This is a genomic window from Shinella agrisoli (genome assembly GCF_046557955.1).
GTDB lineage: Bacteria > Pseudomonadota > Alphaproteobacteria > Rhizobiales > Rhizobiaceae > Shinella.
Genome location: NZ_JBJIEP010000007.1, coordinates 108,517 through 219,677, shown reverse-complemented (window position 1 = coordinate 219,677; position 111,161 = coordinate 108,517). Strand labels below are relative to the sequence as shown.

The window sequence follows — 111,161 nt, the reverse complement described above, 5'->3', positions numbered from 1 at the left end:
GAGCTCGCCGGAGAAGGAGATGCAGAACAGCCTTCCGTGCAACGCCCCGCCGAACAGCGAAACCTCGCGGGCCGCAAGATAGGGGAAGGTGTCGTTGCCGATGTCCTCGTCCACGATCGATTGCAGAATCTTTCGCGATTTCGGCCCGGCGATCGCCATCTGCGCCCATTGGTCGGTGACGGAGGCCAGGCGCACGTCGAGCTCCGGCCACAATGCCTGCGCGCAGAACTCCAGATGGTTCATGACGCCTGCGGCATAGGCAGTGGTCGTCGTCATGAAGAAGCGGTCCTCCGCGATCCGGCTCGTCGTGCCGTCGTCAAAGATCATGCCGTCCTCGCGCAGCATAAGGCCGTAGCGGGCCCTGCCGACCGGCAGCTTCAGGAAGGCGTTGCAATAGACGCGGTTGATGAATTCGGCGGCATCGGGTCCGCAGATCTCGATCTTGCCGAGCATGGAGACGTCGCACAGCCCGGCATTCCTGCGGACGTTGAGGACCTCGCGATCGACGCTTTCGCGCCAGTCCTTCTCGCCGGCGCGCGGGAACCAGGCGGAACGGTACCAGAGGCCGGCCTCGACGAAGACGGACCCGTGGCGTTCCGCCCAGCTGTGCAGCGGCGAGCGGCGGACCGGCTGGAAATGCGCGCCGTGGTGGGTGCCCGACAGGGCCCCGAAGGAGACGGGCGTGTAGAAGGGCCGGAAGGTCGTGGCGCCGACCTCGGCCGGGGAGACGCCGCGGGCCTCGGCGAGAAGGCCGATGGCGTTGACATTGGAGAGCTTGCCCTGATCGGTGGCCATGCCGTTGGTGGTGTAGCGCTTGGCAAGCTCGACATGGCCGTAGCCTTCCTTGACGGCAAGGCCGAGGTCGTTGCGGTGCACGTCGTTCTGGTAGTCGACGAAGGCCTTGCCCCTGGCGCCGGGGATGGACCAGAGCGTCCGGGACGGTGCGGACGGCATCTCTCCCTCGACCGCGCCGAATTCGGCGGGCCTCGCCGCAAAACCGAGCGATGCCGCGACGGCGGCAGCCTGCCGTGCGCCGTCGCTCAGGCAGGCGGCAAGGTCGATGAGGCCGGCCGCCGCACCGGCGGGGGCCAGTCCTTCAAGCCCGGTGGGCGGAAGGAACGCCGCCTTCTCGTCGGACCAGAGGGGCCTGGCGCCGCGATGGCAGGCGAGATGGATGACCGGGCTGAAGCCGCCGGACATGGCGAGCGCATCGACCTTCAGCCGTTCCGTGCGGTTGCCGGCGCGGATGTCGACTGCGGTAAGGCTCCTGCCGCCGTGGGCGTCGGTGACGACCGCGTTGCGGACGATGCGCGCCTTTCCGGCATAACCTGCGCCGCCGTTCCCGCGCGGATCGACGATGGCGGCGACGGAGACGCCGCTGGCTTCGAGGTCTCGGGCCAGCCGATAGCCGCTGTCATTGGTGGTGAAGACCGCCGTGGTCCTGCCGGGCGCGACGGCGTGGCGGTTGAGGTAGCTGCGCATGGCGCCGGCCATCATCACCCCGGGAATGTCGTTGCCGCCGAAGACCAGCGGTCGCTCCTCCGCGCCGCTCGCCAGGATGGCGCCCCTGGCGGCGATGCGCCAGAGGCGCTCGACGGGGATGGACGGCACAGGTTCCGCGACGTGCTTCTGCACGCGTTCGACCGCGCCGAAGACGTTCCCGTCGTACCAGCCGAAGACGGTTGTGCGCGTCAGAAGCGTGACGTTCGACAGGGATTGCAGCTCGGCCACGCAATCCGCCGCGAAGGCCGCCGCCGTTGCGCCGCCGATCGTCACGGTCTCGGAAAGCAGCGTGCCCCCCGCGATCGGATGCTCGTCCGCTATGACGACGCGCGCCCCGGCGCGGGCGGCCGTCAGCGCCGCGGCAAGCCCCGCCGGGCCGGCGCCGATGACCAGCAGGTCGCAATGGGCCCAGCGCTTGTCGTAGCCGTCGGGATCGGCCTCGTGCGTCGCTCTTCCGAGGCCGGCCGCCCGGCGGATGAAGGGCTCGTAGATCTTCTCCCAGAAGGGCGCCGGCCACATGAAGGTCTTGTAGTAGAACCCGGCGCCGAGGAAGGGCGACAGAAGGCCGTTCAGCGCGCCGATGTCGAAGGCGAGCGACGGCCAGCGGTTCTGGCTGCGCGCCTCGAGCCCCTGGTACAATTCCTGCATCGTGGCGCGGGTGTTCGGCTCGGTTCGGCCGCCGCTGCCGATCGTCACCAGCGCATTGGGTTCGGCCGCGCCGGCGGTCAGGATGCCGCGCGGGCGGTGATACTTGAAGCTCCGGCCGACAAGCAGCCGGCCGTTGGCCAGGAGTGCGGAAGCAAGGCTGTCGCCCTTAAAGCCGGTCATGCGCCGGCCGTCGAAGGAGAACGAAAGGAGCCGGGTCCGGTCGACCAGGCCGCCGGCGGAAAGCCGGTAGGGCGTCATGGGGTTGCCTCCTCGCGGCGATCGGCGGCATCGCGGGTTCTGAAAACCTGGTGGCTTGCTGTATCGCGCGTCACGACGAGCCAGCGGCGGCAGCCGGAGGTATGGTGCCAGTATTCCCGATAGGTCCCGCGAGGGTTCTCGCGCAGATAGACATGGTCGAACCAGATCTCCTGCGGGGCGTCCGGTGCCGGGCGGGGCAGCGCCGCGCCCTTGACGGTGAATTCTTCCCTTGGTCTTGAGCCGCAATGCGGGCAGGCGACGAGGCTGGCCATTTCGGTGTCTTTTTGGTCCGGCGGATCAGTGGAGGTTCGGCTGGGCGCCCTGGCCCTTTTCATCGAGCAGATAGCCGCGCTCGAACCGGTCGAGCCGCATCTGCCGCGTGGTCGGATGGGGCGCGTCCCGCGCGATGAGGTGGGCAAAGCAGAAGCCGGAGGCAGGGGTCGCCTTGAACCCGCCGTAGCACCAGCCGGCGTTCAGGTAGAGATTGTCGGTCGGCGTCTTGTCGATGATCGGCGATCCGTCCATCGACATGTCCATGATGCCGCCCCAGGCGCGCAGGACGCGGATGCGCGAGAGCGCCGGGATCATTGCCTTGCCGGCCTCCGCGACGTGCTCGACCGTCGCCAGGTTGCCGCGCTGGGCATAGGAGTTGTAGCCGTCGATGTCGCCGCCGAAGACCAGGCCGCCCTTGTCCGACTGGGACACGTAGAAATGGCCGGCGCCGAAGGTGACGACGCAATCGATGAAAGGCTTCAGGCCTTCCGAGACGAAGGCCTGGAGGACATGGCTCTCGATCGGCAGCTTCATGCCCGCCATTTCCGCGACGCGCGAGGAGTTTCCGGCCGCCGCCAGGGCAAGCTTGCCGCAGCCGATGAAGCCCCTGCTGGTTTCGACCCCCAGGACGCGGCCGTTCTGCCGGCGGATGCCGGTCACTTCGCAATTCTGGATGATGTCGACGCCGCGGCTGTCTGCGCCGCGCGCATAACCCCAGGCGACGCCGTCGTGGCGCACCGTGCCGCCGCGGCGCTGGAGGAGGCCGCCCCGGATGGGAAAGCGGGCATTGTCGAAATCGAGAAAGGGCAGCATCGCCCTCACCGCCGTGCGATCGAGCAGTTCGGCATCGACGCCATGCAGGCGCATCGCATTGCCGCGCCGCGTATAGGCGTCGCGCTGCGCATCGGAATGATAGAGGTTCAGGACGCCGCGCTGGGAGACCATGGCGTTGAAGTTGAAGTCCTGCTCCAGCCCCTCCCAGAGTTTCATGGACAGCTCGTAGAAGGGATTGTTGCCTTCGAGCAGGTAGTTGGAGCGGATGATCGTCGTGTTGCGGCCGACATTGCCGGAGCCGATATAGCCCTTTTCCAGAACCGCGACATTGGTGATGCCGAATGTCCTGGCGAGGTAATAGGCGGTCGCCAGCCCGTGGCCCCCGCCACCGACGATGACGACGTCGTAGTGCGGCTTTGGTTGCGGTTCGCGCCAGGCGGCACCCCAGGACCGATTGCCCCTCAGGCCGTTCAGGAAGATCGAGAAAGCGGAGTAGCGCATGAGGCGGACCTTGTGGATGTCGGCGCAGCGTAAATCGGCAGCCGGTGACGCGATTGCATGAACAGGCTGTTTCGATGTAAAAACGGGCCATGCAGATCGCCGAGACAAGAACCGTGCAAAAAATCGGCTTCCTGCTGGTGCCGAACTTCGCCTTGATGTCCTATGCCTCGGCGGTCGAGCCGTTGCGGGCCGCGAACCTGATCGCCGGCATCGATCTCTACGAGGCCGTCCCGCTGTCCGCCGGCGGCGAGGCGGTCGCCAGTTCGTCGGGCCTTTCCGTCGCCTGCGCCGGCCTGTCGGCGGCAGGCCAACACTGCCATACGATCTTCGTCTGCGCCGGCGGGGAGCCGAGGGACTGGATCGCGGCCGAAGCGGCCCATGCCACCTTGCGGCGGCTCGCCCGGCAGGGCGTGCGCATCGGCGGCATTTCCAGCGGGGCCTATGTGCTGGCCATGGCGGGGCTGCTGAACAACCGCGACTTCACCATCCATTGGGAGCATGCCGGCGTGCTGAAGGAGGCATTTCCGCACCTTTCGCCCCGCCAGGCGCGCTACATCATCGACGGGGACAGGGTGACCTGCGCGGGCGGCATAGCCCCTCTCGACATGATGCACGCGATGATCGCCGAGCGCATGGGCACGCATTTCGCCCGCCGGGTGAGCGACTGGTATCTGCACACGGCGGTGGCCGAGCCCAGCGCACCGCAGCGCGCCTCGGCGCCCGAGCGCTTCGGGACATATCATCCGGCGCTGCTGACCGTACTGGAAAAGATGGAGGCGACGATCGAGCAGCCGCTCGGCCGCGCTGAAATGGCAAAGCTTGCCGGCGTCGGCATCCGCCATCTCGACCGGCTGTTTGCCGAGAACTACAGGACGGGGTTCCTCGAAACCTACCGCAATATCCGGCTGGACCATGCGCGCCGGCTCCTGGAGCAGAGTCCGCTGTCGGTCGCGGAGATCGGCTTTGCCACCGGCTTTTCCAGCGCCGGACATTTCTCTCGTGCCTTCAAGGCGCGCTTCGGGGAGACGCCGCGCCTGTTCCGGGCGAAAATTTCCTCCGAGTGATGCAGGTTTTCCTGTAAGGAAGGTCACTCCGTCATGAAGAAAGGTGGCCAATGGCGAGCAATGGTGGAAAGGCCGGAAAGTCGCCCGCCGCGCTGTCCCAGAACCCGCATGCGATCCGCGAGCCGCGCGAGAACAATCTGGAAATGGCGATCGGCCATGAGGTCCGCGCTTTCCGCAAGAAGCTCGGCATCACGGTCAGTGACCTCGCCGTCGCCACAGGCATGTCGGTCGGCATGCTTTCGAAGATCGAAAACGGCAACATCTCCGCATCGTTGACCACGCTCCAGGCGCTGTCGAAGGCGCTCGGGGTGCCGATCACCGCCTTCTTCCGCGGTTACGAGGAGCCGCACACCGCCACCTTCGTGAAGTCCGGACAGGGGCTGAACATCGAGCGGAGAGGCACGCGCGCCGGCCATCAATACAGCCTGCTCGGGCATGTCGACAACAACGCCACCGGCGTCTCGGTCGAACCCTACCTGATCACCCTGACGATGGAATCCGACGTGTTTCCGACGTTCCAGCACGACGGCATGGAGTTCCTGTACATGCTCGAGGGACAGGTCGTGTATCGTCACGGCGATCAGCTCTATCACATGGAGCCGGGCGACAGCCTCTTCTTCGACGCCGATGCGCCCCATGGGCCGGAGCAGCTCGTCCAGCTGCCGTGCCGGTACCTCTCCATAATCTCCTATCCGAACAAGGCCGCAGGGGGCTGACCCGCGTCCTTCCCGCAAACGCATGCGTCATCCTTTGACCTCTGCCGGTGCCGCAGCCTGACAGGGCCATCTATTTTTTGTGCAGGTCGGAATCGATCCTGCACAAAATTTCGACAGTATGCCTTGCGGAGCGGCATTATTTTCTTTATAGGAAACTTTTATTCTTTTTAGTTGATCCGATCCTCTCTGCATGGTAGCCCTTCGTTCGGAAAACGAATGGAGGCATCCGTCATGTGCGGCATCGTTGGACTGTTCCTGAAAGACCGAAGCCTGGAGCCGCAGCTCGGCACGCTGCTCTCCGACATGCTGATCACGATGACCGACCGGGGACCGGACTCGGCCGGCATCGCGATCTATGGCACGCCGTCCGGCGGCCGGACGAAGATCACCATCCAGTCGGCCCGGCCGGAGACGGACTTCGCGGACCTTGAGGCAATCCTCGGGCCTGTCGATGCAAGCGTCTCCGTCGCGCTGAAAAGCACCCATGCGGTAATCGAAGCGGATGCCGGAAAGGCTGCGGATGTGCGGAAACTCCTGAAGGCGGAGCGGCCGGACGTCCGGATCATGGGATCGGGCGACAGCGTCGAGATCTACAAGGAGGTGGGGCTTCCGAAGGATGTCGTCGCGCGCTTCGGCATCCGCAAGATGGGCGGCACGCACGGCATCGGCCACACGCGCATGGCGACGGAATCGGCCGTGACGACGCTTGGCGCCCATCCCTTCTCGACGGGCGCGGACCAGTGCCTCGTCCACAACGGCTCGCTGTCGAACCACAACAATCTCCGCCGCGCGCTGGTTCGCGAAGGCATGGCCTTCGAAACGCAGAACGACTCGGAGGTCGCCGCCGCCTATCTCACGGCCGAAATGGCCAAGGGCAAGGACCTCGGCGAGGCGCTTGCCAGCGCGCTGGACGATCTCGACGGCTTCTTCACCTTCGTCGTCGGCACGAAATCCGGGTTCGGCGTGGTGCGCGATCCGATCGCCTGCAAACCCGCGGTCATGGCCGAGACGGACCGGTACATCGCCTTCGGCTCCGAATACCGGGCGCTGGTCGACCTTCCCGGCATCGAGAATGCCCGGGTCTGGGAGCCGGAGCCCGCCACCGTCTACTTCTGGGATCACGAAAAGGCCGCCTGAGACCATGCCCACCTTCGACCTTTCCAACACGCCGCTCCGCGCACTCAACAGCGCGCTGCACGACCTGCCCGCCGGCGCGAACGACACGACGTTCGAAGTCGTCAACCCGCGCGGCAGCCATGCGGTCGCCGTCGGCATCGACCGGCCCGTCAACGTCGAGGTCCGCGGCAGCGTCGGCTACTACTGCGCGGGCATGAACGACGGCGCCACCATCACCGTGCGCGGCTCGGCCGGCCCGGGCGTCGCCGAGAACATGATGTCGGGCACCGTCGTCATCGAGGGCGATGCCAGCCAGTATGCCGGCGCCACCGGCCGCGGCGGCCTGCTCGTCATCAAGGGCAACGCCGCCTCGCGGTGCGGCATTTCGATGAAGGGCATCGACATCGTCGTGCACGGCAATATTGGCCATATGTCGGCCTTCATGGGCCAGTCCGGCCATCTCGTCGTGCTCGGCAATGCGGGCGACGCGCTGGGCGATTCCCTCTACGAGGCCAAGCTCTTCGTGCGCGGCGAGGTCAGGAGCCTCGGCGCGGACTGCATCGAGAAGGAGATGCGGCCGGAGCACCTGGAAAAGCTCGCCGAGCTCCTGGGCCGGGCGGGCGTCACGGGCGTCCGGCCGGAGGAGTTCAGGCGCTACGGCTCCGCCCGCAAGCTCTACAATTTCAACATCGACAACGCCGACGCGTACTGAGGCGAGGGATCACCATGACCTATCACAACCCCCATACGCCCCCGCGCAAGTCCACGACCTTCGACGACTACACGCTCGCGGAGATCCGCCGCGCCGCCGCCACCGGGATCTACGACATCCGCGGCGCCGGAACGAAGCGCAGGGTCCCGCATTTCGACGACCTCCTGTTCCTCGGCGCCTCCATTTCGCGCTATCCGCTCGAAGGCTATCGCGAGAAGTGCGATACCACCGTCACGCTGGGTACGCGTTTTGCGAAGAAGCCGATCACGCTGAAGACCCCGATCACCATCGCCGGCATGAGCTTCGGCGCGCTTTCGCGCAATGCCAAGGAAGCGCTCGGCCGCGGCGCGACCATCGCCGGCACCTCGACGACGACCGGCGACGGCGGCATGACGGACGAGGAGCGCGGCCACTCCCGGACGCTCGTCTACCAGTATCTGCCGTCGCGCTACGGCATGAACCCGAAGGACCTGCGGCGGGCCGACGCGATCGAGGTGGTGGTCGGGCAGGGCGCCAAGCCCGGCGGCGGCGGCATGCTGCTGGGCCAGAAGATTTCCGACCGCGTGGCGGAGATGCGCACGCTTCCCAAGGGCATCGACCAGCGTTCCGCCTGCCGGCACCCCGACTGGACGGGCCCGGACGACCTGGAGATCAAGATTCTGGAACTGCGCGAGATCACCGACTGGGAGAAGCCGATCTACGTCAAGGTCGGCGGCGCGCGTCCCTATTACGACACGGCGCTCGCGGTGAAGGCCGGCGCCGACGTCGTCGTGCTCGACGGCATGCAGGGCGGCACGGCCGCGACGCAGGACGTCTTCATCGAGCATGTCGGCATGCCGACGCTCGCCTGCATCCGCCCCGCGGTGCAGGCCCTGCAGGAGCTCGGCATGCACCGCAAGGTCCAGCTGATCGTCTCCGGCGGCATCCGTTCGGGGGCGGACGTCGCCAAGGCGCTGGCGCTCGGCGCGGACGCCGTGGCGATCGGCACGGCGGCCCTCGTCGCCATCGGCGACAACGACCCGCGCTGGGAGGAGGACTACCGCAAGCTCGGCACGACGGCCGGAGCCTATGACGACTGGCACGAAGGCAAGGATCCGGCGGGGATCACCACGCAGGACCCGGAGCTGATGACGCGCCTCGATCCGGTCGCCGCCGGCCGCCGCCTCGCAAACTACCTCAAGGTCATGACGCTGGAGGCCCAGACGATCGCGCGTGCCTGCGGCAAGAACCATCTCCACAACCTGGAGCCGGAGGACCTCTGCGCGCTGACGATGGAGGCCGCCGCCATGGCGCAGGTGCCCCTGGCGGGCACCGGCTGGTATCCGGGCAAGGGAGGTTTCTGAGATCGGCATGCCGGGCGGGCCGCGTTTGGGAGGATGCGGTCCGGCTTGAAATCTCTTGAGTGTCAAAATCCAAAAAAGGGGAACGACGTGACACTGGATCTCTCGAACTATGCCGCGGAGAACGGCATCAAGTACTTCATGATCAGCTATACGGATCTGTTCGGCGGGCAGCGCGCCAAGCTGGTCCCGGCCGAAGCGATCGCCGACATGCAGAAGGACGGCGCCGGTTTTGCGGGCTTCGCCACCTGGCTCGACCTGACGCCCGCCCATCCCGATCTCTTCGCCATTCCGGACGCGGCATCCGTGATCCAGCTGCCGTGGAAGAAGGATGTCGCCTGGGTCGCCGCCGACTGCGCGATGGACGACAAGCCCGTCGACCAGGCGCCGCGCGTCGTGCTGAAGAAGCTGGTTGCAGAGGCCGCGAGGGAAGGACTTCGCGTGAAGACCGGCGTGGAGCCGGAATTCTTCCTGATCGCGCCGGACGGGTCCGTGATCTCCGACTCCTTCGATACCGCCGAAAAGCCCTGCTACGACCAGCAGGCCCTGCTTCGCCGCTACGACGTGATCGCAGAGATCTGCGACTGCATGCTGGCGCTCGGCTGGAAGCCCTATCAGAACGACCACGAGGACGCGAACGGCCAGTTCGAGATGAACTGGGAGTACGACGACGCGCTGAAGACCGCAGACAAGCACTCCTTCTTCAAGTTCATGGTCAAGTCGGTGGCCGAGAAGCATGGCCTGCGCGCCACCTTCATGCCCAAGCCCTTCAAGGGGCTGACAGGAAACGGCTGCCATGCGCACATCTCGGTCTGGGATGCCGAGGGCAGGACCAATGTCTTTTCCGACAGGTCGATGCCCTTCGGCCTGTCGGAGAGGGGCCGCAACTTCCTCGGCGGCATCATGAAGCACGCGTCGGCCCTTGCCGCCATCACCAACCCGACGGTGAATTCCTACAAGCGCATCAACGCGCCGCGCACCGTTTCGGGCGCCACCTGGGCGCCGAACACCGTCACGTGGACCGGCAACAACCGGACGCACATGGTGCGCGTGCCGGGTCCCGGCCGGTTCGAGCTCCGCCTGCCGGACGGAGCGGTCAATCCCTACCTCTTGCAGGCGATCATCATCGCCGCCGGCCTGTCGGGCATCCGCAGCAAGGCCGATCCCGGCCGGCACCACGACATCGACATGTACCGTGACGGCCATACGGTGACGGATGCGCCGAAACTGCCGCTCAACCTGCTCGACGCGCTGCGCGCATACGAGGAAGACGAGGAACTGCGGGCCGCGCTCGGAACGGAGTTCTCCGCCGCCTACGTCAAGCTCAAGACCGGCGAGTGGAATGCCTATTGCGCGCAGTTCACCGAGTGGGAGCGCCAGACCACGCTCGACATCTGACCTCCCCGCCGCTTCCCGCGGCCCGTTCCTCGTGTCCGCCGGACGCGGGGGCCTTTCCGCATCGAAGACAGAAGGATCGAGGATGACGACCTTTGTGCTGACCGTGACCTGCAAATCCACACGGGGAATCGTCGCCGCCGTTTCCGGCTTCCTGGCGCAGATGGGCTGCAACATCGTCGACAGTTCGCAGTTCGACGACCTTGAATCCGGCCGCTTCTTTATGCGTATCTCCTTCCTATCGGAAGAAGGGACGACGGCCGGAGCGCTTGCCGAGGGGTTGAAGCCGATCGCGGAAAGGTTCTCCATGGAAACCGGGCTTCACGATCAGTCCCGCCGGATGAAGGTGCTGCTGATGGTCTCGCGCTTCGGCCACTGCCTCAACGACCTGCTCTACCGCTGGAAGATCGGCGCCTTGCCCATCGACATCGTCGGCGTCGTCTCCAACCACTTCGACTACCAGAAAGTGGTGGTCAACCACGACATCCCCTTTTACCACATTCCGGTGACCCGGGAGAACAAGCCGCAGGCGGAAGCCCGGATCATGGATATCGTCGAGGCGGGCGGCTGCGAGCTCGTCGTGCTTGCGCGCTACATGCAGGTGCTCTCCGACAGGATGTGCGAGCGCATGTCGGGGCGGATCATCAACATCCATCATTCCTTCCTGCCGAGCTTCAAGGGTGCGAACCCTTACAAGCAGGCCCATCGGCGAGGCGTGAAGCTGATCGGCGCGACGGCCCATTATGTGACGGAGGACCTCGACGAGGGCCCGATCATCGAGCAGGACACGGTGCGCGTCACCCATGCCCAGTCGGCCGACGACTACGTTTCGCTCGGCCGCGATGTCGAAGCACAGGTGCTCGCCCGGGCGATCCATGCCCATATCCACCACCGCGTTTTCCTCAACGGCAACCGTACGGTGGTATTCCCGCCGAGCCCGGGAAGCTATGCTTCGGAGCGGATGGGCTAGGAATCGAAACGCGGGGCCTGCATGCTGTTCTGCAAGAAACTTTGCAATAAATAATGATGTTGCAAGTTTACACGCATCATGTATGACTCTCCGGAGGAGGAGAAGAGATCATGCTGATTGCGGAGCGGGTGCAAACCATTGCGGAGACGCTGACGCCGGCCGAGCGCCGTCTCGTGAAGGAGATCATCGCCAAGCCGCGTGACGTTGCATTGGGCACGGCGGGCGAACTTGCGCGACGGACCGGCGTGCACGAGGCGACGGCGTCCCGGCTGGCCCGCAAGCTCGGCTTCGATACCTATGCCGGTTTCCGGGACGCGATCCGCGAAGAGTTCATCGTCAAGACCGATCCGGCATTGCGGGTGCGCCGCACGCTGGAGACGTCGCGCGGGCACGGCATGCTGGAAATGCTCGTCCAGCAGGAAATCGAGGCTTTGACGCGGCTGCCGAGCTATGTCGGCGAGGAGCGCCTCGCCGCAGCGGCGGCAGCGCTGAGCGATCGCCGGCGCATCTTCATCTTTGCGCGCGGCAATGCGGAAACGCTGGCGGTTCTGATGAACCGGCGCCTGCGCCGCATGGCCTTCGAGACCATGCTTGTAACCGGCGACAGCCGCGACATCGCGGAGCAGATCCTGACCATGGGACCGGGTGACGCGCTCCTCGCCTTCGCCTTCCGCCGCCAGCCTCGTCCTTACGCGCCGTTGATAGAGCGGGCGCGCAAGGTGGGTGCGGTGAGTGTCGTCGTGTCGGGAACCGTGGGCCCTTCGCTGACGCCGAAGGCCGACCACCTGCTCGCGGCGCCCCGCGCCGGCGGAAGCGATGCGTTCCAGACGTTGACGGTCCCCATGGCCATATGCAACGGCCTCATTCTGAGCATGGCACAGTCCGACGAGGTCCGCTCCTTGAGCAATCTGGAGCAATTGGGAGAGCTGATCGGAGAGCTGGAGGGACGTTGAGCCTTGTCGGGGGAGGGCCCGGCCGGGCTTTTGGCGCGCTCAAATTTTGCAAGATAACTTGCGCGTCATCATAGTGTTGCAAAATGCAATGCAAATGCGGTGGTGCAACCCACCGTCACTCAGGGAGGAAGACACGTGAAACACATGTTGCTCATTGGCGCCGTTCTGACGGCGCTATCCGCGCCGGCCATGGCGCAGGACGTCGATACGCTCTCGCCGGAAGCGCTGCTGCCCCTGGCGCAGAAGGAGGGCAAGGTTACGGTCTACTCCTTCACCAGCCGCATCGCGCGGGTGGAGAAGGCATTCGAGGAAGCCTATCCGGGCATCGACCTGATCGGCTTCGACATGTCGTCGACCGAGATGATCACCCGGCTGCGCACGGAAGCGGCGGCCGGCATTCCCAATGCCGACGTCGTCTATGTGTCCGATGCGCCCGTCGTGCTGGGCGAGCTCCTGGAGACGGGCCTGCTTGAAAACTACGTGCCGCCGCGCGTGGCCGACAAGCTCGACGCGGCGTTCAAATCGCCTCTTCTGGCCCAGCGGCTTTCCACCAAGGTGCTGATGTACAACGAGGCCGCCTATCCCGACGGTGCTCCGGTCAAGAACCTCTGGGACCTCACGACGCCCGACTGGAAAGGCAAGGTGCTGATGGTCGACCCGCTGCAGCGGGGCGACTACCTGGACCTGATGACGGAGTTCGTCCTGCAGTCGGACGAGATGGCCAAGGCCTACGAGGCGCGCTTCGGCAAGCCGATCGCGCTGGACGACGGCGTGGAAACCGCCGGGCACCAGTTCATCGTCGACCTTTTCGAGAACGATCTGGTGCTGCTCGCCTCGACGGACGACGTCAACGCGGCCATCGGCAAGATCGGGCAGGAGAACCCGCCCGTCGGCTTCACCAGCTATTCGGACCGGCGCGACAACGAGGACGAAGGCTGGGCCTTGCAGGTCGTCAACGATATCGTCCCGTCCAACGGGATCGTATTCCCGGCCCTCTTGGCGCTTACGGCCGACACGAAGAACCCGGCGGCAGCCCGCCTTGTCGTCGACTTCCTCATGGGAGACGACAGCGAGACCGGCGGACCGGGCTACGCGCCGTTCTACGTGGCGGGCGACTGGGCGACGCGCAGCGACATAAAGGGCCATCCGGATGCGATCCCGCTGGCGGACTTCAAGGCCTGGCGGGTGGATCCGGCTGCGACGGCCAGGATCCGCAAGTCCGTCGGCGACCTCATTCTCCAGCTGCAATGATCCGCATGACGCGCTGCGGCCGCCCGGCCGCGGCGCGTCACCGGCCATCGGATGTCCTCATGTCTGCCCTTTCTCGAAACCGCTCGTTCCACGGCGCGTTGCTCGCTCCCGGCCTCGGGCTGAAGCTCGCCGTGCTGGCGCTTCTTGCGATGCTGATCGCCGCGCCGCTCCTGAAGGTCTTCGGCGCCACGCTTGCGCCCGGTGCCGTGTCCGCCTGGTCGGATGTGCTCGCCAGCAATCTTTCGCGCAACCTGTTCTGGCTGCCGCTCGCCAACACGATGATCCTTGGCGTCGGGGTCGCAACCGGCTGCGTGCTCATAGGCGGGTTCCTCGCCTGGCTCGTGGTGATGACGGACGTGCCGTTCCGGCGCACGATCGGGCTTCTCGCCACATTGCCCTTCATGATCCCGAGCTTTGCGACGGCGCTTGCATGGGGATCGCTCTTCCGCAATGCCCGCGTCGGCGGGCAGATCGGCTTTCTCGAAGGGCTCGGCTTTTCCGTGCCCGACTGGCTGGCCTGGGGCATGGTCCCGACGCTGGTGGTTCTTATCGCCCATTACTATTCGCTGGCCTTCACGGTGATCGCCGCGGCCCTCGCCACGGTGAACTCCGACCTCGTCGAGGCCGCCCAGATGACCGGCGCCGGACGCCGCCGCATCTTCCTCGGCATCGTCCTGCCCGTGGCGCTGCCCGCGCTCGTCGCCGGCGCCTCCCTGACATTCGCGGGGGCCGTCTCGAACTTCGCCGCGCCCGCCTTGCTGGGCCTGCCGGTCCGCATGCAGACGCTTGCCACCCGCCTCTACGGCATGATCGAGATCGGCCAGACGGAGCGCGGCTACGTGCTTGCGATCCTGCTCATCCTCGTGTCGGCGCTTTTCCTGTGGGCCGGCAACCGGGTCATCTCCGGGCGCAGGTCCTATGCCACGATCACCGGCAAGGGCGGCCGTGCGAAGCGCTTCGCGCTGGGCAGCGCCCGGACGCCGCTCTTTCTCGCGGCCGTGACGATCTGCATCCTCACCACCGTCGTTCCCGTCGTCATCCTCATCGCCTCCAGCCTGGCGCCGTCGTCCTCGGCGCTCTTTTCCGGCTGGTCGCTGCACTACTGGATCGGCGATTCCGACCCGGCGGTCGCGCGCGGCCAGGCCGGCATCTGGAACAACCCGCTCATCCTGTCGGCCACCGGCGTGACGGTCGGCCTCGGGGCGGCCGTCGCCTTCACCGCCTCGCTCGTCGGCCTCGTGGTGGCGTTCGTGCTGGCCCGTTTCCGTTCCGGCTTCCTGTCGGCCGTCATCAACCAGTTGAGCTTCCTGCCGCTCCTCGTGCCGGGCATCGCCTTCGGGGCCGCCTATATCGCGCTGCTCGGTGCCCCGGTCGGTCCTTTTCCTGCGCTCTACGGGACCTTCGCGCTGCTGGTCATCGCCGCCACGGCCTATCTCGTGCCCTTCGCAGTCCAGACGGGGCGCGCGGTGATCCAGCAGGTGTCGGGCGACCTTGACGAGAGCGCGCGGATGACGGGAGCCGGATTCCTGCGCCGCCTCTTTGCGATCACCGTGCCGCTCGCCATACGCGGCCTGTCGGCGGGCGCGCTCATCGTCTTCGTGAAGATCGTGCGCGACCTGTCGCTGGTCGTGCTTCTCTTCACGCCGACCATGCCGCTGCTGTCCGTCCTCGCCTATCGTTATGCGTCGGACGGTTTCACGCAGTTCGCCAATGCCATCACCGTCGTCGTGCTCGTCATTTCGGTCGCGGCGACGCTCCTCGCCAATCGCCTGCAGACCAAGACACAGCCGTGGTTGCAATCATGATACAGATCGACTCCCTCCATAAGCAGTTCGGCGGCTTCCAGGCCGTGCAGGACGTCAGCCTCTCCGTTCCGAAGGGCGCGTTCCTCGTGCTCGTCGGGCCGTCCGGGTGCGGCAAGTCCACTATGCTGCGCATGCTCGCCGGGCTCGAGGCGCCGACCTCCGGCACGATCGCCTTCGGCGGAAACACTGTTTCCGACGGCGGGCGCGGCTGGGTCATCGAGCCCTCCAGGCGGGATGCCGGCCTCGTCTTCCAGTCCTACGCGCTCTGGCCGCACATGACGGTCGCCGGCAACATCGACTGGCCGCTCAAGGTGGCGGGCCTCGACAAGGCCCGGCGCCGGGAACGCGTCGGCGAGGTGCTGGACCTGCTCGGCATCGGCCAGCTCGCGCACCGCTATCCGAACGAGATCTCCGGCGGACAGCAGCAGCGCGTGGCGATCGCCCGCATGATCGCGCCGCAGCCGGGCATCCTCCTCTTCGACGAGCCTCTGTCGAACCTCGACGCCAAGCTGCGCGTCGAAATGCGGACCGAGCTGCTGCGGGTGCATCGCGCGACCGGCGCCACGTCGGTCTATGTGACGCACGATCAGGTCGAGGCCATGACCATGGCGACCCATGTCGCCGTCATGAACGGCGGGCGCATCGAGCAGTTCGGCAGCCCGTCCGAGCTGGTGGCCCGTCCCGAGACCGCTTTCGTGGCGACCTTCGTCGGCACGCCGCCGGCCAATCTGGTGCCCGTGGTGAATGGCGCATACTGCGGGCGCCTCGCGGATGCGGCGCTCGGGACGCGCAACGGGTCGGCCCTGTTCCGGCCCGAAGAGCTGACGCTCGCCGAAGGCCCTTCCGGCCGGACGCTGACGCTCGACTATGCGGAGGCAAGCCCCATAGCGGGACGCTTCATGGTGACGGGAATTCGCGGGGACCTGCGCATCACCGCGATCGTCGACAGCCTGCCTGCCTTGTCGCTGGGAGACGAGGTGCATTTCCGCCTGCCGCCGGAGCCGGCCATGTTCTTCACGCCGGAGGGGAGGCGCCAGCAATGAAGCGGATCATCCTGGTGCGCCACGGCGAAAGCGAATGGAATTCGGTGCGGCGCCTGCAGGGGCAGGCCGACATTGCCCTGTCGGCTCGGGGCGAGGCGCAGGCAATCGCCTTGCGCGGCACGATCGAGACGATGCGCCCCGACCATGTCGTCACGTCCGACCTCTTGCGCGCCCGGCATACGGCGGCGCTTCTCGGTTATCCGCATGCGGCGCTTTCCCCGGCCTTCCGCGAGATCGAGGTCGGCGACTGGACGGGGCGCGCCATCGCCGACCTGCTGGCGGAAGACCAGGATGCCTATCTCGGCTGGCGCGCCGGCACCTTCGCGCCCGCCGGCGGGGAGAGCTGGCATGAATTCCGCGAACGCGTGACGAACGGGCTTGCGGAGGCGATCGGCGCTGCGAGGGAGAAACTGCTCGTCGTCTGCCATGGCGGGGTCATACGCGCCCTGCTCGACAGCTTGCTGGACCTGCCGCCAAGGCGGATCATTCCCGTCGGGCCGGCAAGCGTTACCGTGCTTGCGGACAAGACCGGCGGCATCCGCCTGGAGACGTTCAATTTCAGCCCCGGCGGGCCGGTGTTCGACGCGCCGGATTAGGTGCGGAGCCGGTGACGCATCCCGTGGACGCCTTCGATCTTCCCGGCAAGGCAGAAGACCGCGGCCTGCCGGACGGTCGACAGCGGCATGAGCACCCTGCACCATCCCTGAATTTCCGGCGGAAGCAGGCGCGGCGGCTCAGCGGGCGGCGCGGGGAATCTGCGCCTCGATCAGCGACAGGAAGCGCTGCGCCAGCGGAGAGAGCAGCGCGCCCTTGTCGAGGATGAGGTTGTAGGCCGGCACGCTTGCCGGGCGGGCCATGTCGAGCGTGACGATGCGCGTGCCGAGGTCCCCGGCCATCAGCAGGCCGGCGACCTCGCGCGCGAAGGGCGCGATGGCGTCGGTCCGCGCGACCGTTGCCAGCGTCAGCAGCGCCGAGGCCGAATAGGTCACCCGCTCGGGAAAATCCGCGCCCTCGGTCCGGAACGCGTCGACCACCGTCGACCAGATCGGCGAGCCGGCGGGCTGGATGATCCAGTCATAGGGTGAAAGGTCGCGGAACCTGAGCCGGGTGTGTCCGGCGAGCGGATGGTTCTCCCGCACGGTGAAGCTCAGCACCTCCTCGCCGATCGGGCGCACGTCGTAGGCGGCCGGCTCGTCGGTCGCACTCAGCCGCGCCAGCACGAAATCGTATTCGCCCGCCCGCATGCGCTGCATCAGCGTCAGGCTGGGCTCCACGTCCACCTGGAGCTGGGCATTCGGCGCCTGCGCGCGCAGCTCGACCGAGGCCGGCAGCACATAGGCGATGGCCGCCGCCGTCACCGCGCCGATCCGGACCCGGCCGCGCAGGCCGTCCGCCACCTCGCGGATGTCGCGGCCGATATTCTCCACCTCCGCGACGACGCGGCTCGCGCGGGCCGCCAGCACGTCGCCGAATTCGTTGAAGACGAAGCCGTGCGCGTTGCGCGTGCAGATCTGCTGGCCCACCAGCGCCTCGATCTCGGCCAGCGTGCGCGAGGCCGCCGGCTGGGAGATGTTCATCTCCTCGGCGGCGAGGCTGAGTCTGCCCTTCCGCTTCAGGGCGTCGATGAACCGGAGCTGGTTGAGCTTGAGGAAGTGCGCTTTCATCGGCGGCCAGTCTAGCGGCGGCATTACCATGACGCAATTGATATGCAACGATATCGATTGATGATTTGACTGTTATGTGACTTCCGCGTTCCCTGTAGGGAACAGGGAGGATGGCGATTTGCGCGCAGGCGCAGGCATCTCATCGCCCGCAGAACGGAAAGCAAGGCACACAATGACATTCAAACCCTCCGCCTGGCCGCGCAAACTGCGTTCGCAGGAGTGGTACGGCGGCACCTCGCGCGACAACATCTATCACCGCGGCTGGCTGAAGAATCAGGGTTACCCGCACGACCTGTTCGACGGACGCCCGGTGATCGGCATCCTCAACACCTGGTCGGACCTGACCCCCTGCAACGGCCACCTGCGCGAACTGGCGGAAAAGGTGAAGGCCGGCGTCTGGGAGGCGGGCGGCTTCCCGCTGGAGGTTCCGGTCTTCTCCGCCTCGGAAAACACCTACCGGCCGACGGCCATGATGTACCGCAACCTCGCCGCGCTCGCGGTCGAGGAGACGATGCGCGCGCAGCCGATCGACGGCGCGGTGCTCTTGGTCGGCTGCGACAAGACCACGCCCTCGCTGCTGATGGGCGCGGCCTCCACCGACATCCCTTCGATCGTCGTCACCGGCGGGCCGATGCTGAACGGCTGGTTCCGCGGCGAGCGGGTCGGTTCGGGCACGGCGCTCTGGCAGATGTCGGAGGCGATCAAGGCCGGCACGATGAGCAAGGAGGATTTCCTGGAGGCCGAGCAGGCGATGAGCCGCTCGTCGGGCACCTGCAACACGATGGGCACGGCCTCGACGATGGCCTCCATGGCCGAGGCCCTCGGCATGGCGCTCTCCGGCAATGCCGCGATCCCCGCCGTCGACAGCCGCCGCCGCGTCATGGCGCAGCTCACCGGCCGGCGGATCGTCCAGATGGTCAAGGACGACCTGAAGCCCTCCGATATCCTCACCCGCGAGGCCTTCGAGAACGCCATCCGCACCAACGGCGCCATCGGCGGCTCCACCAATGCGGTGGTGCATCTGCTGGCGCTCGCCGGGCGCGTCGGCGTCGATCTGACGCTCGACGACTGGGACCGTCTCGGCCGCGACGTTCCCACCATCGTCAACCTGATGCCCTCCGGCAAATACCTCATGGAGGAGTTCTTCTATGCCGGCGGCCTTCCGGTGGTGCTGAAGCGCCTCGGCGAGGCGGGCCTCCTTCACAAGAACGCGCTGACCGTTTCCGGCGAGAAGATCTGGGACGAGGTCAAGGACGTCACCAACTGGAACGAGGATGTCATCCTGCCGACCAAAAAGGCCCTCGCGCAGCAAGGCGGCATCGCCGTGCTGAAGGGCAACCTTGCGCCGAGGGGTGCCGTGCTGAAGCCGTCCGCCGCCACGCCCGCGCTGATGGTGCACCGCGGCCGGGCCGTCGTTTTCGAGGACATCGACGACTACAAGCGCAAGATCAACGATCCCGATCTCGACATCGACGAAACCTGCGTGATGGTGCTGAAGAACTGTGGTCCGCGCGGCTATCCCGGCATGGCCGAGGTGGGCAACATGGGCCTGCCGCCCAAGGTGCTGAAGAAGGGGATCACCGATATGGTGCGCATTTCCGACGCGCGCATGTCCGGCACCGCCTATGGCACCGTCGTCCTGCACACCAGCCCGGAAGCCGCTGCCGGCGGGCCGCTCGCCATCGTGCGCGACGGCGATTTCATCGAGCTCGACGTGCCGAACCGGCGCCTCCATCTCGACGTGCCGGAGGGCGAGATCGAACGGCGCCTTGCCGGCTGGAAAAGCCCGGTCGAGCGGCCGGCCAGCGGTTACGGCATGCTCTACCACGACCATGTCACCGGCGCCGATACCGGTGCCGATTTCGATTTCCTGCGCGGTGCGCGCGGCAACGCCGTGCCGAAGGATTCGCACTGAGCGGGTTGCGGGGGGCGCTCACTATGGAGCGAGCGCCTTGCGCTCTTCCTCGGCGGAGAGCGGAGCGCCGGCCTGGATGGAGGCGAGATAGGCATCCACCGTTTCCTGCGATGAGGCCGGCACGTAGCCTTCGGCCTGCGGCGCCGTCAGCGCAAGCCGCGTCGTCCAGGCGCCGTCCTGGCGGCAGGCGATGGTGAGCGTGCTGCCGGCCGGCTGCTTCAGGGCGTATTCGCGGCATAGGTCGCCGTTCGCGTCGCGGAAGGTGGCGACGACATGCAGCACGGTGCCGGCCGTGCCGAGCGCCACGTCCCGGCCGGAAGCCTCGCGGTTGAGGGCAGCGGCGATCTCGGCGCCGGAATCCTCCGCGGCCGGCCCCAAGCGGCCGATCGAGAAGCCGGCGAGGCCGGAGACGACCGCGACGAGGCTTGCCGCCACGGGCATGAGCCAGCGCCGCGCTGCGGCCTCCTGCTGCCGCGGCTTCGGGCGAAAGGCGATCACGGTGTCCTCCGGCTTGGCCGCCGCCGCTTCCGCCATGCGCCGCACGGAGGCAAGGAGCGCTTCCGGCACGGGCTCGTCGATCAGCGGCTTCAGCGCGCCGGCCACGAGGCGGCGGCTGTCGAGGAAGACGGCGAGCCGTTCGGCAAGGGCCTCGTCGCCGGCAAGCGCCTCTTCCAGGGCGAGGCTCCGCGCCTCGTCCAGCTCGCCGTCCGCATAGGCCATCAATATCTCGTCGTCGAAATCCCGTTTGTTCATGGAACGCCGCCTTTCCTGTCGGACGAACGTCTTTCGCCGAAGGTTATTCCCGTCAGGTCCATCAGATTCTTCCGCGCGCGGGCAAGCCGGCTCATCACGGTGCCGATGGGGATCGAGAGCACGTCGGCCGCATCGCGATAGCTGAGCTCCTCGACGCAGACCAGCACCAGCACTTCGCGCTGCTCTTCCGGCAGCCTGTGGAGGGCGGCGGTGACGTCGGCGAGATCCATGCGGGCATGGGCGGCGGCCTCGCCGGAAGGCACGGAAACGTCGCGCGCCGCATCGAGGTCGTCGTGCGGGCCGGCCGTCCTCCGGCGCCGGAGGTGGTCGATCCACAGGTTGCGCAGGATGCGGAACATCCACGCGTCGAACCGGCTGTCCGGTGCGAAGCTGTCCGCTGCGAGGATGGCGCGCTCGCAGGCCGCCTGCACCAGGTCGTCGGCCAGTTCCCGCGAACGGCAGAGCGAGATCGCAAAGCGTCTGAGGTTCGGCAGGAAGGCCACCAGCCGTTCCGGCACCGTCGGCATGTCGTTCGTCATGTGATTTCTTTGGCATGAGGTGGAATAACCTGTCGAGTCGAACGTATGTCCGGGATACCATCAACTGAAGGCGGTCCCGGCAGGACGCGAGCCGCCATGGGAGACGGACCATGCCGAACCGCCTTGCACGAAAACCCGCGCAGCTTTCGCTTTTCCTCGCCATGGTCCTCGCTGCGGTCATTGCCTTGCCTCCCGCGCAGGGTGGCTTTGCTCCGGGCGTCTCCGCCGCGCTGGCGGATGACGATGACGACGGCGGGGACGACGACGGTGGCGGCAGCGGCGGTACGCGCCGCGGCGGCTACGAGGGGCGTTCGTTCGGCGGCAGCGGCGACGTGCGGCGCGCCCTGCGCTCGATCTTCCGCTGGCCGTCCGGCAAGGCGCGCCGGGCGCCGGCACGCCGGGCGGTCGCGGTGCCGGCATATGCAGAGAACGAGATCGTGGCGACCGGCCTCGACAAGAACGCCATCGCCGGGCTGGTGCAGGACGGTTTCGTCGTCGACGACCGTATCGAGGTCGCGCTCGTCGGGGGTGAGATGGTCCGCCTGATCGTTCCGCAGGGCATGACGCTCGAGACGGCGCGGGCGGCCGTCGCGGCCCGCAGCGCTGCGGCGACGGTGGATTTCAACCATTTCTACCAGCCGCAGGCCGAGAGGAAACCGGCCTGTGCCGGGGAGGGCTGCGCCCTGGTGCGCCACATGGTCGGCTGGCCGATGGCCGGCGAGGAGAGCGGTGCCGCCTGCCTCAAGCCGCAGCGCATCGGCCTCGTCGATACCGCCATCAATGCCGATCATTCCGTTCTGGCGGATGCCCGGCTGGAGGTCCTGGATCTCGGCGGCGGGGAGGGGGCGAAGTCCGGCGAGCAGCACGGCACGGCCGTCGCCGCCCTCCTGGTCGGCGCGCCGGAAAGCCGCGTGCCGGGCCTGCTGCCGGGCTCGGAACTCGTCGCCGTCGACGCCTTCCGACGCTTCCGCAAGTCTGCCGACGTCGCCAATGTCTACGACCTCGTGCGGGCGCTCGATCTGCTGGCCGGGCGCGACATCCGGGTGATCAACCTCAGCCTGACGGGGCCGGCCAACGCGGTGCTGGAACACGCTGTGAGCGCCGCCATCGGCCGCGGGACGATCCTCGTCGCCGCCGCCGGCAACGATGGTCCGAATGCCGGGCCGGTCTACCCGGCCGCCTATGACGGCGTGATCGCCGTGACGGCGGTGGACAAGGCGCGCAGGCCCTACCGCCGGGCGGTGCGTGGCGACCATATCGACATCGCCGCGCCGGGCGTCGACGTCTGGACCGCGGCGTCGATCTCCGGCGCCCGGCAGAAGACCGGCACCTCCTTTGCCGCCCCTTTCGTGACGGCCGCTGCTGCCATCCTCCTTGCCGCAAGGCCCGGCCTTTCCCCCCGCGAGGTCGAGGCGGAACTGATGAAATCCGCCGAGGACATCGGAAAACCGGGCAAGGACGCCGTCTATGGCTGGGGGCTGCTCAACGCGCGGGCGCTTTGTGGCGGCCGATCGCAGGGCTGAGACCGCAGCGTGGTGCAACGGGCTTTACGATACGGCCTCCGTTTTCCCCGCGTTCCGCCGCCCTCCTATACTCGTCCGGAACCTTTGAGAGGAGTCGGACGAAATGGACGCGACCGAAAACCTGAACCTTCCCTATATCCTGCCCGCACAGGCGCAGAAGCACGTCACCCACAACGAGGCCATCAAGGCGCTCGATGCAATCCTCCAGCTCACCGTCCTGAGCCGGGCGGTCGCCAGCCCGCCGTCAAGCCCTGCCGGCGGGGACCGCTATATCGTGCCGGCGGGCGCGACAGGCGTCTGGGCCGGCCGGACGAAGATGGTGGCCGCCTGGCAGGACGGCGCCTGGACCTTCTATATGCCGCGCGACGGCTGGCTGGCCTATGCCCTCGACGAAAACCGCATGCTGGCGTTCAAGGCGGGCGGCTGGACCCTGGCGGCCTTCGACGTCGCCATTCCCGACCGGGTCGGCATCAACGCGACGGCCGATGCGACGAACCGGCTTGCGGTCGCCGCGCCCGCTTCGCTTTTCACCAACGAGGGGGCGGGACACCAGATCAAGGTCAACAAGGCCAATCCGGGGGACACCGCCTCGCTGCTGTTCCAGACCGGCTGGTCGGGGCGGGCGGAGATGGGCCTTGCCGGCAGCGACGCATTCCGCGTCAAGGTGAGCGCGGACGGCGCGTCCTTCACGGATGCCATGGTTGTCGACCAGGCGACGGGACGCGTCTCCTTCCCCGCGGGCGTGCTCGGCCTCAGGCCCCAGCTTGCCGCGAACCGCACCTATCACGTCGCTCCTGGCGGCAGCGACGGCAATGACGGCCTGACGGCCGGCACGCCCTTCGCGAGCCTTCAAAGGGCGATCGACGCGGCGCATGCACTCGATTGTGCGGGCCACGACGTCACCATCCAGCTTGCCGCCGGCAGCTATGCCGGGGCGGCGGTCACACGGCCGCTCGTCGGCGGGGGCACGCTTTTCATCCGGGGCAACGAAACCGCGCCGGCTTCCGTCGTCCTGTCGACGGGCCTTGCCTTCGCCAACGGTGCGCAGGCCCGCGTGTCCGGCGTCCGCATATCCATTGCCGCCGACCTGATCCACGGCCTTTCGGCCGGCAACGGCGTTTCGCTGCGAATCGGCAAGGTCGAGTTCGGCACCGTCGGGGCGAACGCCGACCATATCTTCGCCGATGCCCCCTGCCACATCGTGCTGGAGAGCGACTACACCATCTCCGGCGGCGCGCGCCGGCACATCAATGTCGGCGCGGGTTTGCTGACGGGCGCGAACCGGACCGTCACGCTGACCGGCACCCCGGCCTTCGTCCAGTTCATAGCCGCCAGCAGCGGCGGCACGGTTTCGCTGTCGAACCCGGCGATCGTCGGGGGCGCCACCGGCAGCCGCTACATCGCCGAGACCAATGGCGTCATCAACACCTTCGGCAAGGCGGCCGCCTTCCTGCCGGGCTCGACCGCCGGCACCACGCTTTCAGGCGGGGTCTATGCCTGACGGCCGCAGGAGCATAGCATGCATTGCTTTCCGGCGGCTCTTGCGTTCGGGCCGCCGGACTGGCTATGAAAACGACATGTCGCTCGAATCCGTCCGCACCTTCTTCGCCGAAAACGCTCCCGATATCGCCGTTCTCGTCACCGAGCAGAGCTCGGCGACCGTGGCGCTCGCCGCCGAGGCCCATGGCGTTGCGCCCGCGCAGATCGCCAAGACGATCTGCCTGCGCGTCGGCGAGGAGGTCGTGCTTCTGGTCACCGCCGGCACCGCGCGGCTCAGCAACCGGAAGTTCAAGGATCGCTTTGCCGCCAAGCCGCGCATGCTCGATGCCGAGCAGGTGCTGGCCGCCACCTCCCATCCGGTCGGCGGCGTCTGCCCCTTCGGCCTGCCGTCGCCCTTGCCGGTCTACTGCGATGTGTCGTTGCGGTCCTTCGAGGAGGTCGTGCCGGCGGCGGGCGCGACGAACGCGGCCGTGCGCATCGCGCCGGAGCGCATGGCGGCGCTCGTCTCGGGCGAATGGGTCGACGTCTGCGAGTGACGCAGGCAGCCTATCGTGAAAGAGTTTCGCGAAAATCCGGGGAAATCGCCGGCTGGCGCGGGCGCATCGGAACACGCAATATAACGAAACTGTGATCGCGGTGGCGTGCTTCCGGCAGGCCGCCGCGCACAGGCGCGGAAGGATCCGCGAACGGGCTGCTGGAGGAGCGTCTGGCCCGGAACTATCGCACGGCGGCGCAGATCGGCGTCCGCCAGGGGGAGAAAACATGTTTGAACGGCTTTTCAAGCTGAGTGAGCACGGCACGTCCGTGCGCACCGAAGTGATCGCGGGTCTGACGACCTTCCTCACGATGTCCTATATCATCTTCGTCAACCCGGACATCCTGTCGACGACGGGCATGGACCGGGATGCCGTCTTCGTGGCGACCTGTCTTGCCGCGGCCCTCGGCTCGATGGTCATGGCGACCGTCGCCAACTGGCCGATCGGCATGGCCCCGGGCATGGGCCTCAACGCATTCTTCGCCTTCACCGTGGTGGCTGCGCTCGGCTTCACCTGGCAGCAGGCGCTCGGCGCGGTCTTCATTTCCGGCATCATCTTCGTCATCCTGACGGTGACGGGCGTGCGCAGCTGGCTGATCGCCGGCATCCCGCATTCGCTCCGCAGCGCGATCGCGGCCGGTATCGGCCTCTTCCTCGGCATCATCGCCCTGAAAAGCTCCGGCATCGTCGTCGACAACCCGGCGACGCTCGTCGGCCTCGGCGACCTGAAGCAGACCGGCCCGCTTCTCGCGATCCTCGGCTTCTTCGTCATCGCCGTGCTCGATTCGCTGCGCGTCAAGGGCGCCATCCTGATCGGCATCCTCGTCGTCACGGTCCTGTCCTGGATCTTCGGCGTCAGCGAGTTCCGTGGGCTCGTCTCGGCTCCGCCGTCGATCATGCCGACCTTCCTGCAGCTCGACATCATGGGCGCGCTGCATGGCGGCCTGCTGCACGTCATCCTCGTCTTCGTGCTCGTCGAGGTGTTCGACGCGACCGGCACGCTGATCGGCGTCGCCAAGCGCGCCAACCTCATCCAGGAGGGCAAGCCGAGCCGCCTCGGCCGCGCGCTGCTCGCCGACAGCACGGCGATCGTCGCCGGCTCGCTGATCGGCACGAGCAGCACCACGGCCTATGTCGAGAGCGCGTCCGGCGTCCAGGCCGGCGGCCGCACGGGCCTCACCGCCTTCGTCGTCGCCATCCTGTTCCTTGCCGCCCTGTTCATCTCGCCGCTCGCCGCCTCGGTGCCGAGCTATGCGACGGCCCCGGCCCTGCTCTACGTGGCAGGCCTGATGATGCGGGAACTGACGGAGATCGAATGGGAAGACCTGACGGAAGCGGCGCCGGCCGCGCTGACCGCGCTCGCCATGCCCTTCACCTATTCGATCGCCAACGGCCTTGCCTTCGGTTTCGTCAGCTACGTCGTGCTGAAGCTCTTCACCGGCAAGTGGAAGGACATCCATCCGGCAACGGCGATCGTCGCCCTCCTCTTCGTCATCCGCTTCGCCTTCTTCGCGGAATAGGGACGTCAGCCAAGGAGAGCGGGCCGCGCGATGAGCGCGGCCCGTCCGCGTTTCAGGATTTCGCGACGGCTTCGAGCCAGGCCTGCCATTTCGGCTCGCTCGCGCTCGCGGCCGCCGCGGCATCGGCACCGTAGAAGAAGCGGCAGAGGCTGAGCCGGACCGTTTCGCCCATGCGGTAAATGCCGAAGAGGCCGACGCCGGGCGCCTCGCCGTCGATGCGCATCAGGAGATAGCGCTGCTTCTCGTCCTGGCGCACCCGGACGACTTCGCCGAAGAAGGCTTCTCCGGCATCGACGGTCCAGTTCTCGCCGGCATCGGCCGTTTCGTGGCCAAGCCCTGCAAGCAGCTTGCGCCAGACGACGAGGTCCTCGCCCTTGGCATCCACCGAGAGCTGGAAGGAGGCGGCAGTCTCGCCGGCGTGACGGGTGAGGTAGAGCCGCAGCACTTCGATGAAGCCGGGCCAGCCGGATTCGAAGCCTTCCATCTGGTCGTCCCAATCGGCCGTGGAGCTGAAGAGGGAATGCACCATGCGCACGAGGCACTCGTCGCCGGAGCGGGCGACGATGGAGATTTCGGTGGCGATGGGCGGGGCGTTCTCCGCCCAGCCGGTCTCGACATAGCCGAAGCGGTGCGGCGGTTCCCATTGGGTCACGGTGCCGCCGGACGTGGCGCCCGGCATGAAATGGAAGGTGATCCGGCCGCCGATCTCCTCCTCGATCTCGGCGCGGGTGAACCAGGCGGTGTTGCCCGGTCCGGTGGCCATGGCCTGCCAGACCTCGTCCGGCGTGCCGGGCACCAGGAACTCCATTTCCACCCAGCGCTTGCCGCTTGCGTCAAATTTCGTCGGCATCGGTCTTCCTTTCCGTTTCCAAGGGTGCGGGATAGGCGGCGACCACCAGCCTGTGCGGCCGCCCGCCGGGAGCATGGTCGTCGTGATAGCGGGCCGCGAGCGCCGCGACCGCCTCGGCGAGGTCGGATGTGAAGGCGGCGCGGGCCGCGGGCGAGGAGAAGCGGATCGTCGTGTCGACCGACAGCGTCGCAAGCCGCTTGTCCGCCGCCCGCGCGCCGCGCCAGAGCGCACCGACCTCGCGCACGGTGCGGGCCGCGAGGGCGACCAGGTAGCTTGCGGAAAACCGGTCGCCGCTGACGGCCGGATCGGCGCCGACCGGCCCGAGCGCGGCGGGCGAGACCACGTAGGAGCGCGCCGTCGCCACCATCAGGCGCTCCGTGATGCCGCCCCATTGGCGTTCCTCGGCCTGTTCCACCAGCTTCTGCTCCTCGAGCGCCTTCAGATGGTAGTTGACCTTCTGGCGCGTCAGGCCCACCCGGCCGGCGAGCGCGGCCGCGGAGGAGGGAACCGAGAGTTCGGCAAGAAGCCGCGCCTTGATCGGGTCGAGGGCGAGCGCCGCCGCCGCCGGCGTGTCGATGATGTCGAGGTCGAGCATGCCTCAGGATTCCATTGACAAGAAATTTTGTTAAGGAAGGCGGAAAAGACCGGCCCGTGGAGGCGGGCCGGCGGATCCGCTGCCCGGCGGATCAGCGGATCAGGAAGGGCTCCGCATAAAAATGCTCTTCGAGGTTCACACCCTCGCCGCCGCGGTCGATCACGGCGAACTCGGAGACCGCATCGAGCGGGGTCAGGATGCCGTGCCAGACGTTGCGGCCGATGTTGACGCCCTGGCGGGGCGCGGTGCGGAAGGCGATCGGCTCGGCCGGGCCGTTTTCCGTCTCCTCGGCGACGACGACGAGGAACGGGCTGTCGCCGAGCGGAATGAAGGCCTGGCTGCCGAGCGGATGGCGCTCCACCATCTTCAGCTCCAGCGGCAGCTCATAGGGCTCGCCGCGCAAAAGGCTGATCATCGGCCGGGCCTTCTCGCCGGTCGTCTCGATATTGGCGAGGTCGTGGTAGCGAATGCACTTTCCCGCATTGATCGGGAAATTGTGCGCGCCGTCCTGCTCGATGACCTGGCCGAACGGCGCGAAGGCCTCCCTGGTCAGCGGTCTGATCTCGATGGTCTTCATGTCTTTCCTCCCTCGGCCCTCGGCCAGATGTCGAAACGGCGGGCATTGCCGTCCGGATGGATGGTGCGGCGGCGGCAGGGTGGGGAGGTCCCCTGCCGCGCCGAAGAGTATCACAGGCCGCTCAGGATGGCAGCAGGGTCTTCAGCCGCAGCAGCGCGATCCGCTCGACCTGCTTGCAGGCGGTGGCGAATTCGGTGTCGCGGTCGTTCGCGATTCGCGTCTCGAACGCGGAAAGGATGCTGGCCTTCGTGTTGTCCCGCACGGCGATGATGAACGGGAAGCCGAATTTCTTCACATAGCGTTCGTTGAGCTCGGTGAAGCGTGCGCGTTCCTCGTCCGTCAGCGCGTCGAGGCCGGCGGAGGCCTGTTCCTCGGTCGAGCTCGCCGTCAGGCGCTTTGCCTGCGCCAGCTTGCCGGCAAGGTCCGGGTGGGCGACGAGAACGCCGAGCCTCTGCTCGTCGCTTGCCGCGCGGAACTGGAAAGCCAGGGCGGCGGCAAGGCCGACCGCGGTGTCGTTGGCCGGCGAAAGCTCTTCGGCCCAGGCACGGCGGGCGATCCAGTCGGAATGCTCGAAAATGCCGCCGAAGCGCTCCACGAAATCGTCTTCCGTCATCTGCGAGGGACGCTCGGCGACGGGCTGCGGCGGATGGGCCTTTGCCCAGTGCTCGGCGATATCGACGCGCCGGGCGATCCAGACCTTCTCGCGGCTCTGCACGTAGTCGATGAATCGGGCGAGCGCCATGACGCGGCCCGGCCGGCCGATCAGCCGGCAGTGCAGGCCGATGCTCATCATCTTCGGGCTGCCCGCCTTGCCTTCCGCATAGAGCGCGTCGAAGGAATCCTTCAGGTAGCTGAAGAACTGGTCGCCGCTGTTGAACCCCTGGGGCGTCGCGAAGCGCATGTCGTTGGCGTCGAGCGTATAGGGGATGATGAGCTGCTGCCTGCCGGCATGCTCGTACCAGTAGGGCAGATCGTCCGCATAGGTGTCGGATATGTAGTCGAAGCCGCCGGCCTCCGTCACGAGGTCGACGGTGTTGACCGAACAGCGGCCCGTATACCAGCCGCGCGGACGCTCGCCGGTGACGAGCGTGTGCAGGCGGATCGCTTCAGCGATCGCGGCGCGCTCGTCCTCGGGCGCCATGTCCTTGTGCTCGATCCACTTGAGCCCGTGCGAGGCGATTTCCCAGCCGGCCTCCAGCATGGCGGCGACCTGGGCGGGCGAGCGCTTGAGCGCCGTCGCCACGCCGTAGACCGTGACGGGGACGTTCTTTTCCGTCAGCAGCCGGTGCAGGCGCCAGAAGCCGGCGCGCGCGCCGTATTCGTAGATCGATTCCATGTTCCAGTGGCGCTGGCCCGGCCATTGCGCGGCGCCGACGATTTCGGAGAGGAAGGCTTCCGATGCCGCATCGCCATGCAGCACGCAGTTCTCGCCGCCCTCCTCGTAGTTCAGCACGAATTGCACGGCGATGTGCGCATCGCCCGGCCAGGCGGCCTTGGGCGGCGTCGCGCCGTATCCGTGCATGTCGCGGCAATATCGCATGGTAACGCTCCTCCAAACGTCTCTGATGGCAGATGTCTAACCCGAAAACCGCGCACGCCATTCCCCCGGAAATTTTGAAAGTCTCGAACGATCCCGCTGCTTTTCAGGGGAAAGGGCCTGGCGGATAGTGGGAAGAGGAGCGCTGTGCACGGGAGGAAAACATGCAGTCTCATTCGCAAGGAGCCGGCAGGCTCACGACCCATGTGCTGGACACCGCACGCGGCAAGCCGGCCGAGGGCCTGCGCATCGATCTCTACCGGGTGGAGGGCGATACGCTTCACCACCTCAAGACCACTCGGACGAACGATGACGGTCGCTGCGACGCGCCGCTGCTTTCAGGCGAGGCCATGAAGGCAGGGACCTACGAGTTGCGCTTCCATGCCGGCGACTATCTCGGCCGTACGGCAGACGGCCCGCTGTTCCTCGACATCATTCCCATCCGCTTCGGCCTCGCGGACGAAAGCGCGCATTATCACGTGCCGCTGCTCGTCTCGCCCTTCAGCTATTCCACCTACCGCGGGAGCTAAGCCATGACGGCCGCAAAGATCCGCTCCGAACTGCGCTTCATCCTCAACGGTAAGGACGTTGCCCTTCGCGACGTCGCGCCGGACCACACGCTGCTCGACTGGCTGCGCCTTTCCCGCTCGCTCAAGGGCACCAAGGAAGGCTGCGCCGAAGGCGACTGCGGCGCCTGCACGGTGCTGGTGGGCCGCCTCACGCCGTCAGGCGGCATCGTCTACGAGGGCGTCAATGCCTGCATCCGTTTCCTCGGCTCGCTGGACGGCTGTCACGTGGTGACGGTCGAGCACCTTGCCGGCAGCGACGGGCGCCTTCATCCGGTGCAGCAGGCCATGGTGGATTACCACGGTTCGCAATGCGGCTTCTGCACGCCGGGTTTCGTCATGTCGCTCTATGCGCTGTGGATGCAGGCGCCGAACCCGAGCGACCGGGAGATCGAGACGGCGCTCCAGGGCAATCTCTGTCGCTGCACGGGCTACGAGCCCATCCTGCGCGCCGCCCGCGCCATCTCCAGCTATGGCGGCACGGACAAGGACCCGCTGCTTGCCGAACGCGGGACGATGATCGCGCGCCTGAAGGCGCTGCGCGACGGCGCGCGCGTCGAGATCGGCGAAGGCAGGCACCGGCTGGTCGTGCCGGCCGATCTCGCCGATTTCGCCGCCGTGCTGGAGGCTTCGCCCACCGCCACGGTCGTCGCCGGCTCCACCGACGTCGGCCTCTGGGTGACCAAGCACATGCGCGACATCGCGCCGGTTGTCTTCATCGCCGGGCTCGACGAATTGAAGTCCATTTCGGTGAAGGACGATACGGTCACGATCGGCGCCGGCGTCACCTACACCGAGGCGGTCGCCACGCTCTCGCAGCATATCCCGGCGCTCGGGCCGCTCATCGCCCGCATCGGCGGCCAGCAGGTGCGCAACATGGGCACGATCGGCGGAAACATCGCCAACGGCTCGCCGATCGGCGACACGCCCCCGGCGCTAATCGCGCTGGGCGCGACGCTCACCTTGCGCAAGGGCGCGGAACGGCGCACCATCCCGCTGGAAGACTTCTTCATCGCCTACGGCAAGCAGGATCGCCAGCCCGGCGAATTCGTGGAAGCCGTGCATGTGCCGGTGCCCGCGGCAAGCGAAAAGTTCGCGGTCTACAAGGTGACCAAGCGCCGCGACGAGGACATCACCGCAACGCTCGGCGCGTTCCGCCTCGCGCTGGCGACCGATGGCACGGTCGCAGGGATCACGATCGCCTATGGCGGCATGGCGGCGACGCCGAAGCGGGCCTTCGCGGTGGAAAGGGCGCTTCTCGGCCGGCCGTGGAACGAGGCGACGGTAGAAGTGGCAATGGAAAGATACGCCGAGGACTACACGCCGCTCACCGACATGCGCGCGACCGCGGAATACCGCGCGCTGGTGGCGAGGAACCTGCTCCTGCGGTTCTATATGGAAACGACATCCGGCGCGGCGCCCGTGCAGGTGTCCAGATACGAGGCTGCGTGAGCCATGAACAAGCATGTCCCCGATCTCAAGGCCGAGAAGATCATCGGCGGCGTCCATTCCAGCCCGCGCCACGACTCGGCGCACAAGCATGTCGCCGGCACCGCCGTCTATATCGACGACATCACCGAGCCCGCCGGGACGCTGCATGCCGGCCTCGGCCTGTCGGTCGTCGCGCACGGCATCGTGAAATCCATCGACCTTTCCGCCGTGCGCGCCGCGCCCGGCGTCGTCGATGTGCTGACGCACGAGGACGTGCCCGGCGTCAACGACATCTCGCCGTCCGGCATGAACGACGACCCGGTGCTCGCGGCCGGCAAGGTCGAATTCCACGGCCAGCCGATCTTCTGCGTTATCGCCGAGACCCGCGAGGAGGCCCGGCGCGCCGCGCGGCTGGCAAGGATCGAATACGAGGAACTGCCCGCCGACATCGACATCTGGGACCTCGACGTATCGACGCACCGCCAGGTCGTCACCCCGCTGACGCTGAAGCGCGGCGATGCGGCAGGGGCCCTCGAAAGCGCCCCGCGCCGCGTGAAGGGCCGCATGCGGCTCGGCGGGCAGGACCATTTCTACCTGGAAGGCCAGGTCTCGCTCGCCGTGCCCGGCGAGGACGACGAGGTCGTCGTCTACTGCTCGACCCAGGGCCCGAGCGAGACGCAGCACATGGTGGCCCATGCGCTCGGCGTGCCGAGCCATGCGGTGACGGTGGAAGTGCGTCGCATGGGCGGCGGCTTCGGCGGCAAGGAGACCCAGGCGAACCAGTGCGCCGCCATCGCCGCCATCGCCGCCAAGAAGCTGAAGCGCGCGGTGAAGGTCCGCCTCGACCGAGACGAGGACATGGTCGCCACCGGCAAGCGGCACGATTTCGCCATCGACTACGATGTCGGCTTCGACGATGAGGGCCGCATCCTCGCCGTGGACTACACCTTCGCGCTCAGGGCCGGCTTTTCGGCCGACCTTTCCGGACCGGTGGGCGACCGGGCGCTCTTCCACTGCGACAACGCCTATTTCTTCCCGCACGTCCATGCCCGGTCCGCGCCTCTCTACACCAACACGGTGTCCAACACGGCCTTCCGCGGCTTCGGCGGGCCGCAGGGCATGGTGGGCGCCGAGCGCGTCATCGACGAGGTCGCCTTCGCGGTCGGCAAGGACCCGCTCGAAATCCGCAAGCTGAACTTCTATGACGAGATGGGTGTCGAGGGCGAGCGCAACCTCACGCCCTACCACCAGAAGGTCGAGGATTGCATCATCCAGCGCATCGTCGCGGAGCTGGAGGAAAGCGCCGACTATGCCGGCCGCCGCAAGGCGATCGCGGCGTTCAACGCGAAGAGCCGCATCGTCAAGCGCGGCATCGCGCTGACGCCGGTGAAGTTCGGCATCTCCTTCACCAAGACGGAATCCAACCAGGCCGGCGCGCTGGTGCATGTCTACACGGACGGTTCCGTGCACATGAACCACGGCGGCACGGAGATGGGCCAGGGCCTGCACCTGAAGGTGGCGCAGGTGGTGGCGGAGGAGTTCCAGATCGACCTCGACCGGGTGAAGATCACCGCGACGACGACCGCCAAGGTGCCGAACACCTCGCCGACCGCCGCCTCCTCGGGCGCCGACCTCAACGGCATGGCGGCGCAGAATGCCGCGCGGCAGATCAAGGACCGGCTGATCGATTTCGCCGCCGAGAGCCATCAGGTGCCGCGCGACCAGGTGGTGTTCCTGCCGAACCGGGTGCGCATCGGCAATGCGGAAATCTCCTTCGACGAACTGGTCAAGCAGGCCTATATGGCCCGCGTCCAGCTTTCGGCCGCCGGCTTCTACAAGACGCCGAAGATCCATTGGGACCGGTCCAAGGGCCGCGGGCATGCCTTCTACTACTATGCCTACGGTGCGGCCTGCTCGGAGGTCTCCGTCGACACGCTGACCGGCGAATATGTCGTCGAGCGCACCGACATCCTGCACGATACCGGCCGTTCGCTGAACCGGATCATCGACATCGGCCAGGTCGAGGGCGGCTTCATCCAGGGCATGGGCTGGCTGACGACCGAGGAACTGTGGTGGGATGCCAAGGGCCGTCTCAGGACGCATGCGCCCTCCACCTACAAGATCCCGCTCGCCTCGGATCGCCCGAAGATCTTCAACGTGGCGCTGACCGACTGGTCGGAGGCCTACGAGCCGACGATCCACCGCTCCAAGGCGGTCGGCGAGCCGCCGCTGCCGCTCGGCCTTGCCGTGCTGCATGCGCTTTCGGACGCGGTGGCGAGCGTGGCGGACCACACGGTCTGCCCGCGCCTCGACGCGCCGGCCACGCCCGAGCGGGTGCTGATGGCCGTCGAGCGGCTGAAGGCCGGAAAGAAAGGGTAGAAAATGCCCGCCGCGCGCGAAGACATCCGGGATTTCCTGCGGCGCGAACCGGCGACGATCCTGGTCGAGGTGACGGGAGCCGCGGGCTCCACGCCGCGCGACACCGATGCCTGGATGCTGGTGTCGGAGCGGGCGATCTTCGCGACGATCGGCGGCGGGCAGCTGGAATACATGGCGATCGACCACGCGCGCCGGGCGCTGCGCTCCGGCCTTTCCGCCGAGCCGATGAACGTGCCGCTCGGGCCGGAGATCGGCCAGTGCTGCGGCGGCCGGGTCGGGCTTTCCTTCACGGCGATGGGACCGGCGCTCGTAAGGGACCTGGTTGCCCGCAGCGACCGGGAGATGGCGTTGCGGCCGCACGTCTATGTCTTCGGCGCCGGCCATGTCGGCGATGCGCTCGCCATGGCGCTCTCGCTCGCGCCGCTGCGCGTCGTGCTGGTCGACACCCGCGAGGACGAGCTCGTCGCCTGCACGGTGCCGCGCATAGAGACCTGCCTTACCGCCATGCCGGAGGCCGTGGTGCGCGATGCGCCGCCCGGCAGCAGCTTCGTCATCCTCACCCACGACCACGCGCTCGACTTCCTCATCGCCGCCGAAGCGCTGAGGCGCCCGGACGCCGCCTATGTCGGCATGATCGGCTCGAAGACGAAACGCGCCACCTTCCGCAACTGGCTGTCGCGTGAAACCGGCCGGGCGGACCTGTTCGAGAACCTCGTCTGCCCGATCGGCGGCACGGCCCTGAAGGACAAGCGCCCGGCCGTCATCGCGACGCTCGCCGCCGCCGAGATCATGACGGCGGCGCTGACGTGGCGGCCGCATCATCACGAAGCGGCGGCCGGCCGACGCTGATCAGCCCTCGGGCAACGCCTGCCACGGATCGAGGCAGGGCACGCCGAGCGGCCGGAAGTCGGCCAGGTTGCGCGTGACGAGAACCAGCCCGTGGGCCAGGGCAGTGGCTGCGATCATGGCATCCGCGCTTGGCCGCCGGTCCGCGGTCGGCAAGCGGCCGGCCAATGTTGCCGCTTGCGCATCGAAGGGAAGGATCCGGCCCTCGAAAGCCGGCAGAACCCGGGCGGAGAGCCAGCGGGAGAGATCGTCGGCAAAATCCGGATTGTGGGTCCGCTGCCGCTCTATGCCGAATTCAATCTCCATCAGCGTGACTGCGGAAAGATAGGCTGCCTCCGCATCGAAAGTCCTGAGAAACGTTTGAAATTCGACGGACTGGCGCTCGGGCCTGCGGGAGGCCGAGACGATGTTCGTATCCAGCAGCAAGGCCGTCAAAAGTCCGTGTCCCGACTCTCGAAGCCGGCCCGTTCCGGCAGGAAGTCATCGTCGAACCTGGAGCTCGGATCGCCGAGGGCGTCGTAGAGACTCTCGGATTTGCGCCAGTGATCCTTGAAGTCACTGTAGCGGACGAGCACGTAACTTGCCTCTCCATGCTCGGTGATGACGAGAGGGCCTGCGCTTGCCTCCTTCTTCGCCTTGCTCGGATTCTGATTGAAGACGGCGCTGGTCATATAGGCAAAGCGCATCGGCTGCCTCCGTATAGTACATTCCAAAAGAAACATACTATTTTTCGAGGTTCTGTTCAACCGGCCTGGATTCGACGCCGGCGGCAGGCTCCTCATCGAGCAGCTTGCCGATCAGCCGCTGACATCGCTCCGCCATGAAGTCGATCATCAGGCGGACCTTCGGGTCCTGGAAGCGCTTGTGCGGGTAGATCGCGGCGAGCTGGACGGGGGCGGGCGGGCTGTCCTTGAGGATCTCCACCAGCCGGCCCTCCTTGAGGTAGGCCTTCACCTCGAAGAGCGGCTTGTTGATGATGCCGCGGCCTTCCAGCGCCCATTGGGTGAGCACGTCGCCGTCGTCGCTGTCATAGGGGCCTGCGACCTCGAACTTGCGCAGGCCCTCCGGCGTCGCCAGCGTCCAGAAATATTCCTTCGAGCCGGGATAGCGCAGCAGCAGACAGTCGTGCTTGTCGGCAATCAGCGCATCGGCGTTCGCCGGCGTGCCGCGGCGGGCGAGATAATCGGGCGAGGCGCAGAGCACGCGCTCGCACTTGAGGATGCCGCGCATGCGCAGGTTGGAATCCTCAAGCACGCCGAGCTTGAAGGCGACGTCGACCCCCTCGGCCAGGATGTCGACATTGTGGTCGGACAGGCGCACGCGCACCTCGATATCCGGATACTTGTCGTGGAATTCCGGAATGCCCGAGGCGATGAGGCGCCGGCCGATGCCGAGCGGCGCGGTGATGCGCAGCGAGCCCTTCGGGTTGCGCGAGAGGTCGGCGATGGCCGCCTCCGCCTCGTTGACGGCCTCTATGATCTTCACCGCGCCGTCGTAGAAGACGCGGCCGTGCTCGGTCGGCGAGAGCTTGCGCGTCGTGCGGTTGAAGAGCCGCACGCCGAGATGGCGCTCCAGCTCCTTGATGCGATTGCTGGCCACCGCGGGCGTGACGCGCTGGTCGCGCCCCGCCGCCGAAAGGGTACCGAGTTCGACCACGCGAACGAAGACGCGCACATTATCGAGATAGGACATGGTCCTTTCTACCATATTGGCGTGCGGAGCAAAGTGGGCGCCATCTTTTAGTTTTTTTTGAAAGTGTTGGGGATTTGCCGGGATTTTCGGGAAAATCGCGCGATGGCAAACAGTCCGGTGAAGATCGGGAGGAGGTCCCCATGTACGAATACGCCATTGCCTGGGACTGGATAACGTTCGCCGTCCGCTGGCTCCACGTGATCACGGCGATCGCCTGGATCGGCTCGTCGTTCTATTTCGTCGCGCTCGACCTGGGCCTGAAGAAGCATCCCGCGCTGCCGCCGGGCGCGCACGGCGAGGAGTGGCAGGTCCACGGCGGCGGCTTCTACCATATCCAGAAGTACCTCGTGGCGCCGGCCAACATGCCCGAGCACCTCGTCTGGTTCAAATGGGAGAGCTACGTCACCTGGCTTTCCGGCTTCGGCATGCTCTGTCTGGTCTATTATGCCGGCGCGGACCTCTACCTGATCGATCCGAACGTGCTCGACGTCTCAAAGCCCGTGGCGATCGCCATCTCGCTGGGCTCGCTCGCGCTCGGCTGGATCCTCTACGACCTCATCTGCAAGTCGCCCTTCGGCAACGACAACACGAGGCTGATGGTGGCGCTCTATTTCATCCTCGTCGCCGTCGCCTGGGGGTATACGCAGCTCTTCACCGGCAGGGCCGCCTTCCTGCACCTTGGCGCCTTCACGGCGACGATCATGTCGGCCAACGTCTTCTTCATCATCATCCCGAACCAGAAGATCGTCGTCGCCGACCTCATCGCCGGCCGCACGCCCGATCCGAAATACGGCAAGATCGCCAAGCAGCGCTCCACGCACAACAACTACCTGACGCTGCCGGTGCTGTTCCTGATGCTGTCGAACCACTATCCGCTGGCCTTCGGCACCGAGTTCAACTGGATCATCGCCTCGCTGGTCTTCCTGATGGGCGTGACGATCCGCCACTACTTCAACACCACCCACGCCAATGCCGGCAACCCGACCTGGACGTGGCTGGCGACCGCGCTGCTCTTCGTCATCATCATGTGGCTCTCCACGGTGCCGAAGGTGCTGACGGGCGAAGCGGCCGATGCGAAGGTCTCGGCGGCCCAGCAGCCTTTCGTGACGGCCGAGGCCTTTCCGAAGGTGCGCGATACGGTGCTCGGCCGCTGCGCCATGTGCCACGCGAAGGAACCGGGCTGGGAGGGCATCATCGTGCCGCCGAAGGGCGTTGTGCTGGAAACGGACGGCGAGATCGCCGCCCATGCCCGCGAGATCTATCTCCAGGCGGGCCGTTCGCACGCCATGCCGCCCGCCAACGTCACGCAGATTTCCGACGAGGAGCGCCGCCTCATCGTCGCCTGGTATGAAAGCGCCGTCAGCGGGGAGAAGACGCAATGAGCGAGATGCTGATCCGCGGCCGCGTGCTGACCTTCCTTGCCGAGCCGCAGGGCATCGACGATACGGCCGCCTGGCGCTATTTCGAGGACGGCGCCGTCTTCGTGCGCGGCGGCAAGATCGTCGAGACCGGCGACTATGCGGATATCCGCAAGCTGGCCGGCGCCGAAGCCGAGGTGGCCGATCACCGCCCGCACCTCGTCCTGCCCGGCCTTATCGATACCCACCTGCATTTCCCGCAGACGCAGGCCATCGCCTCCTACGGCGCGCAGCTTCTCGAATGGCTGAACACCTATATCTTCGTCGAGGAACAGAAGTTTTCGCGCCCCGCCCATGCGGCTGCGGTCGCCGAGCGCTTCATGGACGAACTGCTGTCGAACGGCACGACGACGGCGGTCGCCTATTGCTCGGTGCATCCGGAGAGCGTCGACGCCTATTTTTCGGCGGCGGAAGCCCGCGGCATGCGCATGATCGGCGGCAAGGTGATGATGGACCGCAACGCGCCGGACGCGCTGCGCGACACGCCGCAGCAGGGCTATGACGAGACCAGCGCGCTCATCGCCAAGTGGCACGGCCGCGGCCGCGCGCATTACGCGATCAGCCCGCGCTTCGCCATCACCTCGACGCCGGGGCAGATGGAGATGAGCCAGGCGCTCGTCGCAGAACATCCTTCCTGCTACGTCCAGACGCATCTTTCGGAGAACCGCGACGAGATCGCCTTCGCCACCTCGCTCTATCCGGAGGCGAAGGACTATACGGACATCTATGCCCGCTACGGCCTGCTGAACGAGCGCATGCTGCTCGGCCATTGCATCCACTTGAGCGACCGGGAGGTTTCGGTGCTCGCCGAGACCGGCGCCGTCGGCGTCTTCTGCCCGACCTCGAACCTCTTCCTCGGCTCGGGCCTGTTCGACCGCGACCGGTTCGACCGGCTCGGTGCACGCTGGTCGGTGGCGACCGACGTCGGCGCCGGCACCAGCTTCTCCATGCTCGAGACGATGGACGAGGCCTACAAGGTGCTGCACCTGCAGGGCCAGCGGCTGACGCCGTTCAACGCCTTCTACCGCATGACGCTCGGCAATGCCCGCGCGCTTGGGCTGGAACGGCATATCGGCTCGCTCCACGCCGGGGCGGACGCGGACATCGTCGTGCTCGATTCTTCCGCCAAGTCGGCGATGGAATACCGCATGCGCACGGCCACCTCGCTCGCCGAGGAGCTGTTTATCCTGCAAACCATGGGCGACGACCGCTGCGTCGCAGAGGTCTACGTCGCCGGCAAGGCGATGAAGACGAAGGGCAAGGCAGGCGTGGCGAAGGAGCGCGTGCCTGAGACCGCCTGACGGCGGTGCCCACGCCTATCGCACCCGCCCGCCCATCGCCTTCGTCAAGCCCTCCGCCGCAGCCCGGACGACCGGGCCGAAGGCGTCGACCTTCTCGTCGGGCAGGCGCACCGCCGGCCCGGAAACGGAAATGCCGGCGACCGCCTCGCCGTATTCGTCGAAGATCGGCGCCGCCACGCAGCGCATGCCGAGCGTGTGCTCCTCGTCGTCGATCGACCAGCCGCGGGCGCGGATTTTCGCGATATCCGCCAGAAGCGTGGGGATCGTGTCGCGGGTCCGGTCGGTGAAATGCTGGAGTGTGCGGCCGGAAAGCAGCGCCTCGATGCGGGCGTCCGGCCAGGTCGAAAGGATCGCCTTGCCGATGCCCGAGGCATGGATCGGCCCGCGCCGGCCGGGGCGGAAGAAGGCGCGCATCGGCGCATGGCTTTCCACCTGAGAGATGAACACCACGTCGCCGTCGTCCTCGATGGCGATGTTGGCGGTCTCGCCGCAGCCTTCCATCAATTGCTTGAGGAACGGCCGGCTGATCGTGCCGAGCTTGCGGAAGCGCAGGTAGGCGGTGCCGATCTCGAAGGCTTTCACGCCGATCGTCCAGGCGCCGGTCTCCCCGTCGTGGGTCACCATGCCGTGCTGGGCGAGCGAGGTGAGCAGGCGGTGCACGGTGGAGGGCGCCATGCCGGACTGGTCGGCAAGGTCGGTCAGCGCCGCGCCGTCCGCCTCGGCCACCAGCTCCAGAAGCTTGAGGCTGCGGTCCAGCACCTGCACGGAGGAGGGCGCGGCGTTTTCCGCCGGCTTGCGGCCTGGCCTGCCCCGCGTCTTCTCCTGATGCTCCGCCATGCTGCCTTCTCCTTTGCTGCTCCGTCCATGACATAGCCGCCCCGTGTCGATTGTTCCAGATTCGTTGAAAATGTTTATTTCCATATGATGAGATTGATTTCCATTTTATGATTGCGCGTGGGAATGGATGCGCTACCTTCCGTTTCGAGAGACGGAGGAAACCCCATGGCGAAAATGCGTGCTGTCGATGCCGCGGTGCTGGTTCTGGAGAAGGAGGGCGTCGAATGCGCCTTCGGCGTTCCGGGCGCCGCGATCAATCCCCTCTATTCGGCGCTGAAGGCGCGCGGCTCGATCCGCCACGTGCTTGCCCGCCACGTCGAGGGCGCAAGCCACATGGCCGAGGGCTATACCCGCGCCCGCGCCGGCAATATCGGCGTGTGCATCGGCACGTCCGGCCCCGCCGGCACGGACATGATCACCGGCCTCTACTCGGCCTCGGCCGATTCGATCCCGATCCTCTGCATCACCGGCCAGGCGCCGCGCGCCCGCCTCGACAAGGAGGATTTCCAGGCGGTCGACATCGCCAAGATCGCGGCGCCCGTCACCAAATGGGCCGTCACCGTCATGGAGCCGGCGCTGGTTCCCTATGTCTTCCAGAAGGCGTTCCACACCATGCGCTCCGGCCGTCCGGGCCCGGTGCTGATCGACCTGCCGATCGACGTCCAGCTCGCCGAGATCGAGTTCGACATCGATACCTATGCCCCGCTTGAGCCCTACAAGCCGGCCGCCACGCGCGCCCAGGCGGAGAAGGCCCTCGCCATGCTGAACGCGGCCGAGCGCCCGCTGATCGTCGCCGGCGGCGGCATCATCAATGCCGATGCCTCGGACCTGCTCGTCGAATTCGCCGAGATCACCGGCGTCCCGGTCATCCCGACGCTGATGGGCTGGGGCGCGATCCCCGACGACCATCCGCTGATGGCCGGCATGTGCGGCCTGCAGACCTCGCACCGCTACGGCAATGCGACGATGCTCGCCTCCGACTTCGTGTTCGGCATCGGCAACCGCTGGGCCAACCGCCACACCGGCAACGTCGCGACCTATACGGAAGGCCGCACCTTCGTCCATGTCGATATCGAGCCGACCCAGATCGGCCGCGTCTTCGCCCCGGATTTCGGCATCGTCTCGGATGCCGGCGCGGCGCTGAAGCTCTTCCTCGACGTCGCGACGGAATGGAAGGTCGCCGGCAAGCTGCGCGACTGGTCCGCCTGGGCCGACGAATGCCGCGAGCGCAAGCGCACCATGCTGCGCAAAACCCATTTCGACCAGACGCCGCTGAAGCCCCAGCGCGTCTACGAGGAGATGAACAAGGCGTTCGGCCGCGACACCTGCTACGTATCGACCATCGGCCTCAGCCAGATCGCCGGCGCGCAGTTCCTGCACGTCTACAAGCCGCGCAACTGGATCAACTGCGGCCAGGCAGGCCCCCTCGGCTGGACGCTGCCCGCCGCGCTCGGCGTGCGCGCCGCCGATCCGGACCGCCCGATCGTCGCGCTCTCCGGCGACTACGACTTCCAGTTCCTCATCGAGGAGCTTGCGGTCGGCGCCCAGCACAAGCTGCCCTACCTGCATGTGGTCGTGAACAATTCCTATCTCGGCCTCATCCGCCAGGCCCAGCGCGGCTTCAACATGGACTTCGAGGTCTCCCTCGCCTTTGACAACATCAATGCGTCGGGGGATTCGGAAGCCGGCTACGGCGTCGACCACGTGGCGGTCGCCGAGGGACTCGGCTGCAAGGCGATCCGCGTCCGCAGCCCGAACGAGTTCCAGGAAGCCTTCAACACGGCCGAGAAGCTGATGAAGGAGCACCAGGTCCCGGTCGTCATCGAGTTCATCCTGGAGCGCGTCACCAACATCGCCATGGGCACCGACATCGACGCCGTCGTCGAGTTCGAGGAACTGGCCGAGCGCGGCGAGGACGCCCCGACGGCAACGCTCGCGGCCCTGCTGGACTGAGTGGAATTGGAGGAGAAGACCATGCCGAGATTTGCGGCCAACCTGACCATGCTCTTCAACGAGGTGCCGTTCCTCGAGCGCTTCGCGCTGGCCGCCAAGGCCGGCTTCGAAGGGGTCGAATACCTCTTCCCCTATGATTTCGACAAGGAGGCGCTGCGCGCCGCGCTCGACCTCCACGGCCTGACGCAGGTGCTGCACAACCTGCCGGCCGGCAACTGGGCCGGCGGCGAGCGCGGCATCGCCATCCTGCCGGATCGCGTCGACGAGTTCCGCCGCGGCGTGGCCTCCGCCATCGACTATGCGACGGCGCTCGGCTGCAGGCAGGTCAACTGCCTTGCCGGCATCGCGCCGGTCGGCGTCTCCGACGACGTGCTGCGGACCACCTTCGTCGCGAACCTGAAGCTCGCGGCAGCCGAGCTCGGCAAGCATGGAATCCGGCTTCTGATCGAGCCGATCAACCGCTTCGACATTCCCGGCTTCTACCTGAACACGCCGGACCAGGCAGCCTCGATCATCGCGGAGACGGGCAGCCACAACCTGTTCATCCAGTACGACCTCTACCACCAGCAGCGCACCGGGGGCGAGCTGGTCGGCACCTTCAGGAAGCACCAGGCAAAGATCGCCCATGTGCAGCTTGCCGACAATCCCGGCCGGGGCGAGCCGGGCACCGGCGAGATCGCCTGGCCCTTCGTGTTCGAGACGCTCGATGCCCTCGGCTACGACGGCTGGATCGGCTGCGAATACAAGCCGCGCGCGACCACCGAGGAAGGCCTCGGCTGGCTCGCCGAAGTCGGCCGCTGAAACACAACAGTTTTGAGATTGGGAGTTGGATCATGGCAAATATCGGTTTCATCGGCCTCGGCATCATGGGAACGCCCATGGCGCGCCACCTGCAGGACGCGGGCCATACGGTCATCACCTCGAAGTTCTCCGTCCCTCCGCGCCAGGAGCTTCTCGACAACGGCCTGAAGATCGTCGACAGCCCGAAGGCGCTCGCCGAGACCGTCGACACGATCATCCTGATGCTGCCGGACACCCCGGAGGTGAAGGACGTGCTCTTCGGCGAGAACGGCGTCTCCTACGGCCTTTCCGCCGGCAAGCTCGTCATCGACATGAGCTCGATCTCGCCGATCGAGACGAAGGAATTCGCCAAGAAGGTGCGCGAGACCGGCGCCGAATATGTCGACGCCCCCGTTTCCGGCGGCGAGGTCGGCGCCAAGAACGCCTCGCTCTCCATCATGGCGGGCGGCTCGCAGGAGAGTTTCGACCGGGCGCTGCCGCTCTTCCGGCTGATGGGCAAGAACATCACGCTCGTCGGCGATTGCGGCGACGGGCAGGTCACCAAGGTCGCAAACCAGATCATCGTGGCGCTGACCATCGAGGCGGTGTCCGAGGCGCTCGTCTTCGCCTCCAAGGCCGGTGCCGATCCGGCGCGCGTGCGCGCGGCGCTGATGGGCGGCTTTGCCTCCTCGCGCATCCTCGAGGTGCACGGCGAGCGCATGGTCAAGCGCACCTTCGATCCGGGCTTCCGCATCTCGCTGCACCAGAAGGACCTCAACCTCGCGCTGCAGGGTGCCAAGGCGCTCGGTGTCTCGCTGCCCAACACCGCCTCCACGCAGGAGCTCTTCAACCAGTGCGCCGCCCATGGCGAGGCGGGCCTCGACCACTCCGGTCTCGTCAAGGCGCTGGAGCGCATGGCGAACCACGCCGTCGCATGACGGCCTGGCCGGGCGGGGAGGGGAGCCCCGCCCGGCCACCCTTTCTGGAGGAGGAGAAGCAGCCCCTCATCCCGCCGCGCCGTTTCCCATCCGGGCAGAAGGCGCTGGCAGGCGGATGAGGGGCTGTGCTTAATAGAGCATCCGCATGACCCGGAGGAACCGCATGCCGTCCATCGCCGATCCGCGCGCCTTTCTCGAATCGCTGTTTTCCGCCGCGGTGGCCGCCGCCGACCCGGAGAAGGTGCTGGCCGCCAACCTGCCGGAAAAGCCGAAGGGCCGCACGGTGGTGATCGGCGCCGGCAAGGGCGCGGCGCAGATGGCGCGCGCCTTCGAACGCCTGTGGGATGCGCCGCTTTCCGGCGTCGTCGTCACGCGCTACGGTTATGCCGTTGCCTGCGAGCGCATCGAGGTCCTGGAAGCCGCCCATCCGGTGCCGGATGAAAGCGGGCTTCTTGCTTCAGGCCGGCTGATGGCTGCCGTCCGGGACCTCACCGAGGACGACCTCGTCGTCGCGCTTGTCTGCGGCGGCGGCTCGGCGCTCCTGCCGGCGCCTGCCGGCGACCTGACGTTCGCCGACGAGATCGCCGTCAACGAGGCCCTGCTCGCCTCCGGCGCGCCGATCAGCGCCATGAACGCGGTGCGCAAGCAGGTCTCGCGCATCAAGGGCGGCCGGCTCGCCGCGCTGGCTCATCCCGCCCGCGTCGTCTCGCTCGTGGTTTCCGATATCCCGGGCGACAATCCTGCGCTCGTCGCGTCCGGCCCGACGATCGCCGACGCGACGACCCGCACGGATGCGCTGCGCCTCATCGAGCGCTATCGCCTGGACCTGCCCGAAGCCGTCATGCGCCATATCCGGGACGGCAAGGACGAACCGCCTCTGCCTTCCGATGCACGCTTCGCCCGCAACGAGGTGAAACTTGTCGCTTCCGCCGCCGTCTCGCTGGAGGCTGCCGCCGCTGCCGCGAAGAAGGCCGGCGTCGAGGCCGCCATCCTGTCCGACGCCATAGAGGGAGAGGCTTCGGAAGTCGGCCGCGTCCACGCCGCCATCGCCGCCGAAGTCGTCCGCCGCGACCGGCCTTTCAAGAAGCCCGTCGTCATCCTCTCCGGAGGTGAAACGACCGTGACGATCAGGGGCAGGGGCAGGGGCGGCCGCAACGGCGAATTCCTGCTGTCCTTCGCCTGCGCCACGGACGGCCTCGAAGGCCTTTGCGCCCTCGCCGCCGATACGGACGGCATCGACGGTTCGGAAGACAATGCCGGTGCCTTCGCCGACGGCACCACCGTCGCGCGCCTTGCCGACGCCGGCAAGGACGCCGCCGAGTTCCTGGCCCGCAATGACAGCTGGTCGGCCTTCGACGCCCTCGGCGACCTCTTCGTGCCCGGCCCGACCGGCACGAACGTCAACGATTTCCGGGCGATTCTGATCGAGTAGCGCCCATAGTCGTCCAGCGCTCGGACGGCAGGCACGCCCCGCCGACAAAAAAGCCCCGGCACCGCCGGGGCTTTCCGTTCGTGCTCCGAGGCGATCAGCCTTCGAAGAACTCCTTCATCCGCGCGAAGAAACCTGCGGATTCCGGGTTGTTCTCCTTCGAGGAAATCTCCTCGAATTCCTTCAGCAGCTCGCGCTGGCGCTTGGTCAGCTTCTGCGGCGTCTCGATCTGGATCTGGATATAGAGATCGCCGACCTGGTTGGAACGCAGCACCGGCATGCCCTTGCCCTTGAGGCGGAACTGCTTTCCGGCCTGCGTGCCTTCCGGCACGGAGACGCGGGACTTGGTGCCGTCGAGCGTCGCCACGTCGAAGGTGCCGCCGAGCGCGGCCGTCGTCATCGAGATCGGCACGGTGCAGTAAAGGTCCGCACCGTCGCGCTGGAAGAATTCGTGCGGCTTCACCGACAGGAAGATGTAGAGATCGCCCGCAGGCCCGCCGCGCAGGCCCGCCTCGCCCTCGCCGGAAAGGCGGATGCGCGTGCCGTCCTCGATGCCTGCCGGGATATTGACCGACAGGGAGCGCTCTTCCGTGACGCGGCCCTGGCCGTGGCATTTGGTGCAGGGATCGCTGATCGTCTGGCCCCGGCCATGGCAGGTCGGGCAGGTACGTTCGATCGAGAAGAACCCTTGAGCGGCGCGCACGCGGCCGGAACCCTGGCAGGTCGCGCAGGTCTTCGGGCTGGTGCCGGGCTTGGCGCCCGAACCGGAACAGACGTCGCAGGTGATCGACGTCGGCACGCGGATCTGCGCCGTCTTGCCGGCATAGGCCTCTTCCAGCGAGATCTCCATGTTGTAGCGCAGGTCCCCGCCGCGCTCGCGCCCGCCGGAGGATCGCCGCTGGCGGCCGCCGCCCATCATCTCGCCGAAAATGTCCTCGAAGATGTCCGAGAAGCCGCCGCCGTGGAACCCGCCGCCGCCGAAGCCGCCGCCACCCATGCCGCCCTGTTCGAAGGCCGCATGGCCATAACGGTCGTAGGCCGCGCGCTTCTGCGGATCCTTCAGCGTCTCGTAGGCCTCGTTGACGTCCTTGAACTTCTGCTCGGCGGCGGTATCGCCCGGATTCTTGTCCGGGTGATACTTCATCGCCATCTTGCGGAAGGCACTCTTCAGTTCCTTCTCGTCGGCGGTCCTGGAGACACCCAGCGTCTCGTAAAAATCAGCTTTTGCCATTCGGGTTCACGTCCGTTTCGTGGGAACGGTCTTGTTATTGTGGATGAGCAAGCTTGCCTTCAGCCTGCGCGGCATTTCTTCTTCCGCAACTCCGAGCGCAAAACCGTTTCACGTTTCTGCGGGATTTGCCCTGAACCGCGCATGCAAAAAGGCGGAAGCCGGAGCGAAGGAAAGGCCATGACGTCGTCGCCGCGGTAAACGGGAGTGATCATGGTGCCTTGTTTCCCTTCGCGCTGACTTCCGCCTTCTCGCTATCCGTTGCACCGGCCGCGTGTGACGCGGCCGGCTTGATCAGGAGGCTCAGGCCGACTTCTTGCGGTCGTCCTCGTCCTTGACTTCCTCGTAGTCGGCATCGACGACGTTGTCGCCGGCCTCATCCGTGGAGGCTTTCTCTTCGGCCTGCTGGGCCTCGTAGATCGCCTGGCCGAGCTTCATGGAGACCTCCATGAGCGTGTTGGTCTTGGCCTTGATGTCCTCGGCGTCCGGTTCGGAAGCCTCGGCGGCGGTCTTGAGAGCGGCGATCGCGTCCTCGATGGCCTTGCGGTCGGCTTCCGTGACCTTGTCGCCATATTCCTTGAGCGACTTTTCCGAGGAATGGATCAGGCTCTCGGCCTGGTTCTTCGCCTCGACGGCCTCGCGGCGCTTCTTGTCGGCCTCGGCATTGGCTTCGGCGTCCTTCACCATCTTCTCGATGTCGGCGTCGGAGAGGCCGCCCGAGGCCTGGATGCGGATCTGGTGCTCCTTGCCGGTGCCCTTGTCCTTGGCCGAGACCTGCACGATGCCGTTGGCGTCGATGTCGAAGGTGACTTCGATCTGCGGCACGCCGCGCGGTGCCGGCGGAATGCCGACGAGGTCGAACTGGCCGAGCAGCTTGTTGTCCGCAGCCATTTCGCGCTCGCCCTGGCTGACGCGGATGGTCACGGCCGACTGGTTGTCCTCGGCGGTCGAGAAGACCTGGCTCTTCTTCGTCGGGATCGTCGTGTTGCGCTCGATCAGACGGGTGAAGACGCCGCCCAGGGTTTCGATGCCCAGCGACAGCGGGGTCACGTCGAGAAGCAGGACGTCCTTGACGTCGCCCTGAAGAACGCCGGCCTGGATGGCGGCGCCCATGGCGACCACTTCATCCGGGTTCACGCCCTTGTGCGGCTCCTTGCCGAACAGCTGCTTGACGGTTTCCTGCACCTTCGGCATGCGGCTCATGCCGCCGACGAGGACGACTTCGTCGATCTCGGCCGCCGTGACGCCGGCATCCTTGAGGGCTGCCTTGCACGGCGCGACGGTACGCTGGATGAGGTCGTCGACAAGGCTTTCGAACTTGGCGCGCGACAGCTTCATCGTCAGGTGCTTCGGGCCGGAAGCATCCGCCGTGATGAACGGCAGGTTGATTTCCGTCTGCTGCGAGGAGGAGAGCTCGATCTTGGCCTTTTCGGCAGCTTCCTTGAGGCGCTGCAGGGCGAGCTTGTCGTTCTTCAGGTCGATGCCCTGGTCCTTCTTGAACTCGGCCGCGAGGTATTCGACGAGACGCATGTCGAAGTCTTCGCCGCCGAGGAAGGTATCGCCGTTCGTCGACTTCACCTCGAAGACGCCGTCGCCGATTTCCAGGACCGAGATGTCGAACGTGCCGCCGCCGAGGTCGTAGACGGCGATCGTCTTGCCGTCCTTCTTGTCGAGGCCGTAGGCGAGCGCGGCGGCCGTCGGCTCGTTGATGATGCGCAGCACTTCAAGGCCGGCGATCTTGCCGGCGTCCTTGGTGGCCTGGCGCTGGGCGTCGTTGAAGTAGGCCGGAACCGTGATGACGGCTTTCTCGACCTTTTCGCCGAGATAGGCTTCGGCGGTTTCCTTCATCTTCTGCAGGATCATCGCGGAGATCTGGGACGGGGAGTATCCTTTGCCCTGCGCTTCGACCCAGGCATCGCCGTTGTCGGCCTTCACGATCTTGTAGGGAACGAGACCCTTGTCCTTCTCGACGGTCTTGTCGTCGTAGCGGCGGCCGATGAGGCGCTTGACGGCGAACAGGGTGTTCTCCGGGTTGGTGACCGCCTGGCGCTTGGCCGGCTGGCCGGTCAGCCGCTCACCGTCGTCGGTAAAGGCAACCATGGAAGGCGTGGTGCGTGCGCCTTCGGCATTTTCGATAACTTTTGCGTCCTTGCCGTCCATGACGGCGACGCAGGAATTGGTCGTTCCGAGGTCGATACCGATTACTTTAGCCATGTCATTCTCTCCTTCAAGCGAACTGCCGGAACCCATTCAGGCATTCTTTTGGCAGCCCCTAATGGTATGGTCTTGTCGAAAGCCCTGGCCTGAGCCGAAGCTGTGCGGCGTATATAAGGACCCCTCCAGACGACTGCAAGACATCGAAGAGGCGCAAATCGCGCAAAATCAGTGCGTCCGGGACGGATGAATCGATCCTCTGGCGCAATGTGGTGGGGTTCCTGACGGGCGTCAAGCGGGCGGGCGGCGTCAGCCGCCGAGAAGGACGTCGAGAAGGGTGGTGCGGCGGGTGCCCGTTTGCCGCTCACCGCCCACGTCGGCCGGCGGGATGAGGCCGTCGTCGAGGGGAACGGTGCCCGTCTCCCCGCTCGCCACGGCCGCGCCGTTGTCGGCCGGCCGTTCCTCCGTGCCGAGCGTGCGCGAGATGATGTCGAAGAGCTGGTCGCCCTCCGGCGCCGGCTCCGTTCCCGTCAGCACTGGTTCGCCGCCGGCCGTGCCGAACAGCGGCGAGGGCGAGAGGCCGGCATGGGCGGCCGTCATGAACTGGCTCCAGGCCTTGGCCGGCAGCCCGCCGCCCGTCACCTTCTTCATCGACTTGCCGTCGTCGTTGCCGAACCAGACCCCGGTCGTCAGGTTGCTCGTGTAGCCGACGAAGAGCGCATCGCGGAAGGACTGCGTCGTGCCGGTCTTGCCGGCGGCCTGCCAGCCGGGAATGCGGGCGTTCTTGCCGGTGCCGTCGGTGATGACGCGCATCATCATGCCGTTCATCATGGAAACCACGTCCGGCTCCAGCACGCGGGGCGGATTGTCGTAGGTGTTCTCGTAGAGCACCCTGCCGTCGGCCGTCGAAATGCGGCGTATGATATGCGGCGTCGCCTTGTAGCCGCCGTTCATGAAGGGCGCATAGGCGGCCGTCAGCTCGACGAGCGTCACTTCCGAGGTGCCGAGCGCGATCGAGGCGTTCGCCTGCAGGTCCGATTCGATGCCGAGCCGACGCGCCAGCTTGATCACCTCCTCCGGCCCGACCTCCATGACGAGCTGGGCGGCGATCGTGTTCAGCGAATTGGCGAGCGCGGAGGCGAGCGTCACCTCGCCGCGGTATTTCTGGTCGTAGTTCTCCGGCGTCCACTTGCCGATCCTCACCGGCGCGTCGTTGCGCACCGACAGCGGCGAACGGCCCGATTCCAGGGCGGCGGCATAGACGAAGGGCTTGAAGGCCGAACCCGGCTGGCGCTTGGCCTTCGATGCGCGGTCGAACTGGCTTTCGGCATAGTCGCGTCCGCCGACGAGGGCGCGGATCGCGCCCGTTCCGTCGATCGAGACGAGGGCGGCCTGCGAGGCGTTCGCCTTGGCGCCCTCCTTCTCCAGCATCGCGGAGATCGCCTCGTCGGCCTTCCTTTCAAGGTCGAGGTCGATCGTCGTGTCGATGACGAGGTCTTCGGTGACGTCGCCGATCATGCCTGGAAGCTGCGCCATCACCATGTCGGCGGCGTAGTGCTCGGCACCCGACCAGTAGCTCTTCGCCCGCGCCGGCGTCTGCGACATCGCGGTCTTGATCTCGTTGTCGGTGATGAAGCCCTCTTCGCGCATCGCGCCGAGAACGACCTGCGCGCGCTCCTCGGCCGCTTCCGGATCGCGCGCCGGCGAGAGGCGCGACGGCGCCTTGAGCAGGCCCGCGAGGAGAGCGGCCTCGCCGAGGTTCACGTCGCGCGCCGACTTGTTGAAATAGCGCCGCGAGGCGGCCTCGACGCCGTAGGAATTGGAGCCGAAGAAGACACGGTTGAGATACATCGCAAGGATCTGGTCCTTGGAATATTTGTGTTCCAGCCAGAAGGCGAGCAGCACTTCCTGCACCTTGCGTTCCAGCGTGCGTTCCGGCGAGAGGAACAAGTTCTTGGCGAGCTGCTGCGTCAGCGTGGAGCCGCCCTGCACCATGCGGCCGCTCGTGATGTTGGTGAGCATCGCGCGGGCAAGGCCGAGCGGGTCGACGCCGAAATGGGAGTAGAAGCGGCGGTCCTCGATGGCGATGACGGCCTGCGGGATGTAGGGCGACATGTTTTCCAGCGACAGCGCCTCGCCGCCGGTAAGGCCGCGATTGGCGATGATGTCGCCGCTGACGGCGAGGATCTTGACGTTCGGCGGCCGGTCGGGGATCGACCAGCTCGTGGCGCTCGGCATGCGCGCGCCGTAATAGAGCACGAGGCCGCCGGCGCCGATGGCGCCCCAGAGGCCGAGCACGAGGCACCAGTAGACGAGCCTGCGGAAGAGACCGAAAATGCCGCCGGAGGACCCCCGGCGCCGCGCCGGCGCGCCGCGCGGCCGCCCTGCCTTCGCCGCCTTGCCGCGGCCCTTGCGGCCGTCCATGCCGCCCACCACGCGATCGTCCGCGCCGACGTGGAAATCGTCGTCGCGTTCCGCCGATCCCCGGAAGGACGGTTCGATGCGCTGGGATTTGCGGTTGCCTGCCATAAGCGGTCGGATAAGCCCTCGAAAACGTCGCCGTCCGTTGGACCTTAAATGCGGCGATTTAAGGGGTGGTTAAGAAGCCGTGAACGTGCCTTGCCGGTCTTAACGGGCTCGGGCGGCCCGAAGGCCGCCCGAGGAAAATGCCTCAGTAGTAAGGCGAAAGGCATTCGCGCCGCGGCCCGTAGTTGGGCTGGAACGTGTTGTCATAGGCCCGGTACGACCGGTAGCGCGCATAGCACCATTCGGTGTGGCGCGGATTGATGCCCTCGTAGCGCGGCCGGGCGTAGCCGTCATTGGCGATCGCGCCGCCGATGATCGCACCGGCACCGAAGGCGGCGAGCGGATACCACCAGCCGTCGGAGTGGCGGCGATAGCCGTGGCGGTGGTAGCGATAGCCGCGATGACCGTTGTGCCAGCCGCGGCGATGACGGTACTGCACCTGTTCGACGTCGGTGGATTGCGATGCGCCGACCTTCGGCATCGGCATGGCGAAGGCCTGTGCCGGGACGAAGGTCGTTGCGAACATGGCGACGGCCATGGCGGCGGCGATACCGCCCTTGATCGTTGTCTTCATGTCGGTCTCCCTTGGATTGTCACTGTTTTACAGTGATCTAGACGGATCATAGCATGAAACAATTCGGCTGAATGCAAGATGAACCGAAACTATCCGCGTTTTCAGTCTTCTCCGTTGTTCGCCCGCGCAAGAAAACGCGACCGTTCGTAGATGAGAATGACCACCAGCGCCATGACGAACGGAATGATGAGATAGAAGAGCCGGAAGACGGCGAGCGCCGCCAGGACCGTCGCCGGGTCCATGTCGGGCAGGCCGGCGATGAAGACGAGCTCCAGGACGCCGATGCCGCCGGGTGCATGCGAAAGCAGGGCGACGGAGAAGGAGGCGAGAAAGATGCCGAGCACGACGAAGAAGCCGGGATTGCCCTCCGCCGGCAGCACGAAATAGATGATCGCCGCAGCTCCGATGAGCTCGATAGGCGCGATGACGAGCTGGCGGAAGACGAGCGACGGCTTGGGATATTCGAGCTTCAGCCAGCGGGTGTTGATGGGCCGGAAGCCGACGAGGCTGCCCACCACATAGAGCCCGACCAGCGTCAGGATGACGACGCCCGTCGAAAAGGCCGCCTCGATCGGCAGGAAATCGGCGAAGCGCTCGATGATCTCCGGTTCAAGGACCAGCACTAGGCCGAAGAGCATGACGGTGCCGAGCGCGAAGGTGAAGGAGCAGAAGGCGACGAGGACCCCCACCTCCGATCCCGTCAGGCCTTTCGACGTATAGGCACGGTAGCGCACCAGCGCTCCGGAGAAGACCGAGGCGCCGATATTGTGCGACAGGGCATAGGTCGTGAAGGAGGTGACGGTGATGAACCACAGCGAGATGCGATGGCCGAGGTGCTCGAGCGCCAGATGGTCGTAGGCTGCGAGCGCCGCATAGGCCAGCAGCGTCGCAAGGCACGCAAGGATCCAGCCGGACGTCGGAATGGCATGGATGCTCGCCATGAATTCGTCGAGCGAAAGGCCGCGCAGGTCCTTGTAGAGGATATAGACCGACAGGATGATCGCGACGGAACTGACGAGAGGCCAGAAGAATTTCTTGAGCCGCTTCATCCTGCCTTGCCCCCTGCCTTCGGCGTCCCGTCGCCCGAGCGGCAAGGTTCCTTTGCGATCCGTCCTGGCGCCATCCTATCCCTTTCCCCGTCGTTCGGGCCTGTCATCGCCTGTCCGCGACGCGGTCCCTTGTTCGTTCAGTAGGCCAGCATTTCCGTGCTCTCCGGTTAACGCCGGCCAACTCTTGTCATCACATCTGCGTCAGCGGGCGGCCAGCGCCGCCAGGATGCGCACCCAGGAGCGGATGCCCTTCTCGAAGGAACGCAGCTCGTATTTCTCGTTCGGCGAGTGGATGCGGTCGTCCGACAGCGCGAAGCCGACGAGCAAGGATTCCATGCCGAGCATTTTCTGGAAATCGCCAACGATCGGGATGGAGCCGCCCATGCCGATGACGACCGCCGGCTTCGGCCACTCATCGGACAGTGCGGCCTTCGCCTTGGTGAGCAGCGGCGAATCGTAGGGCAGCTGGATTGCCGGCGAACCGCCATGGGCATGGAAGGCCACCGAGCAGTCGGCCGGGACCTTCTTCCGCACATAGGCGCGGAAAGCGTCGCGGATCTTTGCGGGATCCTGCTTGCCGACGAGGCGGAAGGAAACCTTCGCCGAGGCTTCCGCCGCGATGACGGTCTTGAAGCCCTCGCCGGTATAGCCGCCGGTGATGCCGTTGACCTCCGCCGTCGGGCGCGCCCAGGTGAGCTCCAGCACGGAGCGGCCCCTTTCGCCGGACGGGATCGAGAGGCCGATTTCGCCGAGGAAGCTTTCCGCCGACCTGCCGAGCTTTTCCCAGGCCGCCTTGATCTGCGTCGGGGTCTCTTCGACGCCGTCGTAGAAGCCGTCGAGCGTCACGCGGCCGGTCTCGTCGTGCAGACCGGCGAGGATGTCCGCGAGGATGTGGATCGGGTTCGCCGCCGCGCCTCCGAAATAGCCGGAGTGGAGGTCACGGTCGGCCGCCCTGACGACGACCTCCTCGCCGACGAGGCCGCGCAGGCCCGCCGAGATCGCCGGCGTGTCGGCATCCCACATGCTGGTATCGCAGACGAGCGCGAAGTCGGCCTTCAGTTCCGCGGCATTGGCCTCGAGGAAAGGCTTCAGCGAGGGCGAGCCGGATTCTTCCTCGCCTTCGAAGAGGATCGTGACGCGGCAGGGGAGCGAGCCCGCCGTTTCCTTGTAGGCCCGGCAGGCTTCGACGAAGGTCAGGAGCTGGCCCTTGTCGTCGGAGGTGCCGCGGCCGGTGATGATGCGGCGGCCGCCGTCGATCTCGCGCACCGCCGGCTGGAAGGGATCGTGGTCCCAGAGATCCAGGGGATCGACCGGCTGGACGTCGTAATGGCCGTAGAAGAGAACGTGCGGCGCATCGGGCCTTGCGCCGTCGTGATGGGCGACGACCATGGGATGGCCGGGCGTGTCGCGCACCGTCGCGTCGAAGCCGAGCGAGCGCAGCTCCGTCACCAGCCATTCGGCCGCCCTGCGGCACTCCGCCTTGTAGGCCGGATCGGTGGAGATGGATTTGATGCGCACGAGCTCGAACAGGCGTTCGAGGCTGGCCGGAATCCCGGCGCTGGCACGGTCGAGGACGGGCAGAAGGTTGGTCATGGTCGAATTCCCCAGGGCATGCCGCGCAAAGGCGGCAACATGCGCAAATCAAAAGATTTTCGGCGCGACATTAGACCGATCGCGTCGGGAAGGGCAAATCGTATGACGGTTTGCGAGGTCAGATGCGCGGATCGCGGCCGAGATTGGCGAGCACCATGCGCATATATTCCAGCAGCAGTTCCCGTTCGAAGCGGCGGAAGCCCTTAAAGAGCGTCTCCTCCGTGGCGGAAGCGGCGGCCATCGCCGTCTCGCGCAGGGCCTTGCCGTGTGCCGTCAGGAAGATGAGCTGCGCGCGCTTGTCCTTCGGGTGGCGGCGGCGGGAAACGAGGCCGTCGCGCTCCATGCGGGAAAGCGTGTTGGCCATCGTCGCCTGCTCGATGTCGAGCCGGTCGAGAAGCTCGCGCTGGGTGAGGCCGTCGCCGCTCCACAGTTCGAGGAGGACGGGCAACTGGCCGGGTGCGAAGCCGGCTCCGTCCGCCCGCGCCTGGAGGGCACGGGACGCCGCCTTCGCCAGGAGATTGGCGAGGTAAGCAGCCGACTCCTTCCGGTCAAAATCCATGGGCGAGAAGCTAGGCCGGTTCGCGGCCGAAGACAATGTGGATCGCAGGCGATCGATAGGCCATAATGCGGGAAGCCGCCGACGACAGGAGGCTTGTCGCGGCGGCTTCTCTCGAATTACGGACAAAGGCCCGGAGAGGGGGATGAGGCCTTTGTCCTCGTCTGGCGCGGCGGGGGACAGGCCGGGTGCCAGACAACGGCTCTGATCAGGTGCCGATGAACAATATCTGTGGGTCGGAATGTGGCTTTTCAAGGGATTCCGGCCCTTGCGAAAATTACAAATCGGTAACGTTCGCGTGAGACTTTCGGGAGCTTCGAAAGGGCTGCGCGCTCGCAATGAGAGATGGACGCGGCAGGCCGCCCGCGCTATCCATTCACCCCATGAAAAAAGGTGATCATCTCTTCCTCGTCGACGGCTCGGGCTTCATCTTCCGCGCGTTCCACGCCATCCCTCCGCTCAACCGCAAGTCGGACGGGCTGCCGGTCAATGCCGTCTCGGGTTTCTGCAATATGCTGTGGAAGCTGCTCAAGGATGCGCGCAACACCGATGTGGGCGTGACGCCGACCCATTTCGCTGTGATCTTCGACTATTCCTCGAAGACCTTCCGCAACGAGCTCTACGACCTTTACAAGGCGAACCGCACGGCGCCGCCGGAGGACCTGATCCCGCAGTTCGGCCTCATCCGCCACGCCACGCGCGCCTTCAACCTGCCCTGCATCGAGAAGGAGGGATTCGAAGCCGACGACCTGATCGCCACCTATGCCCGCCTTGCGGAGGCCGACGGCGCGGACGTCACCATCGTTTCCTCCGACAAGGATCTCATGCAGCTCGTGACGGCCAATGTCTCGATGTACGACGGGATGAAGGACAAGCAGATCTCCATTCCCGAGGTGATCGAGAAATGGGGCGTGCCGCCGGAGAAGATGATCGACCTGCAGGCGATGACCGGCGATTCGACGGACAACATCCCCGGCATTCCCGGCATCGGCCCGAAGACGGCCGCGCAGCTTCTGGCCGAATACGGCGACCTCGACACGCTGCTTTCGCGCGCCGAGGAGATCAAGCAGGTCAAGCGCCGCGAGAACATCCTCGCCAATCGCGAGATGGTGCTGCTCTCCCGCCAGCTCGTCACGCTGAAGACCGACACGCCGCTCGACGTGCCGCTCGACGAGCTGATCCTCCACCCGCAGGACGGGCCGAAGCTGATCGCCTTCCTCAAGGCCATGGAGTTCAACACCCTGACCCGCCGCGTCGCCGAGGCCTGCGAATGCGATGCAAGCGCCATCGAACCGGCGGACGTGCCGGTCGAATGGGGCGCCGAGGCGCATGGCCCCGATCTCGACAAGGGCGACGTCGCCGGCCCGGCCCTCGCGCTCGACGGCAAGGAGACGGCGGCCGAGGCGGCCTCGACGCTGCTGCCCACCACCAAGCCCGGCGAGGCCACGCCCTCGGCGCTCGCCAGGGCGCGGGCGGAGCGCTTTTCCGCCGCGCCGATCGATCCTTCCACCTATGAGACGGTGCGCGACCTGGAAACGCTGGACCGCTGGATCGCCGCCGCGCGCGAAACCGGGCTCGTCGGCTTCGATACGGAAACGACCTCGCTCGATGCCATGCAGGCCGAGCTGTGTGGCTTCTCGCTGGCGATCGCCGACAATGCAGGCGATCCGACCGGCACGGTGATCCGCGCCTGCTATGTGCCGCTCAACCACAAGACCGGCGTCGGCGACCTGCTCGGCGGCGGGCTTGCCGAGGGACAGATCCCGATCCGCGCCGCCCTGGAGCGGCTGAAGGGCCTGCTGGAAGACCCGTCGGTCCTCAAGGTCGCGCAGAACCTCAAATACGACTATCTGGTCATGCGCCGCCACGGCATCACCATGAAGAGCTTCGACGACACGATGCTGATGTCCTACGCGCTCGATGCCGGCACGACGACGCACGGCATGGACACGCTCTCGGAGCTTTGGCTCGGCCACAAGCCGATCGCCTACAAGGACGTCGCCGGCTCCGGCAAGGGCGCGCAGAGCTTCGACATGGTCGACATCGCCCGCGCGACCGCCTATGCGGCGGAGGACGCCGATGTGACGCTCCGCCTCTGGCACGTGCTGAAGCCGCGGCTTGCCGCCGAGCGCATGACCACCGTCTACGAACGGCTGGAGCGTCCGCTGGTGCCGGTGCTCGCCCATATGGAAGAGCGCGGCATCACCATCGACCGGCAGGTGCTCTCGCGCCTTTCCGGCGAGCTGGCGCAGGGCGCGGCGGCGCTGGAGGAGGAAATCTACGCGCTTGCCGGCGAGCGTTTCAATATCGGCTCGCCGAAGCAGCTCGGCGACATCCTGTTCGGCAAGATGGGCCTTCCCGGCGCATCCAAGACCAAGACGGGTCAATGGTCGACCTCCGCGCAGGTGCTGGAAGACCTCGCCGCGCAGGGCATTCCGCTGCCGCGCAAGATCGTCGACTGGCGCCAGCTGACCAAGCTGAAATCCACCTATACCGACGCGCTGCCGGGTTTCGTGCACCCGGAAACGAAACGCGTGCATACGTCCTACGCGCTCGCCGCCACGACGACCGGCCGCCTCTCCTCCTCCGATCCCAATCTCCAGAACATCCCGGTGCGCACGGCCGAGGGGCGGAAGATCCGCACGGCCTTCATCTCGACGCCCGGCCACAAGCTGGTCTCGGCCGATTACAGCCAGATCGAGCTGCGCGTGCTCGCCCATGTCGCCGACATCCCGCAGCTTCGGCAGGCGTTCGCCGACGGCATCGACATCCACGCGATGACGGCGTCCGAGATGTTCGGCGTGCCGGTGGAGGGCATGCCGGCGGAAATCCGCCGCCGCGCCAAGGCGATCAATTTCGGCATCATCTACGGCATCTCGGCCTTCGGTCTTGCCAACCAGCTGTCCATCGAGCGCTCGGAGGCGGGCGACTACATCAAGAAATATTTCGAGCGCTTCCCGGGCATCAAGGACTACATGGACAGCACCAAGGCCTTCGCCCGCGAGCACGGCTATGTCGAGACGATCTTCGGCCGCCGCGCGCACTATCCGGAGATCAAGTCGTCCAACCCCTCGGTGCGCGCCTTCAACGAGCGCGCCTCGATCAATGCCCCGATCCAGGGCTCGGCGGCCGATATCATCCGCCGTGCCATGGTGAAGATGGAACCGGCGCTTCAGGCTGCCGGGCTTTCCGCCCGCATGCTCCTGCAGGTGCACGACGAACTGATCTTCGAGGTCGAGGACGGCGAGGTCGAAAAGGCGATCCCGGTGATCGTCAGCGTGATGGAAAACGCCGCCATGCCGGCGCTCTCGATGAAGGTGCCGCTCAAGGTGGACGCCCGCGCCGCGACGAACTGGGACGAGGCGCACTGAGAAAGCGCCGGCTTAACGTGGCCTTAACGCCATCTGCCGCTTGATCGGCGGATCGATGGCCGGCCTTTGGCCGTTGCCGCAAGACCAACCGGTGCCGAAGCGGAGGCGAGGCATGCGATCCCTATCCGCCGCGACGGCGCTCTTTCGGCTGGTGGCGGCCATGGCGGCATTTGCCGCGCCCGTGCAGGCCGGCGCGGCCTGCCTCAGGGGCGTCAATCTCGCCGGCGCCGAATTCGGCGAGGGCCGCGGCACCTACGGCAAGGACTATACCTACCCCTCCGCCGAGACGATCGCCTATTTCGCCGGCAAGGGCTTCAATGCCGTGCGCCTGCCCTTCAAGTGGGAACGCCTGCAGCCGCGGCTCAACCGCGGCTTCGACAAGGCGGAGCGCACGCGGCTTGCCGATACCGTCAAGGCGCTGCGCGCCGCCGGCATGGCCGTCATCCTCGATCCGCACAACTATGCCTATTACGACAAGAAGCAGATCGGCGCGGACGACGGTGTGCCGGACAGCGCCTTCGCCGACTTCTGGCGGCGGCTTGCCGAAGACTACAAGGACGACCAGGGCGTGCAGTTCGGCCTGATGAACGAGCCGCATGACGTGACGGCCACGCAATGGCTCGCCTCCGCCAACGCCGCCATCGCGGCGATCCGCAAGACCGGCGCCAAGAACCTCGTGCTCGTTCCGGGCACGATCTGGACCGGCGCGCACAGCTGGCAAGAGGAGCGGGAGGGCGGAGCCAACGGCACCGTCATGCTCGGCATCGAGGATCCGGCGGACAACCACGCCTACGAGGTGCATCAATATCTCGACGGCGATTTCTCCGGAACCGCGAAGACCTGCGAGCGTGCCGAAGACGCGGTGGAGGCGCTGGTGCGGTTCACCGGCTGGTTGAAGCAAAACGGCAAGCGCGGTTTCCTCGGCGAATTCGGCGGCTCCGCCGACCGGGCCTGCCTCGACGGGATTGCCCGCATGACGGCGCTCGTCGGCAGGGAGAGCGCGGTATGGACCGGCTGGGCCTACTGGGCGGCGGGCGACTGGTGGCCGCCGGACGAGCCGCTCAACATCCAGCCGACCGCCGACGGCGACCGGCCGCAGCTTGCCGCCCTGGTTGCCGGCGGGGGACTGCCCGCCAAGCCCGGAACCTGCCCGGCACTGCCTTGAAAGTCCTTTCGAGCGTGGATTCGCACTTATTCCGCACGCTTTCGCAATATGGCTAACGGAGTTTCAACGCGGCCGGATCGTTTCGTTCCGGAACATCGGCGCTCGTCCGCAACGCCCTCGTAAATCGGCCTCGCTCAGCTTTTCTTCAGAATGGGCCGAAAGGGAGCGTTCCAGGATGATCCGCCTCCCGAAGGCGCTTCACGGAATCTTATCCATGTCCCTTCAGCCGATCTTATCAACCGGCGGTTATGCCTGTCGGAAACGATAAGCAAAGGCCAGCTGTCCGGCCGACGAACAAAGCGATGGAGAAGAACATGAAGCAGAAGATCCGTGACATCCTGGCCAAGCACGGCGGTCTTCCGGTGCCGGTCGACCAACTGGCGGACGATGCCGATCTCTATGCGGCCGGCCTTTCCTCCTTTGCCTCCGTACAGGTGATGCTCGGCATCGAGGAAGCCTTCGACGTCGAATTCCCCGACAACCTGCTCAACCGCAAGTCCTTCCAGAGCGTCGATGCGATCACGCGGGCGGTCGAAAGCCTTGTCGGCAATGCGGAGGCCGCCGAATGACGCTCACCGTCGGTTCGAGCCTTGCGGAGCGCGCCGAGCGCGTTTGCGCCGTGGCCGCCGCGCATGCCGACGACGTGGACGTCAAAGGCCGCTTCCCGCGGGAAGCGTTCGACGCCCTCGTCGCCGAGCGGCTGCTCTCCATCCAGATTCCCGTCGCCCTCGGCGGCGAGGGCGCTTCGCTCTCCGAGATCGCCGAGGTCTGCTCGCTCATCGGCCAGAGCTGCTCGGCCGCCGCCATGGTCTTCGCCATGCACCACATCAAGCTGTCGAGCCTCGTTGCGCACGGGCAGGAGAGTGCGTGGCATACCGCCTTCATGCGCCGCGTCGCGGACGAACAGCTGCTGCTCGGTTCGGCGACCACGGAAGGCGGCATCGGCGGCAACCTGCGCAACAGCATCTGCGCCATCGAGGTCGAGGGCGACATCTGCCGGCTGACCAAGGACGCGACCGTCATTTCCTACGGCGCCGAGGCCGATGCGATCCTCATCACCTCCCGCGCCCATGCGGATGCCGCTTCGACCGACCAGGTCATGACGGTCTTCACGAAGGACCAGTACACGCTCGAGAAGACCCATGTGTGGGATACGCTCGGCATGCGCGGCACCTGCTCGGACGGCTGGCTCTTCAAGGGCGAGGCGCCGAAGGAGCAGATATTCCCGAAACCCTTCGCGGAGATCGCCGCCCAGTCGATGCTCGCCACCTCGCATCTCCTGTGGAGCGCGGTCTGGTACGGCATCGCCGTCAACGCGGTCGCCCGCGCCCAGGCCTTCGTGCGTGCCGCGGCCCGCAAGAGCCCCGGCGTCACGCCGCCCGGCGCGCTGCGCCTCGCGGAAGCCTCGAACCTTCTCCAGCTGGTCAAGTCGAACACGGTCGCGGGCCTTAAGGAATACGAGGCGGCGAAGGCCGATCCGGACCGGCTCTCCTCCATGGGCTTTGCGGTGGCGATGAACAACGTGAAGATCGCTTCCTCCGAGACGATCCTCGCCATCATCAACCAGGCCATGCTGATCTGCGGCATCATGGGCTACAAGAACGGCACGCCCTTCAGCCTCGGCCGGCACCTGCGCGACGCGCATTCCGCCCAGCTCATGATCTCCAACGACCGCATCCTGGGCAACACGTCGAACCTCCTGCTCGTGCACAAGCAGGACACCAGCCTGATCGGGTGACACCATGGACATGCAGACCTCCCTTCTCGACCGGCTCTTCGATACGGGCCTGCTCATCGATACCGGCGTCGAGGGCCTCTACGGCCGCTCGGGCGCCTTCGAGGACGTCATCGCCCGCTTCGAGCGGCTGATCGATGCCTATGGCGGCGCCGACGGGGCGGAAGCCATGCGCTTCCCGCCGGGCATGAACCGCGCCCATTTCGAGACTTCCGGCTACATGAAGAGCTTCCCGCAGCTCGCCGGCACCGTGCACAGCTTCTGCGGCGGCGAGCTCGACCACATGAGCCTCCTGCAATGCATGGAGGTCGGCGGCGACTGGACCAAGGACCAGAAGGCGACGGACATCGTGCTGACGCCGGCGGCCTGCTATCCGCTCTACCCGACGATCGCCAGGCGCGGCCGCCTGCCGAAGAAGGGCGGGCTCTACGACCTGCAGTCCTACTGCTTCCGCCACGAACCCTCCAACGACCCGGCCCGCCAGCAGCTTTTCCGCATGCGCGAATATGTCTGCATGGGTACGCAAGAGCATGTGACGACCTTCCGCCAGACCTGGATGGACCGGGGCCTCGAGATGATGGCCAAGGTCGGCCTCGACGTGACGATCGATGTCGCGAACGACCCGTTCTTCGGCCGCGCGGGGCGCATGCTCGCCAACAACCAGCGCGACCAGAACCTGAAGTTCGAGCTGCTGATCCCGGTGACGTCCGCCGCCAAGCCGACCGCCTGCATGAGCTTCAACTACCACCAGGACGCCTTCGGCGCGAAGTGGGGCCTCTACCTGGAGAACGGCGACGTGGCGCACACGGCCTGCGTCGGCTTCGGCCTGGAGCGCATCGCGCTCGCGCTCTTCGCCCGCCATGGCCTCGACATCGCCGCCTGGCCGGAAAGCGTCCGCAAGGTGCTGGGATACCAGGACTGACATGGCTGCCGTCTTCGCCGGGCTTGACCCCGAGACCTACCGGCCGCATGCCCTGCACGACGGGACACGCATGTGGCCGGAGACGAATTGCTACGTCGACCTCTGGATCGAGGTGCTGAACGCTTTCGGCACCGTCCCCGAGGCGATGCTCGGCTTCTCGCTGACCCAGGATTTCGAGGGCGACCAGTTCACCTTCTTCAAGGTGCCGCTGGAAGACCTCGAAACGCTCTACGGCATCCGCTGCACCGAGCTTGCGATCTTCGACCGGGTGGAGGACCATGTCGCGACCCAGATCGCGCGCGGCCGGCTCTGCCTCGTCGAGATGGACAGTTTCTACATGCCGGACACCCGCGGCGTCGCCTACCGCCAGGAACACGGCAAGACGACGGTCGCGATCAACCGGCTGGACCTCAAAGCGAAGCGGCTCGACTATTTCCACAATGCCGGCTTCTTCCGGCTTGAGGGGGAGGATTTCGACGGCCTGTTCCATCTGAACGACGGCCCCGAGGACCTGCCCTTCCTGCCCTATACGGAATTCGCCAAGTTCCCGGAAAGGCGCCCCGACGCGGCGCATCTGCACCGCGAAGCAAAGCGCCTCGCCGCCGTGCATTTCGCCCGGCGTCCGGCGGAAAATCCCGTCGCGGCCTTCGCGCAGGTCTTCCCCAGGCAGGTGGAGGCCGTGGCGGACCGCCCCTTCGGCTTCTTCCATAAATACGCCTTCAACACGCTCCGCCAGCTCGGCGCCAATTTCGAGCTCGCCGGCAGCCATCTCGACTGGCTCGCGCCGGATGGCAACCTGAAGGACGCCGCCGACGCTGCGCGAAAAATCTCGGAGACGGCGAAGTCCGTGCAGTTCCAGCTCGCCCGGGCCGTGACGCGCCGCAGGTTCGATCCGCTCGCAACGGCGCTCGACCCGGCGGCCGAGGCCTGGGACAGGCTGATGGTGACGCTCGCCGCCCGCCTCGGTTGAAGGAGGAAAGGGTGACTTCGAACGGAAAAGCGCTCTCGGACGGCTGGCGCATGATCCTGACGCCGGCCGGCGCCGCCCCCGATCCGGCGGCGCTGGAAGGCCGTTCCGGTTCCATCGACGCTCCCGTGCCCGGCACGGTCGCCGGGGCGCTGGAGCGCGCCGGACGCTTCGACCGGACGGCACCCGAACCGCTCGACCATCTCGATGCCTGGTATGTGCTGGACCTTGCCGGCGAGGCGCCGGGTGACGCCGTCCTGCATTTCGACGGGCTCGCGACGATCGCGGAGGCCTGGTGGAACGGCGCGCTTGCGCTTTCCTCCGACAGCATGTTCGTGCGCCACGACCTGCCCGTGACGCTCACCGGCGGCGACCGGCTCGTCCTCTGCTTCCGCGCCTTGAAGCCGCATCTGGAAAAGCGCAGGCCCCGCGCCCGCTGGCGCCCGCAGATGATCACGCCGCAGGGCCTTCGGCTCGTCCGCACCACGCTGCTCGGCCGCATGCCCGGCTGGTGCCCGGAGGTCCATGCGAGCGGCCCCTGGCGGCCGGTGCGCCTCTCGCGGTGCGCCGCGACGGTTCCGGCCGATGTGAGCATCGCCGCCCGCCTGGAGGAGGACGGCACCGGTCGGCTCGACGTGCGCTTCGATCTCGACGGTGCTGTCCCGCCGACCGTGGAATGCGCGGGCGTTGCCGCGATCGCCGTATCCGACGGGGCGGGACGCTTCACGGCAAGCCTTGCCATTCCGCATGTCGCGGCGTGGTGGCCGCACAGCCATGGCGCGCCGGTGCTGCACGACGTCCATCTCGTCGTGGAGGGCGTGCGCCGCAGGCTCGGCCGCACCGGCTTCCGCCGCGTCGAGATCGACCGCGGCACGGACGGCCGCGATTTCGCGCTCCGCGTCAACGGCACGAAGATCTTCTGCCGCGGCGCGGTCTGGACCAGTGCCGACATCGTCGACCTGCCGGGCAGCCGCGAGCGCTACGAGCCGTTCCTGAAGCTGGCGGCGGACGCGAACATGAACATGCTGCGCATCGGCGGGACGATGGCCTACGAGACGCCGGATTTCTTCGCGCTCTGCGACGAGCTCGGGATGATGGTCTGGCAGGATTTCCAGTTCGCCAACTTCGATTACCCGGCTAACGACGATGCGTTCGTCGAGAGCGTGCGCAGGGAAATCGCGCAGTTTCTCGATGCCAACGCCGCCTCGCCGTCGCTTGCCGTTCTCTGCGGCGGCAGCGAGATCGACCAGCAGGCGGCGATGCTCGGCCTGCCGGAAGGCGCCTGGGCCGGACCGCTGACCCGCGAGATCCTGCCGGCCCTTGCCGCCGCGCATCGGCCGGACGTGCCCTATGTCGAAAACTCGCCGAGCGGCGGCGCCATGCCCTTCGCGCCCAATGCCGGCGTCACGCATTATTACGGCGTCGGCGCCTATTGCCGGCCGCTTGAGGACGCGCGCCGCGCCGAGGTGCGCTTTGCCGCCGAAAGCCTCGCCTTCGCCAATGTGCCGGAACGGCCGACGCTCGACGCGCACCTGCCGGTGCCGGCCGTGCACGATCCGCGCTGGAAGGCCCGTGTTCCGAGAGATCGCGGCGCCTCCTGGGATTTCGAGGATGTGCGCGACCACTATCTCGGCCTCCTCTACGGGGCGGATCCGGCACGCCTGCGCCGCGAGGACCCGGCGCGCTACCTCGACCTTTCCCGCGCTGCGGTGGCCGAGGTGATGGAGGCGACCTTCGCCGAATGGCGCCGCCCGCAATCCACCTGCAAGGGCGCGCTGGTGTGGACCTTCCAGGATCTCCTGCCCGGTGCCGGTTGGGGCCTCGTCGATGCGGCGGGCCTGCCGAAATCCGCCTGGCACGCGCTGCGCCGCGCCTTCCGCCCGGTTCAGGTCGTGCTTTCCGACGAAGGCACGAACGGGCTGGACGTGCACGCGATCAATGACAGCGCGCAGGAGCGCTCCCTGACGCTCCACCTGTCCTGCCTGCGCCACGGCCGCCAGCCGGTCGTCTCGGGCCGCAGGAGCATCACGCTCGCGCCGCGTTCCGCCCTGACCCTGCCGGCAACCGGCCTGTTCGGCGCTTTCTTCGACACGACCTATGCCTTCCGCTTCGGCCCGCCCTCGCATGACGTGACGGTCGGGCGGCTTGCCGATGCGGATGGAACGGTGATTGCCGAAGCGTTCCATTTCCCGCGCGGTCGGTCGAAGGCGATGTTTCCCGCGGTTGTGACCGCCGAGCTTCGGCAGGATGCGGAAGGCTGGACACTCGCCCTTGCGGCGGAGCGTTTCGCCCAGTCCGTCGCCATCGACGTCGAGGGCTTCCTGCCGGCGGACAACTGGTTCCATCTTGCGCCGGGCGGGGTAAAGACCGTCCGCCTCGTGCCGCTGGCCGGCACCGATCCGGCGGCCAGGCCCGCCGGCGAGGTTCGCGGCATCGGCGCGGAGGCCGTCACGTCATTCTAGCGGTTCCGCCGGATTGCGGCAGACTGTGAAAAACCATCGATGATTTTTTGTGGTCCCTGAAAATCCGCTTCAGAAGAAAACGTGCAGGGGCCATTGCACCGGGCGGCGGGAGGAGGAGAGCCGGCTGCCTTCGAGGGGGAGGCGGTCTTCCGTGGCGGAATTCACTCTCTCCTCGTCTTGCGTGTCTTCGGCCTCGGCGCCTTCGGTCTTCGGCTGGAAGCCGATCGGATAGAGGTTGAAGTAGCCGAGCGTCACGCCACCGAGATACATCATGCCATCACTCCGTCGTTGTTACGGTCCGGTCAACATCATGGCAAAATCGTGGCGGCTGTCAATAGTCTATAAAATTGGTGCTCTATTCACCCCTTGAAGCGGCGGGGGTGGAGGCGTTACGAGACGGGCCTGCCGCCGCCGGAAATCGCCCTTGTACACGCTGGACCGCATAGAACGTTTCGAGCAGGAGATCCGCAAGAGCCGGTTCCTCGCGATCGCCTGCCCGGTCGGCAGCGAAGCGGAGGCGAAACTGCGGCTGGCGGAGATCTCCGACCCTGCGGCCAACCACAATTGCTGGGCCTGGCGCATCGGCCAGGCCTATCGCTTCAGCGACGACGGCGAGCCGGGCGGCACGGCGGGAAAGCCGATCCTTCAGGCCATCGACGGCCAGGCGCTCGATCGCACGCTGGTGGTCGTCACGCGCTGGTTCGGCGGCGTCCTGCTCGGCAGCGGCGGCCTCGTCCGCGCCTATGGCGGCACGGCGGCCGCCTGCCTGCGCATCGCCGCGAAGACCGAATATGTCGAACGCGTCGCGCTCTCCGTCTCGCTCGGCTTTTCCGATCTCGCGTTTGTCAAGGCGCGGCTCGGCTCCCTCGCCGGCCTGGTGATGGACGAGGAGGCCTATCACGATACCGGGGCGCGCCTTTCCTTTCGCGTACCGGTGGAAAGGGCGCAGGAGGTCGGCCGATTGATCGCCGATCTGACGAGCGGACGCGCCGAAATCGCCGATTGACGCGCGAACTTGCCCGTCCGGTCAAAAGAAAATCGCCTTTCCCTGTCGCGGCTCTCGGGAGAACGGTTTGGCGCATGGGCGGGAACTTGCCGAAAGCCTTCTTGCCGAAGGTCGAATCGGCGCAAAGTTGCGCTTCCCTCCGGCCCCGGCTTGCAAGGGCACGGCTATAGGCAAGGCGGCTTTTTCGTTCTATCTACCGGCCGGATGTATTCTCGCGGGCGTCTCGCCTGCGATCCCGCACGACAGAGAGGACGATACCCATGAGCCTGCGCATCAACGACATCGCTCCGGATTTCACCGCCGAAACCACCGCCGGCACCATCAACTTCCATGAATGGATCGGCGACGGCTGGGCCGTGCTCTTCTCGCACCCGAAGAACTTCACCCCCGTCTGCACCACCGAGCTCGGCGCCATGGCGGGCATCGAAGGCGAATTCCGCAAGCGCGGCGTCAAGATCATCGGCATTTCCGTCGATCCGGTCGAGAGCCACGACAAGTGGAAGGCCGACATCCGCACCGCCACCGGCTTCGACGTCGAATATCCGCTGATCGGCGACAGGGACCTGAAGGTCGCCAAGCTCTACGACATGCTGCCGGCCGCCGCCGGCGAGACCGCCGAAGGCCGCACGCCTGCCGACAACGCCACCGTGCGTTCCGTCTTCGTCATCGGCCCGGACAAGAAGATCAAGCTGATCCTCACCTATCCGATGACGACGGGCCGCAATTTTGCGGAGATCCTGCGCGCGATCGACTCGATCCAGCTCACCAGCAAGCACCAGGTCGCGACCCCCGCGAACTGGCAGCAGGGCGAAGACGTGATCATCACCGCCGCCGTCTCCAACGAGGACGCCATCGCCCGCTTCGGCTCCTTCGACACGGTCCTGCCGTATCTGCGCAAGACCAGGCAGCCGGCCGCCTGAGCGGCTCCGGGCTTTCGCTCTTCACGGTAGCGCAAGTCGGAAAGCCGGGGTCGTAAGACCTCGGCTTTTTCATGCGCCGCCGCCAGTCTGGCCGTGGAACCGCCGGGCGGGCCTCAGCCCGCGGTGCGCATGAGCCGCAGCCTGCCGTCGGGGTCCACGTGAGGCGCCACGCCTTCGTAGCTGTCCAGCAGCGGATGGCCGGTCTCGATCGGGTGCTGATGCGTCGCCGTCATCACGACGACCTGCGCGCCCGCGCCTTCGCCGGCAAGGATGCCGGCCGGCACGTCCTCGAAGACGAGGCAATCGGCCGGGTCGAAGCCGAGCCGTTCCGCGCCGAGCCGGTAGCCGTCCGGCGCCGGCTTGCCTCTCGTCACGTCCTCGGCGGTCACGATGACCCCGGGCAGCGGGATGCCGGCAGCCGCGAGGCGGCGGCGGGCGAGCGCGACCGGTGCCGACGTCACGATGCCCCAGCGGCCGGCCGGCAGCGCAGAGAGGAATGCGATCGCGCCGGGGATCGGGAGGATGCCGTCCACGTCCTCCATCTCCTCGCGCTCGACCTCCTTCGCCTCGGCAGCGGGATCGACGCCCGGCAGGCCGAGGCGGGTGATCGTGTCGATGCCGCGCACGCCGTGCATGGTCGGCAGAAAGGTGGCGACGTCGAGCCCGTGCTTCAGCGCCCATCGCGTCCAGACCCGCTCGGTGGCCGGGATCGAGTTGATGATCGTGCCGTCCATGTCGAAGAGGAAGGCGGAGAAACTGCAGTCGAAGACGGGACGGAAGGACAAGACGGTGACCTGCTGGCTGGAGGGGGAGGATGCAAAGCGCGGCGGGCCTTCCGATTATCCCCTCCTGCCTGCGCGGGCAACCGGCTTGCGCCGACATGGGCGCCGCCTCGGGGCTTGGGCGAGGGCCGGCATGATCCTATCTTTCCCTTGTCGCCCGATTTATGCGCCGCGAGGTGATTCCCCTTGGCGGCAAAATGCTCTAGCTCTCACCCCATGCCGCACAAGGTTTCCCTCTCCCGACTCAAGCTCACGGACTTCCGCAACTATGCGGGCCTGTCGCTCGCGCTCGACGGCCGGCACGTCGTGCTGACGGGGCAGAACGGCGCGGGCAAGACGAACCTCATGGAGGCCGTTTCCTTCCTGTCTCCGGGGCGGGGCCTGCGCCGCGCCGCCTATGGCGACGTCGTGCGCGCGGGCAGCGGGGGCGGATTTTCCGTGTTCGCAGCGGTGGACGGCATGATGGGCGAAACCGACATCGGCACGGGCACGGAAGGCGGAGACGAGGGGCAGGCACGGAAGCTCAGGATCAACGGCACGCCCGCCCGCACCGTCGACGAGCTCCTGGACCATCTGCGCGTGCTCTGGCTCACCCCTTCCATGGATGGCCTCTTCACCGGGCCTTCCGCCGATCGCCGCCGCTTCCTCGACCGGCTCGTGCTCTCGCTCGATCCCGAGCACGGCCGCCGCGCGGCGGATTACGAAAAGGCGATGCGCGGCCGCAACCGGCTTCTCTCCGAACCGCGGCCCGATGCCGCCTGGCTGACCGCGCTCGAACGGCAGATGGCCGAGCTCGGCATCGCCATGGCCCACGCCCGCCACGAGCTCGTCGGCCTGCTCTCCGGCCTCGTCGAGGCGGCGCGCGACGACGGGCCCTTCCCCTCGGCCACCATGCGGCTTTCCGGCTTCCTCGACGCGGAATGGCAGCGCCCGGCCTACGAGATCGAGGAAATCTACCTTGCCATGCTGCAGGAGGGGCGCTACCGCGATGCCGCCGCCGGCCGCACGCTCGACGGTCCGCACCGTGCCGATCTCCTCATCCGCCACCGCGAGAAGGACATGGAGGCCGAGCGCTGCTCGACGGGCGAGCAGAAGGCGCTGCTCGTCGGCCTCGTCCTCGCCCATGCCGGTCTGGTTGCCGGCATGACCGGCCATGCGCCGGTGCTGCTGCTGGACGAGATCGCCGCCCATCTCGACGAGGGCCGCCGCGCCGCGCTGTTCGACCGGGTCGACGCGCTCGGCGGCCAGGCCTTCATGACCGGCACCGACCGGGCGATGTTCGACGCGCTCGGCGCGCGCGCGCAGTTTCTCACCGTTTCGAACGGAGGCATCGTGACATGACCGATCCCCTGGGCCCCGACGAGATCGACCGCTACCGCCGCCATATCGTGCTCGCCGAGATCGGCGGGGCGGGCCAGCAGAAGCTGAAGCAGGCGGGTGTGCTGATTATCGGTGCGGGCGGCCTCGGCACGCCGGTCATCCAGTATCTCGCCGCCGCCGGCATCGGCCGTATCGGGGTCCTCGACGACGACGCGGTCTCGCTCTCCAATCTCCAGCGCCAGGTGATCCACGATACGGCGGGCATCGGCACGCCGAAGGTCGAGAGCGCCGGAGCCGCCGTCGCCCGCCTCAACCCCCATGTGCGCTTCACCGGCATCGCCGAGCGGCTGACGGCGGAAAATGCCGCGCGCCTCCTCGCCGGCTACGACCTGCTGGTGGACGGTTCGGACAATTTCGATACGCGCTATGCCGCAGCCGATGCCGCCGAGGCGGCGCGCATCCCGCTCGTCACCGGCGCCGTCGGCCGTTTCGACGGTTCGCTGACGGTGCTGAAGCCCTATGAAGCGGCCGCGGACGGGACGCTCAACCCCGGCTACCGCGATCTCTTCCCTTCCGCCCCGCCGCCGGGCGTCGTGCCGGCCTGCGCCGAAGCCGGCATCGTCGGCGCGCTGACGGGTGTCATCGGTACGCTGATGGCGATGGAGACGATCAAGCTTCTCACCGGCGCCGGCGAGCCGCTGATCGGCCGGCTCATGCTGTATGACGGTCTTGCAGCGCGATTCGAGACGCTGAAGTACCGGCGGCGGAAAGCCTGAATCAGACCCGGCTCGGCAGAACCCGGTCCGGCGGCCGATGGCCGTCGAAGAAGGTGCGGATGTTGATCACCACCTTCTCGCCCATGTCGATGCGCCCTTCCAGCGTTGCCGAGCTCATGTGCGGCAGCAGCACGACCTTGCCCTCCGAAGCGAGCTTCAGGAGCTTCGGATTGACGGCCGGTTCGTTCTCGAACACGTCGAGCCCTGCGCCGGCGATCTTGCCCTCCTTCAGGCACTTGATCAGCGCCGTCTCGTCGATGATGCCGCCGCGCGCGGTGTTGACGATATAGCTCGTCGGCTGCATCAGCTCGAGCCTGCGGGCCGAGAGCAGATGGTAGGTCGCCGGCGTCGAGGGGCAGTTGACCGAGACGATGTCGACGCGCGCGAGCATCTGGTCGAGGCTGTCCCAATAGGTCGCTTCCAGCGCGTCTTCCGTATCGGGGTGCACCCGGTGGCGGTTGTGGTAATGGATCGAAAGGCCGAAGGCCTTGGCGCGCTTTGCGACGGCGGTGCCGATGCGGCCCATGCCGACGATGCCGAGGCGCTTGCCCCAGATGCGCCGGCCGAGCATCCAGGTCGGCGACCAGCCGGCCCATTCCCCCTTGCGGTCCGTCAGGATGCGCGCACCTTCCGCAAGCCGGCGCGGGGCGGCGAGGATCAGCGCCATCGTCATGTCGGCCGTGTCCTCGGTCAATACGTTCGGCGTGTTGGTGACGGTGATGCCGCGCCTTGCGGCCGCCTCCACGTCCACGTTGTCGACGCCGTTCGAGAAGCAGGCGATCAATTTGAGCTGGGGGCCGGCCTGCTCGATCAGCGCGGCGTCGATCCGGTCGGTCAGCGTCGGCACCAGCACGTCCGCGGTCTTCACGGCGGCGACGAGCTCGGGCTGGGTGCGCGGCGTGTCGTCGATGTTGAGCTCGGCGTCGAACAGTTCGCGCATCCGGGTCTCCACCACCTCGGGCAGGCGGCGGGTGATGTAGACCTTCGGTTTTTTCTTCTGCGTCATGGGATGTTCCGGCGTCCTGTTGACGGGTCCTTAACCAAGTTGGGCAAGGATTGCTTCATCAGGGGCATTTTCTACCAGACCCGGTCGCGAAGACAATCCGCTCAAGGGGCGGTCCCCGCGATTTGCCACCGCGCACCGGCACGGCAGCCCGATGTCCTTTCCAGTTTGTGCGGGTCTTCCATGCGTAACCTTGTCGTCCGTCTCAGTCTTTTCGCCCTCGCGGGCATCCTCGTTTCGGTTGCCGGCCTCCAGCTCGCCCACGCCCAGGCCGCCAAGGGCCCGAGCGGCCTGCCGCTGCCCCGCTTCGTCAGCCTGAAGGCCAAGAGCGTGAACCTGCGCGTCGGCCCGAGCGTCGACTACGCCGTCGCCTGGCGTTACCTGAAATCCGGTGTGCCGGTCGAAATCATCCAGGAATACGATAACTGGCGCCGCATCCGCGATGCGGACGGTACGGAGGGCTGGGTCAACCAGGCGCTGCTCTCCGGCGAGCGCACCGCCGTGACCGCGCCGTGGATGCGCGGCAAGGGCGAGGACATCTTCGTCAACATGCGCCGCGAGGCGACGGCGAACAGCACGGTCGTCGCCAGGATCCAGCCCGGCGTCGTCATCAAGGTGGGCGAATGCAACGGCGACTGGTGCCGCGCCGAGGTGGACGGCACCACCGGCTGGGTTTCGCAGAACGAGATCTGGGGCGCCTATCCGGGCGAAGCCTTCAAATAAGCCCGGCCTTCCTTGCTTCCTCCGCCAGCGACAGCAGCGGGCGTGGGCCGACCTGCTGGATGACGAGGCCGGCGGCAAGGCTGCCGAGCCGGCCGCAATCGGCGAGCGTGCGCCCGGCCGTGTAGCCGTAGAGGAAACCGGCGGCATAGAGATCGCCCGCGCCGGTCGTGTCCACCACGCTCGGAATGCTGATCGCGTCCACCTTGATCCGCTCGCCCTCCGCCAGGATGATCGAGCCCTCCTCGCTCATGGTCACGACCGCCAGCCGGCAATCGGCGGCAATGCGCGTCAGCGCCCCCTCGAAGTCCTCCGTCTCGTACAGCGCCAGCGCTTCGGCGCGGTTGGCGAAGACGATGTCGACGGTGCCGGAGCGCATGAGGTCCAGGAACTCGCCGCGGTAGCGATGCACGCAGAAGCTGTCGGACAGCGTCATCGACATTTCACGGCCGTTGGCATGGGCGATACGGGCGCATGTGCGGATCGCGTCCTTGGCGCGGGGCGGATCCCAGAGATAGCCTTCGAAATAGCTGACCTTGGCCTCGGCGACGACGCTTTCCTCCACGTCCTCCGGCCCGAGCTCCACGCAGGCGCCGAGATAGGTGTTCATCGAGCGCTCGCCGTCCGGCGTCACGAAGATCATCGAGCGTGCGGTCGGCGGCGGGCCGGCGAGCGGCTTCGTTTCGAAATGCACGCCCTGGGCGCGGATGTCGTGGATGAAGATCTCTCCGAGCTGGTCGTGCGCGACCTTGCCGAAATAGGCCGCGCGTCCGCCGAAGCTCGCCACACCCGAAGCGGTGTTGCCGGCGCTGCCGCCGGAGGCCTCGAGCGCCGGGCCCATGCGGGAATAGAGCAGTTCCGCGCGCTCCGCGTCGATGAGGTTCATCGCGCCCTTGATGATGCCGTTGTCCGTGATGAAGTTCTCGTCGCAGCGCGCGATGATGTCGACGATGGCGTTGCCGACCGTCAGCACGTCGAATTTGGTCATGCGGGGGTTTCCGTCTCGGTTGGGTGGGAGCCGGGATTCGGTCTTAACGGATTTTCCGGAACTTGGAAGAAAAAAAGCCGCCCGGCCGTTTCCGGCGGGCGGCCTTGCCCCGCGGTGAGGGCGGATCAGTCCTTGGCGCGTTCCACGTAGGAGCCGTCTTCCGTCGCGATGACGACACGGGTGCCGGCAGTGATGTGCGGCGGCACCAGCGTGCGGATGCCGTTCGAAAGGATCGCCGGCTTGTAGGAGGAGGAGGCCGTCTGTCCCTTCACGACCGGTTCGGTCTCGACGATCTCGAGGGTCACGTGGCGCGGCAGGTCGATGGCGATGGCGACGCCTTCGTGCACCGACAGGATGACGGTCATGCCTTCCTGCAGATAGGCCTTCAGGTCGCCGATGTCCTCGTGCGACATGGTGAGCTGGTCGTAGGTTTCCGGGTTCATGAAGTGGAAGCCGTCGCCGTCCTCGTAGAGGAAGTTGTGCTCGCGGTCCTCGACGAAGGCGCGCTCGACCTGCTCGGTCGTGCGGTAGCGCTCGGAGACCTTCACGCCGTCGGAGATGCGGCGCATGTCGATCTGGGTGACCGGCGTGCCCTTGCCGGGGTGGAAGTTCTGCGCCGTCAGCACGACATAGAGCTTGCCTTCGACCTCGAGGACATTGCCCTTGCGGACGGAAGAGGCGATGATCTTTACCATAAGTCTTCCTTGTAACTGGATGGATCGCGTCGTAGAGGACCGCCTGAGACGACGTCCCCGAACGCCGAAAAATGCGTTTTCGGGGCCGCAACTATCCTATATTCCGGCAAAAGACCAGTCTGTCCGCCGGCAAGGCCGAAGAAACCTGTCACATGAGCGCCATGAATCCGAAGCCCTCGCCCTGGTGGACGCCCGACGTCCATGCTGATCGCCGGCCGTTCCTCATCGCGCGAAACCGCATCCAGGCGGCGCTCAGGGCCTGGTTCGCCGAGCGCGATTTCATCGAGGTGGACACGGCGGCGCTGCAGGTCTCGCCCGGCAACGAGGCGCATCTGCACGCCTTCGCGACCGCCGCCATCGGCCATGCGGGCACGGAAACGCCGCTCTACCTGCACACCTCGCCGGAATTCGCCTGCAAGAAGCTGCTGGCGGCGGGCGAGCGGCGCATCGCCTGCTTCGCGCACGTCTACCGCAACCGCGAGCGCGGACCGCTGCACCACCCGGAATTCACCATGGTCGAATGGTACCGGGCGGGCGAGGCCTATGACGTGCTGATGGAGGATTGCGCGCGCATTCTCGTGCTCGCCGCCGAGGCGGCGGGTGCTGCGACGCTGACCTTCCGCGGCGGCGCCTGCGATCCGGCGCTTGCGCCGGAGCGGCTGACGGTGGCGGACGCCTTCCGCCGCCATGCCGGCATCGACCTGCTCGCCACGATCGACCCGGACGGCGCGACGGACCGCCGTCGCCTCGCCGCGGCCATGCAGGCGGCGGGCCTCCGCGTTGCCGCGGACGATACCTGGGCCGACCTTTTCAGCCGCGTCCTGGTGGAAAGGGTGGAGCCGGAACTCGGCTTCGGCCGTGCCACCATCCTTTGCGAATATCCGGTGGCCGAAGCCGCGCTCGCCCGCCCAGCGCCGCACGACCGCCGCGTCGCCGAGCGCTTCGAGCTCTATGCCTGCGGCGTGGAGCTGGCCAATGCCTTCGGCGAGCTGACGGACGCGGCCGAGCAGCGCCGCCGCTTCGAGCTGGAGATGGCGGAGAAGGCGCGCGTCTACGGCGAGGCCTATCCGCTCGACGAGGACTTTCTGGCCGCCCTCGCCGTCATGCCCGAGGCGAGCGGCATCGCGCTCGGCTTCGATCGGCTGGTCATGCTGGCGACGGGCGCGTCGCGCATCGACCAGGTGCTCTGGGCGCCCGTCGCGGAGACCGCGCCATGACGGCGGCGCGCAGCCTGACGACGGTGGCCGAACTTGCGGCTGCCGGCCTCGTTCCCGAGGACAAGCGGGCGGCCGCGGCCGCCGTTGCCGAGCGCTATTCCGTCGCCGTCACCCCGTCCCTCGCCTCGCTGATCGATGCAGGCGATCCCCTCGATCCCATCGCCCGCCAGTTCATCCCCGATGCCGCCGAACTCGTGACCCTGCCGGAGGAGCGGGCCGACCCGATCGGCGATCTCGCGCACAGCCCGGTCGAGGGCATCGTCCACCGCTATCCGGATCGCGTGCTCCTGAAGGCCGTGCATGTCTGCCCGGTCTATTGCCGCTTCTGCTTCCGGCGCGAGATGGTCGGGCCGGAGGGGCTCGGCACCTTGTCCGCCAAGGCGCTCGATGCGGCCATCGCCTATATCGCGGAGCGGCCCGAGATCTGGGAGGTCATCCTGACGGGCGGCGATCCGCTCGTTCTCTCCCCGCGCCGCCTCCAGGCCATCATGGAGCGGCTTGCGGCAATCGGCCATGTGAAGATCGTGCGCTTCCACACCCGCGTGCCCGTCGTCGATCCGGCGCGTGTGGACGAGGCGCTCGTCGCCGCTTTGAAAGCTTCCGGCAAGACGACCTATGTGGCGCTCCACGCCAATCATCCCCGGGAATTCACGCCGCAGGCCGGGGCCGCGATCGCCCGTATCGTCGATGCCGGCATGGTGATGATCAGCCAGACGGTCCTGCTCAAGGGGGTCAACGACGACGCCTCGGTGCTCGCCGAGCTGATGCGCGCCTTCGTCGAGAACCGGGTCAAGCCCTACTACCTGCACCACCCGGACCTTGCACCCGGCACGTCCCATTTCCGCCTGTCTCTCGCCGAGGGCAGGGCGCTGGTGGAAAGCCTGCGCGGCCGTGTCTCCGGCCTCTGCCAGCCGGCCTATATCCTCGACATTCCCGGCGGGCACGGCAAGGTTCGCGCCGATTCAACGGCCGTCGAGGAGGCGGACGACGGCTGCTTCCGCGTGCGCGATTTCCGCGGCGGCAGGCATGCCTATCCGCCGGCAGGGGGCGAGGCGTAGCGGTTCTCGCGCCGTTCTCAGAACTCTTCCCAGTCTCCTTCGTTGCCCTTCTCCTGCCGCACGCCGAGGGCGCCGGCGAGCTTTTCGTTGAGGGCGAGCGCAGGAGAGCTGACCGGGCGGGAGGCGCCGGAGGCGGCCTTGACGTTCCACTGGCCGGGCGACTTGCGGGCGGGCCTTGCTTCCGGGGCAGGCGCCGCAGGCGCGGACACGACATGCAGATGCGGTGCGTGCACGGTGCGGCCGGAGGCGGCGGACTCGCCAACGTTGAAGCGGCCGATCAGCGCGTTGAGCGCCTGCACTTCCGCGGCGAGGCCGTGGCTGGCGGCCGTCGTCTCCTCGACCATCGCGGCGTTCTTCTGCGTGCCCTGGTCCATGGTGTTGACGGCGGTGTTGATCTCCTGGAGGCCGGTCGACTGTTCGCGCGCGGCTTCCACGATCGCCTGGACGTGGCTGTTGATCTCCTGGACCTCGGTGACGATGGTCTGGAGCGCGCGGCCCGTGTCGCCGACGAGCGAAACGCCAGAGCGCACCTGCTCGCCGGAGGTGGTGATCAGCGCCTTGATCTCCTTGGCGGCCTTGGCCGAGCGCTGGGCGAGCTCGCGCACCTCCTGCGCCACGACCGCAAAGCCTTTGCCCGCCTCGCCGGCGCGGGCGGCTTCCACACCCGCGTTCAGCGCCAGAAGGTTCGTCTGGAAGGCGATGTCGTCGATGACGCCGATGATGTTGGTGATCTCGCTGGAGGATTTCTCGATCTCCTGCATGGCCGCGACGGCGCGGCGCACGATCTCGCCGGATTTTTCGGCGCCCGAGCGGGTGCGGGCGACGAGCGCGCCGGCCTCCTCCGCCCGCCGGGTGGAATCCTTGACCGTCGTGGTGATCTCCTCCAGCGCCGCGACGGTCTCCTCGACGGAGGCGGCCTGCTGCTCGGTGCGGCGCGAGAGGTCGTCGGCGGCGGCGCGGATCTGGCTGGCGCCCGCATCGATCGCCCGGGCGTTCTCGCCGACTTCCCGCAGCGCGTCGCTGAGGCGCAAGACGGAGGCGTTGAAGTCTTCGCGCAGCCGGTCGAGATCGCCGTCGAAGGGCTTTTCGATCTGGCAGGTCATGTCGCCGGCCGCGAGCTTGCCGAGCGCCTCCGCAAGGCTCGCGACGGCTTCCTGAACGCGGCCGCTGTCGCGCGTGCGCTCGGCCTCGCGGGCCTGGCGCTCGCTGTCGGCGCGGCGGCGGTCCTCCTCGCTCTGGCGCTCCAGGCGCTGGCGTTCGGCGGCGTTGTCGCGGAAGACGGCGACGGTGCCGGCCATCTCGCCGATCTCGTCCTTGCGGTCGGCATGGGGAATGGCGAAGGTCATGTCGCCTTCGGCAAGGCGCTTCATCGCACCGGCTAGCCCGTTGAGCGGCCTCACCACACGGCGGTTGACGAGGAAGATGGCGGCGACGGCAAGCCCCATCGCCGCAGCGAGCGATGCCCAGGTGAGCGCGAAAGCCGTGCCTTCCTCGGCGCGGGCCGAAAGGATCGTCTCCTCGGTGACGTTCTGGGTGCGGGCGACGAGGTCGCTCAGCGACGCGGTGATCGCATCGGCGCTCGCCTGCATCGGCCCCTTGTAGACGTCGAGCGCCGGGCCCTTCGCGGCGATGGCGGAGAACTGGAGGAGCTTTGCGGCCTCGTCGAGGTAGGTCTTCAGCGTGACCTTGATGCCGTCGACCGCGGCGGCCGTCGCCGCATCGCCGCTGTTGGCGGCGGCGTAGGAATCCACCATTCCGGCAAAGGCATCGGCACGTTCCTTGATGCGTGCCTCGATGCGGCCGATCTCGTCCGGGTCCATCGACAGCAGGTGTTCGGAATAGGTGGCGTTGAGCTCGGAGAAGGCGTGGCTCAGCTGCAGGATGGAGCTCATCTGCGGCATGCGTTCGGCGCCGATGCGCTCGATATGGCCGGTCATCGCGGAAAGCGAGCGGAAGGCGACCGCGCCTTGCAGCCCGCCCAGAACGACCATGAGGACGAAGAGCGCGGGCAGGAGCCTGCTGATCCGGACATTACGCATGACAGTTCCCTGGTTTTCTTTGGCGGCACGGCTTCGTGCGGATGCGCAAAAGTCTAGGAGCGGTCGTTTAACGCCGGCTTAATGGGCGGTCCCGATCTCCTGCCTTGCCGAGCGCTTTTCCACATCCTACATCGAGGGCGAACAGGAGTTTTCGATGATCCTCGATGCTGCCCGGCGTTCGCTCGCCAATCTCTTCGCTCCCGAGACGCGGGGCGTCTTCTGGAAGGTCATCGGGCTCACCGTCCTTGCCCTCGTCGTCGTCTGGTTCGGCCTGCGCGAAAGCTTCATCGCCTTCGCCTGGCCCTGGCTCCAGGGCGCGATGATGCCGGACCTGCCGGAATGGGCGGGCTGGCTCACCTTCGTCTTCGGCATCATCGCGAGCATCGGCCTCGCCTTGGGCCTCGCCCTCCTGCTGGCGCCGGTGACGGCGATCATCGCCGGCTTCTTCCTCGACGATGTCGCCGAGGTCATCGAGACGCGCGACTATGCGGCCGATGCGCCCGGCAGGGCCCTGCCGCTCGGACAGGCGATCTCCGGCTCGATCAAGTTCCTCGGCGTGGTCGTCGCCGGCAACCTCGTCGCGCTGCTCCTGCTGTTCATTCCAGGGGTGAACCTCGTCGCCTTCTTCCTGGTCAACGGCTATCTGCTCGGCCGCGAATTCTTCGAGTTCGCGGCGATGCGCCACCGCTCGCCGGCGGAGGCGCGCCTGTTCCGGGCCAAGCACGCCTCCACGGTCCTTCTCGCCGGCCTGCTGGTGGCGGCCTTCCTGGCGATCCCGATCGTCAACCTCCTGACGCCGCTCTTCGCCGCCGGCCTCATGGTGCATCTCCACAAGGCGTTGAGCCGCAGGGATCCGGGCTTCTCACTGGGGCAGGACTGACGCGTCGTACATGGCCGCATAATCTTCGTTCGGCGGGATCGGCTTGATGACGTCGATCATCACGCCGTTCGGATCGGCGGTGATGAAATGGCGCTGGCCGAAATCCTCGTCGCGGATGTCGCGCAGGATCGGCAGTCCCGCCGCCCGGACGGCCTCGTAGACGGCGTCGACGTCCTCCACCTCGAAGTTGAGCAGCAGGCCGGAAACCTTGCCGCGGCCGACGGCGGGGATCGTCTCGTGGCTGCCGTCGAGCACGGCGAGCGTCACCTTCTCGTCCTCGCGCGACTGGAGATGAACATACCAGTCGCTGGTGAAGAGGGCCTCGAACTTGAAATGCGTCTCGTAGAAGGCGGCGGTGCCGGCGACGTCGTCGGTCATGATGACGGGGTAGTAGCTGGTCGTTTTCATCTCTTTTCCTCTCGTGATTTTCCGTAAATCCAAGATGCAAACCGCTTTGCATCTTTACTGGGGCTGCCTTTGCGCTAAACATACAGTCTGTATGTTTCTATCAATTAACATACATTCAGTTTGTATGTAAAGAGGGAAAATGGCACGCAGCAACAAGGAACGCACGGAAGCCACGCGCCTTGCCCTGATCGAGGCGGCAAGGCGGCTCTTCGTGGAAAGGGGCTATGCGGAAACCGCAACGCCCGACATCGTGGCGGAAGCAGGGGTGACGCGCGGCGCGCTCTACCATCATTTCGAGGACAAGAAGGCGCTCTTCCGCGCCACGCTGGAGCGCGAGGCCGAAGCCGTGGCCGGACATATCGACAAGGTCTCGCTGCCGGCCGGCTCGCCGCGCGAGGCGCTGCTCCTCGGCGCCTCCGCCTATTTCGACGCGATGGCCGCGCCCGGGCGCACGCGCCTGCTGTTGCTGGAGGCGCCCGCCGTGCTCGGTTTCGAGGGCGCGGGCGCGATCGACCGGGAAAATGCCGCGGGAACGCTGAAGGCGGGGCTCGCCGAGTTGCTGGGGCCGGGCGCGAAGGCGGAGACGCTGGATGCGCTGACGGACCTTCTCTCCGCCGCTTTCGACCGCGCGGCGATCGCCATCGAGGCGGGCGCGGACCGCGAGGCCTATGAAGGCGCGATCGCCGGGCTTCTCGACGGGCTCGTCAGGGCGTAGCGCCGAAGACCTGCGGCGGCAGCTCCACGAGCGGGGCCGGCACGTCGCAGGTCTTTTCCGGCGACTTGCACAGATCGGCGATGACACAGCGCTCGCATTCCGGCTTGCGCGCCTTGCAACAGTACCGTCCGTGCAGGATCAGCCAGTGATGGGCGTGGTAGAGATATTCGTCCGGGATGATGCGGATCAGCTTGTCCTCCACCTCGTCCGGCGTCTTGCCGGGTGCGAGCCTGAGGCGGTTCGCGATGCGGAAGATATGGGTGTCGACCGCCAGCGTCGCCTGGCCGAAGGCCATGGAAAGCACCACGTTCGCCGTCTTGCGCCCGACGCCGGGCAGCGTCATGAGCTCCTCGCGGGTGCGCGGCACCTCGCCGCCGAACCTCTCGACGAGGATCCGGCTGAGCGCGATGACGTTCTTCGCCTTGTTGCGGTAGAGCCCGATCGTCCTGATGTAGTCGCGCAGCTTCTCCTCGCCGAGCGCCAGCATCTTTTCCGGCGTGTCGGCCACCTTGAAGAGCGCGCGCGTCGCCTTGTTGACGCCGGCGTCCGTCGCCTGCGCGGAAAGCGCGACGGCGACGACCAGCGTATAGGGGTTGACGTGCTCCAACTCGCCCTTCGGCTCCGGCCGCTGGATGGAGAATCGGCGGAAGATCTCCTTCAATTCGTCCCGCGAATAGAGGCTCTTCGGCTGCCGCGCGGGCGCCTTGCGGCGTTGCGGGCCGGCGGCGATCTTTTTTGTCTTCACGTTTTCCATGATGCTTCTATAGTCATGCGCCATGACGCAAGGCAACGCCGACATGACGATGAACGACCTGCCGGTCTTTTCCGCGGAGCTCCACCCCTACCGGTCGCTCGGGCGGAACGGGCACCGTATCTTCTTCATCATCGCCGGCGCGCTCAGCTTCGCCCACATGGCCGTCTTCCTGATCTCCGGCGCCTGGCCGGTGGTGCTGTTCTTCGGCCTCGATTTCCTCATCCTCTTCGGCGCTTTCTGGCTGAACAACCGGGCGGCAAAGGCGCGCGAGGTCGTGTCGCTCTCGCGCACCAATATCTCGATCCGCAAGATCAGCCCGTCGGGCAAAGAGACGGAGCACGTCTTCAACCCGTTCTGGGCGCGCTTCCTCGTCTCGCGCAAGGCGAAGATCGGCATCACCGCCATGCATGTGCGCGGCAACGGGCGCGAGACCGACGTCGGCACCTTCCTGCCGCTCGACGACCGCGAGCGCTTCGCCTCCGCCTTCTCCGGCGCGCTCGCCCGCGTGAAGCGCGGCTACTGAGCAGGAATCGGGTGGCGGGCACGCTGGCAGCGTGCTTTTCTGGCGGCACAGGAGAAGAACGATGAACATTGCCGCGACTTTGCAAGCCGACATCACCCCCGAGGGCGACGACTATTCGACCGTCCGCCGGGTCATCGAGCTGATCACGGAGGATTACCGCGAGCAGCCGGGCCTCGAGGACATCGCCGGCCGGCTCGGCCAGTCGCCGACCCAGTTGCAGAAGACCTTCACCCGCTGGGCCGGCCTTTCGCCGAAGGCGTTCCTGCAGGCCGTCACGCTCGACCATGCCAAGCGCCTCCTGCGCCAGGAGGAACTGCCGCTGCTGGAAACGAGCTTCGAGGTCGGCCTTTCCGGGCCCGGCCGGCTGCACGATCTCTTCGTCACGCACGAGGCCATGTCGCCCGGCGAATGGAAGGCGCGCGGCGCGGGTCTCACCATCCGGTACGGCCTGCATCCGTCCCCCTTCGGCCATGCGCTCGTCATGATCACCGACCGGGGCCTTGCCGGCCTTGCCTTCACCGACGCGCCGGACGGCATGGACGCCTTCGAGGACATGTCGTCCCGCTGGCCGAATGCCGATTACGTCGAGGACCGTGAGGCGACCGCCGCCTATGCGGTGCGCATCTTCGATCCGAAGCGCTGGGATCCGAGGGAGCCGCTGCGCGTGGTGCTGATCGGCTCGGATTTCCAGGTCCGTGTCTGGGAAGCGCTCCTGCGCATCCCCATGGGCTGCGCCGTCACCTATTCCTCGATCGCCGAAAGGCTCGGCCAGCCGACCGCTTCGCGCGCCGTCGGCGCCGCCGTCGGCCGCAATCCCATCTCCTTCGTGGTGCCCTGCCACCGGGCGCTGGGCAAGAGCGGCGCGCTGACGGGCTACCATTGGGGCCTCACGCGCAAGCGCGCCATGCTCGGCTGGGAATCGGGCAAGGCATGAACGAGAAAGGCCGGCGAGAGCCGGCCCTTTCATTGTCCTATCGGCGCTCAATGCGCCCCGGACATGTCCCCGAGCACATCCTTCGACTTCACCGTCGAATCCGCGTTCAGCGTGTAGACCATCGGCACGCCGGTCGCGAGGTTGAGCTTCAGGATCTCTTCCTTCGTCAGCTTGTCGAGCACCATCACCAGCGAGCGCAGCGAATTGCCGTGCGCGGCGACGAGCACCTTTTCGCCGCGCAGCACGCGGGGCAGGATCTGCGTGAGGTAATAGGGCCAGACGCGGGCGCCGGTGTCGCGCAGGCTCTCGCCGCCCGGCGGCGGCACGTCGTAGGAGCGGCGCCAGATATGCACCTGCTCCTCGCCCCACTTGGCGCGGGCGTCGTCCTTGTTGAGGCCGGAGAGGTCGCCGTAGTCGCGTTCGTTCAGCGCCTGGTCGCGGATCGTCTCGAGGCCCGGCTGGCCGATCTCGTCGAGGATGATCTTCAGCGTCTTCTGCGCGCGGATGAGGTCGGAAGTGAAGGCGATGTCGAACCTGATGCCGGTTTCGGCGAGCGCCTTGCCGCCGGTTTTGGCCTCTTCGATGCCGAGTTCGGTGAGGTCCGGGTCGCGCCAGCCGGTGAAGAGGTTTTTCAGGTTCCATTCGCTCTGGCCGTGGCGAACGAGGACGAGGGTTCCGCTCATATGGTCTGTCTCCCGTATTTGGATCAGTTGAGCCCGAGCACGTCGAGCATGGAATAGAAGCCTGGCTTCCTGTCGCGCGCCCAGAGCGCCGCCTGCACCGCGCCGCGGGCGAAGATCGAGCGGTCCGTCGCGCTGTGCGACAGCGTCACCAACTCGCCTTCGCCGGCGATGATGACCGAGTGTTCACCGATCACCGAGCCGCCGCGCAGCGTGGCAAAGCCGATCGCGCCGGGGGGGCGCGGGCCGGTATGCCCGTCGCGCACGCGCACGGAATTCTCCGCAAGCGGGATGCCGCGCCCGCTGGCGGCGGCCTCGCCCAGCAGCAGCGCGGTGCCCGACGGCGCATCGACCTTGTGCTTGTGGTGCATTTCCAGGATCTCGATGTCCCAGTCGGCCGGGCCGAGCGCGCGCGCGGCCGTTTGCGTCAGCACGCCGAGCAGGTTGACGCCGAGGCTCATGTTGCCCGACTTGACGATGCGGGCATGGCGGGCTGCGGCCTTGATCTTCCCGTCGTCCTCCGCCGAGCAGCCGGTCGTGCCGATCACGTGGACGATGCGTGCCTGGGCGGCAAGGCCGGCGAATTCGACGGTCGCGGTGGGCGCGGTGAAATCGAGCACGCCTTCCGCTTCCACGAAGGCTTCGAGCGGCCTGTCGGTGACCGGCACGCCGATCGGGCCGAGGCCGGCCAGTTCCCCGGCGTCGCGGCCGACGAAGGGCGAGCCTTCGCGCTCGACGGCGGCGAAGACCTCCGCGCCGTCGACGGCGTGGATGGTGCGGATCAGCGTCTGGCCCATGCGGCCGGCGGCGCCGACGACGACCAGCTTCATTGCGTTGCCGCTCATGCTTTTTCCCTGTCCGTTGTTATTTGCCCGTGCTGCCGGCGGGCGCCTGAAGGTTGTTGAGGCGAGCGTAAAGGCCGTTCTCGCGCGCCGCAAGCACCTCGTGCGTGCCCTCCTCGACGACCTTGCCGTCCTGCATCACGATGATCTTGTCGGCGCGCACGACGGTCGACAGCCGGTGCGCGATGACGACGACGGTGCGCCCGCTCATCGCCTCGTCCAGCGCCTTCTGCACGGCCTGCTCGGACTCGGTGTCGAGCGCCGACGTCGCCTCGTCGAGCAGGAGGATCGGCGCATTGCGCACCAGCGCGCGGGCGATCGAAAGCCGCTGGCGCTGGCCGCCGGAAAGCGTCACTCCGTTCTCGCCGACGGGCGTGTCGTAGCCGAGCGGCTGGGCGAGGATGAAGTCGTGCGCGTAGGCATGGCGCGCGGCTTCCTCGATCTCGGCGTCCGTGGCATCCGGGCGGCCGTAGCGGATGTTGTCGCGGATCGTGCCCTCGAAGAGGTAGGGCTGCTGCGAGACGTAGGCGATGCCGTTCCTGAGCGACTGCTTCGTCACATGGGCGATGTCCTGCCCGTCGATCAGGATTTCACCCTCCGCCGGATCGTAGAAGCGCGGGATGAGGCTGATGACGGTGGATTTTCCCGCGCCGGACGGGCCGACGAGCGCCGTCGTCCTGCCGCCCTCGGCGGTGAAGGAAACGCCCTTCAGGATCGTCTCGTTTTCCGAATAGCCGAAGCGCACGTTGCGGAAGGTGATGGTCGCGTCGGAGATGGCGAGCGGCCTGGCGTCCGCGCGGTCGGCCTGGCGCGGCTTGAGGTCGAGGATCTCGTAGATCATGCGCGCGTTGACGGCCGCGCGCTCCAGCGAGACCTGCAGGCGGGCGAGGCGGCGGGCCGGATCGTATGCCATCAGCAGCGCGGCGACGAAGGAGAAGAAGGCCCCCGGCATCACGCCGGCGTAGATCGAGCGGTAGGCGGCATAGGCGAGCACGCCGGAAATCGCAAAGCCCGCGAAGGTCTCGGTCATCGGCGCGGTGCGCTCGGTCAGCCGCGCGATGCGGTTCGAGCGGCGTTCCGCCTCGTCTATGATGGCCTCCACCTTGTTCTTGAGCTCGGCCTCCATGGTGAAGGCCTTGACGATGGTGATGCCCTGGATGGTCTCCTGCATGGCGCCCAGCACGTGGCTGTTCAGTTCCACCGCCTCGCGCGTCGCGTTGCGCAGACGTTTCGAGACGTAGCGCAGGCCGAGCAGGAGCGGCGGCGCGACGACGAAGACGAGAAGCGTCAAAAGCCAGTCCTTGGAGATCATCACGCCGATCAGCGCGACGAGCGTCAGGACGTCGCGGGCAAGCGAGGTGACCGTCATGTTCAGCACGTCGCGGATGCCGGTGACGTTCTGGCTGATCTGGGCGGCGAGGTAGGCCGAGCGCGACTCGTTGAAGAAGCCGACGCTGAGCGCCATCAGGTGCGAATAGAGCCGGCGCTGGTACCGCGCGACGATGTTGTTGCCGATCTTGGAGAGGATGACGGCTTCGTAATAGGTCGCAAAGCCGCGCAGCACGAAGGCGGCGAAGATCGCGCTGCAGATGATCATGACGAGGTCGGCGCGCTTGTTGGCGAAGGCCTCATTGACCACCGATTCCATGATCCAGGCGGTAAACGCCGTCGTCAGCGCCACGACGGCAAGGCAGGCGATCGCCGTGGCGTAGCCGCGCACATGCTCCCGGCCGTTTTCGGCGATGACACGCTTGAGCACGGTGGCGACGGTGTCGGAGCTGACGGGTTGGCGCTCGGTTCGACTCTGATCGGCCAATACACTGACTTTCCTGCACGGTCTCGGCGGTGGCCGGCATAACCGGCCCGTTGGCCGCTCTATAGGGTGTCAGTCCGTCTTTGGCGAGTCCGCGGTGTGCCGAAGCTTCACCGAAACCGTCACCTTTTCCAGCGGCGTCCCTCGGCTGCAACACCGAAACGGTCGGGCATGCGCGCGAAGGCGGCAAGGCCCGCAAGCGCCGCGACCGGGTGGGTGACGACATAGGTCGGGATCGACTTGAGCAGGGCGCTGTGCGGCGCCTTGTCCTCGAAGGCGGCGCGGAATTCCGAGGCGCGCAGCGCCGGCAGGATCTTCTGCGAGATGCCGCCGGCCAGGAACACGCCGCCCTTGGCCATGAAGATCATCGCCATGTCGCCGGCGACGCGACCGAGATAGGTGCAGAACAGCGAGACGGTCTCGATCGCCGCGCGGTCTTCCTGCGCGAGCGCCTTGGAGGTGACCTCGGCGGGCGTCGCGAGCGGCGCATCCACGCCATCGGCGGCCGAGACGGCGCGGTAGATGTTCATGATGCCGCGCCCGCACAGAAGCTGCTCGGCGGAGATACGGCCCTCGATCGGCTCTAGGAAGGGCCAGATCTGGTAGTCGCGCTCGCTGCGCGGGCCGACATCGACATGGCCGCCTTCGCCCGGAACCGGGATCCAGGTGTGGCGGGCGTGGACGAGGCCGGCGACGCCGAGGCCGGTGCCCGGGCCGAGCACGGCGCGCGAGGCCGAATGGCGCTCGATGCCGGGACCGATCTTCTCCCGGTCCTCGTCGCCGAGCGAGGCGACGGCGAGCGCCTGCGCCTCGAAGTCGTTGACGAGGAGCACGTCCTCGAAGCCGAGATTGGCGATCATGTCGCGCGGGCGCACCACCCAGGGGCAGTTGGTCAGCGGCACCTCGTCGCCCTCGATGGGGCCGGCAAGCGCCAGGATCGCCGCGCGCGGCTGCACCGAGCTCTTGTCGAGGATGCATTGCTGGAGCGCGTCGTCGATATTCGCGAAGTCGGCCGTCTGCACGATCGGGAACTGTTTCGGCTCGGCGAAGGCGTCGACCAAGAGCGCGAAGCGCGCATTGGTGCCGCCGATATCGCCGACGAGGATGGGGAAGGGGAGGTTCGTGTCGCTGTCGCTCGGCCGTGCCATCAAGCTGTCCCGTTCTTTCTCGCGGATGGTCCGCTTTTCGCTATTGCATGGCGGAGGTTGCCGTCAACCGGCCGCGAAGTCGAGAAGATGTTCGGCCGTCGCGCGGTTCAGCGCCATCGGAATGTCGTAGACGATCGCAAGCCGCATCAGGGCCTTGACGTCCACGTCGTGCGGCATCGGGGTGAGCGGATCGACGAAGAAGATGAGGAGGTCGATCTCGCCGGTCGCGATCATCGCGCCGATCTGCTGGTCGCCGCCGAGCGGGCCGCTCTTGAGGCGCGTCACGTCGAGGCCGGGGCAGGCCTCCAGCACCCGGCCGCCGGTCGTTCCGGTCGCCACGATCCTGGCTCGCGACAGCACCTTCTCGTAATGGGCGACAAAGGCCGCCATGTCGTCCTTCTTCTCGTCATGCGCGATGAGCGCGATGCATTTTTGGCGCGACATGGGCGTCCCTTGACGAACGGCGGGAATTTTAAATCGATTTGAACGCCTTATACAAAAGCGGCGGAGCCTTGAAAAGCCCTGCGAGCGCCCTCATCCGGCTGCCGCCGCTCTCTCTGCCTTTCCTTACTGGAACGGCCGTGGAATGGGGATCGGCACGATGGCCGGAAGCATCATGTCGGCGGCGATGACCGATTCGATCGTGCGGCCCGCATCCGCTCCGCGGCTCGAGAAGGCGAGCGCGGTCGAGGCGCCGCCGCTGCCCTGCCAGGTCACCTCCTGCTCGGAGGCAGGCGAGGCGCTGGCGAGGATCGTGCCGCAGGCCTTCGGCAGGTCCGACATCTTGAGGTACCAGGGTTTTACGGGCTTGGCGTCCTTCTTCGGCTTGGGCTTGGCCCAGGGCTCCTTGGTGAACCACCAGGCAAGCGAGGCGTCGCAGCCGTCGCCGGGCGGCACTTTCGCCTGCGGCTTGCAGCCGGCCGCCCCTTCCGGGCATCTGATGCGGATGTGGAAGTGCTCGTCATGGCCGTAGATCGGCCGAACCTTGCCGAGCAGCGAGCGGTCGCCCTGCCAGGTTTCGCAAAGCTTCTTCTTGATCGCCGGATTGACGAACACGCGCTCGACCTGCGGATAGCTCGCCGCCTTCATGACGAGCCGGGCATGGGTGGCAGTCCAGCGGCGCGAATCGACCGTCAGGAACTTGCTCTTGTCGAGCATCGAGGTGAAGGGGAGCTTTTCCCGCTCCTCGGCGGAAAGCCTGCGGTCGGGCATCGGCGTGAACCAGATGTCGGCGTCGAGGCCGACCTGGTGCGAGGCATGGCCGGAAAGCATCGGCCCGCCGCGCGGCTGCGAGATGTCGCCGAGCAGGAGACCGGGCCAGCCGATCTGGCGGGCATCCTGCGAGAACTGTTCGAGCAGCGCGATCATATTGGGATGGCCCCAGCGCCGGTTGCGCGAAAGGCGCATCGCCTGCCAGGCCGGGCCGTCCGTCGGGATCGCCACCGCCCCGGCAATGCAGCCCTTGGCATAGGAACCGTAGGGGGTCGGGGCCAACTTCGCCGGCAGGCGCTTGGCGCCGAACAGTTCCTTGGCCGGCCGCTCTTCGGCCGCAAGCGGCCCGGTGAGCGCGGCGAGCGCAAGGCCGGCGGCGATCAGGCAGGTGGTCAGTCGGGAAAGCATGGGCTGGGCTGGCATTGTCTGGTCTCGAACGTCGCAATCGTTGCGAAAGGCTAAAGGATCATCCTTTCGCAGAAGTGAATCCCCGGCCGGAATAGGCACGGCAAAAATCGCCGCTTTGATGGCGGGCCTGTCAATTGCCCGGATTTTGCCTATTCTCTCCCGCATGCTTCGGCGAAGGATACGAAAGGGAATTGGCATGCAGGCAGCCTTCGGGAGAAACGTGTTCACGGCAGTTCTGGTTCTTTCGCTGGCGGTCGCGACCGGCGCCGGGGCACAGGAAGCTGCGAACCAGACCTGGCGTATCGGCATCTCCACGATCGGCGACCTCAAGCGCCCGGACGGCTTCGACCGTTTCGACTACGTCAATCCGGATGCGCCGAAGGGCGGCGAACTGAAACTGTCCGAAACCGGCACCTTCGACACGTTCAACCCGATCCTCGCCAGGGGCGAGGTGGCGACCGGCGTCACGTCGCTGGTCTTCGACACGCTCCTGAAATCCGCCGAGGACGAGATCACCGCCGCCTATGGCCTGCTCGCCGAGGGCATCTCCTACCCCGACGATATTTCCTCGGCGACCTTCCGCCTGCGCGCGGAGGCAAAGTGGGCCGATGGCAAGCCGGTGACGCCGGAGGACGTGATCTTCTCCTTCGACATGGTGAAGGAGCACAATCCGCTCTTCGCCAACTACTACCGGCACGTCGTCTCGGCGGAGAAGACCGGCGAGCGCGACGTCACCTTCCGCTTCGACGAGAAGAACAACCGCGAGCTGCCGAATATCCTCGGCCAGTTCCCCATCCTGCCGAAACACTGGTGGGAAGGGCAGGACGCCAAGGGCAACAAGCGCGATATCGGCCGCACCACGCTGGAGCCGGTGATGGGCTCCGGCCCCTACCGGATCGCGTCGTTCCAGGCCGGCGGCTCGATCCGCTTCGAGCTGCGCGACGACTATTGGGGCAAGGACCTCAACGTGAACGTCGGCCAGAACAATTTCCGCACGATCACCTACACCTTCTTCGGCGACAGGAACGTGGAGTTCGAGGCCTTCCGTGCCGGCAATGTCGATTTCTACCAGGACAACAGCGCCAGCCACTGGGCGACGGCCTATGACTTCCCGGCCATGAAGGACGGCCGCGTCGTGCGCGAGGAGATCGAGAACCCTCTACGCGCCGCCGGCATCATGCAGGCCTTCGTGCCGAACCTGCGCCGCGACAAGTTCAAGGACCAGCGGGTGCGCGAGGCGCTGAACCACGTCTTCGATTTCGAGGACCTGAACCGCAGCCTTGCGCACAACGCCTTCCAGCGCGTCGACAGCTATTTCTGGGGCACCGAGCTTGCCTCCTCCGGCCTGCCGGAGGGCCGCGAGAAGGAGATACTGGAGGAGCTTAAGGACAAGGTTCCCCCCGCCGTCTTCACTACGCCCTACAAGAATCCCGTCGCCGGGGATCCGCAGAAGGTGCGCGAGAACCTGCGCAAGGCGCTCGGGCTCTTCAAGGAAGCCGGCTACGAGCTCAAGGGCAACCGGCTGGTGAACGCCAAGACCGGCGAGCCCTTCGGTTTCGAGCTCCTGCTGTCGAACCCGTCCTTCGAGCGCACGGTCACGCCGTTCGTGAACAGCGCGAAGAAGATCGGCATCGACGCCCGCATCCGCACCGTCGATGCCTCGCAATACACCAATCGCCTCAGAAGCTTCGACTATGACATGATCTACGGCATCTGGGCGCAATCGCTCGTTCCGGGCAACGAGCAGCTCGACTATTGGGGGTCCGCCTCGGTCGACCAGCAGGGGTCGAAGAACTATGCCGGCATTGCCGACCCGGCGATCGACGAACTCATCCGCAAGATCGTCTTCGCACCGAACCGGGAAGAGCTCGTCGCGACCACCCGCGCGCTCGATCGCGTGCTCCTCGCGCATCACTACGTGATACCGCTCTTCTATTCCAAGGCGGTGCGCGTCGCCTACTGGAACCATCTCGCCCGCCCGCAGGAGTTGCCCTACTACGGGCTGGGTTTCCCGAATGTCTGGTGGTCGAAGAACGCCGCCAGGTGAGGCGGGGCTTGCGCCGGCGGGCCGGCTGGGCTCCATATAGCGAGGACGAATCACCGCCGCGACAGGTGGCGGCAGAACGGAAGGGTTGGGCTTGACCGGCTGGACATCGACGCATCCTATCCCGGCGGGTGATCGCTGATGGGCGCCTATATCCTGCGCCGTATCCTGCTGATGATCCCGACGATCTTCGGCATCATGGCGATCTCTTTCGCGATCGTGCAGTTCGCACCGGGCGGGCCGGTCGAGCAGGTGATCGCCGATCTCACCAGCCAGGGGGCCGGCGACCGGCTCTCCGGCGGTACGGACATGCTGCAGGAGGTCGGGCAGGACAGCGCCTATCGCGGCGCGCGCGGCCTCGATCCGGAATTCATCGCCAAGCTCGAGAAGCAGTTCGGCTTCGACAAGCCGCCGCTCGAGCGCTTCTTCACGATGATGTGGGACTACCTGCGCTTCGATTTCGGTGAAAGCTTCTTCCGCAACATCTCCGTGGTGGACCTCATCGCCCAGAAGATGCCGGTCTCCATCTCGCTCGGCGTCTGGATCCTCGTCTTCTCCTACGCCATCTCCATCCCGCTCGGCATCCGCAAGGCGGTGAAGGACGGTTCGGCCTTCGACGTCTGGACGTCCGGCATCATCATCATCGGCTATGCCGTGCCGAGCTTCCTTTTCGGCATCCTCCTGATCGTGCTCTTCGCCGGCGGGTCCTTCCTCGACTGGTTCCCGCTGCGCGGCATCGTCTCGGACAATTTCGACAGCCTCGCCTGGTGGCAGAAACCGCTCGATTACATGTGGCACATGACGCTGCCGCTGATCACGCTGCTGCTCTCCGCCTTCGCCACGACGACGCTCCTGACGAAGAATTCCTTCATCGACGAGATCAAGAAGCAGTATGTGACGACGGCGCGCGCCAAGGGCCTCACCGAGCGGCAGGTGCTCTACGGCCACGTCTTCCGCAATGCCATGCTGATCATCATCGCCGGCTTCCCGGGCGCCTTCATCTCGGCCTTCTTCACCGGCTCGCTGCTCATCGAATATATCTTCTCGCTCGACGGCCTCGGCCGCCTCGGCTACGATTCCATCGTCCGGCGCGATTATCCGATCGTCTTTGCCACGCTCTTCATCTTCTCGCTGATGGGCCTCGTCGTCAGCCTCATCTCCGACCTCATCTATACCTGGGTCGACCCGCGCATCGATTTCGAGCGGAGGGACGTCTGATGAGCGCCGTCGCCGACGCAAAGCCGATCGCTCCGCCGCGCAAAGGCCTTCTTTCCCCGACCAACAAGCGGCGCTGGGAGAATTTCAAGGCGAACCGCCGCGGCTACTGGTCGCTCTGGATCTTCCTGACGATCTTCATCCTCAGCCTCTTTGCCGAGTGCATCGCCAACGACCGGCCGATCGTCGCCTCCTACAAGGGCGAGCTGCTCTTCCCCGTCGTCGTCGATTATCCGGAGGAGAAGTTCGGCGGCTTCCTGGCGCAGACCGATTACCGCTCCGACTTCATCCGGGACGCGATCAACGCCAATGGCTGGATGATCTGGCCGCCGATCCACTATTCCTACGGCACCACCAATTCCAACATCCCCCATTCCGCGCCGACAAAGCCGTTCTGGCTGATGGGCGAGGAGGAGCGCTGCGCCGGCTATCCGGGCGGCGCGGCGGATCCGAACTGCAACTGGCACAGCCTCAACTGGCTCGGCACGGACGACCAGGCGCGCGACGTGCTCGCCCGCGTCATCTACGGCTTCCGCATCTCGGTGCTGTTCGGCCTCGCGCTGACGATCGCCTCGGCCATCGTCGGGGTGACGGCCGGCGCCGTCCAGGGCTATTTCGGCGGCTGGACGGACCTCCTGATGCAGCGCTTCATCGAGATCTGGTCCTCGATGCCGGTGCTCTACATCCTGCTCATCATCGCCGCGATCCTGCCGCCCGGCTTCTGGATCCTGCTCGGCATCATGCTGCTCTTCTCCTGGGTCGGCTTCGTCGGCGTGGTGCGCGCGGAATTCCTGCGCGCCCGCAACTTCGAATATGTCAGGGCGGCGCGCGCGCTCGGCGTCGGCAACGCGACGATCATGTACCGGCACCTGCTGCCCAACGCGATGGTCGCGACGCTTACCTTCCTGCCCTTCATCCTTTCCGGCTCGATCACCACGCTGACCTCGCTCGATTTCCTCGGCTTCGGCATGCCGCCGGGCTCGCCCTCGCTCGGCGAGCTGGTCGCGCAGGGCAAGAACAATCTCCAGGCGCCGTGGCTCGGCCTCACCGCCTTCGTCGTCATGTCCGTCATGCTGTCGCTCCTCATCTTCGTCGGCGAAGCGACGCGCGATGCCTTCGATCCGAGGAAGACCTTCCGGTGAGCGCTCCCGAGACCATCCTCTCCGTCCGTGATCTTTCGGTCGCCTTCCACCAGGGCGGCGACACGTCGCTCGCCGTCGACCGCGTGTCCTTCGACATCAAGCGCGGCGAGGTCGTGGCGCTCGTCGGCGAATCCGGCTCCGGCAAGTCGGTCACGGCGAACTCGATCCTGAAGCTCCTGCCCTATCCCGCCGCGAGCCATCCCTCGGGCGAGATCCACTTCAACGGCAGGAACCTCCTGAAGGCATCGGATGCCGTGCTGCGCGAGGTGCGCGGCAACGACATCACGATGATCTTCCAGGAGCCGATGACCTCGCTCAACCCGCTGCACTCCATCGAGCGGCAGATCGGCGAGATCCTGAAGCTCCACCAGGGCATCGAGGGTGCGGCTGCGCGCATGCGCATCCTCGAGCTGCTCAACCAGGTCGGCATCCGCGAGCCGGAAAAGCGGCTTGCCGCCTATCCGCACGAGCTGTCCGGCGGCCAGCGCCAGCGCGTCATGATCGCCATGGCGCTCGCCAACCGTCCGGAACTGCTGATCGCCGACGAGCCGACGACGGCGCTCGACGTCACCGTGCAGGCGCAGATCCTCGAACTCCTGAAGAACCTCAAGGAAGAGCACGGCATGTCCATGCTCTTCATCACCCACGACCTCGGCATCGTCAAAAAATTCGCCGACCGGGTCTGCGTGATGACCAAGGGGAAGATCGTCGAGACCGGCCCGGTCGAGGAGATATTCGCCGATCCGCAGCACGCCTATACGCGCCACCTGCTGGCTTCGGAGCCGAAGGGCGAGCCGCGCCCGGCCGACGACCGCCAGCCCGTCGTCGTCGAGGCCGAGGGCGTGAAGGTCTGGTTCCCGATCAAGGCGGGGTTCCTCCGCCGCGTCGTTGACCACGTGAAGGCCGTGGACGGCATCGACCTGCAGCTGCGCGCCGGCCACACGCTCGGCGTCGTCGGGGAATCCGGCTCCGGCAAGACGACGCTCGGGCTGGCGCTGACGCGGCTCATCTCGTCGAAGGGCCGCATCGCCTTCGTCGGCCAGGACATCGCCGGCCATTCCTTCTCGGAAATGCGGCCGCTCCGCCGCCGCATGCAGATCGTCTTCCAGGATCCCTACGGTTCGCTCTCCCCGCGCATGTCCGTCGCCGACATCGTGGCGGAAGGCCTGAAGATCCACGAACCATCGCTCTCCGAGGCCGAGCGCGACCGCCGCGTCGCCGCCGCCCTCGAGGAAACCGGCCTCGACCCGGCGACCCGCTGGCGTTACCCGCACGAATTTTCCGGCGGCCAGCGCCAGCGCATCGCCATCGCCCGCGCCATGGTGCTCAAGCCGGAATTCGTCATGCTGGACGAGCCCACCTCGGCGCTCGACATGAGCGTGCAGGCGCAGGTGGTCGAGCTTCTGCGCGACCTCCAGGCCAGGCACAACCTTGCCTACCTCTTCATCAGCCACGACCTCAAGGTCGTGCGGGCGCTTGCCAACGACATCATCGTCATGCGCGGCGGGCGCGTGGTGGAGAAGGGGCCGGCGAAGGACATCATCGAGCGGCCGAACGAAGCCTATACCAGGGCCCTGATGGCCGCAGCCTTCAATCTCGAGGCGGTCCGCAGCGAGACCGTCAGCCAGTAGCAGGAAATGGAATGCCGACGAAAAGCCCGGTCATCATCGATCTGAAATTCGATCAGGAGCAGGTGGCAGCCGCGCTCAAGGACGCCTTTCCCGGCCGGGAAGTGATCAACGTGCTGCATCCCGGAAACCGCAACCGCGACCTTTCCGGCGTCGATTATGCCGTGGTCTGGAAGCCGGGCGCCGACCTCTTCTCCCGTGCCGGGGACCTCAAGGTCGTCTTCTCCGGCGGCGCCGGCGTCGATCATGTGCTGGCGCTGCCCGGCCTGCCGGACGTGCCGCTTGTGCGCTTCGTCGACGAGACGCTGACGACGCGGATGAGCGAATGGGTGGTCCTCCAGTGTCTTCTCCATCTGCGCCAGCATCAGGCCTATGCCGTGCAGCGGGAAAAGCGCATCTGGCGCGAGCTTGCCCAGCCGGAGGCCAAGGAAGTCACCGTCGGCATCATGGGCTTCGGCGTGCTGGGGCAGGATGCGGCGATGAAGCTGAAGACGCTCGGCTTCAACGTGGTCGGCTGGTCGAAGAGCGGCCGCAAGGTGGAAGGCTTCGAGACCTATGACGAGGCCGGCCTCGACGCCTTCCTTGCAAGGACGGATTTCCTCGTCGGCCTCCTGCCGCTGACGCCGGACACGAAAGGCATCTTCAATACCGGTCTCTTCACCCGCCTCAGCCGCAAGGGGCCGTTCGGCGCGCCGGTCTTCATCAATGCCGGCCGCGGCGGCAGCCAGGTGGAGGCCGAGATCGTCGCCTCGATCAACGACGGCACGCTGCACGGCGCCTCGCTTGACGTCTTCGAGCAGGAGCCGCTGCCGCTCGAAAGCCCGCTCTGGGCGATGGACAAGGTCTTCCTCACGCCGCACGCCGCGGCGGCATCGGATGTCGCCGCGCTCTTCCGCCACGTCGCCCGGCAGATCGAACGGCACGAAAGCGGCAAGCCGCTGGAGCACCTTGTCGACCGCAGCGCGGGTTACTGAGCCACCAGATAGGACAGGGCACCCCGCAGAAAGAAAGACCCGGACGCAGGGAACGTCCGGGGCTTCGGGAGATTGGCGGCTGCGTTACTTGCAGACCTTGATCTTCTTGATGATCACGTTGCCGTAGTAGTCGTAGGACTTCACCTTCTTGACGAAGCAGTGCGGCTTGTAGCCGTAGCTGTAGTAGCCGGCCTGCGAGGGGGCGGCGAAGGAAACGGCGGCGATGGCTGCGATGGCGGCGGAAACGATGATCTTGCGCATGGGTCTCTCCTGATCGGTTGGGGATGAGCCTCTCTCATCCGGTGATCGGAAGGTCGCACATCCCCCTTCCCGCCGCTGTTCCCGACGGAACAGGCTATCGGAACAGACGCTCCACATAGTCCCGCCCGAGGCCGACCCTCTCGTAGTGGTCGCGACAGAGCGCGATGTAGTTGTGCACGTCGAAGAAGCCGTCCGGCTCGCCCTTCTCGTCGAGCCAGATGAGCGGGCCCTTGACCTGGAAGAACACCTTCATCGGCTGTTCGTGCTCGTAGGCGACGAGCGTATGGCCCTCGCCGGGCGTCTCGTAGACGAAGTCGCCCGCCGTCGCCGTCCAGTCGTGCTCCAGGTATCCCCACTTGCCGGAGATCGTATAGGCGAAAACCTCGTGCGGGTGGTAATGGCGGTTCACGAGCCCCGCCTTCCTGGCCATCAGGATGTCGCACCACTTGTTCTGCGTCGGCGAAATCCAGAGCGGACGGGAAAAGACCGTCTCGGTGAAGGGCACGTAGTAGCGCTCGTCCTCGGTCGGCGCGTCCTGCAGGTAGACTTCCGGCAGGGCATCGGGCTGGAACACCTTGTCGATCGGCTTCAGGTCCTTCCAGAATTCGGTGGTGGCACGTTCGGGCATGGTTTCCTCCTCCCATGGAATGGAATCAGGCGCGGATCCGGACGTCGAGCAGCGCCAGCGTCCGCTTCGTCTCGATATGCGCGATCGCCTCGTCAATCGCGCCCGCAAGGTCGGCGCCGTCGGTGACGCGCCGGGCATGGGCGCGGCTCGCTTCCGCGACCTTGACGAAATCGGGCACCGGCGAGAGCGCGGTCAGCGGCATGCGGTTGGTCCTCGCCGCATAGCCGTCCGGGTAGAGGCCGATTACCGACTGGCGCACCGCGCCCCATTCCGCATTGTTGACGATGACGAGGAGGATCGGCAGCCCCAGCGCCTCGGCGATCTGGTGGCAGGCAACGGGATTGGCGAACATGTAGGATCCGTCGCCCATGGTGGCGACGGTGAGCCGGTCGCGCCGCGCGAGCTGCATGCCGAGCGCGGCCGGGAAGGACCAGCCGAGCCCGCCGGAATGCGGCTCCTGATACCAGGCCTGGTGGTGGGTGAGGGTCATCGGCGCCATGGGGCAGCCGAGCTCGGAGAGCACGGCGGCCTCGCGCCCGGCCAGCGCGTCTGAAAGCGTGAGGCCGACGAAGTCCCGCGTCATCGGCGTGCCGCCGCCGCGCCGGGCGTTGTCCAGCGCGTTCGCGCGGGCTGCGCGGTTGCGTTCCGCGACGGCCGCGGCGCGGCTTTCCGCCTTGGCACGATGGGACGCCAGAAGCGGCTCCATCGCCGCCTTCAGGGCAAGCAGCCCCGAATCGACATCGCAGGCGAGCGTCACGTCCGAGCGGAAATAGCGCACCGGCTGGCGCTGGTAGAGCGGGTCCTGCGCCAGCTGGATGACCTTGCAGCCGGATTTCAGGGGATGGATGTCCGGCGACCACGGGGCGAGCGCATCGAGCACCAAGATCACGTCCGCCTCGTCGAGCAGCGGCTTCGGATCGGCCTGCGCGGCCATCGGATGGTCCGTGGCGATGGCAAGCTGCACGGCCCAGTATTGGCAGACGGGAATGCCCCAATCGGCGGCAAGCGCCGCCAGCGCGGCAAAGCCATCCGCGGAGCCGGCGCCGCGCTGGGCGAAGATGACGGGATTTTCCGCCTCCGCCAGCAGGCGCGCCGCCTCCGCAATCGCCGCGGGAGCGGGCGCGGCAAGGGCCGGCGCCATGGTGGCGGGCGCTTCCAGTCCCTCGGTCGGGCAGGGCCGGCAGAGCACTTCGCGCGGCAGGCTCATATAGACGGGGCCGCGCGGAATGGAACAGGCGATCGCATGGGCCCGGTCGACCATCTGCGGAATATGCTCGGGAAAGCGCAGTTCATCGTCCCACTTGCAGGCCTCGCGCACCAGCGCCGCCTGGTCGCGCATCTCCTGTCCCCAGCCGATCGGCACGGTGCGCGAGCCCTTGCGCCCGCGCTCCGTGACGGGCGTGCGCCCGGAGAAGAGGAGGACGGGAACATGCTCCGTGGCGGCGTTGATGGCGCCGATCGCGCAGTTGGCGAGGCCGACATTGGTGTGCGCCATCACCGCCTGCGCGCGGCCGGTCGCCAGGTAATAGCCGTGCGCCATGCCCATCGCCGCCGATTCGTGCGGCATGACGAGCGCCTGCGGCAGGTCGATGCCCCTCGCTTCCGCTTCGGCAAGGCCCTCGATGATCGGCGGAAAGTCCGTGCCGGAATTGGCGAAGATATAGTCGACGCCGACCGCCTTCAGCCGGGCGAGCAGCGCGCCGCCCGCCGTCATCGCCGGCGCCCCCGCGCGATCGCCTTCGTGCCTGCCCATCGGAACCTCCCCTTCGTCCGGCAGCCGGTCCGCATGGCCCGGTCTCCTCGAACCGGGTCTTGCGGATGTTCAGGCAACAATCTGACAGGCGGAGCGGTGATGTAAAATGAAATGGCGGCCGCAATTCATAACGAAAATCGTATGAATTCAGTGCAGCCCGCCGACGCCGAGCAGGCTTTCCACCGTATGGGGATCGGCTGAGAGTTCGGCCGGCGTGCCGGTCCAGGCGATGCGGCCGCGCTCCAGAACGATCACCTCGTCGGCGAAATCCAGCGCGCTCTGGATGCGCTGCTCGACGAGGAGGATGGTCATTTCTCCCGAGGCCGCGAGCGTGCCGAAGGCTGCCATCAGCTCCTCGCAGATGACGGGGGCGAGGCCCTCCAGCGGCTCGTCGAGCAGCAGCACCGAGGGCCGGCCGAGAATGGTGCGCGCCGTCGTCAGCATCTGCTGCTCGCCGCCGGAAAGCTGCGAGCCGAGGTTCTTACGCCGTTCCTTGAGGCGCGGGAACATCGCGTAGGCTTCCTCGACGGCCGAGCGCGGCCGCGCCTTCAGCCCGACGAAGAGGTTCTCCTCGACGGTCAGCGTCGGGAAGACGTCGCGCGACTGCGGCACATAGCCGAGGCCCTTCAGCGCCCGCGAGGAACTGTCGGTGCCCTCGATCGCCTCCCCGCCGAGGCGGATGTGCCCGCCATAGCGCTTCGTCTGGCCGGCGAGCGTGGCGAAGAGCGTCGACTTGCCCATGCCGTTGCGGCCGAGCACGGCAAGGCGCCGGCCGGCGGGGGCGGAAAAGGAAATGTCCTCCAGCACCCGCGTCGGGCCGTAGCCGGCGGAAAGACCGGAGATTTCAAGCGACGCTGCGGGCATCGGCATAGCTCCCGAGATAGGCCTGGCGGACGCGGGCGTCCTTCGTCACGGCGTCCGGCGATCCGTCGAAGATGATCTCGCCCGCCGCCAGCACGACGACGCGCCGTGCGAAGCGGAAGACGAGGTCCATGTCGTGCTCGATCATCAGCACGGCAAGGTCCGCCGGCAGGTCGGCGATCGCCTGCTCGATGCGCGCCGTATCGCTCTGCGGCACGCCTGCGGCCGGTTCGTCGAGCAGCAGCACCTTCGGTTTCAGGGCGAGGGCGAGCGCCAGCTCCAAGAGGCGCTGCTGGCCGTAGGCGATCTCGCTGACCCTGTGGCGGGCAAGCTGGGCGATGCCGAGCCGCGTAAGCAGCGCATGCGTCTCGTCCATGACGTCCGGCATGGCGCGGTGGCTTGCAAACATCTTTCCGGACCGGCCCTCGCGCTGGAGGATGGCGAGCGCCACATGCTCCTCCGGCGTCATCTCGGAAAAGAGGCGCGTGACCTGGAAAGAGCGCACGAGGCCGCGGCGCACGCGCTCCGTCGGGCCGAGGCGCGTCACGTCCTCGCCGCCCAGCGTCACGCTGCCGGAACCGGGCAGCAGATTGCCGGTGACGAGGTTGACGAAGGTCGTCTTGCCGGCGCCGTTCGGACCGATCAGCGCGACCCGGTCGCCCAGCGCCATCGAGAGCGAGACGTCGTTGGTGACGGCAAGGCCGCCGAACGTCTTCTTCAGGTTGCGGACGTCGAAGATCGCGCTCATCGGCCTTTCCTCTCGCGGCGTTCGAGAAGGGCGGCGAGCGAGCCGTAGAGACCCTTGGGTGCGAAGAGCACGACGGCGATCAGCAGCGCGCCGACGATGGTGAGCCAGTGGAACGGGTTGGCCGCCGAGACGACGTCCTCGAACCACAGGAAGGCGACGGTGCCGATCAGCGCGCCGTAGAGCGAGCCGGTGCCGCCGAGCACGAGCATGACGAGCGCTTCCGCCGACAGCGTGAAGGACAGGCTGTCGAGGCCGACGACCTGGGTCGAGATGGCGTTGAGCGCGCCGCCCGCGCCGGCGACGGCGCCGGAAATGGCGTACATCCTGATCAATGTGCCGTGCACCGAGGCTCCCATGGCGCGCACGCGCACCGGATCCTGCCGGATCCCGCTGCACAGCATGCCGAAGGGCGAGCGCACGATCTGGCGCAGGACGACGAACGCGGCGACGAGCAGGACTATGCCGAAGACATAGGCGGTGCGGCCCCACAGATCGAACTGCCAGATGCCGAAGACGGCGTCCGGCATGATGCCGGCAAGGCCGTCGCTGCCGCCGGTCCAGCCGGACGCCTTGTTGGCCGCCTCGTGGGCAAGGTGGATGATGGCGATGGAAAGCACGAGCTGCGGCAGGCCGTGCGCCCTGAGCACGACGACGCCGGAAACGAGGCCGGCGAGCGCGCCCGCCACGATGCCGACGGCCAGCATGGCGATCGGGTCGGTGATGCCGAAATGCGCCGCCGCGATGCCCGCGCCATAGGCCCCCGCGCCGAAGAGCGCCGCATGGCCGAGCGTCGCCACGCCGCAATAGCCGGTGACGAGGTCGAGCGAGAGCACCAGCAGCGCGATCGCCGTGATGCGGGTCAACAGCGCCAGGTTGTTCGGGAAGAGAAGATAGCCGGCGACGGCGAAGGCGAGGATGACGAGGACGCCGATCGCATCGCGCGTCAGCCTTGCGCGGCGGTCACCGGCGGTGGAGACGGTTTCGGAATTGGTTGCGAGCGCCATCATTTGGCCCTTCCTGCAAGGCCGCGCGGGAAGATCCAGACGATGGCGATCACCGCAAGGTAGAAGAAGAATTCGCCGAATTCCGGCATGAGGTAGCGTCCCGTCGTGTCGATGGCGCCGAGCAGCAGGCAGGCGGCGAGCGCGCCCGGAATGGAGCCTGCCCCGCCGACCGAGACGACGACGAGGAAGGTCACCATGTAGCGCAGCGCGTAATAGGGCTCGATCGGCAGCAGCTCCGCGCCGACCACGCCCCCGAAGGCGGCAAGGCCGACGGCGACGGCGAAGCTGACGGCATAGACGACCTGCGTCTTCACGCCGAGCGCCGCGGCCATCGCCGCGTTGTCGACGGCCGCGCGCAGCTTCACGCCGAAGGCGGTGCGCTCGATGAAGTACCAGAGGCCGAGCGCCACCGCGAGGCCGCAGCCGATGACGAAGAGACGGTGCGCCGAGACGGTGCGGAAGCCGAGGCTGACCGACTGGCGCAGCGCGTCCGGCGTCGGGATGGTCTTCAGCGTCGGGCCGAAGACGTAGTTGGCGATGCCGATGATGCAGAAGGTGATGCCGATCGTCATCAGCACCTGCGTCAGCTCCGGCTGGCCGTAGATGCGGCGGTAGAGGAAGCGCTCGACCGGAATGGCGATGAGGATCGTGCCGAAGACGGCAAGGAGCACGGCGAGCGCATAGGCAAGGCCGAGGTCCCGCGCGGCATAGGAGGCGATGTAGCCGCCGATCATGGCGAAGGCGCCGTGCGCTAGGTTGACGACCCGCATCAGCCCCATCGTCACCGAAAGGCCGATGGAGATGACGAAGAGCACCATGCCATAGGCAAGCGCATCGACACCTATGCTGAAGACCGTTTGCATGTTCCTGTCCTGATTGAAGCGGGCCGGGCCGATGGATCCTCGGGTCAGGCCCGAGGATGACGAAAGAAGAAAAGCATGGCGGATCAAGGTAACCGTTCCGCATGCCGCGCCGTTCAATGGGCTCGCGACCTCTCCTCCTTTCCGTCATCCTCGGGCTTGACCCGAGGATCCACCGCCTCCCGCGCCGACCGCCTTACTGCGCCGCCAGACCCGGATCGCCCTGCTTCTCGAAGGTCTGGACCTCCTTGTTGTAATAGGTGCCGTCCGCGGCCTTCGCCACTTCGCGCAGGTAGATGTTCTGCGTGATGTGGCGGCTTTCCGGATCGATCGTGACAGGCCCGCGCGGGCTTTCCCAGGAAAGGCCCTTGACGGCCTCGACGGCCTTGGCCGCGTCCTGCTCGCCGCCCGTCGCCTCGATCATCTTGTAAATGACATGCATGCCGTCATAGGCGCCGACGGCGGGGAAGGACAGTTCCGCCGGGTTGCCGATGGCCTTGCCGGCCGCCTCGACGAATTTCTTGTTCTCGGCGGAGTCGTGCGAGACGGCATAGTGGAAGGTGGTCTGGAGGCCGAGCGCCGCCTCGCCGAGGGCCGGCAGGTCGGATTCCTGCGTCAGGTCGCCGGGCGCGAAGAACTTGATGCCGGCATCCTTCAGGCCGTTCTCGTTGAAGGCCTTGACGAAGCCGAGCGTCGTCGGGCCCGACGGCAGGAAGGCGAAGACGCCCTCGGCGCCCGAATCCTTGATGCGCTGCATGATCGGCGAGAAGTCGTTGGTCTGCAGCGGCATGCGGATCGCCTCGACGATCTCGCCGCCCGCCGCCTCGAAACCGGCCTTGAAGGCGGCTTCCGCATCGACGCCGGGCCCGTAGTCGCTGACGACCGAGATGACCTTCTTCGTGCCGCCGTCGAAGGCGACCTTGGCGATGGGTGTCGAGGTCTGCCAGGTGGTGAAGGAGGTGCGCACCACATAGGGGCTCTTGGTGACGATGGCCGAGGTGGCGGCGTTCATCACCACCATCGGCACGTTCGCCTGCTCCAGAAGCGGCGTGGCGGCCATGGCGTCCGGCGTGAAGTAGAAGCCGGCGAGATACTGCACGCCCTCCTTGACCACGAGTTCCTGCGACAGCGCCTTGGACTGTGCGGGATCGGCGGCCGGGATGTCGCGGTAGATGACCTCGATCGTGTCGTCGCCGACCGTGTTGCCGTTCAGCGCCATGTAGGCGTCGATGCCGGCCTTGAAATTCTTGCCCTGCAGCGCGAAGGGGCCGGAGAACGGCCCGACGACGCCCACCTTGATCGTATCCGCATGGGCAGCGCCGCCCATCAGCGCAGCCGCGAACGCCGCAATCGCAAGTTTCCTCATGTCTTCCTCCCTGAAAGGCCAGCCTCCCGCCGGCGTCCGGTCCAGTCCCAAACTAGCGTTTTGTCAGATTGCCAGATGAAACGGTGATGTAAAATGAAAATATCGGCCAATTGCATAACTTAGAAATTATGAAATTAGCTAGGCGGCACCGAGCCGCCGGATGGCGGCGAGCAGTTCTCCGGCAAGGCGGAGGGCCGCCCCGCAGGCAACGGCCATCTGCGGCAGGATCAGCCATTCCAGCGTCCAGGCCGCGCCGGAGCGCTCCTGTTCGTGCACCGCCGCCTGCGCCAGCCCTCCGAGCTGCGCCGCGTTGAAGCGGGCGAGCGTCACGAGCGCTTCGGCGGCGACGGGGTTCTGCTTGTGCGGCATGGCCGAGGAACCGCCGCCGCCCGAAAGCGCGATCTCGTCGCCGTGGCCGGCCATGAGCGCGATGTCCTGCCCGATCTTGCCGAGGCTGCCGGCTATGGCCGCCAGCAGGCCGCCGAGTTCCATGATGCGGTCGCGCTGGCTGTGCCATTGCGGCGCGTCGGCAAGGCCGATTTCGCGGGCGAGCGCGGCGCGCACCGCCGGCGCCTTGTCGCCGAGCTTGTCCAGCGTGCCGGCCGCGCCGCCGAACTGTACGGCAAGGCCGGTCTTCGAAAAGCCTTTCAAGCGTTCGGCATGGCGCTCCAGAGGCGCGCGCCACGAAGCGATGCGTTCGGCAACCGTGATCGGGATCGCCGCCTGCATGCGCGTCCGCCCCATAAGTTCGCGCTTGCCGAAATCGGCGGCAAGCCCGTTGAGATGGCCGGCCAGCGCCTCCAGCCGTTCTGCGAGGACCGGCAGCACGCGCCCAAGGCGCAGCATCAGGCCGCTGTCGATGACGTCCTGGCTGGTGGCGGCGAAATGCACATGCTTGCCGTGCGGCTCGCCGACGGCGGCGCGCAGCTGGCGCACGAGCTCCGGCACCACCACGCCGTCGCGCGCCGTCGCCTCGCGCAGGCGCGCGACATCCGGGGAGAAGCGATGCGCTGCCTCGGCAATCATACGCGCCGCCTCGGCCGGTATGATGCCCTCGGTCGCCTGCGCCTTCGCCAACGCCACCTCGAAGGCGAGCATGGCCTCGAGCTCCGCCGCCGCGGAAAACAGGGTGGCCACTTCCTCGTCGCCGAGAAGGCCGGAGAGATAGGGATGGTCGAAGGGCGAGACGGTCATGGGATACGCTTTCGAGGGCACGGCGGGCGCGGAGCGAAGAACGCACTATAGGCGATCCCCCTAGATATCGAAGAACACCGTCTCCTTCTCCCCCTGCAAGTGTATGTCGAACCGGTACGTGTCACCATCCGCCGCCGCGATCAGCGTCGGCACGCGTACCTGGTGCTCGATGCGGGCGAGCACCGGGTCCTCGGCGTTTGCGGCCGCCTCGTCGCCGAAATACATGCGCGTGTTGAGGCCGAGATTGATGCCGCGGGCGACGATCCAGAACGAGATGTGCGGTGCCATGAGACGGCCGTCGCGGAAGGGCACGCGGCCCGGCTTGACCGTCTCGAAGCGGTATTCGCCGGTTTCCCCGCCGGTGGCGCAGCGGCCCCAGCCGGAAAAGTTGGGATCGGCGCTGCCGCGCAGCTCCGAGGGGCTGTTGTAGAGGCCGGCCGCGTCCGCCTGCCAGATCTCGATGAGCGCGTCCTTCAGCGGCGTGCCCGTGCCGTCGAGCACGCGGCCGGTAATGGCGATGCGCCGGCCGAGCGTCCTGTCGTTCACCATCGTGGCGCCGAGATCGCCATCGTAGACGCCGCCGATGCCGCAAAAGTTCGGCGTCAGGCCGATATGGACATAAGGCCCCGCCGTCTGCGAGGGGCTTTCCTTGAGGTAACCGAGCGGCTGGACCATCAGTTGCCCTCCATCCGGTTCTCGAAGAGCGTCGAACGGCGGCCGCGCAGCACGATGTCGAACTTGTAGGCGCGCGCATCCATGGGGATCGTGTTGCCCCAGTCGAGCGCCGCCACCAGCTGCTCGATCGCCGCCTTGTCCGGGATCGTCTGGACGATGGGACATTTCCAGATCATCGGGTCGCCCTCGAAATACATCTGCGTGATCAGCCGCTGGGCGAAGCCGTGGCCGAAGACGGAGAAGTGGATATGCGCCGGGCGCCAGTCGTTGACGCCGTTCGGCCAGGGATAGGGGCCGGGCTTGACGGTACGGAAGGCATAATAGCCGTCCGCGTCGGTGATGGTGCGCCCGCAGCCGCCGAAATTCGGATCGAGCGGGGCGAGATAGGTTTCCTTCTTGTGGCGGTAGCGGCCGCCGGCATTGGCCTGCCAGAATTCGAGCAGGACGCCCGGCACCGGCCGCGCCCGCTCGTCGAGCACGCGCCCGTGCACGATGATGCGCTCGCCGATCGCGCTTTCGCCCGGCCTTGCGAAATTGTGGATGAGGTCGTTGTCGAGCTCGCCCAGCAGGGAATGGCCGAAGACCGGCCCGGTGATCTCGGAGATCGTGCCGTCGAGCGAGAGCAGCGCCTTCTGCGGCGAACGCAGCACGGAGGTCTTGTAGCCGGGCGTCAGCCCCGGCGGATGCCAGAGCCGGTCGCGGGAGAAGAAGGCGCCCGTCTCGGGCTTCTTGTTGGAAAGGTCCGTCATGTCCGCCTCAGGCCGCCTTCTCGGCGTCCATCTCCTCGAAGACGTGCTTGGCGACCTTGATCGCCCGGTTGGCCGCCGGCACCCCGGCATAGATCGCCACGTGCAGCAGCGCCTCTGCGATGTCCTCGCGGCTTGCGCCGGTGTTCGCCGTAGCGCGCACATGCATCGCCACCTCCTCGTCGTGGCCGAGCGCGGCGAGCAGCGCGATCGTCACCAAGGAGCGCTCGCGCTTCGTCCAGCCCGGCCGCGACCAGACCGTGCCCCAGGCGCTCTCGGTGATCAGTTCCTGGAAGGGCTGGTCGAAGGCGGTGGCGGACGAGGAGGCGCGATCGACATGATTGTCGCCGAGCACCGCCCGGCGGGTCACCATGCCCTGGCGGTAGCGGTCGGAAAAGGTATGGGCGTCAGCCATGTGGCTCGTCTCCGGCAGGTAGGGTGGCGATGAAGGCGCGGATCATTCCGGCGAGGATCTCCGGCTGCTCGACGCAGGGAATGTGCCCGGCATCCTCGATGACCTCGTAGCGGGCGCCCGGTATGAGCTTCGCCATCGACAGCACGACATCCGGCGGAGTGGAGCCGTCCTGGTCGCCGACGACGCAGAGCGTCGGCACGCGGATGCGCCTGGTGGATTCGGTGAGGTCCGCGTCCCGCAGCGCCGCGCAGGTCGCGGTATAGCCCACCGCCGACTGGCGTGTCAGCATGTTGCGGTAGCCGTGATAGGCGGCGTTCTCCGGCCGGCGGAAGGCCGGCGTGAACCAGCGTTCCATGACGCCGTCGGCAAGGCTCTCGATGCCCTTCGCCTCGACGCTCTCGATGCGGGCGTTCCACATCTCGGCGGTACCGATCCTGTGCGCCGTGTCGCAGAGGACGAGCGCCTTCACAAGGTCCGCGCGCTTGGCGGCAAGCCCCTGCGCGATCATGCCGCCGACCGAGAGGCCGCAGATGACCGCGTCCTTCACGTCGAACCGGTCGAGCAGCGCCGCAAGGTCGAGCACGTGGTCGTCGATCGAATAGGGCACCTGCCCGAGATCGGAGAGGCCGTGGCCCCGCTTGTCATAGATGATGATCGGGAACTCGCCGGCAAGCCGCACCACGACGTCGCGCCAGATGCGGAAGTCGGTGCCGAGCGAATTGGAAAAGACGATCGCCGGCCGGCCGGCGGGCCCGCCGATCAGCTGATGATGCAGGATGACGTCGTTGACGGTTGCGAACTGCACTTCTGTCTCCTCCGGTTTCCGCAGATTGATCCCTTGATCTGGTTAGGTAAAATGATATTTCATGCCGTTTCATAAACTTGAGGGTTATGAAAAGCCATGGTCGACAGCCGTATCAAGTTCCGCCATCTGCAAACCTTTGTCGAGGTGGCGCGCCAGAAGAGCGTCATGAAGGCGGCCGAACTCCTGCATGTCAGCCAGCCCGCCGTGACGAAGACGATCCGCGAACTGGAGGAGGTCCTGGGGGTTGCGGTCTTCGAGCGCGAGGGCCGCGGCATCAAGATCACCCGCTACGGCGAGGTCTTCCTGAAACACGCCGGCGCGGCGCTGACGGCGCTGCGGCAAGGCTTCGATTCCGTTTCGCAGGCGCTATCCGGCGATGCCCCGCCGATCCGCATCGGCGCGCTCCCGACCGTCTCGACGCGCATCATGCCGAAAGCGATGCGCCTCTTCCTCGAAGAGGGCACCGGAGCGCGCATCAAGATCGTCACGGGCGAAAATGCCGTCCTGCTCGAGCAGCTGCGCGTCGGCGACCTCGATCTCGTCGTCGGGCGCCTGGCGGCACCGGAGAAGATGGCGGGCTTCTCCTTCGAGCACCTCTATTCGGAGAAGGTCGTCTTCTGCGTGCGCGCCGGCCATCCGCTGCTTTCCGGCGGCTCGGCCTTCGCCGGCCTCGATGCCTATCCCGTGCTGATGCCGACGCGCGCCTCTATCATCCGTCCCTTCGTCGAAAGGTTCCTGATCGCCAACGGCATCGCCGGCCTGCCCAACCAGATCGAGACCGTCTCCGACGCGTTCGGCCGCGCCTTCGTGCGCGAAAGCGACGCGATCTGGATCATCTCCGAAGGGGTCGTCGCGGCGGACATCGCGGAGGGCAAGCTGGCCGCGCTGCCGGTCGACACCGGCGAAACGAAAGGGCCGGTCGGCCTCACCATGCGCACCGACGCCGTGCCTTCGATGCCGCTCGCCATCCTGATGCAGACGATCCGCGAGGTGGCCGGCAAGGTCTCGCCCGCGGCTTGAGCGCATCCGGTCGTTCGGCTACGAGGGGCCATGGCCAACGACCTCGACCCGTTTCGCGACGCGATCGTCGCCGTGCACCCCGAGCTTGCCGGTGCCGCCTTCGAACCGCTGCCGGGCGGCTGGCATTCGCGCGCCGTCGCGGTGGACGGCCGCCTCGTCTTCAAGTTCCCGCGGGGCGAGGTCGCGGAACGGGCGCTCTGCCGAGAGGCCGCGATCCTCGCCGCCGTGCGCCCGCACGTATCGATGCGCGTCCCGGACCTTCGCCTGCACGAGGGCCCACCGCTCTTCTCAGAGCACGTCATCATTCCCGGCGGGCATCTGGAGACGGCGGGGTACGAGGCCCTGGCGGAACCGGCGCGGCAGGCGCTCGGCGAGGCGATGGCCCGCTTCTATGCGGAACTGCACGTGCTCGACCGCACCGCGATGGAAGCGGCGGGCGCGCGGCCCGTCGAGCGCTGGCTCGACGCCGGGACGATTGCGGCAAGAGCCCTGCCGCTTCTGCCGGAAAACCTGCACGCCTTCGCGAATGAGGTCATCGCGGGCTGGCGCAGCCTTCCGCCGGATCCTTATGGGGAAATCTACGGCTTCTTCGACGGCCACGGCTGGAACATGGCCTTCGATGCCGCGGCAGGACGGCTCAACGGCATCTACGACTTCGCCGATTCCGGTTTCGGCCCGCTGCACCAGGATTTCATCTATTCCAACTTCATCAGCCCGGACCTCACCGCCCGCATCGTCGACGGCTACGAGCGGCTGACCCGCCGCAGGCTGGATCGTGCCCGCATCCGGCTTCTGACCGGCGTGCATCGCCTCTGGGAGCTTGCTGCGCTGGCCGATGCGCCGGAGCACCATGCGGCGATGGTCGACTCGGTCGCCGCCTGGGCGGCGCGTCAGTAGGGCAGACCGACATAGTTTTCCGCCAGCACCGTCTCCGCGGCGCGCGAATGGGTGAGATAGTCCAGCTCGGCCTCCTGGATCTTCTGGTCGAAATCGCCGGTATCGGGGAAGCGGTGCAGCATGGTCGTCATCCACCAGGAAAAGCGCACGGCCTTCCAGGCGCGGGCGAGCGCCCGCGCCGAATAGGCGTCGATGCCGGCGTTCGAACGGTCCCGATAGTGCTCCGCGAGGCCGGAGAAGAGGTAGTGCACGTCGCTCGCCGCAAGGTTCAGCCCCTTGGCCCCGGTGGGCGGCACGATATGCGCCGCATCGCCGACGAGGAACAGCCGTCCGAAGCGCATCGGCTCGGCGACGAAGGAGCGCAGCGGCGCGATCGATTTCTCGAAGCTCGGCCCCGTCACCATCGCTTGCGCATGGTGGGCGGGAAGCCGGCGGCGCAGCTCGTCCCAGAAGCGTCCGTCCGGCCAGTCCTCGATCTTCTCGTCCAGCCCGCACTGGATGTAGTAGCGGCTGCGGGTGTGCGAGCGCATGGAGCAGAGCGCGAAGCCGCGCGGATGGTTGGCATAGACCAGCTCGTCGCTGACCGGCGGCACGTCGGCAAGGATGCCGAGCCAGCCGAAGGGATAGACCTTCTCGAAGGTGCGGATCGCTCCTTTCGGCACGGCCCTGCGGCTCGCCCCGTGGAAGCCGTCGCAGCCGGCGATGAAATCGCAGTCGATGCGGTGCGCGAGGCCGTCCTTCTCGTAGGTCACATAGGGCGCCTCGCCGTCGAAGGCATGCGGGGTCACATTGGAGGCTTCGTAGATCGTGAGCCGGCTATCGGCCTCGCGCTGCTCGATCAGGTCGCGCGTCAGCTCCGTCTGGCCGTAGACCACGACGCGCTTGCCGCCGGTGAGGCCGAAAAGGTCGATGCGGTGATCGCGGCCGTCGAAGGCGAGCGAGAAACCGTCATGCGGCAGGCCCTCCGCATGCATTCGACCACCGACGCCGGCCTTGTCCATCAGGCCCGCCGTTCCCTCCTCCAGCACGCCGGCGCGCACGCGGCTGAGGATGTGCTCGCGGCTCGACTTGTCGAGGATGGCCGTCTCGATGCCGGCATTGCCGAGCAGCTGGCCGAGCAGGAGGCCCGACGGACCCGAGCCGATGATGGCGACCTGAACGCGCATGATGTCCTCCCGAAACTGGCATTCGGCAAATTGTCAGGGAGAAGCGCGGGGCCGGGCAATGGACGGATCGGTCTTTAGCTTGTACAAATCGAACATCGAGAAACAGCGCCGCCGCGATGACCAGACCCGTCCCGACCTACGATCTCTACGGCGAACGCACCGGAAATGCGCCGGATTTCTGGTTGCACTGCGAAACGATCCCGTCGCGCAGCAGCCTGCACCGCTACGAGATCGGCCTGCACCGGCATGAGGGTTTCTTCCAGATCCTGTACATTTCGTCCGGATCGGGCGATGCGCTGTTCGGCGGGAAGCGGTCGGCGCTCGCCCCGCCCGCCATCGTCACCGTGCCGCCGGCGGTCAGCCACGGCTTCCGCTTTTCGCGGGACATCGACGGCTATGTCTTCACTCTGCTCGCCTCGCACCTGCGCCTTTCCGGGCAGGCGGGGCGTTTCACGGCAGAACCGCGCGTGACGCCGCTCGATCCCGGCGACCCGGAAGGCGCCTTCGTCGTCTCGACGCTCGAACGTCTCGCGGCCGAGTGGGCGGGGCGGCGCAGCGGCCGCACGGACCTGATGGAGGCCTATCTCACCTGCGTGCTGACGCTTTCGGCGCGGCTGTGGAGCCGGGACGATCCTGCGGAGGGCCTGGGCGGGACGGCGCGGCGCATGGAACGCCTGAACGGCCTCATCCAGCAGCATTTCCGCAGCCAGAAGCCGGCGAATTTCTACGCGCAGGCGCTCGGCGTCTCGCCGACGCACCTCAATCGCCTCGTCAAGGCGGCGACGGGTCTGACGGCCCATACCTATATCGGGCGCAAGCTGATAGACGAGGCCAAGCGCGAGCTCGTCTTCACCGAGAGGCCGGCACAGGAGATCGGCCTTCGCCTCGGCTTTGCCGATCCCGCCTATTTTTCCCGCTATTTCCTGCGCGAGACGGGCGACACGCCGCGCGCCTGGCGGCTCAGGGAGCGCGCGCGGCTGGCGGCTCAGTCGCTGGAATAGCGCTCTTCCCTCCAGGGATCACCGCGCATGTGGTAGCCGTTGCGTTCCCAGAAGCCGGCCTGGTCGCCGGGCAGGAAATCGATGCGCGCCAGCCACTTGGCACTCTTCCAGAAGTAGAGGTGCGGCACGACGAGGCGCATCGGCCCGCCATGCTCGACGGACAGCGGCCGGCCCTCCCAATGGGTGGCGAGGATGGCGTCCTCGGCGGCGAAATC

Annotated in this window: 103 protein-coding genes (2 of these 103 only partly in view); 53 read left to right on the top strand and 50 right to left on the bottom strand. The window is 66.9% G+C overall.

What is annotated here, in order from left to right:
- The 3 genes in view from ACIIOY_RS09955 to ACIIOY_RS09945 are tightly spaced (at most 25 nt apart) and all read right to left on the bottom strand, a layout consistent with a single transcriptional unit that may run on beyond the window.
- A protein-coding gene (locus tag ACIIOY_RS09955; RefSeq protein WP_411034494.1) for a sarcosine oxidase subunit alpha family protein crosses the window boundary here: on the bottom strand, positions 1-2,409 show its 5' portion. The gene continues 555 nt to the left of window position 1, outside the view; the window shows 2,409 of its 2,964 coding nt (coding positions 1-2,409); it begins with the start codon at positions 2,407-2,409; the stop codon falls past the left edge of the window.
- Positions 2,406-2,681 carry a sarcosine oxidase subunit delta gene (locus tag ACIIOY_RS09950; RefSeq protein ID WP_411034493.1) on the bottom strand — a complete coding sequence of 92 codons (276 nt, stop codon included), beginning with the start codon at positions 2,679-2,681 and terminating at the stop codon, positions 2,406-2,408. Before ACIIOY_RS09950 ends, ACIIOY_RS09955 begins: the two co-directional genes overlap by 4 nt.
- Positions 2,682-2,706: 25 nt before the next feature.
- A complete protein-coding gene (locus ACIIOY_RS09945; RefSeq protein ID WP_411034492.1) occupies positions 2,707-3,957 on the bottom strand; it encodes a sarcosine oxidase subunit beta family protein in 1,251 nt (416 codons plus the stop codon).
- Positions 3,958-4,046: 89 nt separating this feature from the next.
- On the opposite strand from ACIIOY_RS09945, the gene ACIIOY_RS09940 reads away from it, so the two are divergent.
- From ACIIOY_RS09940 to ACIIOY_RS09885, 12 genes are all read left to right on the top strand, one after another.
- Positions 4,047-5,021 carry a GlxA family transcriptional regulator gene (locus ACIIOY_RS09940; RefSeq protein WP_411034491.1) on the top strand — a complete coding sequence of 325 codons (975 nt, stop codon included), beginning with the start codon at positions 4,047-4,049 and terminating at the stop codon, positions 5,019-5,021.
- 50 nt (positions 5,022-5,071) lie between these two features.
- Positions 5,072-5,737 carry a helix-turn-helix domain-containing protein gene (locus tag ACIIOY_RS09935; protein ID WP_411034490.1) on the top strand — a complete coding sequence of 222 codons (666 nt, stop codon included), beginning with the start codon at positions 5,072-5,074 and terminating at the stop codon, positions 5,735-5,737.
- 231 nt (positions 5,738-5,968) lie between these two features.
- Positions 5,969-6,874, top strand: a complete 906-nt coding sequence (locus ACIIOY_RS09930) for a class II glutamine amidotransferase (protein WP_411034535.1) — start codon at positions 5,969-5,971, stop codon at positions 6,872-6,874.
- Positions 6,875-6,878: 4 nt separating this feature from the next.
- The gene (locus tag ACIIOY_RS09925) at positions 6,879-7,565 is read left to right on the top strand and encodes a GltB/FmdC/FwdC-like GXGXG domain-containing protein (RefSeq protein WP_411034489.1); all 687 of its coding nucleotides are present in this window, start codon (positions 6,879-6,881) and stop codon (positions 7,563-7,565) included.
- Between the two features lie 14 nt (positions 7,566-7,579).
- Positions 7,580-8,908, top strand: a complete 1,329-nt coding sequence (locus tag ACIIOY_RS09920; protein WP_411034488.1) for an FMN-binding glutamate synthase family protein — start codon at positions 7,580-7,582, stop codon at positions 8,906-8,908.
- An 87-nt stretch (positions 8,909-8,995) separates the two neighbouring features.
- Positions 8,996-10,303, top strand: a complete 1,308-nt coding sequence (glnT, locus tag ACIIOY_RS09915; RefSeq protein ID WP_411034487.1) for a type III glutamate--ammonia ligase — start codon at positions 8,996-8,998, stop codon at positions 10,301-10,303.
- Positions 10,304-10,385: 82 nt separating this feature from the next.
- The gene (gene purU, locus ACIIOY_RS09910) at positions 10,386-11,270 is read left to right on the top strand and encodes a formyltetrahydrofolate deformylase (RefSeq protein ID WP_411034486.1); all 885 of its coding nucleotides are present in this window, start codon (positions 10,386-10,388) and stop codon (positions 11,268-11,270) included.
- A gap of 110 nt (positions 11,271-11,380) precedes the next feature.
- On the top strand, positions 11,381-12,223 hold the full coding sequence (locus ACIIOY_RS09905) for a MurR/RpiR family transcriptional regulator (RefSeq protein WP_411034485.1): 843 nt from the start codon (positions 11,381-11,383) through the stop codon (positions 12,221-12,223).
- Between the two features lie 135 nt (positions 12,224-12,358).
- On the top strand, positions 12,359-13,474 hold the full coding sequence (locus ACIIOY_RS09900) for an ABC transporter substrate-binding protein (protein ID WP_411034484.1): 1,116 nt from the start codon (positions 12,359-12,361) through the stop codon (positions 13,472-13,474).
- A 59-nt stretch (positions 13,475-13,533) separates the two neighbouring features.
- Positions 13,534-15,279, top strand: a complete 1,746-nt coding sequence (locus ACIIOY_RS09895; RefSeq protein WP_411034483.1) for an ABC transporter permease — start codon at positions 13,534-13,536, stop codon at positions 15,277-15,279.
- Entirely contained in the window at positions 15,276-16,322 is a 1,047-nt protein-coding gene (locus ACIIOY_RS09890; protein WP_411034482.1) for an ABC transporter ATP-binding protein, read from the top strand. The genes ACIIOY_RS09895 and ACIIOY_RS09890 overlap by 4 nt, the downstream gene beginning before the upstream one ends.
- On the top strand, positions 16,319-16,918 hold the full coding sequence (locus ACIIOY_RS09885; protein WP_411034481.1) for a histidine phosphatase family protein: 600 nt from the start codon (positions 16,319-16,321) through the stop codon (positions 16,916-16,918). The genes ACIIOY_RS09890 and ACIIOY_RS09885 overlap by 4 nt, the downstream gene beginning before the upstream one ends.
- A gap of 138 nt (positions 16,919-17,056) precedes the next feature.
- On the opposite strand, the gene ACIIOY_RS09880 is transcribed toward ACIIOY_RS09885, so the two are convergent.
- Positions 17,057-17,986 (bottom strand): LysR family transcriptional regulator, encoded by a 930-nt coding sequence (locus ACIIOY_RS09880; RefSeq protein ID WP_411034480.1) that lies wholly within the window; start codon positions 17,984-17,986, stop codon positions 17,057-17,059.
- A gap of 172 nt (positions 17,987-18,158) precedes the next feature.
- Between ACIIOY_RS09880 and araD the strand changes: the two genes are divergently transcribed.
- On the top strand, positions 18,159-19,901 hold the full coding sequence (araD, locus tag ACIIOY_RS09875; RefSeq protein WP_411034479.1) for an L-arabinonate dehydratase: 1,743 nt from the start codon (positions 18,159-18,161) through the stop codon (positions 19,899-19,901).
- A gap of 21 nt (positions 19,902-19,922) precedes the next feature.
- Here the strand turns inward: araD and ACIIOY_RS09870 are convergent, their stop codons facing one another.
- Together ACIIOY_RS09870 and ACIIOY_RS09865 are read right to left on the bottom strand one after the other, a co-directional pair.
- A complete protein-coding gene (locus tag ACIIOY_RS09870; RefSeq protein WP_411034478.1) occupies positions 19,923-20,654 on the bottom strand; it encodes an anti-sigma factor family protein in 732 nt (243 codons plus the stop codon).
- The gene (locus ACIIOY_RS09865) at positions 20,651-21,193 is read right to left on the bottom strand and encodes an RNA polymerase sigma factor (protein WP_411034477.1); all 543 of its coding nucleotides are present in this window, start codon (positions 21,191-21,193) and stop codon (positions 20,651-20,653) included. Before ACIIOY_RS09865 ends, ACIIOY_RS09870 begins: the two co-directional genes overlap by 4 nt.
- Before the next feature lie 110 nt (positions 21,194-21,303).
- Between ACIIOY_RS09865 and ACIIOY_RS09860 the strand changes: the two genes are divergently transcribed.
- From ACIIOY_RS09860 to ACIIOY_RS09845, 4 genes are all read left to right on the top strand, one after another.
- Positions 21,304-22,716 (top strand): S8 family serine peptidase, encoded by a 1,413-nt coding sequence (locus tag ACIIOY_RS09860; protein WP_411034476.1) that lies wholly within the window; start codon positions 21,304-21,306, stop codon positions 22,714-22,716.
- Between the two features lie 103 nt (positions 22,717-22,819).
- Positions 22,820-24,217 (top strand): DUF2793 domain-containing protein, encoded by a 1,398-nt coding sequence (locus tag ACIIOY_RS09855; RefSeq protein WP_411034475.1) that lies wholly within the window; start codon positions 22,820-22,822, stop codon positions 24,215-24,217.
- Positions 24,218-24,293: 76 nt separating this feature from the next.
- Positions 24,294-24,752, top strand: coding sequence for a YbaK/EbsC family protein (locus ACIIOY_RS09850; RefSeq protein ID WP_411034474.1), 459 nt, complete (start codon positions 24,294-24,296; stop codon positions 24,750-24,752).
- 226 nt (positions 24,753-24,978) lie between these two features.
- Positions 24,979-26,271 carry an NCS2 family permease gene (locus ACIIOY_RS09845; RefSeq protein ID WP_411034473.1) on the top strand — a complete coding sequence of 431 codons (1,293 nt, stop codon included), beginning with the start codon at positions 24,979-24,981 and terminating at the stop codon, positions 26,269-26,271.
- Positions 26,272-26,323: 52 nt separating this feature from the next.
- Here ACIIOY_RS09845 and ACIIOY_RS09840 read toward each other — a convergent pair whose 3' ends face one another.
- The 4 genes from ACIIOY_RS09840 to puuE form a co-directional block, all read right to left on the bottom strand.
- The gene (locus tag ACIIOY_RS09840) at positions 26,324-27,121 is read right to left on the bottom strand and encodes an SRPBCC family protein (RefSeq protein WP_411034472.1); all 798 of its coding nucleotides are present in this window, start codon (positions 27,119-27,121) and stop codon (positions 26,324-26,326) included.
- On the bottom strand, positions 27,105-27,716 hold the full coding sequence (locus ACIIOY_RS09835) for a helix-turn-helix domain-containing protein (RefSeq protein ID WP_411034471.1): 612 nt from the start codon (positions 27,714-27,716) through the stop codon (positions 27,105-27,107). The genes ACIIOY_RS09840 and ACIIOY_RS09835 overlap by 17 nt, the downstream gene beginning before the upstream one ends.
- Before the next feature lie 91 nt (positions 27,717-27,807).
- A complete protein-coding gene (locus tag ACIIOY_RS09830; protein WP_411034470.1) occupies positions 27,808-28,293 on the bottom strand; it encodes an ureidoglycolate lyase in 486 nt (161 codons plus the stop codon).
- A gap of 121 nt (positions 28,294-28,414) precedes the next feature.
- Positions 28,415-29,833: an allantoinase PuuE gene (puuE, locus tag ACIIOY_RS09825; RefSeq protein ID WP_411034469.1), complete on the bottom strand. Its 1,419-nt coding sequence runs from the start codon at positions 29,831-29,833 to the stop codon at positions 28,415-28,417.
- 161 nt (positions 29,834-29,994) lie between these two features.
- Between puuE and uraH the strand changes: the two genes are divergently transcribed.
- Genes uraH through xdhC form a run of 4 tightly spaced genes read left to right on the top strand, consistent with a single transcriptional unit; the run spans position 29,995 to position 35,055 of the window.
- On the top strand, positions 29,995-30,360 hold the full coding sequence (gene uraH, locus ACIIOY_RS09820) for a hydroxyisourate hydrolase (RefSeq protein ID WP_411034468.1): 366 nt from the start codon (positions 29,995-29,997) through the stop codon (positions 30,358-30,360).
- Between the two features lie 3 nt (positions 30,361-30,363).
- A complete protein-coding gene (gene xdhA, locus ACIIOY_RS09815; RefSeq protein WP_411034467.1) occupies positions 30,364-31,848 on the top strand; it encodes a xanthine dehydrogenase small subunit in 1,485 nt (494 codons plus the stop codon).
- A gap of 3 nt (positions 31,849-31,851) precedes the next feature.
- Entirely contained in the window at positions 31,852-34,206 is a 2,355-nt protein-coding gene (gene xdhB / locus ACIIOY_RS09810; RefSeq protein WP_411034466.1) for a xanthine dehydrogenase molybdopterin binding subunit, read from the top strand.
- A 3-nt stretch (positions 34,207-34,209) separates the two neighbouring features.
- Entirely contained in the window at positions 34,210-35,055 is an 846-nt protein-coding gene (gene xdhC, locus ACIIOY_RS09805; RefSeq protein WP_411034465.1) for a xanthine dehydrogenase accessory protein XdhC, read from the top strand.
- Here xdhC and ACIIOY_RS09800 read toward each other — a convergent pair whose 3' ends face one another.
- Genes ACIIOY_RS09800 through ACIIOY_RS09790 form a run of 3 tightly spaced genes read right to left on the bottom strand, consistent with a single transcriptional unit; the run spans position 35,056 to position 36,744 of the window.
- Positions 35,056-35,487, bottom strand: a complete 432-nt coding sequence (locus ACIIOY_RS09800) for a type II toxin-antitoxin system VapC family toxin (RefSeq protein WP_411034464.1) — start codon at positions 35,485-35,487, stop codon at positions 35,056-35,058.
- Positions 35,484-35,738 carry a type II toxin-antitoxin system Phd/YefM family antitoxin gene (locus tag ACIIOY_RS09795; protein ID WP_411034463.1) on the bottom strand — a complete coding sequence of 85 codons (255 nt, stop codon included), beginning with the start codon at positions 35,736-35,738 and terminating at the stop codon, positions 35,484-35,486. Before ACIIOY_RS09795 ends, ACIIOY_RS09800 begins: the two co-directional genes overlap by 4 nt.
- A 37-nt stretch (positions 35,739-35,775) precedes the next feature.
- Positions 35,776-36,744: a LysR family transcriptional regulator gene (locus tag ACIIOY_RS09790; RefSeq protein WP_411034462.1), complete on the bottom strand. Its 969-nt coding sequence runs from the start codon at positions 36,742-36,744 to the stop codon at positions 35,776-35,778.
- A 140-nt stretch (positions 36,745-36,884) separates the two neighbouring features.
- Here ACIIOY_RS09790 and ACIIOY_RS09785 point away from each other — a divergent pair, with 140 nt between their 5' ends.
- Complete coding sequence (locus ACIIOY_RS09785) at positions 36,885-38,126, top strand: urate hydroxylase PuuD (RefSeq protein ID WP_411034461.1); 1,242 nt, start codon at positions 36,885-36,887, stop codon at positions 38,124-38,126.
- Positions 38,123-39,463: a guanine deaminase gene (guaD, locus tag ACIIOY_RS09780; RefSeq protein ID WP_411034460.1), complete on the top strand. Its 1,341-nt coding sequence runs from the start codon at positions 38,123-38,125 to the stop codon at positions 39,461-39,463. The genes ACIIOY_RS09785 and guaD overlap by 4 nt, the downstream gene beginning before the upstream one ends.
- Positions 39,464-39,478: 15 nt before the next feature.
- Here guaD and bhcR read toward each other — a convergent pair whose 3' ends face one another.
- Complete coding sequence (gene bhcR, locus ACIIOY_RS09775) at positions 39,479-40,300, bottom strand: HTH-type transcriptional regulator BhcR (protein WP_411034459.1); 822 nt, start codon at positions 40,298-40,300, stop codon at positions 39,479-39,481.
- Positions 40,301-40,465: 165 nt separating this feature from the next.
- Between bhcR and gcl the strand changes: the two genes are divergently transcribed.
- From gcl to ACIIOY_RS09755, 4 genes are all read left to right on the top strand, one after another.
- Positions 40,466-42,253 (top strand): glyoxylate carboligase, encoded by a 1,788-nt coding sequence (gene gcl, locus ACIIOY_RS09770; protein ID WP_411034458.1) that lies wholly within the window; start codon positions 40,466-40,468, stop codon positions 42,251-42,253.
- A gap of 21 nt (positions 42,254-42,274) precedes the next feature.
- Complete coding sequence (gene hyi, locus ACIIOY_RS09765) at positions 42,275-43,054, top strand: hydroxypyruvate isomerase (protein ID WP_411034457.1); 780 nt, start codon at positions 42,275-42,277, stop codon at positions 43,052-43,054.
- Positions 43,055-43,086: 32 nt separating this feature from the next.
- A complete protein-coding gene (locus ACIIOY_RS09760; protein WP_411034456.1) occupies positions 43,087-43,971 on the top strand; it encodes a 2-hydroxy-3-oxopropionate reductase in 885 nt (294 codons plus the stop codon).
- Between the two features lie 163 nt (positions 43,972-44,134).
- The gene (locus ACIIOY_RS09755; protein ID WP_411034455.1) at positions 44,135-45,403 is read left to right on the top strand and encodes a glycerate kinase type-2 family protein; all 1,269 of its coding nucleotides are present in this window, start codon (positions 44,135-44,137) and stop codon (positions 45,401-45,403) included.
- Positions 45,404-45,497: 94 nt separating this feature from the next.
- Here the strand turns inward: ACIIOY_RS09755 and dnaJ are convergent, their stop codons facing one another.
- The 7 genes from dnaJ to ACIIOY_RS09720 form a co-directional block, all read right to left on the bottom strand.
- Positions 45,498-46,631, bottom strand: coding sequence for a molecular chaperone DnaJ (gene dnaJ / locus ACIIOY_RS09750; RefSeq protein ID WP_411034454.1), 1,134 nt, complete (start codon positions 46,629-46,631; stop codon positions 45,498-45,500).
- 300 nt (positions 46,632-46,931) lie between these two features.
- Positions 46,932-48,842 carry a molecular chaperone DnaK gene (gene dnaK, locus ACIIOY_RS09745; RefSeq protein ID WP_411034453.1) on the bottom strand — a complete coding sequence of 637 codons (1,911 nt, stop codon included), beginning with the start codon at positions 48,840-48,842 and terminating at the stop codon, positions 46,932-46,934.
- Positions 48,843-49,091: 249 nt separating this feature from the next.
- On the bottom strand, positions 49,092-51,311 hold the full coding sequence (locus ACIIOY_RS09740; RefSeq protein WP_411034452.1) for a transglycosylase domain-containing protein: 2,220 nt from the start codon (positions 51,309-51,311) through the stop codon (positions 49,092-49,094).
- A gap of 142 nt (positions 51,312-51,453) precedes the next feature.
- Positions 51,454-51,882 carry a BA14K family protein gene (locus tag ACIIOY_RS09735; RefSeq protein ID WP_411034451.1) on the bottom strand — a complete coding sequence of 143 codons (429 nt, stop codon included), beginning with the start codon at positions 51,880-51,882 and terminating at the stop codon, positions 51,454-51,456.
- A gap of 101 nt (positions 51,883-51,983) precedes the next feature.
- Positions 51,984-52,931: a lysylphosphatidylglycerol synthase domain-containing protein gene (locus tag ACIIOY_RS09730; RefSeq protein WP_411034450.1), complete on the bottom strand. Its 948-nt coding sequence runs from the start codon at positions 52,929-52,931 to the stop codon at positions 51,984-51,986.
- Positions 52,932-53,132: 201 nt separating this feature from the next.
- Positions 53,133-54,524, bottom strand: a complete 1,392-nt coding sequence (locus tag ACIIOY_RS09725; RefSeq protein ID WP_411034449.1) for a dipeptidase — start codon at positions 54,522-54,524, stop codon at positions 53,133-53,135.
- 118 nt (positions 54,525-54,642) lie between these two features.
- On the bottom strand, positions 54,643-55,083 hold the full coding sequence (locus ACIIOY_RS09720) for a MarR family winged helix-turn-helix transcriptional regulator (protein ID WP_411034448.1): 441 nt from the start codon (positions 55,081-55,083) through the stop codon (positions 54,643-54,645).
- Between the two features lie 380 nt (positions 55,084-55,463).
- Here ACIIOY_RS09720 and polA point away from each other — a divergent pair, with 380 nt between their 5' ends.
- From polA to ACIIOY_RS09685, 7 genes are all read left to right on the top strand, one after another.
- Positions 55,464-58,451, top strand: a complete 2,988-nt coding sequence (gene polA, locus ACIIOY_RS09715; RefSeq protein WP_411034447.1) for a DNA polymerase I — start codon at positions 55,464-55,466, stop codon at positions 58,449-58,451.
- Between the two features lie 112 nt (positions 58,452-58,563).
- Entirely contained in the window at positions 58,564-59,616 is a 1,053-nt protein-coding gene (locus tag ACIIOY_RS09710) for a glycoside hydrolase family 5 protein (protein WP_411034446.1), read from the top strand.
- Between the two features lie 314 nt (positions 59,617-59,930).
- Positions 59,931-60,185, top strand: a complete 255-nt coding sequence (locus ACIIOY_RS09705) for an acyl carrier protein (RefSeq protein ID WP_411034445.1) — start codon at positions 59,931-59,933, stop codon at positions 60,183-60,185.
- Positions 60,182-61,354 (top strand): acyl-CoA dehydrogenase family protein, encoded by a 1,173-nt coding sequence (locus tag ACIIOY_RS09700; RefSeq protein ID WP_411034444.1) that lies wholly within the window; start codon positions 60,182-60,184, stop codon positions 61,352-61,354. The genes ACIIOY_RS09705 and ACIIOY_RS09700 overlap by 4 nt, the downstream gene beginning before the upstream one ends.
- Before the next feature lie 4 nt (positions 61,355-61,358).
- Positions 61,359-62,273 carry an amino acid--[acyl-carrier-protein] ligase gene (locus ACIIOY_RS09695; protein WP_411034443.1) on the top strand — a complete coding sequence of 305 codons (915 nt, stop codon included), beginning with the start codon at positions 61,359-61,361 and terminating at the stop codon, positions 62,271-62,273.
- Between the two features lies 1 nt (position 62,274).
- Positions 62,275-63,243, top strand: a complete 969-nt coding sequence (locus ACIIOY_RS09690; RefSeq protein ID WP_411034442.1) for a DUF1839 family protein — start codon at positions 62,275-62,277, stop codon at positions 63,241-63,243.
- A gap of 50 nt (positions 63,244-63,293) precedes the next feature.
- Positions 63,294-65,702 carry a glycoside hydrolase family 2 protein gene (locus tag ACIIOY_RS09685; protein WP_411034534.1) on the top strand — a complete coding sequence of 803 codons (2,409 nt, stop codon included), beginning with the start codon at positions 63,294-63,296 and terminating at the stop codon, positions 65,700-65,702.
- A 69-nt stretch (positions 65,703-65,771) separates the two neighbouring features.
- Here the strand turns inward: ACIIOY_RS09685 and ACIIOY_RS09680 are convergent, their stop codons facing one another.
- Positions 65,772-65,975, bottom strand: coding sequence for a hypothetical protein (locus ACIIOY_RS09680; protein WP_411034441.1), 204 nt, complete (start codon positions 65,973-65,975; stop codon positions 65,772-65,774).
- Positions 65,976-66,126: 151 nt separating this feature from the next.
- On the opposite strand from ACIIOY_RS09680, the gene ACIIOY_RS09675 reads away from it, so the two are divergent.
- Both ACIIOY_RS09675 and ACIIOY_RS09670 read left to right on the top strand, forming a co-directional pair.
- A complete protein-coding gene (locus ACIIOY_RS09675; protein WP_411034440.1) occupies positions 66,127-66,708 on the top strand; it encodes an IMPACT family protein in 582 nt (193 codons plus the stop codon).
- Positions 66,709-66,968: 260 nt separating this feature from the next.
- The gene (locus ACIIOY_RS09670) at positions 66,969-67,628 is read left to right on the top strand and encodes a peroxiredoxin (protein ID WP_411034439.1); all 660 of its coding nucleotides are present in this window, start codon (positions 66,969-66,971) and stop codon (positions 67,626-67,628) included.
- 113 nt (positions 67,629-67,741) lie between these two features.
- Here the strand turns inward: ACIIOY_RS09670 and ACIIOY_RS09665 are convergent, their stop codons facing one another.
- Positions 67,742-68,413 (bottom strand): HAD-IA family hydrolase, encoded by a 672-nt coding sequence (locus ACIIOY_RS09665; protein WP_411034438.1) that lies wholly within the window; start codon positions 68,411-68,413, stop codon positions 67,742-67,744.
- Between the two features lie 213 nt (positions 68,414-68,626).
- Between ACIIOY_RS09665 and recF the strand changes: the two genes are divergently transcribed.
- Both recF and moeB read left to right on the top strand, forming a co-directional pair.
- Positions 68,627-69,751, top strand: a complete 1,125-nt coding sequence (recF, locus tag ACIIOY_RS09660) for a DNA replication/repair protein RecF (RefSeq protein WP_411034437.1) — start codon at positions 68,627-68,629, stop codon at positions 69,749-69,751.
- Complete coding sequence (gene moeB, locus ACIIOY_RS09655; protein WP_411034436.1) at positions 69,748-70,506, top strand: molybdopterin-synthase adenylyltransferase MoeB; 759 nt, start codon at positions 69,748-69,750, stop codon at positions 70,504-70,506. Before recF ends, moeB begins: the two co-directional genes overlap by 4 nt.
- A 1-nt stretch (position 70,507) precedes the next feature.
- On the opposite strand, the gene ACIIOY_RS09650 is transcribed toward moeB, so the two are convergent.
- Complete coding sequence (locus tag ACIIOY_RS09650; RefSeq protein ID WP_411034435.1) at positions 70,508-71,512, bottom strand: 2-hydroxyacid dehydrogenase; 1,005 nt, start codon at positions 71,510-71,512, stop codon at positions 70,508-70,510.
- Between the two features lie 180 nt (positions 71,513-71,692).
- Here ACIIOY_RS09650 and ACIIOY_RS09645 point away from each other — a divergent pair, with 180 nt between their 5' ends.
- The gene (locus ACIIOY_RS09645; RefSeq protein ID WP_411034434.1) at positions 71,693-72,232 is read left to right on the top strand and encodes an SH3 domain-containing protein; all 540 of its coding nucleotides are present in this window, start codon (positions 71,693-71,695) and stop codon (positions 72,230-72,232) included.
- On the opposite strand, the gene ACIIOY_RS09640 is transcribed toward ACIIOY_RS09645, so the two are convergent.
- Complete coding sequence (locus tag ACIIOY_RS09640) at positions 72,225-73,217, bottom strand: adenosine kinase (RefSeq protein WP_411034433.1); 993 nt, start codon at positions 73,215-73,217, stop codon at positions 72,225-72,227. The two genes, ACIIOY_RS09645 and ACIIOY_RS09640, sit on opposite strands and share 8 nt — an antisense overlap.
- A gap of 125 nt (positions 73,218-73,342) precedes the next feature.
- Positions 73,343-73,912: an elongation factor P gene (gene efp, locus ACIIOY_RS09635; protein ID WP_411034432.1), complete on the bottom strand. Its 570-nt coding sequence runs from the start codon at positions 73,910-73,912 to the stop codon at positions 73,343-73,345.
- Positions 73,913-74,073: 161 nt separating this feature from the next.
- Between efp and epmA the strand changes: the two genes are divergently transcribed.
- Complete coding sequence (gene epmA / locus ACIIOY_RS09630; protein WP_411034533.1) at positions 74,074-75,129, top strand: EF-P lysine aminoacylase EpmA; 1,056 nt, start codon at positions 74,074-74,076, stop codon at positions 75,127-75,129.
- Positions 75,126-76,187: a lysine-2,3-aminomutase-like protein gene (locus tag ACIIOY_RS09625; protein WP_411034431.1), complete on the top strand. Its 1,062-nt coding sequence runs from the start codon at positions 75,126-75,128 to the stop codon at positions 76,185-76,187. The genes epmA and ACIIOY_RS09625 overlap by 4 nt, the downstream gene beginning before the upstream one ends.
- Positions 76,188-76,204: 17 nt before the next feature.
- Here the strand turns inward: ACIIOY_RS09625 and ACIIOY_RS09620 are convergent, their stop codons facing one another.
- Complete coding sequence (locus ACIIOY_RS09620) at positions 76,205-78,226, bottom strand: HAMP domain-containing methyl-accepting chemotaxis protein (RefSeq protein WP_411034430.1); 2,022 nt, start codon at positions 78,224-78,226, stop codon at positions 76,205-76,207.
- 154 nt (positions 78,227-78,380) lie between these two features.
- Between ACIIOY_RS09620 and ACIIOY_RS09615 the strand changes: the two genes are divergently transcribed.
- Positions 78,381-79,106, top strand: a complete 726-nt coding sequence (locus ACIIOY_RS09615) for a sulfate transporter family protein (RefSeq protein WP_411034429.1) — start codon at positions 78,381-78,383, stop codon at positions 79,104-79,106.
- On the opposite strand, the gene ACIIOY_RS09610 is transcribed toward ACIIOY_RS09615, so the two are convergent.
- The gene (locus ACIIOY_RS09610) at positions 79,089-79,514 is read right to left on the bottom strand and encodes a VOC family protein (protein ID WP_411034428.1); all 426 of its coding nucleotides are present in this window, start codon (positions 79,512-79,514) and stop codon (positions 79,089-79,091) included. The two genes, ACIIOY_RS09615 and ACIIOY_RS09610, sit on opposite strands and share 18 nt — an antisense overlap.
- A 139-nt stretch (positions 79,515-79,653) precedes the next feature.
- Between ACIIOY_RS09610 and ACIIOY_RS09605 the strand changes: the two genes are divergently transcribed.
- Positions 79,654-80,229: a TetR/AcrR family transcriptional regulator gene (locus ACIIOY_RS09605; protein ID WP_411034427.1), complete on the top strand. Its 576-nt coding sequence runs from the start codon at positions 79,654-79,656 to the stop codon at positions 80,227-80,229.
- Here ACIIOY_RS09605 and nth read toward each other — a convergent pair.
- Positions 80,219-80,983, bottom strand: coding sequence for an endonuclease III (gene nth / locus ACIIOY_RS09600; RefSeq protein ID WP_411034426.1), 765 nt, complete (start codon positions 80,981-80,983; stop codon positions 80,219-80,221). The genes ACIIOY_RS09605 and nth overlap by 11 nt on opposite strands.
- Positions 80,984-81,005: 22 nt before the next feature.
- On the opposite strand from nth, the gene ACIIOY_RS09595 reads away from it, so the two are divergent.
- Both ACIIOY_RS09595 and ACIIOY_RS09590 read left to right on the top strand, forming a co-directional pair.
- Positions 81,006-81,506 carry a DUF2244 domain-containing protein gene (locus ACIIOY_RS09595; RefSeq protein WP_411034425.1) on the top strand — a complete coding sequence of 167 codons (501 nt, stop codon included), beginning with the start codon at positions 81,006-81,008 and terminating at the stop codon, positions 81,504-81,506.
- Positions 81,507-81,567: 61 nt separating this feature from the next.
- Positions 81,568-82,440, top strand: coding sequence for a methylated-DNA--[protein]-cysteine S-methyltransferase (locus ACIIOY_RS09590; protein ID WP_411034424.1), 873 nt, complete (start codon positions 81,568-81,570; stop codon positions 82,438-82,440).
- Between the two features lie 47 nt (positions 82,441-82,487).
- On the opposite strand, the gene ACIIOY_RS09585 is transcribed toward ACIIOY_RS09590, so the two are convergent.
- From ACIIOY_RS09585 to mepA, 6 genes are all read right to left on the bottom strand, one after another.
- Positions 82,488-83,123 (bottom strand): 2,3-bisphosphoglycerate-dependent phosphoglycerate mutase, encoded by a 636-nt coding sequence (locus tag ACIIOY_RS09585; protein WP_411034423.1) that lies wholly within the window; start codon positions 83,121-83,123, stop codon positions 82,488-82,490.
- A 23-nt stretch (positions 83,124-83,146) separates the two neighbouring features.
- Complete coding sequence (dapB, locus tag ACIIOY_RS09580) at positions 83,147-83,965, bottom strand: 4-hydroxy-tetrahydrodipicolinate reductase (protein WP_411034422.1); 819 nt, start codon at positions 83,963-83,965, stop codon at positions 83,147-83,149.
- Between the two features lie 19 nt (positions 83,966-83,984).
- Complete coding sequence (locus ACIIOY_RS09575) at positions 83,985-85,778, bottom strand: ABC transporter ATP-binding protein (protein WP_411034421.1); 1,794 nt, start codon at positions 85,776-85,778, stop codon at positions 83,985-83,987.
- A 119-nt stretch (positions 85,779-85,897) separates the two neighbouring features.
- The gene (locus ACIIOY_RS09570; protein ID WP_411034420.1) at positions 85,898-86,923 is read right to left on the bottom strand and encodes a glucokinase; all 1,026 of its coding nucleotides are present in this window, start codon (positions 86,921-86,923) and stop codon (positions 85,898-85,900) included.
- A gap of 63 nt (positions 86,924-86,986) precedes the next feature.
- Positions 86,987-87,367: a methylglyoxal synthase gene (locus tag ACIIOY_RS09565; RefSeq protein ID WP_411034419.1), complete on the bottom strand. Its 381-nt coding sequence runs from the start codon at positions 87,365-87,367 to the stop codon at positions 86,987-86,989.
- Between the two features lie 123 nt (positions 87,368-87,490).
- The gene (gene mepA / locus ACIIOY_RS09560; RefSeq protein ID WP_411034418.1) at positions 87,491-88,558 is read right to left on the bottom strand and encodes a penicillin-insensitive murein endopeptidase; all 1,068 of its coding nucleotides are present in this window, start codon (positions 88,556-88,558) and stop codon (positions 87,491-87,493) included.
- 181 nt (positions 88,559-88,739) lie between these two features.
- On the opposite strand from mepA, the gene ACIIOY_RS09555 reads away from it, so the two are divergent.
- The 5 genes from ACIIOY_RS09555 (at position 88,740) to ACIIOY_RS09535 (ending at position 95,546) form a co-directional block, all read left to right on the top strand.
- Positions 88,740-90,590 (top strand): extracellular solute-binding protein, encoded by a 1,851-nt coding sequence (locus tag ACIIOY_RS09555; protein ID WP_411034417.1) that lies wholly within the window; start codon positions 88,740-88,742, stop codon positions 90,588-90,590.
- A 138-nt stretch (positions 90,591-90,728) separates the two neighbouring features.
- Entirely contained in the window at positions 90,729-91,805 is a 1,077-nt protein-coding gene (locus tag ACIIOY_RS09550; RefSeq protein WP_411034416.1) for a microcin C ABC transporter permease YejB, read from the top strand.
- Complete coding sequence (locus tag ACIIOY_RS09545) at positions 91,805-92,944, top strand: ABC transporter permease (protein WP_411034415.1); 1,140 nt, start codon at positions 91,805-91,807, stop codon at positions 92,942-92,944. Before ACIIOY_RS09550 ends, ACIIOY_RS09545 begins: the two co-directional genes overlap by 1 nt.
- Positions 92,941-94,575: an ABC transporter ATP-binding protein gene (locus tag ACIIOY_RS09540; protein ID WP_411034414.1), complete on the top strand. Its 1,635-nt coding sequence runs from the start codon at positions 92,941-92,943 to the stop codon at positions 94,573-94,575. Before ACIIOY_RS09545 ends, ACIIOY_RS09540 begins: the two co-directional genes overlap by 4 nt.
- Positions 94,576-94,586: 11 nt before the next feature.
- The gene (locus ACIIOY_RS09535; RefSeq protein WP_411034413.1) at positions 94,587-95,546 is read left to right on the top strand and encodes a 2-hydroxyacid dehydrogenase; all 960 of its coding nucleotides are present in this window, start codon (positions 94,587-94,589) and stop codon (positions 95,544-95,546) included.
- Positions 95,547-95,630: 84 nt separating this feature from the next.
- Here ACIIOY_RS09535 and ACIIOY_RS09530 read toward each other — a convergent pair whose 3' ends face one another.
- The 13 genes from ACIIOY_RS09530 to pcaD form a co-directional block, all read right to left on the bottom strand.
- Positions 95,631-95,807, bottom strand: coding sequence for a hypothetical protein (locus tag ACIIOY_RS09530; protein ID WP_411033741.1), 177 nt, complete (start codon positions 95,805-95,807; stop codon positions 95,631-95,633).
- Between the two features lie 94 nt (positions 95,808-95,901).
- Complete coding sequence (locus tag ACIIOY_RS09525) at positions 95,902-96,435, bottom strand: 2,4'-dihydroxyacetophenone dioxygenase family protein (RefSeq protein WP_411034412.1); 534 nt, start codon at positions 96,433-96,435, stop codon at positions 95,902-95,904.
- A 25-nt stretch (positions 96,436-96,460) separates the two neighbouring features.
- Positions 96,461-98,188 (bottom strand): thiamine pyrophosphate-requiring protein, encoded by a 1,728-nt coding sequence (locus ACIIOY_RS09520; RefSeq protein WP_411034411.1) that lies wholly within the window; start codon positions 98,186-98,188, stop codon positions 96,461-96,463.
- Between the two features lie 147 nt (positions 98,189-98,335).
- Entirely contained in the window at positions 98,336-99,052 is a 717-nt protein-coding gene (locus tag ACIIOY_RS09515; protein WP_411034410.1) for an ABC transporter ATP-binding protein, read from the bottom strand.
- Positions 99,033-99,797 (bottom strand): ABC transporter ATP-binding protein, encoded by a 765-nt coding sequence (locus tag ACIIOY_RS09510; RefSeq protein WP_411034409.1) that lies wholly within the window; start codon positions 99,795-99,797, stop codon positions 99,033-99,035. The genes ACIIOY_RS09515 and ACIIOY_RS09510 overlap by 20 nt, the downstream gene beginning before the upstream one ends.
- Positions 99,794-100,801 (bottom strand): branched-chain amino acid ABC transporter permease, encoded by a 1,008-nt coding sequence (locus tag ACIIOY_RS09505; protein ID WP_411034532.1) that lies wholly within the window; start codon positions 100,799-100,801, stop codon positions 99,794-99,796. The genes ACIIOY_RS09510 and ACIIOY_RS09505 overlap by 4 nt, the downstream gene beginning before the upstream one ends.
- Positions 100,801-101,664, bottom strand: coding sequence for a branched-chain amino acid ABC transporter permease (locus ACIIOY_RS09500; RefSeq protein WP_411034408.1), 864 nt, complete (start codon positions 101,662-101,664; stop codon positions 100,801-100,803). The genes ACIIOY_RS09505 and ACIIOY_RS09500 overlap by 1 nt, the downstream gene beginning before the upstream one ends.
- Positions 101,665-101,857: 193 nt before the next feature.
- Entirely contained in the window at positions 101,858-103,027 is a 1,170-nt protein-coding gene (locus ACIIOY_RS09495) for an ABC transporter substrate-binding protein (protein ID WP_411034407.1), read from the bottom strand.
- A 138-nt stretch (positions 103,028-103,165) separates the two neighbouring features.
- A complete protein-coding gene (locus ACIIOY_RS09490) occupies positions 103,166-104,221 on the bottom strand; it encodes a 3-carboxy-cis,cis-muconate cycloisomerase (protein ID WP_411034406.1) in 1,056 nt (351 codons plus the stop codon).
- Positions 104,222-104,281: 60 nt separating this feature from the next.
- A complete protein-coding gene (gene pcaG, locus ACIIOY_RS09485) occupies positions 104,282-104,896 on the bottom strand; it encodes a protocatechuate 3,4-dioxygenase subunit alpha (protein ID WP_411034405.1) in 615 nt (204 codons plus the stop codon).
- On the bottom strand, positions 104,896-105,645 hold the full coding sequence (gene pcaH / locus ACIIOY_RS09480) for a protocatechuate 3,4-dioxygenase subunit beta (protein ID WP_411034404.1): 750 nt from the start codon (positions 105,643-105,645) through the stop codon (positions 104,896-104,898). The genes pcaG and pcaH overlap by 1 nt, the downstream gene beginning before the upstream one ends.
- 7 nt (positions 105,646-105,652) lie before the next feature.
- Complete coding sequence (pcaC, locus tag ACIIOY_RS09475; protein ID WP_411034403.1) at positions 105,653-106,057, bottom strand: 4-carboxymuconolactone decarboxylase; 405 nt, start codon at positions 106,055-106,057, stop codon at positions 105,653-105,655.
- Positions 106,050-106,862: a 3-oxoadipate enol-lactonase gene (gene pcaD, locus ACIIOY_RS09470; protein ID WP_411034402.1), complete on the bottom strand. Its 813-nt coding sequence runs from the start codon at positions 106,860-106,862 to the stop codon at positions 106,050-106,052. The genes pcaC and pcaD overlap by 8 nt, the downstream gene beginning before the upstream one ends.
- 96 nt (positions 106,863-106,958) lie before the next feature.
- Between pcaD and pcaQ the strand changes: the two genes are divergently transcribed.
- Both pcaQ and ACIIOY_RS09460 read left to right on the top strand, forming a co-directional pair.
- Positions 106,959-107,882: a pca operon transcription factor PcaQ gene (pcaQ, locus tag ACIIOY_RS09465; protein ID WP_411034401.1), complete on the top strand. Its 924-nt coding sequence runs from the start codon at positions 106,959-106,961 to the stop codon at positions 107,880-107,882.
- A 30-nt stretch (positions 107,883-107,912) separates the two neighbouring features.
- A complete protein-coding gene (locus ACIIOY_RS09460) occupies positions 107,913-108,779 on the top strand; it encodes a phosphotransferase family protein (RefSeq protein WP_411034400.1) in 867 nt (288 codons plus the stop codon).
- Here ACIIOY_RS09460 and pobA read toward each other — a convergent pair.
- Entirely contained in the window at positions 108,773-109,945 is a 1,173-nt protein-coding gene (pobA, locus tag ACIIOY_RS09455; protein WP_411034399.1) for a 4-hydroxybenzoate 3-monooxygenase, read from the bottom strand. The two genes, ACIIOY_RS09460 and pobA, sit on opposite strands and share 7 nt — an antisense overlap.
- Positions 109,946-110,061: 116 nt before the next feature.
- On the opposite strand from pobA, the gene ACIIOY_RS09450 reads away from it, so the two are divergent.
- Positions 110,062-110,946 carry a helix-turn-helix domain-containing protein gene (locus ACIIOY_RS09450; RefSeq protein WP_411034398.1) on the top strand — a complete coding sequence of 295 codons (885 nt, stop codon included), beginning with the start codon at positions 110,062-110,064 and terminating at the stop codon, positions 110,944-110,946.
- Here ACIIOY_RS09450 and ACIIOY_RS09445 read toward each other — a convergent pair.
- A protein-coding gene (locus ACIIOY_RS09445) for a sulfite oxidase-like oxidoreductase (protein ID WP_411034397.1) crosses the window boundary here: on the bottom strand, positions 110,931-111,161 show its final stretch. 420 nt of this gene lie beyond the right edge of the window; the window shows 231 of its 651 coding nt (coding positions 421-651); its start codon lies beyond the right edge, outside the window; its stop codon occupies positions 110,931-110,933. The genes ACIIOY_RS09450 and ACIIOY_RS09445 overlap by 16 nt on opposite strands.

What these genes read in the sequence shown, in the direction of transcription:
- ACIIOY_RS09610 (WP_411034428.1), bottom strand. Translation starts at nt 79,514, where the DNA reads ATGAAAACGACCAGCTACTACCCCGTCATCATGACCGACGACGTCGCC.
- efp (WP_411034432.1), bottom strand. Translation starts at nt 73,912, where the DNA reads ATGGTAAAGATCATCGCCTCTTCCGTCCGCAAGGGCAATGTCCTCGAG.
- ACIIOY_RS09905 (WP_411034485.1), top strand. Translation starts at nt 11,381, where the DNA reads ATGCTGATTGCGGAGCGGGTGCAAACCATTGCGGAGACGCTGACGCCG.
- ACIIOY_RS09830 (WP_411034470.1), bottom strand. Translation starts at nt 28,293, where the DNA reads ATGAAGACCATCGAGATCAGACCGCTGACCAGGGAGGCCTTCGCGCCG.
- dnaJ (WP_411034454.1), bottom strand. Translation starts at nt 46,631, where the DNA reads ATGGCAAAAGCTGATTTTTACGAGACGCTGGGTGTCTCCAGGACCGCC.
- araD (WP_411034479.1), top strand. Translation starts at nt 18,159, where the DNA reads ATGACATTCAAACCCTCCGCCTGGCCGCGCAAACTGCGTTCGCAGGAG.
- purU (WP_411034486.1), top strand. Translation starts at nt 10,386, where the DNA reads ATGACGACCTTTGTGCTGACCGTGACCTGCAAATCCACACGGGGAATC.
- ACIIOY_RS09490 (WP_411034406.1), bottom strand. Translation starts at nt 104,221, where the DNA reads ATGACCGTCTCGCCCTTCGACCATCCCTATCTCTCCGGCCTTCTCGGC.
- ACIIOY_RS09690 (WP_411034442.1), top strand. Translation starts at nt 62,275, where the DNA reads ATGGCTGCCGTCTTCGCCGGGCTTGACCCCGAGACCTACCGGCCGCAT.
- ACIIOY_RS09450 (WP_411034398.1), top strand. Translation starts at nt 110,062, where the DNA reads ATGACCAGACCCGTCCCGACCTACGATCTCTACGGCGAACGCACCGGA.
- dnaK (WP_411034453.1), bottom strand. Translation starts at nt 48,842, where the DNA reads ATGGCTAAAGTAATCGGTATCGACCTCGGAACGACCAATTCCTGCGTC.
- ACIIOY_RS09530 (WP_411033741.1), bottom strand. Translation starts at nt 95,807, where the DNA reads ATGCGCAAGATCATCGTTTCCGCCGCCATCGCAGCCATCGCCGCCGTT.
- ACIIOY_RS09545 (WP_411034415.1), top strand. Translation starts at nt 91,805, where the DNA reads ATGAGCGCCGTCGCCGACGCAAAGCCGATCGCTCCGCCGCGCAAAGGC.
- ACIIOY_RS09865 (WP_411034477.1), bottom strand. Translation starts at nt 21,193, where the DNA reads ATGACGAACGACATGCCGACGGTGCCGGAACGGCTGGTGGCCTTCCTG.
- mepA (WP_411034418.1), bottom strand. Translation starts at nt 88,558, where the DNA reads ATGCCAGCCCAGCCCATGCTTTCCCGACTGACCACCTGCCTGATCGCC.
- ACIIOY_RS09935 (WP_411034490.1), top strand. Translation starts at nt 5,072, where the DNA reads ATGGCGAGCAATGGTGGAAAGGCCGGAAAGTCGCCCGCCGCGCTGTCC.
- hyi (WP_411034457.1), top strand. Translation starts at nt 42,275, where the DNA reads ATGCCGAGATTTGCGGCCAACCTGACCATGCTCTTCAACGAGGTGCCG.
- ACIIOY_RS09520 (WP_411034411.1), bottom strand. Translation starts at nt 98,188, where the DNA reads ATGGGCAGGCACGAAGGCGATCGCGCGGGGGCGCCGGCGATGACGGCG.
- xdhA (WP_411034467.1), top strand. Translation starts at nt 30,364, where the DNA reads ATGACGGCCGCAAAGATCCGCTCCGAACTGCGCTTCATCCTCAACGGT.
- ACIIOY_RS09570 (WP_411034420.1), bottom strand. Translation starts at nt 86,923, where the DNA reads ATGGCACGGCCGAGCGACAGCGACACGAACCTCCCCTTCCCCATCCTC.
- ACIIOY_RS09565 (WP_411034419.1), bottom strand. Translation starts at nt 87,367, where the DNA reads ATGTCGCGCCAAAAATGCATCGCGCTCATCGCGCATGACGAGAAGAAG.
- ACIIOY_RS09730 (WP_411034450.1), bottom strand. Translation starts at nt 52,931, where the DNA reads ATGAAGCGGCTCAAGAAATTCTTCTGGCCTCTCGTCAGTTCCGTCGCG.
- ACIIOY_RS09940 (WP_411034491.1), top strand. Translation starts at nt 4,047, where the DNA reads ATGCAGATCGCCGAGACAAGAACCGTGCAAAAAATCGGCTTCCTGCTG.
- ACIIOY_RS09740 (WP_411034452.1), bottom strand. Translation starts at nt 51,311, where the DNA reads ATGGCAGGCAACCGCAAATCCCAGCGCATCGAACCGTCCTTCCGGGGA.
- ACIIOY_RS09735 (WP_411034451.1), bottom strand. Translation starts at nt 51,882, where the DNA reads ATGAAGACAACGATCAAGGGCGGTATCGCCGCCGCCATGGCCGTCGCC.
- ACIIOY_RS09555 (WP_411034417.1), top strand. Translation starts at nt 88,740, where the DNA reads ATGCAGGCAGCCTTCGGGAGAAACGTGTTCACGGCAGTTCTGGTTCTT.
- ACIIOY_RS09950 (WP_411034493.1), bottom strand. Translation starts at nt 2,681, where the DNA reads ATGGCCAGCCTCGTCGCCTGCCCGCATTGCGGCTCAAGACCAAGGGAA.
- ACIIOY_RS09605 (WP_411034427.1), top strand. Translation starts at nt 79,654, where the DNA reads ATGGCACGCAGCAACAAGGAACGCACGGAAGCCACGCGCCTTGCCCTG.
- ACIIOY_RS09700 (WP_411034444.1), top strand. Translation starts at nt 60,182, where the DNA reads ATGACGCTCACCGTCGGTTCGAGCCTTGCGGAGCGCGCCGAGCGCGTT.
- gcl (WP_411034458.1), top strand. Translation starts at nt 40,466, where the DNA reads ATGGCGAAAATGCGTGCTGTCGATGCCGCGGTGCTGGTTCTGGAGAAG.
- ACIIOY_RS09890 (WP_411034482.1), top strand. Translation starts at nt 15,276, where the DNA reads ATGATACAGATCGACTCCCTCCATAAGCAGTTCGGCGGCTTCCAGGCC.
- xdhC (WP_411034465.1), top strand. Translation starts at nt 34,210, where the DNA reads ATGCCCGCCGCGCGCGAAGACATCCGGGATTTCCTGCGGCGCGAACCG.
- ACIIOY_RS09855 (WP_411034475.1), top strand. Translation starts at nt 22,820, where the DNA reads ATGGACGCGACCGAAAACCTGAACCTTCCCTATATCCTGCCCGCACAG.
- ACIIOY_RS09925 (WP_411034489.1), top strand. Translation starts at nt 6,879, where the DNA reads ATGCCCACCTTCGACCTTTCCAACACGCCGCTCCGCGCACTCAACAGC.
- ACIIOY_RS09510 (WP_411034409.1), bottom strand. Translation starts at nt 99,797, where the DNA reads ATGAGCGCGATCTTCGACGTCCGCAACCTGAAGAAGACGTTCGGCGGC.
- ACIIOY_RS09695 (WP_411034443.1), top strand. Translation starts at nt 61,359, where the DNA reads ATGGACATGCAGACCTCCCTTCTCGACCGGCTCTTCGATACGGGCCTG.
- pcaQ (WP_411034401.1), top strand. Translation starts at nt 106,959, where the DNA reads ATGGTCGACAGCCGTATCAAGTTCCGCCATCTGCAAACCTTTGTCGAG.
- ACIIOY_RS09680 (WP_411034441.1), bottom strand. Translation starts at nt 65,975, where the DNA reads ATGATGTATCTCGGTGGCGTGACGCTCGGCTACTTCAACCTCTATCCG.
- ACIIOY_RS09845 (WP_411034473.1), top strand. Translation starts at nt 24,979, where the DNA reads ATGTTTGAACGGCTTTTCAAGCTGAGTGAGCACGGCACGTCCGTGCGC.
- ACIIOY_RS09785 (WP_411034461.1), top strand. Translation starts at nt 36,885, where the DNA reads ATGTACGAATACGCCATTGCCTGGGACTGGATAACGTTCGCCGTCCGC.
- ACIIOY_RS09725 (WP_411034449.1), bottom strand. Translation starts at nt 54,524, where the DNA reads ATGACCAACCTTCTGCCCGTCCTCGACCGTGCCAGCGCCGGGATTCCG.
- ACIIOY_RS09535 (WP_411034413.1), top strand. Translation starts at nt 94,587, where the DNA reads ATGCCGACGAAAAGCCCGGTCATCATCGATCTGAAATTCGATCAGGAG.
- puuE (WP_411034469.1), bottom strand. Translation starts at nt 29,833, where the DNA reads ATGCGATATTGCCGCGACATGCACGGATACGGCGCGACGCCGCCCAAG.
- polA (WP_411034447.1), top strand. Translation starts at nt 55,464, where the DNA reads ATGAAAAAAGGTGATCATCTCTTCCTCGTCGACGGCTCGGGCTTCATC.
- ACIIOY_RS09795 (WP_411034463.1), bottom strand. Translation starts at nt 35,738, where the DNA reads ATGCGCTTTGCCTATATGACCAGCGCCGTCTTCAATCAGAATCCGAGC.
- ACIIOY_RS09585 (WP_411034423.1), bottom strand. Translation starts at nt 83,123, where the DNA reads ATGAGCGGAACCCTCGTCCTCGTTCGCCACGGCCAGAGCGAATGGAAC.
- ACIIOY_RS09710 (WP_411034446.1), top strand. Translation starts at nt 58,564, where the DNA reads ATGCGATCCCTATCCGCCGCGACGGCGCTCTTTCGGCTGGTGGCGGCC.
- ACIIOY_RS09870 (WP_411034478.1), bottom strand. Translation starts at nt 20,654, where the DNA reads ATGAACAAACGGGATTTCGACGACGAGATATTGATGGCCTATGCGGAC.
- ACIIOY_RS09790 (WP_411034462.1), bottom strand. Translation starts at nt 36,744, where the DNA reads ATGTCCTATCTCGATAATGTGCGCGTCTTCGTTCGCGTGGTCGAACTC.
- ACIIOY_RS09460 (WP_411034400.1), top strand. Translation starts at nt 107,913, where the DNA reads ATGGCCAACGACCTCGACCCGTTTCGCGACGCGATCGTCGCCGTGCAC.
- ACIIOY_RS09860 (WP_411034476.1), top strand. Translation starts at nt 21,304, where the DNA reads ATGCCGAACCGCCTTGCACGAAAACCCGCGCAGCTTTCGCTTTTCCTC.
- pcaG (WP_411034405.1), bottom strand. Translation starts at nt 104,896, where the DNA reads ATGGTCCAGCCGCTCGGTTACCTCAAGGAAAGCCCCTCGCAGACGGCG.
- guaD (WP_411034460.1), top strand. Translation starts at nt 38,123, where the DNA reads ATGAGCGAGATGCTGATCCGCGGCCGCGTGCTGACCTTCCTTGCCGAG.
- ACIIOY_RS09755 (WP_411034455.1), top strand. Translation starts at nt 44,135, where the DNA reads ATGCCGTCCATCGCCGATCCGCGCGCCTTTCTCGAATCGCTGTTTTCC.
- ACIIOY_RS09640 (WP_411034433.1), bottom strand. Translation starts at nt 73,217, where the DNA reads ATGACCAAATTCGACGTGCTGACGGTCGGCAACGCCATCGTCGACATC.
- ACIIOY_RS09920 (WP_411034488.1), top strand. Translation starts at nt 7,580, where the DNA reads ATGACCTATCACAACCCCCATACGCCCCCGCGCAAGTCCACGACCTTC.
- ACIIOY_RS09505 (WP_411034532.1), bottom strand. Translation starts at nt 100,801, where the DNA reads ATGGCGCTCGCAACCAATTCCGAAACCGTCTCCACCGCCGGTGACCGC.
- uraH (WP_411034468.1), top strand. Translation starts at nt 29,995, where the DNA reads ATGCAGTCTCATTCGCAAGGAGCCGGCAGGCTCACGACCCATGTGCTG.
- epmA (WP_411034533.1), top strand. Translation starts at nt 74,074, where the DNA reads ATGAATCCGAAGCCCTCGCCCTGGTGGACGCCCGACGTCCATGCTGAT.
- ACIIOY_RS09650 (WP_411034435.1), bottom strand. Translation starts at nt 71,512, where the DNA reads ATGACGCAGAAGAAAAAACCGAAGGTCTACATCACCCGCCGCCTGCCC.
- ACIIOY_RS09590 (WP_411034424.1), top strand. Translation starts at nt 81,568, where the DNA reads ATGAACATTGCCGCGACTTTGCAAGCCGACATCACCCCCGAGGGCGAC.
- ACIIOY_RS09850 (WP_411034474.1), top strand. Translation starts at nt 24,294, where the DNA reads ATGTCGCTCGAATCCGTCCGCACCTTCTTCGCCGAAAACGCTCCCGAT.
- ACIIOY_RS09620 (WP_411034430.1), bottom strand. Translation starts at nt 78,226, where the DNA reads ATGCGTAATGTCCGGATCAGCAGGCTCCTGCCCGCGCTCTTCGTCCTC.
- moeB (WP_411034436.1), top strand. Translation starts at nt 69,748, where the DNA reads ATGACCGATCCCCTGGGCCCCGACGAGATCGACCGCTACCGCCGCCAT.
- ACIIOY_RS09645 (WP_411034434.1), top strand. Translation starts at nt 71,693, where the DNA reads ATGCGTAACCTTGTCGTCCGTCTCAGTCTTTTCGCCCTCGCGGGCATC.
- bhcR (WP_411034459.1), bottom strand. Translation starts at nt 40,300, where the DNA reads ATGGCGGAGCATCAGGAGAAGACGCGGGGCAGGCCAGGCCGCAAGCCG.
- ACIIOY_RS09685 (WP_411034534.1), top strand. Translation starts at nt 63,294, where the DNA reads ATGATCCTGACGCCGGCCGGCGCCGCCCCCGATCCGGCGGCGCTGGAA.
- ACIIOY_RS09705 (WP_411034445.1), top strand. Translation starts at nt 59,931, where the DNA reads ATGAAGCAGAAGATCCGTGACATCCTGGCCAAGCACGGCGGTCTTCCG.
- ACIIOY_RS09515 (WP_411034410.1), bottom strand. Translation starts at nt 99,052, where the DNA reads ATGCCCGCAGCGTCGCTTGAAATCTCCGGTCTTTCCGCCGGCTACGGC.
- ACIIOY_RS09835 (WP_411034471.1), bottom strand. Translation starts at nt 27,716, where the DNA reads ATGCTCGACCTCGACATCATCGACACGCCGGCGGCGGCGGCGCTCGCC.
- ACIIOY_RS09550 (WP_411034416.1), top strand. Translation starts at nt 90,729, where the DNA reads ATGGGCGCCTATATCCTGCGCCGTATCCTGCTGATGATCCCGACGATC.
- ACIIOY_RS09885 (WP_411034481.1), top strand. Translation starts at nt 16,319, where the DNA reads ATGAAGCGGATCATCCTGGTGCGCCACGGCGAAAGCGAATGGAATTCG.
- ACIIOY_RS09880 (WP_411034480.1), bottom strand. Translation starts at nt 17,986, where the DNA reads ATGAAAGCGCACTTCCTCAAGCTCAACCAGCTCCGGTTCATCGACGCC.
- ACIIOY_RS09930 (WP_411034535.1), top strand. Translation starts at nt 5,969, where the DNA reads ATGTGCGGCATCGTTGGACTGTTCCTGAAAGACCGAAGCCTGGAGCCG.
- pcaH (WP_411034404.1), bottom strand. Translation starts at nt 105,645, where the DNA reads ATGACGGACCTTTCCAACAAGAAGCCCGAGACGGGCGCCTTCTTCTCC.
- ACIIOY_RS09625 (WP_411034431.1), top strand. Translation starts at nt 75,126, where the DNA reads ATGACGGCGGCGCGCAGCCTGACGACGGTGGCCGAACTTGCGGCTGCC.
- xdhB (WP_411034466.1), top strand. Translation starts at nt 31,852, where the DNA reads ATGAACAAGCATGTCCCCGATCTCAAGGCCGAGAAGATCATCGGCGGC.
- ACIIOY_RS09895 (WP_411034483.1), top strand. Translation starts at nt 13,534, where the DNA reads ATGTCTGCCCTTTCTCGAAACCGCTCGTTCCACGGCGCGTTGCTCGCT.
- dapB (WP_411034422.1), bottom strand. Translation starts at nt 83,965, where the DNA reads ATGAGCGGCAACGCAATGAAGCTGGTCGTCGTCGGCGCCGCCGGCCGC.
- nth (WP_411034426.1), bottom strand. Translation starts at nt 80,983, where the DNA reads ATGGAAAACGTGAAGACAAAAAAGATCGCCGCCGGCCCGCAACGCCGC.
- ACIIOY_RS09500 (WP_411034408.1), bottom strand. Translation starts at nt 101,664, where the DNA reads ATGCAAACGGTCTTCAGCATAGGTGTCGATGCGCTTGCCTATGGCATG.
- pcaC (WP_411034403.1), bottom strand. Translation starts at nt 106,057, where the DNA reads ATGGCTGACGCCCATACCTTTTCCGACCGCTACCGCCAGGGCATGGTG.
- ACIIOY_RS09615 (WP_411034429.1), top strand. Translation starts at nt 78,381, where the DNA reads ATGATCCTCGATGCTGCCCGGCGTTCGCTCGCCAATCTCTTCGCTCCC.
- ACIIOY_RS09595 (WP_411034425.1), top strand. Translation starts at nt 81,006, where the DNA reads ATGACGCAAGGCAACGCCGACATGACGATGAACGACCTGCCGGTCTTT.
- ACIIOY_RS09525 (WP_411034412.1), bottom strand. Translation starts at nt 96,435, where the DNA reads ATGCCCGAACGTGCCACCACCGAATTCTGGAAGGACCTGAAGCCGATC.
- ACIIOY_RS09945 (WP_411034492.1), bottom strand. Translation starts at nt 3,957, where the DNA reads ATGCGCTACTCCGCTTTCTCGATCTTCCTGAACGGCCTGAGGGGCAAT.
- ACIIOY_RS09840 (WP_411034472.1), bottom strand. Translation starts at nt 27,121, where the DNA reads ATGCCGACGAAATTTGACGCAAGCGGCAAGCGCTGGGTGGAAATGGAG.
- ACIIOY_RS09670 (WP_411034439.1), top strand. Translation starts at nt 66,969, where the DNA reads ATGAGCCTGCGCATCAACGACATCGCTCCGGATTTCACCGCCGAAACC.
- pobA (WP_411034399.1), bottom strand. Translation starts at nt 109,945, where the DNA reads ATGCGCGTTCAGGTCGCCATCATCGGCTCGGGTCCGTCGGGCCTCCTG.
- ACIIOY_RS09495 (WP_411034407.1), bottom strand. Translation starts at nt 103,027, where the DNA reads ATGAGGAAACTTGCGATTGCGGCGTTCGCGGCTGCGCTGATGGGCGGC.
- ACIIOY_RS09760 (WP_411034456.1), top strand. Translation starts at nt 43,087, where the DNA reads ATGGCAAATATCGGTTTCATCGGCCTCGGCATCATGGGAACGCCCATG.
- ACIIOY_RS09720 (WP_411034448.1), bottom strand. Translation starts at nt 55,083, where the DNA reads ATGGATTTTGACCGGAAGGAGTCGGCTGCTTACCTCGCCAATCTCCTG.
- recF (WP_411034437.1), top strand. Translation starts at nt 68,627, where the DNA reads ATGCCGCACAAGGTTTCCCTCTCCCGACTCAAGCTCACGGACTTCCGC.